This is a genomic window from Burkholderia sp. MSMB2157WGS, from assembly GCF_001532755.1.
Taxonomy (GTDB): domain Bacteria; phylum Pseudomonadota; class Gammaproteobacteria; order Burkholderiales; family Burkholderiaceae; genus Burkholderia.
In genome coordinates this window covers 1,314,126-1,428,017 of sequence record NZ_LPJG01000030.1, presented here as the reverse complement: position 1 = coordinate 1,428,017, position 113,892 = coordinate 1,314,126, and the positions used below count along the sequence as shown (strand labels likewise).

The window sequence follows — 113,892 nt, the reverse complement described above, 5'->3', positions numbered from 1 at the left end:
TACGTGACCGGCCGGCGCTGGGACATCCTCGCGTGGAATGCCGCCGCGGCCGAGGTGCTCGGCTTCGACCGGCTGGCGCAAGCCGATCGCAACATCCTCGTCTACATGTTCGAGACGCCGCACGCGCGTGCGCTGTTCGCAGCGAGCTGGGCCGACGAGGCGCGGCGGATGATCGCGTTGTTTCGCACGAGCCACGATCTCTACGCGAGCGATCCGGCGTTCGTCGCGCTGGTCGCGCGATTGCGCGCCGGCAGCGCCGAGTTCGCGCAATGGTGGGATGCGCACGACGTGCGCAGCGGCGTGTCCGGCGAGAAAGTGCTCGTGCATGCGCAACGCGGCACGCAGCGCTACGAGTACGCGACGTTCCAGGCGAACGACGATCCCGCGCTGAAGCTGGCGATCTATACGCCGGTGAACGGCGATGAACGGACCTGATGCGGTCGTGACCGGCGCCACCGGGCGGCCGCGCAGCGAAGCATCGGCTTCATGCGCGACCGCAGGCGGTCAGGCGTAAGGGTGGGGGAGGCTCACGCCGCACGTCGAGCGGACAGCCGATTCCACAGCATGCCGGAGCGGCTGCCGCTGCGGCAATACGCGAGCACCGGCTTCGGCAGCGTGTCGACCAGTGCGCCGAACGCGTCGACTTCCGCGTCGCCGATGCGGTCGCGCTCGACCGGCAGGTAGCGCGCGTCCATCCCCAGTTCGCGCGCGGCCGCGGCGATCTCGTCGAACGACGGCTGATCCACGCCTTCGCCATCCGGTCGGTTGCAGATCACCGCACGAAAGCCCGCATTGCGGATCGCCTTCAGGTCGGCCGGCGTGATCTGCCGCGACGCGGCGAAGCCGGTCGCCGCGGCCGCCCGGCATTGCTCGATCGCCCGCGCGAAACAGCCGATCGCGAAGTCGACGTCCTGCTCCGTCGTGAAGCGCCCGAAACTGATGCGCACGGTACGCCCGGCCGTTTCCGCATCGAGGCCGATCGCGGTCAGCACGTGGGACGGTGCGCCGCTGGTCGAATTGCATGCGGAGGTGGACGACACGGCGAGCGCTTCGCCGAGCATGAACGGGAAGAAGCCCGGCGCATTGACCGTCAGGCTCAGCGTGTGCGGGATGCGGCGGGCGGCGGCCGCGTTCTGCGTGACGTCGCCGAGCGCGAACAGCGCGTCGGTGAGCCGCGCGCCGAGCGCAGCGATCCGCGCGGCTTCGCCGTCGAGTTTTTCGGCGGCGAGTTCGCATGCGACGCCCATGCCGACGATCTGATGCGTCGCGAGTGTGCCCGAACGCAGCCCGCGCTCGTGGCCGCCGCCGTGAATCTGCGGCGCGATCCGGCTCGCGATCTCGCGGCGGACGAACAGCGCGCCGATGCCCTTGGGGCCGTACACCTTGTGGGCGGACATCGACATCATGTCGATGCCGAGCGCGCGCACGTCGATCGGCGTCTTGCCGAGCGCCTGCGCGGCGTCGACGTGGAGCAGCGCGCCGGCGGCGTGCACGATGCGGGCGATCGCGCCGATGTCGGTCAGCGTGCCGATCTCGTTGTTCACGAGCATCAGCGACACGAGGCCGGTGTCGGGGCCGAGCGCGGCCGCCACCGCGTCGGTGGTGATTTCGCCGTGAGCGTCGGGCGTCAGGAAAGTGACTTGCATGCCGCGCTTCGACAGGTTCGCCATCGTGTCGAGCACGGCCTTGTGCTCGAGGCGGCTCGTGATCAGGTGGCGCTTGCCGGTCGCGTTTTCCGCATAGCCCTTCAGCGCGAGGTTGTTCGATTCGGTGGCGCCCGACGTCCAGACGATCTCGTCGGCGTCCGCGCCGATCAGCGCGGCGACCTGCGCACGGGCGTGCTCGACTTTGTCCTTCGCTTGCCGGCCGGCGGCGTGCGAGCTGGATGCGGGGTTGCCGAAGATGCCGTCGAAGCCGAGGCAGGCCGTCATCGCGTCGATCACGGCAGGGTCGGCGGGGGTCGTGGCTGCGTAGTCGAGGTAGTGCAGCGGGGTGGGGTCGCTCATGTCCGTCTCTTGCTCATTGCGTAGTGACGGAAATGATACGGGGGACAGAAGGGAAAAAGGATCCAAAGTTGGCTGAGGATTCGGCTCGATGGGGAATAACGTTTTATCCATATGCGGAATTGGGAAATTTGTTTCTTTCCGGGCCGGCCGAGTGCGGCGGCGCCGGCATGCAGGCTCGCGCGCATCGAGCCTCTCGCCTTGCATCGATATTTCCCCCCATCCGAATTCCTCACAAGATCCGCCCGAGACGATTTTTTCGGTAAGTGAGCGGTAAGTCGACTGGTCCTACAGTAGCCCCCGTTTCGACCGCCGACTCCAGGAAAACGATTGTGAAAATTGCCGCCTGCCGCGCCCGTCCGTTATGGCTGATTGCCGCTTCATTCGCACTGTCATCCGCTTCCGCATGGGCGGACGACGCCATGAGCCCGCCCGATCCCGATCATTCGGGGCTGACCATCCTCGACCACGCGACGAACGTCACGCATTGGGGATTGGGCGCCGGCGTCGGCGTCGAACCGTCGGTCTACAGGGGCGACGGCACCCGCGTCTTGCCTTTTCCGCTGGTCTACTTCGACAACAAATGGGTGCAGGCCATCGGCACCACGGTCGATCTGAAAATCGGCAGCTGGAGCGGCGTCAATGTCGCGCTGCGTGGCCAGTTCTCGCTGTTCGACGGATACAAGGGCTCGGACGCACCGATCCTGAACGGCATGGACAATCGCAAGGGCGCGTTGTGGTACGGCCCTGCACTGTCATGGAGCATGCGTTTCGGCACGTTGTCGGGCAGTTTCCTGCTCGGCGGAAACAAGGGCGAACGCGCGAAGATCGGTTTCGAAAAGGCGTTCGCGCTCGGCGCGTTCTCGATCGCGCCACATGTCGGCGTGGAATGGTTGAGCGACAAATACGTCGACTACTATTACGGCGTGCGACCATCCGAGGCACGTGCGTGGCGCGCCGCATACAGCGCGGGTTCGGCCGTGAACGTGTCGGCCGGCACCCGTATCGACTACCGGCTGACGAAGCAGCAGACGGTTTTCGTGGACGTGGGTGTGTCGCGTCTCGGCGACGGCATCACCGACAGTCCGCTCGTCGGAAGACGGTTCGTTCCCGAGGCCAGAATCGGCTACATGTATCGGTTCAAGTGAGCGCGAGTATGCCAAGAGTGGCGATTGTCGAGGATCACGAGCGCCTGGCCGGCCTGCTGGCTCAGGCCCTGGCCGCGGCGGGGATCGAATCCGATCGGTTCGGCAATGCTCGGGAAGCCGCTTACGGTATCGACCGGGCCGATTACGCGCTGCTGATCGTCGATCGAGGATTGCCCGACGGAGACGGCCTGGCGTTCTTGCGCACGCTGCGTGCGGCGGGGCGCATGATGCCTTGCCTGATGCTGACGGCGCGCGACGCGTTGCATGACCGCATCGACGGACTCGAAAGCGGCGCCGACGACTATGTGACCAAGCCGTTCGAAATGAGCGAGCTCGTCGCCCGCGTCCGCACGCTGATGCGGCGCCCGGCGCTGCTCACGACGCTCGTCGCGTCGTTCGCGGATGTGACCGTCGACCCCTCGCAGCGCACGATGCGCTGTGGCGACCGGACGACACTGCTGGCGCCGGCCGAACTGCAGGTCATGCTCTGCCTGATGGAAGCCGCGGGCCGGACCGTCCGGCATTCGAACCTCGAGCATGCCGCATGGGGGCTCGCGGAGGCGGTCACGCCGAACGCGCTCGAGGTGACGGTGCACCGCTTGCGCAAGAAACTGACGGTGATCGGCGCAACGATGCGACTCGCCAATATCCGCGGCGCCGGCTTCGCGCTGCGCGACGCGTGACGATGCTTCGCCGCGTTCCGCCGGTTGTCACGTCCTCGTAAGAGAACCGCCATGTTCCGTCATTGGGTTCTACGCCTGTCGACCCGTCTATGGGTGACCAACGTCGTCGCGTTCGCCATCAGCCTGGCGCTGCTGTCTGCACTTTCCATCTATTTTCTGGATCGATATCCCGAGTTCTTGGGACGGCGCCAGCAGATGGAGAGCATCCGTCATATCGTGGCCGGGATGCGTTTCGACGCGGCCGGGCGCCCCGCATCCGTGCGATTGGGCGAGCATCCGGCGGTGATGTTCCGGCTCTTGCCGGCCGACGTGAAGTACCGCGTGCTCGATGCGACGGGGAAGGTGTTGCTGGCGTCGGTGCCTTCGAGCGACGACCGACCCTGGCTGACGGAGGACCTCGCGACGGTGGCAGGCAAGGTACTGCCCGCGACGATCGACAGTAAGGCGTACGTGGTCGCGACTCAACGCGCGTTGAACGGTAGCGTCGTCTATTACGTGCAGGTGGCGCACAGCAGGCAACTCGTCGATGCGCTCGTCAGGACGCGGATCGATCCGATACCGAAGACCATTGCTTATGTGCTGGTCATTGCGACCGTTATTTTCGGACTGACGCTGCCGTTGACGATCGGCCATGTGCTGAAGCCGTTGCGGGAGGTATCGCGTGCCGCGCGGGAAATCGAGCCACGCAACTTGAAGACGCGGCTGTCGTCGGCCGGGATTCCCAGCGAGATCAAGCCGCTGATAGACGCGTTCAACGATGCGCTGACCCGGCTCGAGAACGGCTTCGCGGTTCAGCAGCAATTTCTCGCCGACGCCGCGCACGAGTTGCAGACGCCGCTCACGCTGGTCAGAGGGCAGATCGAGCTGCAGCCCGACATCAGCCAGAAGGCGCTGTTGCTTCGCGAGATCGACTTGATGGCACGGCAGGTCAAGCAACTGCTGCATCTGGCCGAAGTCAGCGAAGCGCGGAACTTCAGCTTCGACGACGTGAACGGCGCCGAGGTCACGCGCGACGTCGTGAGCTTGCTGGCTGGCAAGGCCGATGCGAAGCAGGTGAAGCTGCATATCGAAGCGCGCGACTCCGCGGCGCCTATACGGGCGGATAGCGGGGCGCTTTTCATCCTGCTCAAGAACATCCTCGAGAACGCGATCAACGCTTCGCCGTCGAGCGGTGTCGTCGTGCTGACCGTTCTCGATTCGGCGATTCATATCGAAGATGAAGGGCCGGGTATTCGGCGGGAGCATCTTCCGCTGCTCTTCGATCGATACTGGCGGGCACCGGACTCGCGGTATGACGGTGCCGGCCTCGGGCTGGCAATCTGCAGGGAGATTGCCGACGCCCATCACTGGAATCTCACGGTCGATGTGCTGACGACGGGGACGCGGTTCAGTGTCTGGTTTTAGTTGGCCATGAAGGGATTTCGACCCCTCATGCAAGACACGCGGGTCCGTGGGTTACCTTGGTAACGGGGCGGACGAGTGCGCCTGTCATGCCGACGTGTCGCTTTTCACCGCCCCTTGTCCGGCGTCGATTTTTCGATATAATGAACCCACGTTCGGCATGACGAACGTGAGAATTCAAGCATCCAGAGTCGGGTTTATCCGACGCCAACCTGCCCTCCCGGGCAAGGTGGACGCCCTCGAGGCGATGCGGCCGATTGACGGCAACGAAGCGGGAGCAGCATGGCTGGCACCGGTTCGATCACCATTCATCCGGAGCAACCATGAGCCAAGTTTCCTCCGCTTCCCGCCCGCCAGTCTGTGAAGACTGGTCGCACTTCCTTCCCGGTTTCACGTTGACGCATACGGTTCATCTCGTTTCGAGACGGCTTCCGGGCATCGTTTCGACTGCAGAGGCCGTGCTCGAAGGTGAAACGGCTACGATCGATCGTTGGGCCATCACCCGCTGTGGCGATGTTCTCGAACAAAAGATCGTGCTGGGCGAAATGACGGAAGGGCAAGCGGTGCGGCTGCGTGAGCGGCTTGCCGCGCTGGAGGGGGTGCTCCGGGCGCGGGTGGAGCATCATTTCGTGAGGGCGGGGGCGGTGCGGTAGACGATGTGGGTGGATCGTCGCTGTATTGGCTTGCTGACGGACATTAATTCTGGTCACGGACCGCTCATGGTTCTTGTTACGCCGAACGCACCAACGCGCAATGCGCCGTTTGCCATAGCTCGAGCCGCAATCCGATGCGTGCGGGTTCCGCCACAGGCTGCGCATGTGCGAGCTTGGCCACCGAAATACCCGGCTCGCACGCCGCGACGGCGACATGCCGTCGGTACTTCGGTGCAGACAGTTGATCCACACCAGCCTGTTGGACAACAGTTATAAGCGAAACAGAGGTGGGGTTCCTAAGTGAGCCATCACGTCTTTATGGAGCCCAAAGTCTGCGACGCCACCAGCTTCGGCAGTGGCTCACATTTGCATTGGCACAAGTCGCCTTCCAATGCAACCTGCTTACCCATCATCTTCATCTCACGTGGTGAACCGTCGCTTACGATGATGCCCATCGTGCCGCAGGCTGGACACTGAACAGCTGCGCCCAGATAAGCGAAAGGTTGGCCTTGCAGCGAGGTCCCCGCGATACCGTCGACAACGACACCGTTGCGGTCAGTCTTATCGCCCTGACGAATGAACCGTCTGCTCATACAGGAAGCCTCTTGGACGGCATCGCAGCATTACACGCCCGCTCAACGTCCTCGGGCCATACTGGTTCCCGACAGGTCCGTTGTGCGATGTAGTAGGCAACCGCAAGGATAAATGTCGGTAGCGCAGCAATGGCCGTCACCAAAGACATAACCGGATTTCCCGACCTCAGAAGGCCCGACGCTCCATCAAACTGCAATTTGAGAGAATTTCGGAGCGAGACTTCTGTGGTCAGGAATTCAGCTACCGGAGGTACCGCAGATGGTCCATCTTCCATGAAACGCCGATAGTATTCAAAGTCTTGGTAAAGTTCTTCCATCGCCAGCTGTCCAGCCGGACTGTCCTCGTCAAATGCTAGTTCTACGTATTTTCCGATGGAGAACGTGCCGACAACCAACCCTTTGTCGTCAAGCACGAGGCAACGAACCACACGCGGCGCCGTTCCAGCGAGACCAGCTTTGGGCTTGCGTTCAATGTACAGAAATGCATTATCCCAAGGAACCGACAAGACGCCACCCGGCCCGTTGTGGCGAAAGGCGTATATCGTGCGGTTCAAGCGGTTAAAACGTATCGGCTTGCGAGTGTAATTGAAGCAATCGACGAAAAGCGCTCGCACCGTTACTGCGAGGCCGCCAACGCCAACTAATGTGAAGATGGCCAGAAGCGCGTAAACAACGCCCTCCTGTCCTTTTTCACGGACGGCGATTGGCATGTGTGTTGCTATCCACATAAACATCGCGATCAGGCAGAGGAAGAGGACACCAGCGGTAGAAAACGCCAGTAGTCCCCAGCCCTTTTCACGGTGCAGGCCGTCACATACCTCAAGGTAGGAATCGGTTGCTTTGAAGGCCGTCCCCACGCTCTTTGCACTATCGGTGCATCGTTCGTTGACATGTAGTCGCGCCGATGACTCCGTATCCGTTACCGGTCGATTGAGCTTGTACCGGGAGTGTCCGTCGAAAGCCATACTGAGTCCATTCAAGAAAAAATTGCTGTGAACGCCTTCCGGTCTTCTTCAAGGCGCTCAAATCTTTCGCTAGTCGCCTTGATGCCGAAATAGCATTGCTCTAGCCAATCGTCAACTTCGCGACTTTTGAAATAGTTAATCAAAACACCGATAAGAGCAGCGAGAAGGAGCAATGGCAACGTCAGAACACTTCCCACGAACGCTGCAACGACCAAGGCTCCTCCAATAAGTGCCGACGTAGTGTAGAGCGCAAACATAAGAATATTTCCGTGCTCGAGTTCGTCGTAGGCATGATATGCATCGATAGCCGCCGATACTAACCCGACAATAGCCCCACCGAATCTGCCAACGATGGCTAGGAATCGCCCAACCTTGGCCAAATTCTCGGAGAGTTTGACGCCCGCCTTCTCCATCTGCTCAAGCGCGGATGAACCATATTGTGCGACGCCCGCTACGAGTCCACCGACCGCATTGTCGAACTTGATGCCAGCTTCCGTCTGATTGAACCGATTCGCTTTCTTCAACTCCTCACGAGCGAAACGAAGATTGATGGCACTGAATATCGCTCCGATGCCAGCAAACCCGGGTTCCCCCTTCGTCATAAGCCGGAACTTCGGCATGTAAATCGTCTCGACCACGTCGGGCGTAAGCGTCGCGCCGGCCAACTTCTCGAAGCCGGGTCTGGCCTTGACGTTTGCCAGGGCCGCGGCCTCTGCCGCTGGGCTTTCGACTGGCACGAACTGCTTCGCCTTGATTTCCGGGTCGGCACCTCTGCCTACGGTGGCCTTGTCCTGAAGTTGCTGTTTCAGGTCCTGCACGCTGATTTTCTGGCGACCTGGCATCATTTCCTGCATCTGACGGGCAATGTAATTCACCCACTGGCTTGCCGAGCCGTATACAGCCTTAAACTCGAACAACTGTTTCGTCCGCATGCACAGCGTGACGTACAGAGTCTTCGCTGCCGCAGTTTCCACGCCCGTACTGACCGCTTGAACGACCGGTCCACCGGTCTCGTGCAGCAGTCGCGCCAAGGACTTCGCGACGGCAATCTTAATGCCCTTGTCCTTCGAATCCTCCACCTGCTCTATCTTGCTGTAAGACTCGATGAGCTTCGCCACAAACTCCCTCAGTTCCATGTACGGGTAACTGGATGCCTCCTTGACCTTCTCGGCCAGCACTGGGCTATTTAAGACGAACGCACGCAGCAGCGGGTTGCGGGTATCGGATACGCTCCCTGTCGCCCACTTAACGAGCACGTCAATGGCCTCTTTGCGATCAGCCGAACCTTCGATGCACCGCGTAAATGTGTTGGTATAGTTCAGCCCGCCACGCCAGCTTCCCGGCTCGTAGTCGAACTCGAACACATTGAGGAGCGCGGGACTGGAAAGCCATACCTGATGGTCTTGCGATAGCGGCACAAGTGTGCTCGTCTGCTCCGACTTCATTGCTTTCGCCATCGTTTGCCGAAAGTCGACGATAGCCTGCTGACGATAGTGGGTCGTGTAGGGCTTCCATGCCTCCGGTCCGGCGGTTGCAAGTCCAGCCTCCTTCATCGCCTCGATGCTTTTAAGTTGCTTCTCTAGCGCCTTGCCGCCATCGAATAGAGCTCCGGGGCCCATTCCCTCATAGGTATTGGCTTCCAGCATGTACGCTCCACGTTCGACGTCCTCTTTCGCCGATACCTCGACCGCCTTCTGCAGCGCATCGATTGCGCTGGCTGCCCAGATGCCATGTTCATACGGTGCAAGCGCAGCGCCGAATGCGACACGCTGCTCGAAGTTGAGCTCCTGCGTGATACCGACCGGATCCCACAGCGCGAAGAACAACCCCTTGTTCGGCAGGATAGAGTCCATCGCCTTTTTCAGGGCCGGCTGCTGCCCGGCACGGTCGTGGTACGGAAAGCAACCGGTGACGAGCGCATCGGGACGGCCGCCCTTGTATTCGCTCAGAAGCCCCTCGAGATGGTCCAGGCTATCCGCATGCGGCTGATTCGTGTTGCCGTTATACCAGGCGGTCGCATCGAACTTCTGCATCCGCTTGTCACGACAGCCCATGAAGTTCTTCGCGTAGGTGTCGCGGACTTTCTGTGTCCAAAGCTCATCGCTAAACGCCAGATACACGGTTCCGGCATGTTCGGCGTCTTCAATGGTGATGCATTGGGCTAGTTGCGCATGCCCGGGTTGATGACAGCTGAACGGCTTCTCGAAACTACGGTCGAGCTTGATGCCGACCGGATAGTCGTACAAGTATCCTTCCGCCGTAACGGCATATATCTGCCACCGCTGTGTTTTCGGGTAGAAGATATACACGTAGCCGTAGCGCAGAGTGCGCAGCGTGTACTTTGCCTTCTTGAGCGCAATGCCGACGACGCCGTCGCCAAACTTGCCGCCCATGAGCGACATCGCGCCAGCAGAGCTGTGAGCCTTCGAGTTGGCCACGACCCCGTAGCGGACAGGGAGAATCGGCAACCCCTTCTTCTTGCACATGTTGCATGAATTCGGCGCGCGCGAGCTTGTCTGCATCGCAGACTGCGTGAGTTGGGAAATACTCGCAAAGTTCGTGTCGAGTGCCATTCTGTATCTCTCTCGTGCCGCCACTCGGGCTTATTGATATTGGATGCTCTCGCGCGCAATCGCTTCCCAGTCTGTCGCGCTCCAGTTCGCTACCGCTTCAGCATACGGGCTTTTCCGCGGCGCCTGCAGAACGGCCCGAACACGCGGGTGACGGTCGAAGTAGGGGGAAACGAGTGTGCCGTGAAGTGCAAAAGCAAGCAGGTCACCGCCAGCGAGTCCATGAGCTTCGCCTTTTGCAAGCTGCGCATCGAGCAGTGCCGGCATATCGGGACGCGGCGCTGTACCATTGCGCCGGAGCAGGTCAAGCGCGCGCTGAACCAGCTCGGTGCGCGCGATTCGTGCGTGCTGGTCCGCCGTAACAGCGAAGGCGGCGTCCAGTTCGGCGGCACCGTTGACCACCGTCCAGCCGCTCATGGGGTCGAGGTACGTCCACGATGCAACCGGCCCCAGAAGAGCACCCATCTGCTCAGCCTTCAAGATGCGGCCCAAGTGCGGAAATACGCGCGGGTCGTAGTAGCGGAAGACCGCATCGCCCGAAGTCGGCGCCTGCAGTATCAATCGGTCTGCCAGATGCTGCTGCAGCCGGCCTGTCGCCTTGCCGCATTCGACAATGGCGCAAACGACCGGCGGCAAGCCATTCTCCAGGTCCGATTGGGCGCGTTCTCTCAACGCTGGCAATTGCAACTCGGGATGCTCGGCACAGTACAGCACGGGAGCCACGCCTTCGAGTTCGGGACGGGCCGCGGGAATCAACTCACCGACTTCATAGACCGGAGGCACGCCAGCAGGTAACTCAAGGTGCCCGTTGACGGCTTCAACGATAACGTAGTGAACCATGCCGACCGCCCTACACGAGTGCCGAGCCGGCCTGCGCTGCGGCTGCGAACTGTTGTGCGCACGACTTTGAAGGCGCAAGCTGCGCCGACGCGTTTTCGCCCGCCGGGCCATCGAAGACGAGCGGACTACCCTTGACCTCGACCAGTCCCGGCGCATGGATGAAGATTTTTCCTTCGGCGAGGCGAATCGTTGCGCCGCCGGCGGTGAGGGTGATTTCCTTCTGGGCCGTAACGTTCACCGAATCGGAAGTGGACACGACCTTCACAGTCTTGTCTGCTGTCAGTTCGATGTTGTCCGACTGCGCCTGCACTTCGACCTTGCCTTTGCCGGCAAACAGCTTGATGCCGGCGTTCTGCACGAAGAAGCTCAGTTTCTCACCAATGCTGGCAATCCACGACTTGGCCGCCGAAACGTAGGTACTCTCGCCACTCACTAGATTGACATGCTGGGTGGCTGCTGCATGGAGCGACTTCTGCGTCGACAGGCCCATGTCAGCCGGGCTCGCAAGCAACATGACCGGTTGCGAAAATGCATTGGCGCTTCCGGTGCCGCCGCCCGCTGTCCGGCCGCCCGCCATAGAGCCTTGCGCATCGCTTTGCGTTGCCGCAGCAAAGTCTTTGATGGCGTCCTGTGCGTCGTCCAGCGTCTCGGCCTTACCGTCAGATGCCGCGAGCGAGCGATGCTGAATCACGCCACTCGAATCGATAAGGTGCTGTGTAGCTTCCTTCACATCCAGCGGCTGACTCGACGTGCCGCCGCGAGCATAGGTCGACACGTAGAGCCCGCGGCCGGCCCGCAGTGCGCCCGACGCCTCGGTCTTCAGTTCGAAGCCCGTGCCAAGGTAGTTGCCGCGCGTATTGCCGCTGTGGTCAATGAGATAGCCGATGTGCAGATACGAATTCGCCGTCGAACTGAAAAGCTGCGCCCGGTTCTGCGACGTCGAGTCGTCGAAGACGAGTTGATTGAAGCCCGGACCGCTGTACTCCTGCGACTTGAAACCGGACAGCAGGCCGTTCGAATGCCAATGTGGTGTGTTGACGGAGTGAAAGAGCACTCCGCTGACGACCGGGCGGTCGCAATCCCCATCGAGGTAATTGACGGCCACTTCCTGCCCAATGCGCGGAACAAACACACCGCCGAACCCTTTACCAGCGTGCGGCAGTATCACCCGCATCCAGCACGATGACGTCTCGTTATTGGAGCCCAGACGGTCCCAGTGCATCTGAGCCTTCACCCGGTTGAGCTCGTCCGTGTACACCTCCTCACCAGCAGGCCCCACGATAGTGGCCGTCTGCATATGCATGACCGGCTTTTTGTGCTCGAACGGGCTGCGGAATGGCACCGAACGGCGCTGCACCTCGATTTCGGCCAGCACGAAGCTTTCGTTGCCTAACGGGTCTTTGGTCACGAATGCGGCCTGCCGGTCTTTGTATTCGGCACGCAGACGCGACAGGCGGCGCTGCAGGCTACCCGGAAAGGGGCGGCTGTTGCCCAATGGCAGATTGTTCTGGATAGCCCAACGCACGCCGAGAATTGCGAACTCGCGGTCCTCGGGCTTGTCTGCTTCGTGCTCGGGATGGTCTTCGAGCGCAAACCATCGACCGGCGTCCATGCACGGCACACTGCCCACCCCGAAAAACCGTTTGCTGCGGGACGCCATCTCTTCGAGCCGAATTCGCATAGCGCGCTCACCACGGTCGTAGGACTCGCCGGTAACCGGAAAGCTATAGTGGCCTGCGTATTCGTAGACTTCCAGTTGCTGCGGGATATCGCCCTGGTCGGCGGGCGAGCGGTCCGCCCGCAGCAAAGTGCGCGTTGGACGTTTGTAATCCGCCGTACTGAACGCATATCCAACGCTTTGCGTCGTGCGCTCGGCACTCCATTCGACGAGGGTGCCGGCCTGACCGTCTTGGTCGCCACGGTAGAGCGGTATTCGCTGGGTAGCGAGCGCCTTGCAATTGAAAAGGTCGTCGGTCACGACGACCGTATGCGACTTACCGTCCTCCGCATGCTCGAGATACGTGAACCATCCCTCCGATTCCATCAACCGATGGACGAAGTTGTGGTCGGTTTCGTACTGAGTGCAGTACGAGCGAACCGCGCCTGCGTCTTTCACATCGAGTCGGAAGTGACCGCGTGCCTGCGGATGGCCGTTGAACACCTCGGTCAGAATGTCGGCAGTCGTTCGGTCCTGGAAGATACGCGCGTCCTTGCGGTACTGCAGAAAGCGCATCCACGACGAAAACGAAAGTTGGTAGTAAACCAGTCCCCCATCCGCTCCGAGACGCCGCGTCGCATGGACGTAGCCGTGCCAAGGTAGATACGATTCGTCGGCTTGACGCACCCATAACGTGACAGGTTGTGCCATCAGCTTCTTCAACTGGAGCGCCTGCTCCCGCGAAACGACGTCGACTGTGAGCTCGAAATCCCGGCCCATGCGCGATTCGCCGATAGCGCGCTGCGGTAACAGCGCTTTCGCCCCGAGGGGCGTGTCCAGGATGAGCGTTCGGTTCGTCTGCTCGATACCCGCATCGAGCACCAACGAATTGGACAACCTACCCATTTCGAATATCTCCTCAGCTCACCAAAAATGAAAAACCAATAGAAGTGGTGAGATTCCGGAAGGGATTTTGCCACAGTGACATGCCGGATTTAAAAAAGAATGTCAAGGTAGCCTCTCAATAGGTCGGAAAAATTTGCCGATTTAACATTTCGCAATTTTTTCGTTTGTGTTACGTCGACGTTTCCTGATTTAAAATTAATGTCGTGCAATAAAAGAACAGCCTCTTTCGCCCTGTCGAGAAGAATGAGCTGTCAGAAATGACAGGGCAGTAAATTTCACACTGCATTAAGTCTTTGTGCCTATCGAGGCTTGACCTGAAATACCCATTTGGCGATTTTCTGTCGGGTACTAACTGTCACCAACGTGGATTTTCGGGTGAGTGGGCTTCACTCCACCGTCACCGACTTAGCCAAATTCCTCGGCTTATCGATATCCGTCCCCCGCGCCAGCGCCGCGTGATACGCGAGCAGTTGCATCGGCACCGTATGCAAGATCGGCGACAACGGTCCGTAATACTCGTTGAGTCGAATCACCTCGATCCCTTCGCTCGGCACGATCCCGCAGTCCACATCCGCGAACACGAAAAGCCTGCCATTCCGCGCACTGACTTCATGCATGTTCGACCTGAGCTTCTCGAGCAACATGTCGTTCGGCGCGACCGCGATCACCGGCATTTCGTTGCTGACGAGCGCCAGCGGCCCATGCTTGAGCTCCCCCGCCGGATAAGCCTCCGCATGAATATACGAAATCTCCTTCATCTTCAGCGCCCCTTCGAGCGCGATCGGATAATGCATCCCGCGCCCGAGAAACAGCATGTTGTCGCGTCGCGCGAGCAACTCCGACCACGCCATGATCTGCGGTTCCAGCGCGAGCACCTTCGACATCGCATCGGGCAGATGCCGCAGCGCACGCAGATGCTCCTTTTCTTCGTCGTCGCCCAGCCGCCCGCGCACCTGCGCCAGTGACAGCGTCAGCAGAAACAACGCAACGAGCTGCGTCGTAAACGCCTTCGTCGACGCCACGCCGATCTCGATCCCCGCACGCGTCACGAATTGCAGCGCGCATTCGCGCATCAGCGCACTCGTCGCGACGTTGCAGATCGCGAGCGTGTGCATCATTCCGCTGCGCTTCGCGACATGCACCGCGCCGAGCACGTCAGCGGTTTCACCGCTTTGCGACACCGCAACCACCAACGTGCGCGGATTCGGCACACCGTCGCGATAACGAAACTCGCTTGCGATTTCCACACTCGTCGGCAGCTTCGCGATGCTCTCGATCCAGTACTTCGCGGTCAGCGCCGCGTGATAGCTGCCGCCGCACGCGAGCAGCAGCACCGAATCGACGTCGTTGAACACGCGCCATGCGCCGTCGCCGAACAGCTCGGGCATGATCGACGAAACGTCGAGCAGCGTATCGGCCACGGCCTGCGGCTGCTCGAAGATCTCCTTCTGCATGTAGTAGCGATACGATCCGAGATCGGCCGCGCCGCTATGCGCGGCGACGCGTTGCACCGCGCGCTCGACGCGCTGGCCGGCCGCGTCGACGATCCAGTAGCGATGCAGTTGAACGTCGGCGACGTCGCCGTTTTCCAGGTACGCAATGCGATCGGTGATGCCGGACAGCGCCATCGCATCGGACGCCAGAAAATTCTCGCCTTCGCCGACCCCGACCACGAGCGGCATCCCGTCGCGCGCACCGACGATCCGGTGTGGCTCGTCGCGGCACATCACCGCGATCGCATAGCTGCCGCGCAGTCGCGCGACCGCACGCCGGACCGCGTCGAACAGGTCGCCTTCGTACAGGTGATCGATCAGGTGCGCGATCGCCTCGCTGTCGGTCTGGCTCGCGAACACGTAGCCGTGCGCCTGCAGTTCCGCACGCAACTGATCGCAGTTTTCGATGATCCCGTTGTGCGACAGCGCGATGCGCGCATTGGCGTCGCTTGGCGAGAAGTGCGGATGCGCATTGAGCGTGACGGGCGCGCCATGCGTGGCCCAGCGCGTATGCGCGATGCCCGTGTAACCGGACAGCCCCTGCGTGGCGATCTCGCGCTGCAGGTTCGCGACACGATCGACGCTGCGGGCGCGCGCCAGCGTGCGGTCGCGGTAGACCACGACGCCGCACGAATCATAGCCGCGGTATTCGAGCCGCTTCAGGCCGTCGACCAGGTTCGGCAGGATGTCCCGCTGGGCAACCGCCCCGACAATTCCACACATATCGCGCTCCGTAAATGTCCCGTCTGGATGAGTGAGAGCGATGGTAGAAGCAGTCAAATGGAATTTAATTTCAAAAAATAGAAATTAATGAAATGGATGGTGGATCGTCTATCATGTTGAAATTAAATTTCAATCACTGACCGGAAGGAGTGGCCGATGGCCGGCATCACCCTCGACGATCTCGACCTGCGCATCCTCGCGATCCTGCAGGACGACGCGTCGGTATCGAACCTTCAACTCGCCGAGCGCGCGCTGTCGTCGCCGCCCACCTGCATGCGCCGCGTGCGGCGGCTGACGGAGGCCGGCGTGATCCGTCGGCAGGTCGCGATGCTCGACCCGGTCGCGATCGGCATGGCCGTCACCGCGTTGATCGAGATCAGCCTCGACCGGCAGACGGCCGAGGATTACGACGCGTTCGAAGCGTACGTGTGCGCGGAGCCGGCCGTCACGCAGTGCTATCGCGTGTCGCCGGGGCCCGATTTCGTCGTAATCGCCGATCTGGCCGATGTCGCGGAATACGACGAATTCGCGCGGCGGCTGTTCACCGGCGCGTCGAACGTCCGCAACGTGCGGACGTTTTTCTCGACGCATCGCGCGAAATTCGAAGCGAACGCGCGGGTCGCGCATGCGATGCGCAAGCGCACGTAACGTGAGGTAACCGCGTCGTTCGTCCCGTATCACGCAGTCGGGGCCGCGTTCGCCAGTTGCAGCGGCTTGCCGTATCCGAAGCAATGCGCGGGCTCGGGAAACACGCGCTGCCGCACGTCGTGCGCGTACTGGCGGATCGCGTCGCGCATCAGCGCGTTCGCATCCGCGTAACGCTTCACGAAGCGCGGCGTGTACGCGTCGAATGCGCCGATCATGTCCTCGGTCACGAGTACCTGCCCGTCGCAGGCGGGCGATGCGCCGATGCCGATCGTCGGGATCGTCAGCGTCTCGGTCAGGTGGCGCGCGAGCGCTTCGGCGGTGCCTTCGATGACGACGCCGAATGCGCCGGCACGCTCGGCCGCGCACGCGGCGTCGAACACCTGCGCGGCCGAACGCGGGTCCATGCCTTGCGCGCGGAAGCCGCCCGTCGCGTTGGCCTGCTGCGGCATGAGGCCGACATGCGCCATCACCGGAATGCCGCGATCGGTCAGGAAGCGGATCGTGTCGGTCATCTCGCCGCCGCCTTCGAGCTTCACGGCCTGTGCGCCGGTTTCGGCGAGGAGCCGCGCGGCGGAGCGATAGGCTTGCGCGGGCGATTCCTGGAACGTGGAGAACGGCAGGTCGACGACGACGCACGCCTGCGCCGCGCCGCGCACGACGGCCGCGCCGTGTGCAATCATCATGTCGAGCGTGACGCGCAGCGTATCGGGCATCCCGTACAGCACCATGCCGACGGAGTCGCCGACGATGATCACGTCGGCCACGTCGTCGACGAGTTTCGCCATCGGCGCGGAATACGCGGTCAGCGACACGAGGCTGCCGATGCCTTTGGTCGAACGGATCGCGGTGACGGTCTTGCGAGTGATGCGGGTATGAGCGCTCATGGGCGGAAGCCGTGTGAAAAAGGAGCCGCCACGGTAGCATCGCGCTCGTTCGTGCAATGACCTTCGGAGGACGTCTTATGTTGCTGGCGGGACAACCCGGCGGCCCTTACGCGGTGCCGCCGATGGCGCGCCTGCCGAGGCCGCTGTACGTGCGTGCGTTCGGCATTCCCGGCAACGTGAGCGTCGACGCGCACAGTCATCCGTGGGCGCAACTGATGTATGCGACGAGCGGCGTGCTCGAGGTGACGACACCGTCGAGCCGGCAACTGCTGCCGCCGCACTATGCGATGTGGATTCCGCCACACGTGCCGCACGCGGTGTCGACGCGCGATGGCGTCGCGTTCCACAGCCTGTATCTCGACGAGGCAATCGCGCGCAGCGACGTGAACGACGATTGCACGATCCTGTGCATGACGCCGCTGCTGCGCGAGCTGGTGATCGCGACCGGCGAGTTGCCGGTGAACTACGACGAGGCGGGGCCGGACGGTGCGCTCGTGTGCCTGATCGCGGACCGGATCGCGCGCATGCAGCCGGCGCCGCTCACGGTGCCGCTGCCGCGCGATCCGCGCCTGCTGAAAATCGCGCGCGCGTTGCATGCGGCGCCGGGCGATACGCGCAGTCTCGACGAATGGGGCCATCGGGTCGGCGCGACGCGGCGCACGCTGTCGCGCCTGTTCCGGCAGGACACGGGGCTGTCGTTCACCGAATGGCGGCAGGCCGTGCGGCTGCTCGCGTCGCTGCCGCTGCTCGATGCGGGTGCGCCGATCGGCGCGGTGGCCGCGCAACTGGGTTACGACTCGACGTCGTCCTTCATCGCGCTGTTCCACGCGAAATTCCGCGTGACGCCCGGCGCGTATGCGAAGCGTGAAGCGCGCCGGCCGGTGTCGAGCGCGTGACGCGCACCCTCCATCAGAACGCCAGCGCCTGCTGCACCGGGTGCCGGGCGCCGCGCGAAAACCCCGCGCCTTCGAGCGACAGCAGTGCACGTTTGCGGTCGACGCCGCCCGCATAACCGGTCAGGCTGCCCGACGCGCCGACCACGCGATGGCACGGCACGATGATCGATACCGGATTGCGGCCGACCGCGCCGCCTACCGCGCGCGCACCGCTCATCGGCAGCCCGACGCGCTCGGTGATGTCGCCGTACGACACGAGTTCGCCGAACGGAATCGCCAGCAGTTCCTGCCATACCCGTCGCTGAAACGCAGTGCCGCGCAGGTGGATCGGCACCGAAAACGTGTCGCGTGCACCGGTGAAGTATTCGGCGATTTCTTCGGCGACGCGGCGGGCGACCGGCGAGCGGGCGAGCGCGTCCGCTTCGCGCACGATCGCCAGCGGCGGGAAGTATTTCTGGCCGACGAAGTACAGGCCGGTCAGCACATCGTCCTCGATGCGCACGGCAATGTCGCCCAGCGGGCTCGAAATCAGGTGAGCGGGAGCCATCGCGACATTTCTCCATGAAGGCGCCATGCATGCAATGCGGCATACGCGCGCCACGGCGCCCAGCGGGTCGCCGCGTGCGGCGCGGAGGACGGCCCGCGCGCGGGTTCGGTGCGGGTGGGCAGCCATGCATCGTCGGCGGGAAATGCGTTCGGCCACGCCATCGCGCGCATCGCGACGTACTGCACCGCGCGTTCGTCGAAGCCGGGCAGCGCGCGCAGCGCGGCGAGCGTCGCGTCGAGCGGCGCCATCGGTTCGAGCGCGAGCGTGCCGTCGTCGACGGCACGGGCGAGCGACACGATCGCGCGTGCCGTGTCGCGCTCGATGCCGATCGTCTCAAGGGCCGAAGGCGGCAGCGCGGCCAGCGTCGCGGCGCAGGGCAGCGCGTGCGTGAGGCCCTGCGGCGCGCCGTCGACCGAGTGACCGAAGCGTGCCGCAATTCGTGCGAGCAACGGCGTATCCGCCTGCGCGGCCGCAAGCTGCTCGCCCGCGAGGGCACGGATCGCAATCTCGAGGCCGTCGAACGCACCGGGCACGCGCAGGCCCGGCGAGCCGCTCGCGAGATCGCCGAGATGCGCGTCGATCACGTCGGGGCGGCTGTCCAGATCGAACAGCCGGCGCACGCGTGCGAGCACGGCCGGCACGACCGGCGTCAGCGCGGGCGACACGGTGACGGCCAGCGCGAAGCGCTGCGGCACGTGCGCGACGGACAGCCAGCCGGCCAAGCGGCGGCCGCCGTTCCGGTCCGGCAGCTCGACGATGCGCGCATAACGCTGCGCATCGATCCGCTCGACGCCATCGATCTGCCGCTGCGCGAGAAAACGCATCAGGTCGGCCCATGCGAACGGCGGCCGGTACGGCAGCGGGAAGGTCATGTCGCCGTCGGCCGATGCGCCGGCCCCTTTGCGCAGCCGCAGCGGATTGAGGCCGTAGCGCTGGCGGAACAGGTCGTTGAAGCGCCGAACGCTGCCGAACCCGGCCGTCGACGCGACGACGGCCACCGGCAGCGCGGTATCGGTCAGCAGCCGCTTGGCCATCAGCAGCCGCTGCGTCTGCGCGAACTCGACCGGCGACACGCCGAACTGCGCGCCGAAGATGCGGCGCAGATGGCGTTCGGTCACGCCGACGCGCCGTGCGAGCGCATCGACGGAATGCGCGTTCAGGAATCCGTCGTCGATCAGCGTCGCGGCCGCGTCGGCGAGATTGCCGGACAGGTCGAGCAGCCCGTGGCCGGGCGCGAGCTCGGGGCGGCAGCGCATGCAGGGCCGGAAGCCGGCTTTCTCGGCGGCCGCGGCGGTCGGGTAGTAGCTGCAGTTGCGCGCCTTCGGCGGCTTCACCGGGCAGACGGGGCGGCAGTACACGCCGGTCGTCGCCACGCCGACGAAGAACCAGCCGTCGAAGCGGCGGTTGCGCGAAAGCAGGGCGTCGTAACAGGTGTCGGGATCGAGGCGCATGGGACGACTGTAAACCATCCCCGGCGCCGATTCTGGCTGGAATCGGACATGTGTCTTCCCGGCCGCGCGCCCGCCGCGCCCCAGCGGGAAAATCAGGGGAAAAACGGTTAATGCCAATCTGCGGAACAGTCGTCTCTTTTACCGCGACCAATTTGAGATGACTCATCGAAATCCCCGACTGACACGGCCCCGGTGCACACCCTATCCTCTGAAAAACGTTTTCCAGACGGATCGGCGAAACGTGCCGTGCGCAGCCGCGCGCCGCCGTTCGCCCCGGCGCCGGTCGCCGGTCAACGAACTTCGTGCGGCGCGACGGGCGCGACCGCGCATCGGAGACATTCATGCCCACTGCCGTCGTCGGCGCCGTGCGCGCGGTTGCCAGTCGCTACCGCTGGACCGTCTGTGCGCTGCTGTTTTTCGCGACCGTCATCAACTACATGGATCGGCAGATCCTCGGCCTGCTCGCGCCGATGCTCCAGCACGACATCGGCTGGAGCCAGGTGCAGTACGGCCGCATCGTGATGGCGTTTTCGGCGTTCTATGCGCTGGGCCTGCTCGGCTTCGGGCGCATCGTCGACTGGCTCGGCACGCGGGTGTCGTACGCGGTGGCGATGCTGGTGTGGAGCATCGCCGCGATGCTGCACGCGGCGGTCGGTTCGGTGACGGGGTTCGCGTTCGTGCGCGCGCTGCTCGGCATCGGCGAGGGCGGCAACTTCCCGGCCGCGATCAAGACGACGGCCGAATGGTTTCCGCGCCGCGAGCGCGCGCTCGCCACCGGCATCTTCAACTCGGGCGCGAACATCGGCGCGGTGTTCGCGCCGGCGATCATCCCGGCGATCGCCGTGGCCTACGGCTGGCGCGCGGCGTTCGTGATCATCGGCGCGATCGGCATCGTGTGGCTCGCGGTGTGGCTGGCGATGTATCGCACGGCCGACACGCGCGCACTCGCGGCGGAATACGACGAGCCGCGCGACGAAGCCGAAGCGCTCGACGCGGCGAATGCGAGCGCCGGCGCGCCGCGCTGGGGCGAACTCATCCGCAAGCGCGAGACGTGGGCATTCCTGGTCGGCAAGTTCCTGACCGACCCGGTGTGGTGGTTCTACCTGTTCTGGCTGCCGAAGTGGCTCAACGAGTCGCGCGGGATGGACATGCAGCACATCGGTTTGCCGCTCGTCTGCATCTATGCGCTGACGACGGTCGGCAGCATCGGCGGCGGCTGGCTGTCGTCGATGCTGCTGCGTGCGGGCTGGAGCGTGAACCGTGCGCGCAAGACGGCGATGCTGATCTGCGCCTGCTGCGTGCTGCCGATCGCGTTCGTGTCGCAGGTGCAGAGCCTGTGGATCGCAGTCCTGATCGTCGGCCTCGCCGCCGCCGCGCACCAGGGCTGGTCGGCGAACCTGTTCACGACCGCGTCCGACCTGTTTCCGCGCCGCGCGGTCGCGTCGGTGGTCGGCATCGGCGGGATGGCCGGCTCGATCGGCGGCGTGCTGTTCTCGGAAGTGATCGGCCAGGTGCTGCAACGCACCGGCCACTATTGGGTGCTGTTCGCGATCGGCGCGTCGGCCTACCTGATCGCGCTGGCCGTGATGCACGGGCTCGTGCCGAAGATGAAGCCCGCGAAACTCGACGCGTGAATCGCGTCGTTGCAAACGAACGCGCCTCCCCGGACGGCGCGTTTTTTGCGTTCGGGACGGTGACGCGTCGCGACCGCGTCAGCCGGCCGCGGCCGTCGACGCGCGCATGATCAGCCGCGGCTCGAACGTCGAATAGCTCGCGTCGGTGCGCCCGGCGAGCGCGTCGATCAGCTTCTGCATCGCGAGCTCGCCCATGTTCTCGCTCTGGATGTCGACGGTCGTCAGCGCGGGCGCCGCGTAGGCGCCGTACGGCACGTTGTCGATGCCGGCGACGGACACGTCCTGCGGTAGCCGGAAGCCGAGCGACGCAGCCTCCTTCATGAAGCCGAGCGCGATCAGGTCGTTGTAGCAGATCACGGCCTGCGGGCGCTGCGGCCCGAGCATCACGCGCGAGCACGCGCGCTCGCCGGCCTCGGCGGTCGGCGCATGCGCGTCATGCACGTCGAGCGTGAGCCCGGCTTCGGCGAGGCAGTCGCGCGCGCCCTGAATCCGTTCGTCGTTCACGCGCGCGGTGCCGAAGCCGAGATACGCGATGCGCGTGTGGCCGAGGTTGAGCAGGTGGCGCGCGAGCATGTAGGTCGACAGCCGGTTGTCGATGCCGACGCTCGGAATCGGCAGGCCCGGGCTGCGACGCAGCAGCACGAGCGGCTTGTTGAGGTCGAGCATCCAGCCGGCTTCCTCGTCGGGCATCCGCGTACTGACGATCAGCCCGTCGACGCGCTGCGCGAGCGCCTCGATCAGCGAACGTTCGCGCGCCTGGCTCTCCTCGGTATCGACGAGCAGCAGCGTGTAGTCGTGCTGCAGCGCGACGCGGTTCGCGCCTTTCACCACGTTCGTGAAGTGCGGGTTGCTGATGTCGAGGATCACGAGGCCGATGGTGCGCGTGCGGCCGGTGATCATCGAGCGCGCGAGCGGGTTCGAACGGTAGCCGAGCCGCTCGATGGCGTCCTTCAGCCGTGCCTCGACGGTCGGCGAGAAGCGCTGCGTGCCGTTCACGTACTTCGAGACCGTCGCGACCGACACGCCGGCTTCCGCGGCCACGTCGCGGATCGTCGGGGAAACTTTTTTCATCCGCAGGGTAACGTTTTCGTTCGATAACGCCGGATTGTGGCAGAAAAAGCCGGCGCGCGGCCAGCGGTCGATATCGGGAAAGTGCGGATGGCTGCAAGCAGGTTCGGCCATTGACGTTCGGCGCCGCGTCCGCGTATAGTTGGAAAACGTTTTCCGATTTGGGTAGATTCAAGGAGATTCGATGAACGCCTCATCCACCGCCGCGCGCAAACCGTTCGGCCGCCTGCTGCTGACGGGCGCGGCCGGCAACCTCGGCCGCCAGTTGCGCGGCGCGCTCGCCGACTGGGCCGACGTCGTGCGCGTCAGCGACATCGCGGCGCTGGGCGACGCGGCCGCGCATGAAGAAATCCGCGAGGTCGACCTGGCCGACCGGCCGGCCGTGATGCAGCTCGTCGACGGCGTGGACGCGATCGTTCACCTCGGCGGCATTTCGGTCGATGCGCCGTTCGACGATCTGGTCGGCGCGAACATCACCGGCACGTACAACCTGTACGAAGCCGCGCGCAAGCACGGCGTGAAGCGCGTCGTGTTCGCGAGCTCGAACCATGCGATCGGTTTCCATCCGGTCACCGAAGTGCTCGACGCCGATTCGCCGCTGCGCCCCGACAGCCTGTACGGGGTGACGAAGTGCTTCGGCGAATCGCTGTCGCGCTACTACTTCGACCGCTTCGGGATCGAAACCGTCTGCCTGCGGATCGGCTCGTCGTTCGAGGTGCCGAAGAACCCGCGCATGCTCGTCACGTTTCTCAGCTATCGCGACTTCATCGAGCTCGTGCGCTGCTCGCTGCTGACGAATCGTGTCGGCCACGCGATCGTCTACGGCGCGTCGGACAACCCGGTGAAGTGGTGGGACAACACGAAGGTCGGCTTCCTCGGCTTCCGCCCGCGCGACAGCTCCGAGCAGTTCGCCGGGTTGTTTCCGGTGACGGCGCCGACCGCCGATTACGACGATCCCGCGCAGCGGTTCCAGGGCGGCGGCTTCGTCGTCGGCGAGCCGATGGAGCGGAACGCGTAGGCGGCGCGGCTGGCCGAAGGCGCTTCATTGACGACGGATTGGCGGATGCGGTAAAAGGGGAGCCTTCCGGTGTGACAGGCTCCGCCATGCGGTGCCCGGAACGACGACGCGCACCGGACGGCTGCATGCGCGGCGCGACGCTCGAGGGCACGACGTCGCACCGCGCCGCGATCCGATCGAATAATCACAATATCGAGAGCAATGAAGAAGACCTTATTGGCGTTGAGCCTTGCGCTGGCCGTTGCGCCGGCGTTTGCGGATCTGCGGGACGCATTTGCCGCCTACAAGAAGAACGACTACAAGACTGCCATCCCCGAACTCACGACCGCAGCGAACGCGGGTAACGTCGAAGCGGCTGCGCTGCTCGGTGATTACTACCGCTACCAGGACGCAGAGCAGGCGGTGAAGTGGAGTTTTCTCGCGGCCCAGCACGGCGACGCGAAGATGCAATACGACATGGGCGTGCAGATCGACGATGCCGCGTGGCAGTTGTTCCGGCACGAGGAGAATCCGGCCAAGCGCTATTTCCGCGTGGCGGCGGACTGCTTCCAGATGGCGGCCGATCGCGGCTACGCACCCGCACAGAGCGCGCTCGGCATGATGTACGACATGGGGATGAAGCTGCCCCAAGACCTCGAGAAAGCCGTCGTGCTGTATCGCGCCGCTGCGCGCCAGGGCGATCCGCTGGGGCTCGAAAGCATGGGTACGCTCTACCAGCAAGGGCGCGGCGTGAAGCAGAACCTGTCGACCGCGTACACGTTCTATCTTGCCGCGGTGAAGGCCGGGAAAGGCAGCCGCAAGGTCGAGTTCTCCGAGGCGACTGCACGCGCGCTCGAAGGGGAACTGTCGGCGCGCGATCGCGCGCGGGCTAAGGCGACCATCGATGCGTGGCAGCCGGGGCAGCCGCTCGACGGGATCTGACGCGGCAGCCGCCCGCGCGTCGCGGCCTGCGTGGCGTGCCGATGGTGCGCCACGCAGCGCGGCGTCGAGCGCGTAGGGAACGCCACGCGCATCGAGCCTCAGCGCAGGATGTCGGTCGCCTTGTGCCGTTCGTCGACGCCGTCGATCAGGATCAACGGGCCGCTCGCGTGTCGTGCGCGCAGCGGCTGAATCTGCCGGTACGCGTCCGATTCGTACCATGCGCGCGCCGTGTCGAGATCGGGAAACGCGATCGCGATCAGGTCGCCGCGCCACACGCCTTCGCGCACTTCCGGCCGTGCGCCGTGAATCACGAAATGGCCGTCGTATGGCGCGAGCGTGCCGTCGATCCGTTCGAGGTATTCGACGATGTCGTCGCACATCTCGACGTCGTGCAGGTGGGCGATGGCGTAGGCGGTCATGGCGGGCTCCTTGGCGGGATGCGGTGCGTGAATCGATGGAGCCATGATCGCGGCGCGGGACGCGCGCGTCGATTACCTGCGACGTAAGCAAATCGGTGCAGCCGCGCCGCGCTGCGCCGTGCTTCGGGCCCGCTATTGGCGCGCATCGGCAGCGGCAGTGCCGCCATCAATGCGTGCGGCAAGCCGGATCACTTTCGCGCCGCTCCGCCGAATCGCACCAGTCACGCGGTCGCCACGCTTCGAACGTGACGGGCTTGGCCGCATTGGCGCGCGTAATGCGTACCGGGTCGGCCTTTAGCGCATCGCCGTCCTCGTCATAGTTGAATCGCCAGTTCCGGAACACGTCGCGATGAAACACCCACGTACGGTGTGAGATGTCGTAGCGAAACGTGATGCGGTCGCGCCAATGGTTGTGGCCCGCAAATACCCCCTGTTCGACCGTGAAGGCGCGAGCGCCGACCGTGAGCGCGTTGTCGGCGACGCCATCGAGATACGGGTCGTCCATGCCGCCTTCGTCGGCTTTCATGATCACAGTGTCGTTGCGCGCGGCCAGCCGGTAGCGCCCGTCCTTGCCTTGCAGGAAGATCATCAGCGGACGCAGCGACGCGTTGGCCATCGAGTCGTCGGGTCGGTGCGCGACGACGACGTAGCCGTTGCGCGTGCTATCGGTCAACTGGCCGGATGCGGCGTCCATCGCTTCGTAGCCGGCCGGAAGCTGCGCGACGATCTCGTCCGGCAGATCGGGTTTGTCCGGGCAAGCGAACGACGCAGGCGTGTCGGCGCAAGTCCTGGCGAAGGCGCCGCCGATGCCGAACATCAGCAGCGCGGCGACGAGACATTCTCTGATGCGGGGGGCTGTCATATGAATGGGGGACATGAGATTGCGCTGCGGCAGCCGACGCCTATGCGTCAACCCGTTTCGCCACGGCGCAAATGGATGGATCGACGGACGGCGTAGCGTAATCCCGCAACGCAATCCCTCACGCGCGCTTGCGCGTCGGCCGCACCGCGGGTGCGGACTCCAGTGGCTGGCTGGCCTGCTCGCAGAGCCGGTCGAGCATCCGTTGCGCGGCGCTCGCGCAATCCTCGCCTTCGGGCTTGTTCTCGATTTCGTCGATCAACGTCTCGAGGTGCTGACGGTTCTGCGCGAGCCGCCGTTCGAGCAGCGCGATCTCGTCGACCTTGTGCCGCAGCGCGACCAGCAGTTCGTCGTGCGGCCATGCGCCGAGATCGGGCGGCAGCACCGCGCGGATCTCGTCGAGCGAGAAGCCCGCACACTGCGCGCGGTCGATGATCGCGAGCCGCGTCAACGCTTCCGGCCCGTATTCCCGATAGCCGTTCGCCTGCCGGCGGGCCGGTTCGAGCAGGCCGCTCGCTTCGTAGAAACGGATGCGCGACGCGGCGAGGCCGCTCGCCTTCGCCAGTTCGCCGATTTTCATGTTGGGCTCCAAAAAGGCTTGACCTTAAAGTTGACTTTAAAGTTATCGTGGGCCATCGTCAATCGAGGATTTGCCACCATGAATCTGTTTGCGCCCCTCACACTGCCCAACGGGGCGGTGATTCCGAACCGTCTGGCCAAGGCCGCGATGGAAGAAAACATGGCCGATGCGGACCACGCGCCGTCCGATGCGTTGCTGCGCCTGTACCAGGCGTGGGCCGACGGTCAGGCCGGCCTGATCCTGACCGGCAACGTGATGGTGGACGGCCGCGCGATGACGGGGCCGAACGGCGTCGTGCTCGAAAGCGACGCGCATCTCGACCGTTTCCGCCGCTGGGCGCAGATCGCCCGCTCGGGCGGCGGGCACGTGTGGATGCAGATCAATCACCCCGGGCGCCAGATGCAGGCGGCGCTCGGCCAGACGACGCTCGCGCCGTCGGCCGTGCCGCTCGCGCTCGGCGCGCTGTCGAAGCAGTTTCCGGTGCCGAAGGAAATGACGGCGGCCGATATCGCCGACGTGCAGCAGCGTTTCGTGCGTGCCGCGCGGCTCGCGGAGCAAAGCGGCTTCACCGGCGTGCAGGTGCATGCGGCGCACGGCTATCTGCTGAGCCAGTTCCTGTCGCCGCTGACGAACCGCCGGCAGGATCAATGGGGCGGCAGCATCGAGAATCGCGCACGCCTGCTGCTCGATATCGTGAAGGCGGTGCGCGCGACGGTATCGCCGGCCTTCGCCGTCGCGGTGAAGCTGAATTCGGCCGATTTCCAGCGCGGCGGTTTCAGCGCGGACGACGCGAAGCGCGTGGTCGAATTGCTGAATCCGCTCGGCGTCGATCTCGTCGAACTGTCGGGCGGCAGCTATGAAGTGCCGGCGATGCAGGGCGAGGCGCGCGACGGGCGCACGCTCGCGCGCGAAGCGTATTTCCTCGAATTCGCGCGCGACATCACGGCCGTCGCGCGGATGCCGCTGATGGTCACGGGCGGAATCCGGCGTCGTGCGGTCGCCGAGCAGGTGGTGAACAGCGGCGTGGCGATGGTCGGCATCGCGACCGCGCTGTCGATCGACCCGAACCTGCCGCGCGACTGGCGCGCCGGCAAGGACAGCGCGCCGGTGCTGCAGCCGATCCGCTGGAAGAACAAGGCGCTGGGCGCGCTGGCGAACATGGCCGTCGTCAAGTTCCAGCTCACGCGGCTCAGCGAAGGGCGTCGTACGCACCCGCAGGTGTCGCCGCTGCGCGCGCTGGTGAAGCAGCAACTGGCCGCGCAGTGCCAGACGCGACGCTACCGGAAGTGGATGGCGGGGCCGCGTACTTGATCGATGCGTCCGGGTCGGCCGCCGCGATACCGAAGGCTGACCGACCCGCCGCCGCGTATGCGGCGGCGCGCCGCATCAGAACCGGTAGTTCGCCAGCACCTCGAGCCGCCGGTCGTTGCCGAGCAGATACTGCGTCTCGTTGTAGTACGCGGACTGCACGTAACGACGATTGAACACGTTGTACGCGCGGGCGGCGATCGTCGTGTCCTTGCGCGGCTTCCACGCGAGGCCGAGGTCGACGGTCGTGTACGACGGCATCACGAGCTGGTTCGCGGTATCGGCGAAGCGCTTGCCGACGTACCTGACGCCCGCGATGCCCGTCCAGTCCGGCGCGAAGCGCCAGCTCACCCACAGGTTCGCCAGACGCTGCGGCACCGACACCGGCACGTTGTCCGCGCGCGATACGGTCGCGCCGCCGGACGACTGCTGGAAATCGTCGTATTTCGCGCGCAGGATCGACACGTTCGCATCGACGCGCCAGTCCTTCGCGATCTCCGCACCGACCGTCGCCTCCAGCCCGCGCGACGACTGCTGGCCGACCTGGATCGACTGGTTCGGGTTCGCCGGGTCGGCCGTCAGGAGATTGCTCTTCACGATCCGGTACGCGGCCAGCGTCCATTCCGCCTTGCCGTCGAGGAACGACTGCTTCACGCCGATCTCGATCTGGCGGCCGGTCGCGAGCGTGAAGTTCGCCTTCGACGCATTCAGCGACAGCAGCGAGCTGACCGGATCGGCCGCGACCGAATACTGGCCGTACACGGCGAGACCGGGCCGCACGTCGTACACGGTGCCGACGCGCCAGCCCGTGTTCGCGAACACCTTCGTGAATGCGCCGCCGTTCACGAGATCGTCGCGGTTCACGCTCGCATGGTCGTAGCGCAGCCCGCCGATCACCGACCAGCGCGGCGTGATCGCGAGCCGGTTCTCCGCGAACAGCGCGTACTGGTTCGACTGGCTGCGGTACTTCGGAAACGTGCCGGCCGTATTGATGAAACCGCCCGGATCGAAGTCGAACGGATCGACCGTCGACGTGCCCGAATACGGCGAGTTGTTGTCGTGCTGGAACGTCGTGTGGTTGAACTCGACGCCCGCCGAAAACGTGTTGCGCATGCCGAACGGCGCGCTGTCGACGGTGGCCGTCGTCACGTTGCCGTACTGCGCCTGATCATGAAAGATCTCGGTGTAGCTGCTGCGCCGCACTTGCGCGCTCGACGGCACGTACGTGTAGTACTCCGCATCCTTCCAGTGACGATTGCTCTTCATCCGGTACAGCGTGCTCGTCACGTTCAGGCCGTCGCTCGGCTGCCAGTTCGCCGACACGGTGGCCCAGCTGTCGCGGAACGCGATGTCGGCGTCGCCGACGTTGTAGTTCTTCTCGTCGAGCGCGCGATCGCGCGCGCCGCCGACGAGCGGCGCGCCGAAATACCGCATCGGATGCTGGAAGCCCTGCGCGTACGACGCCGTCACGTACAGGTCGGGCGTCACGTCGTAGCGCAGCGCGCCCGAGACCGACAGGTTGCGCGAGTCGCCGCGATCGACCCAGTTCGACGAGCGGTTGCCGCTGATGTCGAAGCGGTACGACAGCTTGTCGTCGATCGCGCCGCCGCTGCCGAACGCGGCGCGCGCCGTGCCTTCGGTGCCGCCGCCGACCTGCAGCTCGTTGCGGATCGGCGTGCGCGTCGGCTTCTTCGGCACGATGTTGACCACGCCGCCGATCGCGCCTTCGCCGTAGATCACCGAAGCGGGGCCGCGCAGCACGTCGATATGGTCGACCGACCACGTGTCGAACGGGAACGTGACGCCGATCGCGCCGTACGGGCGCACGCCGTCGTAGAGCTGCGTGACCGACGACGCGCCGACGAAGCCGCGCGCGGCGAGCTCCGAATCGCCGTTGCCGGGATGCGGCGACGCGCTGATGCCGGCGGCGCGGCTCACTGCGTCGACGATCGAACTGTCGCCGCGCGTGTCGAGGGTCGCGCGGCCGATCTGCTCGACGCTCGCGGGCGTTTCGAGCGGCGACAGCCCGAGATGGCTGCCGGTGTCGAGCGGTTGCGTCAGTGCGGGCGCCTTCTGCGCGTCGACGCGAATCGGTGCGAGCGTGGCGCCGGCTTCGTCGACGCCGCTTTTCTGTGGGTGTGCGTGCCCGCCCGGCGAGAGCGCCGCGAGAACGGCAGCGGGCAGCATCGATCTGAACTTCATCGTTTCGGTTTCCTTCGAATGGGGGAGGCGCTTGCATCGATCACGCTGCGGCCGGCGCCGCGCGGCCGAACAGCAGCCGGTCGAGCAGCCAGACCGCGACGAGCGTCAACCCCATCAGCGGGAACACGATGCCGAGCAGCACGAGCCCGGCGATCCAGCCGCGCATCGGCGGCGTGCCGCGTTCGCGCGACGGTGCGCCCAGCTTCCCGGCCGGGCGGCGTTTCCACCACATCACGGTGCCCGTGACGGCCATCGCGGCCAGCCCGAGCGACAACACTGCGCAAAGGATCTGGTTCGCGAGCCCGAAATAACGGCCCATGTGCAGCGACGTGCCGTACGACACGGCTTTCGATACCGCGCCGTAGTCGCCGTAGCGGATGTCCTTCAGGACGGCGCCGCTGTACTGGTCGACGTAGATCGTGCGTTCGGCCTTCGGGTCGGCCGGAAAGTACGACGCGGTGAACACGCCATCCGCGCCGGACGGCAACGCGAGCGTGTAGCCGCTCGTCACGCCGAGCCCGGCGACGATCGCGATCGCGCGGGCCAGCGGCAGCGGCGCGGGTGCCGGCGCCGACGGCGAATGCGGCACGGGCACGTTGCCGACCGCCCACGGCGTTTGCGGCAACGGCAGGTCGTCCATCACCATTCCCGGCATCGATTCGCCGGAATCGTGGTGATGGCCGGACGACATGGCCGGCTGCGCAGGCGTGTGCCCGGCCGTCACGGCGGCACCCGGGCGCGTCGAGCGGATCGACCCGCCGCCCCACGCGCCTTCCGGCGCACCGAGGTTCACGGTCGCGGCGAGCGCCTTGAAATTCTTGCCCCACGAGCCCGACCACGGCAGCCCCGTCAGGATGAACGCGACCGTGCCGGCCGCGAGCCAGATGCCGGCCGACGCGTGAATGCTCTTCCACAGCGGCCGGCCGCGCAGCGACAGGTCGGGCCGCAGCGCGCGCCCGACGCGGGCCGTACCGCGCGGCCACCACAGCGCGACGCCGGTGCCGATCATCACGAAGGTCCAGCAGGCGGCGAGCTCCATCAGCAACTCGCCGGTCTTGCCGAGCAGCAGCTTGCGATGCAGCATCCGGTCGATCTGCATGAAGCGGTTCTCGACGCTCAGCGTGCCGAGCACGCTGCCGTCGTACGGGTTCACGTACACGCTCTCGCGGCTGCCGTCGCGCAGCCGGAATACGTACTCGGCGCTGCGGTCCGGCGCGGTGGCGACCTGCACGGACACCGGCGTGGCGCCGGCCGGCATCGCGGTGCGTGCGCGGGCGAGCAGCGTGTCGGCATCGAGCCGCGGCGTCGCGCTCGGTTCGACGACCAGCCGGTGCGGATACAGCAGCGGTTCGATCTGCGGCTGGAAGCAGTAGAGCGTGCCCGTGATCGCGAGGATCACGAGGAACGGCATCACGAACAGGCCGGCGTAGAAATGCCAGCGCCAGAGCGTCCGGTAACCGGCGCTGGCGGAACGGGCGGGCGAGATGGCCCGATCGACGGTGGTCGACATGGTGTGAACTCCTCGGGTGCGTCGAGCGGCGCGACCGGCGCGGGCCGGCTGCGGTCGACGTGCGTCGCACCCGCATGCGTGCATCGCCGCGACAGGCGGCGCGGCACGCTGCGCAAACGGTGCGCAGGGCGGCGTCGCCCGCGCGATGCGGGCATTCGGGTGAACGCGTGAATCAGGTCAGGGCGAAACGAACGGCGTGAACGCGCATGCACGTCGACGTGCGCGCGTCACGGGGCAAAACGTTCAGCAGAACAGAGGAGGAGCGCGGGAGGGCGGGCGATCGTCGCGTATCGATCGCACGAATGGAAGACCGTCGAAGCGAATGAAGAAGCGCCGCGGCGGCGCCGCGGGAAACAGCAGCACCAGCAGCACGAACGACGCGAGCGCGGTGAACAGTGCGGCGCCGAACGCGCACAGGCTGTCGCCGTTGTCGGAGGACGCCGCCTGGTCGGCATGCGCGTCATGCTTCAGTGCATCGGCGAGTGCGCGCGCATCGTTGGCCGGTGTGATCGGCGCGCCCGCATCGAAGCGGGCGGCCAGCGCGGCGCCGGTGACGATCAGCGGGCCGCGGCCCGAACACAGCACTACCGAGCCCGCATCCGGACCGTCCGGATCGAGCATCACGGCGCCCGACATCAGCGCGCGGGACAGCAGCGTCACGAGGAGGAACCCCCACAGCCACCGTCGCGCGACGCCTGGCCGGAGCAGGAAGCGGCGAAGTGCGTTCATGGCGCGCGATTGTACCTCCGTTTACGTGGAGGGGCGCGCGTGTGCGGGGCGGGTTGAGTGGCCGCAACGGCCGTGCGCGACGCGCGGTCCGTTGCGCCGGCTCACACCGGATAGGCGTCGTCGACCTTCAGGTTCGCGAGCCGAAACAGCGTGCGCAGCGTCTGCGGATGAATGTCGCGGTGCGCGGCGAGCGACGTCAGCATGAAGTCGAGCACCTTCGCGTAGCGGAGCAGCACGAGGCAGCGCGCGAGATCGGGCGCGCGGCCGCGCATGTCTTCGGCGAGCGTGACCATTTGCGTCGACAGCGTGCGCGCCATCTCGAGTTCCATCTGCTGTTTTTCGGTCCAGTCGGGCAGCGGCTGTTCGAGCACCTTCGCGAGGAAGAGCTGGAACGACGAGTCGGACGAGTTGGGCTGCGCATCCATGAAGAGCCTCGTTGCGTGTGCGTATCGTACGGGCGTATCCGCGGACGCGCCCGAGGGTGGATTCATGTCCGCGCGGTCCCCGCGCGCGGCTTCTGCCCGAACGGAATGCAGATTCCGTACCAGCGCCGCCGGACGATTGTTGAGCAATGTTGAGCCGCGCTCCGCCGTCGGTCGGCGAGTCCCGCCGGGACTGGATCGCGCAGGCGGTCGAGGAGGGTGTCTACGGGCGCGAGGTGCGCCGCGTCGGGCGCCCGACCCGGCGTGACGACGCGAAATGCTTCACGGATGTAACGTAACGCGGGCCTCGGGCGCGTCGCGCGTTTGCGCCGGCGAACGGCCGGAACGACGCGTGCCGCGTGGTCCGGCCGCGCCCGCCGTGCGTCCGCCGACGGAAAACGGCTGCGCGGAACGTGCGCTGTCGCATCGCGCGGACCGGCGGCGAGCACGCCGGTTGTTTCAAAACAGAGACGGTCCGGCGGCGGCCGATCGGTTGCGTGGTCATCCAACTGGCCCAGCGATCGGCCGCACAATTGTCCATGGGCAGACGGCGCGGGTTTGCCAACAATCTCCGAATCGTCCCCGCGAGATACGACATGAGCGCCCATACCTTCTTCTCGGCCAACCTGCTGCTTGCCTACACGGCCTATTTCATCGGCACGGCCAGCCCCGGGCCGAGCAATCTCGCGATCATGTCGGTCGCCGCGACCCAGGGCCGCAAGGCGGCGCTCGCGTTCGCGCTTGGCGTGATTTCGGGGTCGATGTTCTGGGCGACGATCGCGGCGCTCGGCATATCGGCCGCGCTGCTCGCGTGGTCGAAGCTGCTGGTCGCGATCAAGGTCTTCGGCGGGCTGTACCTGCTGTGGCTCGCGTTCAAGTCGGCGCGCACGGCGCTGTCGGGGCCGCCGGCGGCATCGGCGAGCGAGGCCCGCGAGCAGCGGCTGTCGCGCTTCTACGTGCGCGGCGCGATGCTGCACCTGACCAATCCGAAGGCGATTCTCGTGTGGGTGTCGATCGTCGCGCTGTCGTCGAACGGCGCGGGCGGCGCGCACGGCGCCGTCGTCCCGGGCTGCCTCGCGATCGGCTGCATGGTGTTCGGCGGCTATGCGCTGGTGTTCTCGATGGACGGTGCGCGGCGGCTGTACGTGCGCGGCCGTCGCGCGATGGAAGCGTGCCTGGCCGTGGTGTTCGGCGTCGCGGGCATTCGGCTGCTGGCGACGAACGTCTAGCAGCGCGACGCATGCCGGAAGCGCCCCGCCGCAGCGGCGTGCGACGGGGGCCCAGGCATCGACCGGGACGGCTTCAGAAAATGAAGCCGGTATTGATGAACTTCGAGTAGTGATCCGACACGATCGAGTCGAGCAGTTGCTTGCTGCCGTCGGTCTGCTTCGCCGCGACCATCGAGCGGATCGAGAACGCGCGCAGCGCATCGCTCACCGACAGCGTGCCTTCGGCCGAATCCTTGCGTCCCGCGAACGGGAACACGTCGGGCCCGCGCTGGCACTGGCAATTGATGTTCACTCGGCACACCTGGTTCACGAGCGGATCGACGAGCGCGCCGATCTGCGCCGGATCGGAACCGAAGATGCTGACCTGCTGGCCGTGATCCGACGTCGTCACGTAGTCGAGCGCGGTTTCCACGTCGTCGAACGGTGCGACCGGAATGATCGGCCCGAATTGCTCCTCGCGGTACAGCTTCATCCCTTCGGACACCGGATACACGACGGCCGGATAGAACAGCGTCTTGCTGAATTCCCCGCCCGAACGATTGACGACCTGCGCGCCCTTCGCCTTCGCGTCGTCGATCGCGTCGGTCATGTACGCGGTGCGATGCATGCCGGGCAGCGGCGTGATGCTGACGCCTTTTTCCCACGGCATGCCGATCTTCAGCTGTTCGAGCGCGGCGGTGAAGCGCTTCAGGAATTCGTCGACGATCGAGCGATGCACGAGCAGCATCTTCAGCGCGGTACAGCGCTGGCCGTTGAACGACAGCGCGCCGAGCAGGCACTCCTTCACGGTGAGGTCGAGATCGGCGTCGGGCAGCACGATCGCCGCATTCTTCGCGTCGAGGCCGAGGATCGCGCGCAGCCGGTGCGACTTCGGGTGCTGCTTCTTCAGGTGATCGGCCACCTTGCTCGACCCGATCAGCGCGAGCACGTTGATCTTGCCCGACGCGAGCATGTGCGGCACGACCACCGCGCCCGGCGCGTAGATCGTGTTGATCACGCCCTTCGGGAACGCGTCGCGGAACGCCTCGAGCAGCGGCTCGAACAGCAGCGTGCCGTACTGCGGCGGCTTGAACACCACGGTGTTGCCCATCAGCAGCGCCGGAATCAGCGTCGCGAACGTCTCGTTCAACGGATAGTTGTACGGGCCCATGCACAGCACGACGCCCAGCGGCGTGCGGCGGATCTGGCCGATCGTGCCTTCCGCGATCACGAAGCGCGAGTTCGCGTTGTCGAGCTCCTTCAGCGCATCGATCGTCTGCGTCATGTAGGTGACGGTGCGGTCGAATTCCTTCTGCGAATCGGCGAGGCTCTTGCCGATCTCCCACATGATCAGGTTCACGACCAGCTCGCGCTGCGCAACCATCCGCTTGATGAAGTCCTGCATGCATGCAATGCGCTGCTCGACCTTCATCGTCGGCCACTCGCCGCGGCCCGCGTCGTACGCGCGCACCGCGGCATCGAGCGCCGCGTCGCTTTCCGTCTCGCCCATCACCGGATAGCTGCCGATTTCCATCTGCTCGACGCTGCCGTCCGCCTGGCGCACGCACACCGGGGACAGCACGGTCTTGGTTGCGCCGTCCCACGGCCGCAGTTCGCCGTCGACGAGCGACACGCGCTGGTGAATCGGCGAAGCCAGCCGGAATTCGGCGGGGATGTCCTGTAAGGCGGGAAACAGGTGCTGCAGGGAGGCGGAATCGGGCATGACGGTCTCGTTTGACGGGGTGTCCGGGAAGGACGGGCGATGCGAATCCTGAACTGAACGGTCCTCGATCCTGAATCGGCATCATGACGCGCCCGCGACGGCACGTCACGCGCGAATAGCGTCGATTCAGCGAATGGAACCAGTTCCATTTAAAAGGAACGCCGCAACGAATGCAACATGGGGGCAAGCGCGCCACAATGACCGTAAGCATTCGGAAAGAATGTGTCCAAATCCCCGGTATAACGGCCGCGGTGCAAGCGCAAACGTTTTACTTGGGCCGAATTGAGCGGATAATGGCGCAGCGCGGCGAGGAAAAAAATGCAGTGAGCCTGAGAGCAGACGTAGTGAAGAACGGACGAAGATCCGCTGCGCTGCCGATACGAGGTCGGCTGCCCGGAGCGCCGGGTCGGGGTTGCCCGGTCCGGCGCGCACCGGACCGTTGCATCCACCCCGTCTGCTTGACCCGATCCTTCGTGATCCTCTCCAGTTTCTCCGTCGTCGTATCCCGACTCCCGCCTGTTATCGATCGTTGCCGCATGAGGCGGCCGATTCTAATCTTTCGTTTGCATTACGAATCAAGCCACTCGATGACCCAAAACAGAAAGGTATTCGTCAGAAATGCAGAGCGCCATGCGCGCTTGCGTTGCGGACAGGCGACACGGTGAAAATTAACTAAAAACACGAATCATTCTCGTTTATTATTTCGCCGCATTACGAGCCGTGACGGGATGTCACGGCTTTTTTCGTGCCGGCGGCGCCGGCCGGCAGCGATCCGCGCCGGCCGTTCGCCACCCGGCCTGCGCGACGGGGCGATCCTCCACGCGCATCGTCGTTTTCGCGAAAAGGGCTTGGCCGCTTCGCCGCGCGATGTGCGCGCGGGCCGGCGCGTTCTCGTTCGCCGTTTTCTTCACCACCTTCTACGTTCACGAACGTTCACGATGAAACTCAACACGAGCGCGTGCCATGCGCTTCTGATCGTCACGTCGCTGGCCGGCGCCCGCACTTCGTTTGCGCAGGCGGCCGACACCGCGGCGACCCTGCCCGCGATTTCCGTCAACGCGGCCGCCGAGCATGCGTCGTACGACGGCGGCCATTCGCGCGCGGCGACCAAGACCGACATGTCGCTGATGGACGTGCCGCAGACGGTGAACGTCGTGCCGCACGCGGTGATCGAGGATCAGAACGCGACGTCGCTGCAGGACGCACTGCGCAACGTGCCGGGCGTCGGCTTCTCGGTCGGCGACGGCCAGCGCGACCAGATCACGATCCGCGGCTTCAACAGCATCACGGACCAGTACGTCGACGGCATTCGCGACGATGCGCTGTACTACCGCGACCTGTCGAACGTCGAGCGTGTCGAGGTGCTGAAGGGGCCGGCGGCCGTGCTGTACGGGCGCGGCTCGGCGGGCGGCATCGTGAACCGCGTGCTGAAGCGGCCGCAGGCGACGCCGGTGAACGACGTGGGCGTGACGCTCGGCACGCGCGGCGAGCGGCGCGGCGAATTCGACCTCGGCTGGAACCCGAACGACGCGGCGCGCTTCCGCGTGACCGGCGCGGCCGAGAATTCGAACAGCTTCCGCGACCAGTTCCAGCTCAACCGGCAGGCGATCGCGCCGTCCGCGCAGTTCAAGCTCGACCGCGACACGGTGCTGAACGTCGAATTCGACTACCTGCACGACCGCCGCACGTCCGATCAGGGCCTGCCCGCGTATCGCGGCCGGCCGGTCGACGTGCCGATCAACACGTACTACGGGTCGGCCGACGGGGGGAACAGTTCTTACAACGACGTCTCCGCGAAGAGCGCGACGGTGTCGCTCGATCACCGCTTCGACGATTCGCTGTCGTTCCACGGCGCGATCCGCGCGTACGACTTCTCGCTCGAGCGGAAGAACTACGTGACGTACGAGCCGATCAAGACGGCCGCGCACCCGGTCGTCACGCTCGACCAGTCGACGCGCCAGCGCACCGATCACGGCATCGACGGGCTGTTCGAGCTCACGCAGAAGACGTCGCTGTTCGGCATGCGTCACGAGCTGCTGTACGGGCTCGAGCTGTCGCAGCAGCAGAAGTTCGACACGATCTACGGCGTGACGAAGGTCGCGACCTACGATCTCTTCGATCCGCAGCCGGTCGTGCTGCCCGGCGTGCCGACCGGCGTGCGCGCGAAGACGAACGCGTCGACCGTCGTCGGGCTCGCGGGCGTCTACGCGCAGGATCTGATCTCGCTGACCGAACACTGGAAGGTGCTCGCGGGCCTGCGCTTCGACTACCTGAACCAGACCCGCCACGACTACACGTCGTCGAACGTCAATCTCGAGCGCACCGATCATGCGTGGAGCCCGCGCGTCGGCCTGATCTACGAACCGCTCGACTGGCTCACGCTGTACGGATCGTTCAGCCAGTCGTTCTCGCCGCTGGCCGACACGCTGATCAGCTCCGGCGCGTTCTCGAACGGCGCCGCGCTCGCGCCGCAGAAGACCACCGCGTATGAGGTCGGCTCGCGCTTCGACCTCGGCGGCAAGGCCACGGCCAGCGTCGCGCTGTTCGACATGCGCCAGACCAACCAGCAGATCGGCGACCCGGCGAATCCCGGCTATGCGCTGCCGATCGGCACGCAGCACGTGCGCGGGATGGAACTCGGCTTCACCGGCGAGATCGCGCCGAAGTGGTCGGTGTATGCGGGTTACGCGTACCTGAACGGCACGGTGGACGGATCCGCGCAGTCGACGGCGGCCGGCCTCGCAGTGTCGAGCAACACGCCGGGGCTGATGCCGCGGCACAGCGCGAGCCTGTGGCTCAAGCGCGAGCTGCCGTACGGCTTCTATGCGGCGGCCGGCATGCAGTTCCAGTCGGCGCGCTACACGTCGGCGAGCGATCTCGTCACGCTGCCGTCGTTCACGGTGTTCAACCTGGGCGCCGGCTATCGGAGCAAGAAGGTCGACGTGACGCTTACGCTCGACAACCTGTTCAATCGCCGCTACTTCATCGCCGCGCACGGCAACGCGGACCTGTACAACATGCCGGGCGATCCGCGCACGCTGACCGCCACGGTGAAGTGGCACATGTAACGCACGCGGTGCGCGACAATGCGGGTCTTCGTCACGACGACCCGCACCCGACTGCCCATGATCCGCCCCGTGCTCGATGTGTCCAGCATGACCGGCCGCGCCCGCGCGCTGCTTTTATCGTTGCTGGCGTGCGGCCCGCTCGCGGCCGGTGCGCAGACGATCCCCGCGGATGCCGAGCCGGGTTGCCGGGCGGCGCATCTCGACCGGACGATCACGCTGTCGGGGCAATACGCGCTCGATTACGGCGACGAATCGCTCGGGTCGGACGTATGGTTCGAAGAGGACGACGCGTCTGAGCGGCGCTTGCCCGATCGCTCGCAACGCGCGGGCGTGATCGTTTTCACGAATCAACACGAGGCGAGACGCGGGCTGCGGCTGCCTGCCGCGCAACCGCGCGGCGTGTGCCGGTTCGACGGGCGCGCGACGCTCGTGATCCGCGATCTGGAGACGGCGTGCCCGGGGCTGGAAACGCCCGATCGTGCGCGGCTGGTGAAGGTCGTGGCGGCCGACGCGCCGGCGCGGCATGCTTGCGGCGCCATCGCGCGATGACGCCGGCGCGACGGCGCCGTTACTCGACGTCCTCGTCCTCTTCGTCATCGGCGGCGGGTGCGTCGCGCTCGGGCGCCGCATACGCGCTCGCCTGTTCGAGCAGCCAGCTGCGGAACGATTCCAGCGGCTTGCTGTGGCTGAACTCGGTCGGATACACGAGGTAGTACGCCGAATCGCCGACGGTTGCCGCATCGCACGGCACGACGAGGCCGAGCTGCTGCAACTGTTCCTCGACGAAGAACTTCGGCACGAGCGCGACGCCGAGCCCGGCCGCGGCCGCGCTGATCAGCATCGTATGCAGTTCGTAGCGCACGCCCTGCATCGTGCGGATGTCCTCGACGCCGTGCGTCTCGAACCACTGCGCCCATGCGCCGGGGCGCGTCGTCGAGTGCAGCAGCGGATACGCGAGCAGATCCTCGACGCGCTCGACCGGCCCGTCCAGCAGCGCCGGCGAGCAGATCGGCACGACTTCCTCGCCGAACAGGTAGTCGGACGACGTGCCGGGCCAGGTCGGCTTGCCGTAGTGGATCGCGGCTTCGAAGTGCGTGTCCTCGAACGAGAACAGGTCGGTGCGGCTGCCCATGTTCACGCGCACGTCGGGCGTGCGGTCGTAGAAGCTCTTGATGCGCGGGATCAGCCAGTGCGACGCGAAGGTCGGCAGCACCGCGAGCTCGAGGTAACCGCCGCCGCTGCCGTGCGCGATGATCGACAGCGTGTCGCGGTCGAGCGTTTCCAGCGCGCGCCGTACTTGCGTGCCGTACAGCTTGCCGGCCCGCGTCAGCACGACGCGCTGCTTCACGCGCGCGAACAGCCGCACACCGAGGCTCGCCTCCAGCGTCGCGATCTGCCGCGACACCGCGCTTTCGGTCAGGAACAGTTCCTTGGCCGCGTGCGTGAAGCTCTCGTGGCGAGCGGCGGCTTCGAAAGCCACGAGCGCGCCCATGTTGGGGATCTTGAATTTGCGCATGATGTCTGGGTCTGTCTGGATAGGGAGCACGCACCCGAAATTAAAAAATCATTCCACGGGAATGCCCGACATCTCCCGTAGGGCGGCGTCGCTCGTCGCTTGTCTGGCGCGACCAAACGGCGTTCCTCGCTCCTTGCCCTGCGCCCTAAGGACGCCCCTTGGGATGAGCGATGTCGGGCACGCGCACGTGTGTTCCCTCTCCAAACGGACCCTGAATTCCTCTGATAAAAAGGGCCGCCGCACGAGGGCGAAAGGCAGGCGAAGAACGGCTGATCATTCCAAAAACTCATCACGTATCAATTTAATCTCGCTTTACGCCCCGCTGCAACCCTTTGAATAATGCTTCCCGTGCAAGGCCAGGCGCCCGCAGGGCGGCCGGCCGACGAATGGCCGGCACGTTTGCCGGCGGGTCCCCCGAGACGAGAATCCTGATGCGCAATCCGAATATCGACAGCTTGCTGACGAAGCTGCTGGGACAGGCGAAGACCGACGCCCTGTTCTCGACCCTGAACATGCCGGCCATCCTCGAAGAATGGGAAGACGGCGTCGTGACGCGCGCGGAAATCGCGCAGGCGATGAACATGGCGCTGTTCGAAGGGCTGCTCGAGCGTTCGGCGAACGGCCGCGCGTACACGGCCGACACGATCGAGCGCGGCGGTTCGGTCTATTTCGACCACGGCGCGCTGCGCACGGTGCGCTGGCCGCACACGGGCGCGCTGCCGCCGGGCGAGGCCGCGTTCACGCGCATCCTGCGTCCGCTCGGCTTCCGCCTGAACGGCCGTTACCCGCTCGACAAGCTCGGCATGACTGGCCGGGCGTACGCGCATGAGGACGCGCCGGACGAAATCGCGCAGTTCTTCGTCAGCGAGCTGCATCCGGAGCGCTTCTCGAAGGAATTCCAGCAGGCCGTGACGAATGTCGTCAGCTCGTCGCGCGACCCGTTGTCGCCGGCGGCCGTCGCGCTGCTGTGGGAAGTCGAGCGCGAAGGCTGGCTGTCGCTGGACGACGCGCACGCGTTGCTGCCGGAAATCGTCGGCGCGTTCGCGCGCCAGCACGACCTGCCGAACGAGCTCGACTATGAAACGCTGCTGATGGAATCGGCGGAAATGGCGTGGATCGCGACCGAAGGCAACGCGTTCAACCACGCGACCGACCGCGTCGCCGACGTGTTCAAGCTGGCCGACGACGAGAAGGCGAAGGGTCGGCCGATGAAGCCGGAAGTCGAACGCTCGCGCTCGGGCCGCGTGTTCCAGACCGCCTATCGCGCGGATACCGTCGAACGCGAGTTCCGCACCCGCGACGGCGGCACGGTGAAACGCAACGTGCCGGGTTCGTTCTACGAGTTCATCACGCGCAAGCGCACGTTCGACCAGACGGCGCGCCGCTGGGTGACCGACCTGCGCTTCGACGCGGGCAACGCACAGGGCATCTTCAAGATGACGGCGAACGCGGCGAAGTAAGCGCGACGCGTCGCGCGCCGCATGCAAAAGCAGACGGGCCGGCGGCTGGTTTCAGCCGTCGGCCCGTTTTTCGTTCGTCGACGGGGCGTCGCGTGCGTCAGAAGAGGTGCGTGACCAGATAAAACAGCACCAGCAGCCCGATCGGCACGCCGAGCAGCCATGCGATCAGATATTTGCCCATGTCGTTGTCCTCCTCGTGGCCGCGACGCGGCGTGCGTCGCGGCGGGGTGAGACGACTGGCGCGTTACAGCTCGCGGTCGAATTCCTTCAACTGCTTCTCGGCTTCGTCGCGGGCAATGCCGTAACGCTCCTGGATCTTGCCGGCCAGATAATCGCGATTGCCTTCCGCGACCGCGAGATCGTCGTCGGTCAGCTTGCCCCACTTGGCCTTCAGCTTGCCCGTGAGCTGCTTCCACTGGCCCTTGATCTTGTCTTCGTTCATGGTGTGCTCCTTTCGTAAGGGGAGAAAAGTGCGGCACGCGGCCGCGTGATAGTTCAGGCCTTCGCCTTCAGGCCCGATGCGTCGACGTGCTTCACGCCCTTGATGGCGCGCGTCACGGCGACGGCCTTCTTCACGGCGACCTTCGTCGGCAACACGCCCGTGAGCGTGACGACGCCGTCCACCGTCTTCACGCTGATGTCGGTGCTCTTCACGCCATCGGTGGTCGCGAGTTCACTCTTCACCTTGGTCGTGATCCATGTGTCGGTCACCGGCTGGCTCGATTCGGTCGCCATGCCGCTGTCGGTCGACGAGGCCTGGGCGTGCGCGTTCGTGAGCGGGGCAGCGGAAAGCAGGAACGCCGCGCTGACGGCGAGCAGTGTCGAAAGGTGCGAGGTCTTGTTCATTGATGTTCTCCTTCGATTGGCGAGTGAAGCAACGGGTGAGCACGGATCGTTCCCGCGCGTTGCCGGGCCTCAGCGGGCGATCGGCGTGTCGTAGCCGGGCTCGCGCGGCGGCATGTCGGGCCGCGGCACGTCGGGCGGCAGCGGTACCGGCGGGTCGGTGCCGGGCGCCGGTTCGGGCGGATTGTCCGGGGGCGGTTCGGGCCGCGTCGGATCGGGTGTCTGATGCAGTTTCATCCAGATGTCCTCCTCTGCGGTATGAAAGGGCAGCGCATGGAGCGCCGATGCAGTACCAGCGTACCGGCGCGAACGCGAGCGGACATCGCGCAAATTCACCTGATCGGCTAGTGCGTTTGCACCGGGGACGGAACGCAGCGGTGGAGCACGCGCGTGCACCATGTCCCGCGCAACGCCGCCGGACGGGTGCGCGGGCCGCGCCGCGACGTTCGGCGGGGCACCGCACGATCGCGAGCGGCGTGCGAATGTACTATTCGAGATAGTGCATCCGCGCCTGTCGGGCCGTTGCGCGGCAGGCGATCATCGCCGCACGCGCCGGCCGGGGCGTGCCACCGCAACGGGCGCTCGGCCGACGCCCGTATCGACGACAGGGACAACGATTCGATGAACGAACAAGTAGACGAACAGGCGCTCAAGTCGCATACCGACCGGCGTCAACTGCACCAGATCATCGCCGGGCTCACCGAGGGCGTGATCCTGATCGAGCCCGACCAGCGGATCGTCTGGGCGAACGAGGCCGCGCTCGCGATGCACGGTGTGACCGAGCTGAAGGCGCTCGGCGCGGACGTCACCGAATACCGCGAGCGATTCCGGCTGCGCTACCGGAACAACCATCCGGTGCGCGACGGCCACTATCCGATGGATCGCGTGATCGCCGGCGAGGAGTTCAGCGACGTGACGGTCGAGGTCGAATCGGCGGCCGACGAGTCGGTGAGCTGGGTTCACCGCATCCGCAGCCTGGTGCTGACGAACGCGGCCGGCGCACCCGATTGCCTCGCGCTCGTGCTGCACGACGCGACCGAATGGGCGAGCGCCGAGGAGCGCTTCGAGCGCACCTTCAACGCGAATCCGGCGCCGGCCGTGATCTGCCGGCTCGACGACTTGCGCTACGTGAAGGTCAACCAGGGCTTTCTCGACATGACGGGGTACGCGCGCGACGACGTGCTCGGCCGTTCGGTGTACGAGATCGACGTGCTCGAACAGGCCGAGCGGCGCGAGCTCGCGATCGAGCGGCTCGGCGAAGGCGCGACGATCCCGCAGATGGAAGCCGTGCTGAAGCTTGCCGACGGCAACACCAAGGCGGTGGTCGTCGCCGGGCAGCCGATCGACATGAACGGCGAGGCGTGCATGCTGTTCACGTTCATGGATCTCGAGCCGCGCAAGCAGGCCGAGCGCGCGCTGATGCAAAGCGAGGAGCGCTTCGCGACGGCATTCCGGATGGCGCCGGTCGCGACCGCGATCGTCACGGCCGACCGTTTCGAGCTGCTCGACGTGAACGACGCGTTTGCCGCGCTGACGGGCCACGCGCAAGGCGACCTGCTCGGCAAGTCCGCCGACGAGATCGGGCTGTGGGCCGAGCGCGGCGTGTGGTCGCGCGTCGAAGGTCGGCTCGCGCGCGACGGCAACGTGCGCAACGCCGACGTGCAGATCCGCACGCGCGACGGCGACGTGCGCGATTGCGTCGTGTCGGCGGACCCCGTCGCGATCCACGGGCGCGACTGCCTGCTCGTCGCGCTGCTCGACATCAGCGACCGCAAGCGGACCGAGATGGAGCTCGTCTATGCGATCGAGACCGCGATGCAGGATGCGTCGTGGTTCAGCCGCACGCTGATCGAGAAGCTCGCGAACGTGCGGCGCGCGAATGCGCCGGATGCGGGCGCGCAGCTGTCCGACCTGACCGCGCGCGAGCGCGACGTGTTCGACCTGCTGTGCCACGGCCTGGCCGACAAGGAGATCGCCGGCCGCCTCGGGCTTGCGCCGAACACCGTGCGCAATCACGTCGCGACGATCTACGCGAAGCTCGACGTGCATAGCCGCGGCGAGGCGATCGTCTGGGCGCGCGAGCGCGGGATCGTCGGCGCGGCTGAGGCGAACGGCGCGCGCGGCGACAAGGGCGGTGCGAAGGGCAAGGACTGACCGCGGCGGTACGAATGCACCAGGCGCACTGGTGCATCCGCATCTGCCGCCCGCGGCGCCGGCTTGCGATCCTGTCCACTCGGCGGCGCCGCGCAGGGGCGCGGCATCGCCGGCTTTCCTCAACCATCGCAGGAGACGACCATGGACAGGAATCGCATCGAGGGCAAGCTCAAACAGGTCAAGGGTTCGGTCAAGGAAGCACTCGGCAAGGTGACGGGCGACCGCGAGACCGAAGCGGAAGGCGTGGCCGAACAGCAGGCCGGCAAGCTTCAGGAAAAGGCCGGCGAGGCCGCCGACGCGGCGCGCAGCCACAAGGGCACCGACCGGCACTGATCGATGACGCGGCGCCTTGCCAGCGTCGCGAAGGCCGGCCGGGCCCGCGTCGCAACGATGATGCGTTGCCTGCATGACCATGGCCGACCTTGATCCAGCGGCGCGGCCGCCCTTCGCCATGGAAGGCTTCCCTGCACGGTCCACCGACGCGCGGGCCGTGGATCGGCCGCGACTACGGAACTTGATGACAAATCCTCACAACATAGTTCCGATATTTCGTTTGCTGCACGGGTATTGGCTACCCACAATCCCTTCACCTCTTACGCGATGAAAGGCTCTTCGGAGACGGAGCCGCGGTAATCGTCCGCCCGGATTGGCGCGTGGCACGCGCCCTGGCACGCAAACGCATCACCGGCGCGCAGGAGGTTGCCGGCGCGCGACCCTCGCGCGTTGCATCCCGACCCCCAGAAGAAGGACTGCCATGACGTTCCGCATTCGTTCGCTTTCCGGCGTTGCGCTGACCGCCGCGCTTCTCGCGTTCCAGACGGGCGCGGCCCAGGCGCAGGAGACGATCGTCAAGGTCGGCGTGGCCGGCCCGCTCACGGGCGGCGGCGCCGCATACGGCAAGGACATCGAGAACGGCGTGCGCATGGCGGTCGACGAAGCGAATGCCGCGCACACGACCGTCGGCGGCAAGCCGGTGAAATTCGTCATCGCGTCGCAGGACGACCAGAGCGATCCGCGCACCGGCGTGCAGGCCGCGCAGCAGCTCGCCGACGCGCAGGTGGCCGTCGTGATCGGCCACTTCAATTCGGGCACGACGCTGCCCGCGTCGAAGATCTACGCGAAGGCCGGCATTCCGATGATCACGCCGTCGGCGACCAATCCCGACATCACGCGCGCCGGGCTCGATACCGTGTACCGCGTGATCGCGACCGACACGCAGAACGCCGGCAACGCCGGTGCGTATGCGGCGAGCGTGACGAAGGCGAAGCGCATCGCGATCATCGACGATCGCACCGCGTTCGGCCAGGGCGAAGCCGACGAGTTCGAGAAGGCCGTGAAGGCGAACGGCGGCACGATCGTCGCGCGCGAATTCACGAACGACAAGGCCGTCGACTTCAGCGCGCAGCTCACGAAGATCAAGAGCACGAATGCCGACCTCGTGTTCTTCGGCGGCCTCGACGCGCAGGCCGCGATGCTCGTGAAGCGCATGCGCCAGCTCGGCATTCGCGCGCAGTTCCTCGCGGGCGGCGGCGTGATGAACGCGAACTTCATCCGGCTGGCCGGTAACGCGGCCGAAGGCGCGGCGGTGTGGGAGTACGGGCAGCCGCTGTCGCGTCTCGCGAAGGGCAAGCTGTTCGAAACGAAATTCAAGCAGAAGTACGGCGTCGACATGCTCGCGTATGCGCCGTTCGCGTACGACGCGACGTGGATCGCGATCAACGCGATGCAGAAGGCGAACTCGACGAAGCCGGCCGATTTCAACGGTGCGCTGAAGGGCACGCGCTATGACGGCATCACAGGCACGATCGCATTCACGAACACGGGCGACCTGAAGAGCCCGAGCTCGACGCTGTATGAAGTGAAGAACGCCGCGTGGCAGCCCGTCACGACGAAATCGGCGGACTGAACGCAACACGGGCGAGCGGGCTTTCGCGGCGATGCCGGACGTGCTGAAATAGCCGGAGCGATCGTCGACGAAGCCTGCCCGCGCGACGCCGCGCGAGGCGCGGCACGAACCAGCCACGGGCGCGGCCGGCCGGCGGAGGCCGGCGCCAAGCCCGTCATCAGCGTGAGCGGCCCCAAGCCTTTTACGTGCAACCGGAGTCAGTCGTGAGTTCTCAAGTCGTCATCGTCGGCGGTGGTGTGATCGGCAGCTCGATCGCGTATTTCCTGCGCGCCACCGATCCCACGGTCGCCGTGACCGTCATCGAACGCGATCCCACCTATGCGAGATCGTCGTCGGCGCTGTCGGCCGCGTCGATTCGCCAGCAGTTCTCCACGCCGCTGTCGATCGAGATGTCGCTGTTCGGCATCGACTTCCTGCGCACGATCGGCGAACGGCTCGAAGTGGACGGCAACCGGCCGTCGATCGATCTGCACGAAGGCGGTTACCTGTTCCTCGCGACGCCGGCCGGCGACGCGACGCTGCGCGAGAACCATGCGCTGCAGACGCGCCTCGGCGCCGATATCCGGCTGATGGACGGCGCCGCGCTGCGCGCGAAGTTTCCGTGGCTCAACGTCGACGATCTCGTGTCGGGCGCGTACGGCGTGAGCGGCGAAGGCTGGTTCGACGGCTACGGGCTCGTGCAGGCGCTGCGCAAGAAGGCGCAGGCGCTCGGCGCGCGCTACGTGGCCGCCGACGTGAAGGACGTCGTGCGCGACGGCCGCAGGATCGCGCATGTCGTGACGGGCGACGGCGAGCGCTACGCATGCGACACGCTGGTCAACGCGGCCGGCGCGTGGACGCGCGCGCTGTCGTCGATGATGGGCATCGACATTCCCGTGTATGCGCGGCGGCGCAGCATCTTCAACGTATCGTCGCCGGCGAAGCTCGCCGATTGCCCGCTGCTGATCGACCCGACCGGCGTGTATTTCCGGCCGGAAGGGCGGACGTATATCTGCGGCACGTCGCCGAGCCCGGATCGCGACCCGGACGACCTGCCGCTCGACGAAGTCGATCACGCGCTGTTCGACGACGTGATCTGGCCGACGCTCGCGCACCGCGTGCCGGAATTCGAGGCGCTGCGCGTCGAGAATTGCTGGTCCGGTTACTACGAGTACAACGTGTTCGATCACAACGCGATCATCGGCTACCACCCCGAACTCGACAACGTCGTGTTCGCGAACGGCTACAGCGGCCACGGGCTGCAGCAAGGGCCGGCGACCGGGCGTGGCGTCAGCGAACTCATTCTGGGCGGGCGTTACGACACGCTCGACCTGTCGTCGCTCGGCTGGGCGCGCGTGCTCGAAAACCGGCCGATCGTCGAAAAGAACGTCGTGTAGCGCGGCGTGACCGCCCGGTATGGGGTGGGCGGGATTCTCCTTGTGTCTCAAACCCGTTGGCCCGACTCCGTCGGGCCTTTTTTCATGGTCGGCGCGCCGCGCCGTGCTCGATGTCGCCGATGCCGGGATGTGGCAACATCGCGGAGGTTTCGACACACGATCTTTACTCGAGCAACGGGGGCCGGGATGAGCGACATCGCCATCGATATACCGTGGCCGGTCATGATGCTGATTCTGGGTGTCAGCTATTGGCCATTGTGGCTGCTTGTCGGAGCAGGCTTGATGTATTTCGGTGTAACGCGTCTGCGCGGGGGCGGGCGTGTTGCCTGTACGGTCGTTGCGGTCTTGTTCATTCTTTATACCGGCCTGGGCTTGTACGTGATGCTTGCCAGGTCACGATAGCGATGCGGTCGGCCGGAAGCGGCGTGACGTCGATTCATGGATGTCGCGACACGTCATGCGCCGCGCTGGACGCGAGGAAGCGATCGATCTGCGCGGAACGACACGGGCCCGGCTTCGCCGGGCCTTTTCCATTCCGCTCGCTACCGAACGCCATAAATCGCGTCCCGCAGATCGAGCGTGTACTGCCCGTTCATGCCTTCGTAAAGGGTGTTCGACAGCGACACGACGGTGAGCCCGCGTGCGCGGTCGACGAACCACGAGTGGCCGTAGACGCCGCCCCAGCGCCAGGTGCCGACGGATTCCGGCGACGCGGCCGCCTGCGGGTCGTGCAGCACCGAGAAGCCGATTCCGAAGCCCGCGCCCGGCAGGTCCGGCAATTCGAAATCGCCGGTTTGCACGCGGCCCATCTCGTCGACGAGCTCGGCGGGCAGGATCGCGCCGCCGCCCGCACGCAGCGTGTCCAGCACCGTCAGCACGTCGCCGGCGGTGCCGACCATCCCGGCGCCGCCCGATGGGAACGCGTGTGCATTCAGCGCGCGCGACGGCGAGTACGTGACGCCGACGAGCCCTTCGACGATGGGCACCGTCTCGTTCTCGGCGAGCCGGTGCGGCTGCGGCGTGTCGTTGACGTACGGCGTGGCGAGCCGCGCGGGATCGCGTGCGACGAAGGCCGTGTCGCGTGCGCCGAGCGGGCGCAGCACGAGCGCATCGACCGCGTCGGCGAGCGGCACGCCGCAGACGGCCTCGATCAGCGCACCGACGACGTCGATCGACAGCGAATAGTTCCAGCGGGTGCCGGGTGCGAACAGCAGCGGCACGCTGGCGATCCGGCGCAGGTTTTCGGCGAGCGTGATCGATGCGCCATCGAGCCCGTCGGAGACGCCGGCGCGCGCGTAGGGGCCGTTTGCGTCGGTTTCGTTGAAGCGATAGTCGAGACCGGCGGTATGCACGAGCAACTGGCGCACGGTGATCGTCGGCACGCGGCCGTCGGGGAGTGCCGGACGGAACGCGGGCAGCCAGCGCGTGACGTCCTCGTCGAGCGACAGCTTGCGTTGCGCGACGAGCGCCATCGCGGCCGCCGAGACGATCGGCTTCGTCACCGACGCGAGCCGGAACAGCGTGTCCTCGCGCATCGGCGTACGCGATTCGCGGTCCGCGAACCCGGCCGCGCGGCGATAGACGAGTTCGCCGTCGCGGGCGACGAGGACGACCGCGCCGACGAGGCGCTGCGTGTCGAGCTGGCGGGACAGGACCGCGTCGACGCGCTCGGCGAGCGCGGGATCGGTTGACGACTGCAGTGACGATGCGGGAGAGGAGGTCATCGAAATTTCCGTCGTGAAGGGACCGTTCGACATGTTATGGGATGCCTGGCGCACGCGTCGTTAACCCGTACGCGGAGCGGGGCGATGTGGGCGGCGCGGGCTCGCGACGACGAACACCGGGCCCGGCAGCCGACAAAATATGCGCCAATCGGCCGGCGGCGTTCGTTAGAATCAGTTTTCGTCGAGGCAATGACGCATTTGCATTGGTGCAGAGCAGTATCGAATCGAAGACGCGGCTTGTCCCGATTCCATCGTTCATCTTTCACCGGAGGCGAGCATGCCAGGTTTACTTCCCGATGTTGACCGCGAGGGGCTCCTCGAATATTCGGTGGTGTACACCGATCGCTCGGTCAATCATATGTCGCAGCGCTTCCAGGGCGTCATGCGCGACATCTCCGCCACGCTGAAAAAAGTCTACAACGCGAAGTCGGTCGCGATCGTCCCGGGCAGCGGCACGTTCGGCATGGAAGCCGTGGCGCGACAGTTCGCGACGAACAAGAAGTGCCTCGTCATCCGCAACGGCTGGTTCAGCTTCCGCTGGTCGCAGATTTTCGACATGGGCAGCATCCCGTCCGAAACGACGGTGCTGAAGGCGCGTCCGGTCGAAGCCGGCAGGCAGGCCGCCTATGCGCCGGCGCCGATCGACGAAGTGGTCGCCGCGATCAAGGAAAACAAACCCGATCTCGTGTTCGCGCCGCACGTCGAAACCGCGTCCGGCATGATGCTGCCCGATGCGTACCTGCGCGCGGTGGCCGATGCCGTGCATGCGGTCGGCGGCATGTTCGTGCTGGATTGCATCGCGTCGGGCACCGTGTGGGTCGACATGCAGGCGAGCGGCGTCGACATCCTGATCAGCGCGCCGCAAAAGGGCTGGAGCGCATCGCCGTGTTGCGCGATGGTCATGTTGAGCCCGCTCGCGCGCGAGCGCATCGATGCGACGACCAGCACCAGCTTCGCGTGCGATCTGCGCAAGTGGCTGCAGATCATGGAAGCGTACGAGGGCGGCGGGTTCGCGTATCACGCGACGATGCCCACGGACAGCCTCACGACGCTGCGCGACGTGATGAAGGAAACCGATGCGTACGGTTTCGACAAGGTGAAGGCGGAACAGCTCGAGCTCGGCGAGCGCATTCGTGCGCTGCTGACGGAGAAGGGGTTCAGGAGCGTGGCCGCGGCAGGATTCGAGGCGCCGGGCGTCGTGGTGAGCTACACGGACGATGACGGTATTCGCACCGGAAAGAAATTCGCCGATGTCGGTTTGCAGATCGCGGCGGGCGTGCCGTTGCAATGCGACGAGCCGGAGGACTTCAAGACGTTCCGGCTCGGGTTGTTCGGTCTCGACAAGCTGCACGATGTCGATGGCGCGGTGAAGCGGTTTGCCGATGCGTTGAACCGGATTCTTTGACGCGATCGTGCGGAGCGGGTTGCACCGGTGGCCGCCGCGCGTTCGTCGAGCGGCGGCTTCCGGATCGTTGAAAACCCGACCATTCAGGAGCGTGACATGACCGAAGGCGCGCTGACGTTTGCCAGTCAAGCCGAATGGGAAAGCTGGCTGGAAAAAAACGGCGGCGCGTCGACCGGCGCATGGCTGCGGCTCGCGAAAAAAGGCGCGGGGCAGCGAACCGTCACCTACGAAGAGGCGGTGGAAAGCGCCCTCTGCCACGGCTGGATCGATGGCCAAAAGAAGGCCGAGAGCGAGCAATACTGGTTGCAGCGTTTCACCCCGCGCTCGGCGAAAAGCATCTGGTCCAAGCTCAACAAGGGCAAGGCCGAAAAGCTGATCGCCGCAGGAAGAATGCGGCCGGCCGGCATGGACGAAATCGAAAAGGCGAGGAAGGACGGCCGCTGGGAGGCGGCCTATACGTCGGCCAGCAACTCGACCGTGCCGGACGACTTGCAGGCGGCTTTGGACGCCAATCCGAAAGCCGGGAAGTTTTTTTCGACGCTGAACAGCCGTAATCGCTATGCGATCCTGTTTCGGATACAGAACGCGAAGAAGCCGGAAACACGGGCGCGAAAGATCGCGGAATTCATCGACATGCTCGAGCGGGGCGAGACTTTGCATCCGTAGGGCTGTGGCGCCGGCGGCATACCAGATGAAGCGTGACGGGCCGAGAACAGTCGGAGGCGGACAGCTACCGCCACTTGACGGCGGTGGCGTTCAATTATTCGGCATGCCGAGGTCGGTTGCGTCGCGTACGGATTCGACTATGCGACATGGGCTTCGCGGACGGGATCGATTTAGTCGGCGTGACATTAAAAATTCGTTTTTGTGATTTTATGGGTAATTATATTTATAAAATTAAAACAATGAATATCTAGTCGCGTCGATAATTTACACCCTCCTGACGAAATTGACAGTTGCATTTCATTTAAATGTTAATTTAAATTGACTTGCAGTGAAATCGGTCATTTCGATTAATGAAATAATCAGGAGGGGATGTGATTCATCGAATGCTTTTTGCCGGTGCGATTGTGCTTGCGACGGCGATGCCGGCTCATGCGGAAAGTGCGACGGATGTTTCTCCCATTTGCACGACAGTCCGGACCGAACCGACCAGGGACTCGCTATTGAGTCGAAGCAGTTATTGCCAGAAAACGGTCCCGCTCGAATATGTCGCGAAGGACAATCAAAACAATGAAATCGGGCGAGTGGCTATCGAGGCCTATGCGTATTCCGACAATCCGTCGAATCAGCTTGCGTGGCCATTGAAGTTCCGATTTCGCACCCGCGTCATTTCCGGCAATCCGGGCGGCCTGATGATCAAGCCCGTCGTCGAATGCGGATCGGATTGCACGGTTGCGCCCAATGCCGGCGTGCCGCTTGCCCTCGGCGGATTGTCCAACGAGATATCGGTGATGGTTACGCCGAACATGGGAGCCAATAACCCGCTCAGGTTCAGTCCGACCCTCGAGTATCGGGTCGCGAAGTCGGGGGACTCGTTCGAGAACGGAGCAAGCGTGAGTCCGTACGCGGGTGTGGGTTATATTCCCGACATTCGATGCGACGTCGCGCTCGTCAAGAGCAACTCGCAAGGATGTGTCTACGCGGACGCACCGGCGGTTCTCCGTGCCATCGTCGCCACGAATCCCGACGTCGATGAATCGGCGATCCATATTCGCGAAGCGCAAGCGGCCGGGCGGCCCGGCAAGTTCGTGCTGAAGGGAGACGGCACGATTTTTCCCGATACTTGGGAGTCCCGGCCGCTGACACGCACGCGCGACGCAACGCTTCGGCGCGACAATCGGGATGCATCCAAGAAGCAATGCGTTGCGAAATACGGCTCGGTTAACGGTCAGTGCACGTTCACCGGCGATCCGGACGAAACGCCGACCGATTGCGATTGCGACGAGTATCCTTTTGCGTCGACCGAGCAGGGTGCATCGAGTGACCCGGAAGTATCGGTCAAGCGTATCGATGCCAGCGATAATCGACGCGCGGGCGCTTTTCTCGGCAATTTCTATTTGAACCAGCGCGTGCTCGACCAAGAGAATTTCTACGTCGACGTCGGATCTCAGCAGCCTGCCGCAAAACGTTGAGCCGCTGGGGAAAAGGAAAACCGTACCGTTGCCGCGGTTCGCGGGTGACCCCAAACCGCGGCATGAAAACATTCACCACATGAGCGATCACGAGAATTTCCCTTTCTGGCTCAACCAGCCCTATGAACGCTGTCGACGCGTCGTGCCGGGCGCGATGCAATCCGAGACGGTGGCGGTGGAGGATGCGCTGACGCGCGTGACGGCGGCCGACGTTTTCGCGCTGGAGAATGTCCCGCCCGTTCCGCTCGCTGCGATCGAAGGCTATGCATTGCGCGCATCCGATACCGTACACGCGACGCATAGTGCGCCCGCCGAACTCGATTTCGAGTTCAGCCGACGCGCACTGGCTTCGCCAGCGGGCAGTCCGGCGGCTCGCGCAATCGGCGCGCGGTGTGCGGTCGATGTTCCTCCGTATTTCGCACTGCCGGAAAACGCCGACACCGTCGTCCCGAAAGGCAACGTTGAAATTACGCATCGCGGCGCCCGGTCTTTCCTGCTGTTGCACGCGCCGCTATCCGCCGGGCAACACGTCATCGCTCCCGGCAGCGAATATCGACAAGGCAGTCTGCTCCTGCCCAAGGGCAGCCGGATAACGGCCGAACGGCGGATCGCGCTGATAGCGGCAGGCGTTCGCGATATCGAGGTTACCAAACGGCCGCGCATCGGCGTGGTGATCGTCGGATATGAACAGCGCGCGCCCGGAATTGCTCGCGAACGCTGGCAGCGGCCCGACACGAGCGGACCGTATATCCGTGCGGTACTGCAGCGCTGGGGATACGAAGTCCACTCGGTCGAATACATCGAGCCTCCGGACATGGCGCTGTCGCCGCTCGAGGTGCAACAGAACGAGTACGCATTCAGGAAGAAGCTCGCCGAGCTCGCGCAACGTTATGACCTGATCGTCGGAGCCGGATTGCCTGCCAAGCCGCCCTTCCGGGATGTCGGACTGAATGCGCAACCGGTGTATTCGCGCGACGACGCGACCGTCGAGATCCAGCAAACACCGGCGGATCGTTTCAACTTCGGACGCAGCGACGATCGCTCGCTGCCGAAGAAAACCACGCTCACGTTCACGCGGCCGGACGGTACGCAGAGCGGGATGACGGTCATGATCAGCTACGATCAGGCCACGCTGATCAACCTGCCGGGCCACACGAATGCGGTCGCTATGCTGATGCACGCGATCATGCCGCGCGTGCTCGATTTGCTCGAGCACGCCGCAACACCGGGGCCCCATTGGGAAGCCGGCATCATTGACCACAGCGTCGAGCGCGATGCTCGACTGAACGCGATGCGATGGGGCAATCTGCACCGCGGCGTCGATGGTAACCCGGTCGTTCGCCTGCTGCCGGCCGAAGATGACGGGTCGATCGGTGGTGTCGTCCATGCCGATGTGCTCGTCGCGATCCCCGCGGCGGACTATCCGATGGCGGCAGGTTCGTCCGTGCTGTTCCTGCGTCTCGATCGCGGCCTTGCCAGCGAGCCGCCGCGCCATGTCACGGCGACATCCGCCGAGGGAGCCGAACAAGCGTTGCCGGCGGTCGACACCCGCGTGGCCGCCCACGCGATCGACGACGCACGCACTATCGACCTTCGCGAAACATGGCAGCGGATCGACGCAGCATTCGCCGCCGATGAGTCACGCTTGCCGGGCGGGCTCAACGGACCGGCGTCCGAGGATGACATCGATGCCTTGCAGGTCGCGCTGGGTACGACGCTGCCCGACGTTCTCGTCGACAGTCTGCGCATTCACAATGGCCAAGCAGCATTGGGCGATGCGTTTTCCGGAAGCGATGCGCTGCTGAGCGTGCACGAGATCCTCGCGCAATGGCGCATCTGGAAAGGTCTCGTGGACGGCGGCGATTTTGACGGCATGACATCGGAGCCGGATCCCGGCATCGCCGACGACTGGTACAACCTGAAGTGGATTCCGTTCACCCATGACGGCAGCGGCAATCATTTGTGTGTCGACCTCGATCCCGCTGAAGGCGGCGTCACCGGTCAAGTGATTCGGGTCTGGCATGATGATGCGCGGCGCGAGCGTATCGCGGGGAGTTTTCCGGAGTGGCTTGCCGGCACCGCGTCGGCGCGACAGTCAAGCTGAGTACTCATGGAGCGTGCAGTCGTGCCGCCTCGTCGATAACCGACGCGTGGCGCGAAGCGGCGCGATGGCGGCCCAGACTCAACGGGGAAACGAACGATGGTGTCGAAAAGCGTCCGCAAGGCGACGGTCGACGATGTTCCGGTGCTGACACGGATCCGGAACGATGCACATGCCAAGAAGGTCGCGCACCGCGACTACGTATGGGGCAAGGAGGGCGACGGATTCTCCGAAGGATGGGTACGAAACCACGTCGCCGAGAAAGCCGTATACGTCGTCGAACAGGATGGCGCGCTGGTCGGAACGTTCTCGCTCGACTTCGACGATGACAGGCACTGGGGGCCCCAAGCGCCGATTGCAGGCTACGTGCACGGCCTCTGTGTGCGGCAGGGTTTCAACGGCCTCGGGCTCGGCAGCTTCATGCTCGACTGGTGCGCTCGTGAGGTGAGCCGCTTGAACCGGCGTTTGCTTCGACTCGACTGCAGCGCTGAAAACATCACGCTCTGCGCTTACTACGAGTCGCTGGGCTTTGTCCGCGTCGGATTGAAAGCGGACGGTATTGTCTGGTCTCTTTACGAAAAACCTGTCAGTTCGGGCCGCCGGTGATCGCGGCGGTCCTGCAGCGAACATCGGCGACGGAATCCACGTCAGGCGGGGGCGCACGATCGAACACCACGCGTTCGTCTGAAGCCGCGCCCCCGTTACCCTGCTACGCCGGCAAAAGGCCCGCTTTACGATAACTGTCGATCAGCGCGTCATAGAGCGAGAGATCGGCGCGGCTCCGCGCGATGAGCTGGGCGCCGGCGATGGCGGCGAAGATCGCCCGTGCCCGCTGTTTGCGCTCCCGGGCACCGACCACTGTCGCCGAGGACAGAACCTTGCCGCGCTACCGCGTCACGACGCAAGCTCAGGGGCATGTATCGGTCACTCCGCATTCGTCACGGAATGCTCGACTTGCAATTGTGGAATAGTGTTTGATGTCCAAGGCGATCGGATGCGAACGGATTGCATGATCGCGACGGCGGATCGACCCCGGCACGAAAGCCCGACCTGATACAGGAAGCGACAGTATGAAAATGGATGCGTTTGCCTTTGGCACGACCGACTGGGCCGAAATCGAACGAACGGAACATCGAGGAGAAACCGGAGTCGCTTATTGGCGCACGCGGTTCTTTGGTGAAGAGCCGAATCGGATCCGTGTGCGGATGGTGGAATACACGCCCGGCTATCGCGCCGATCACTGGTGCCAGAAAGGGCATGTTCTGTTCTGTATGGAAGGCGAACTGGAAACGACGCTCGAGGACGGGCGGAAGTTCGTTTTGACGGCGGGCATGAGCTACCAGGTTGGCGACAACGCGGAGCCACATCGGTCCTACACCCGGACGGGGGCGAAACTTTTCATTGTCGACTGATCCGGGTGTCGGAGTGATTTTGTCAGTCCGCTTTCGGATGCCCCGAACGTCTCAAACGGGTCGTTTGAACTGGCAACGGACCACCACCGCATGCAACACCGTTGCGGTCATCGCGACATCGCATCAGCATGCTGACTGATCCATCCATCGGGGAGAACTCATGTTTGACCACGTCAAATTCGGCGTCAGCGACTACGCCGCCAGCAAGGCGTTTTTCCTCAAGGCGCTCGAACCGCTGGGTGCCGAAATCGTCGGGGAACGCGAGCCGTCGGGCGGGATCGAGATCGGTCTACCGAGCAAGTCTTCGCTCTGTTTGTTCCCGACCGACGAGAAACCGGCGCATCTCCACATCGCGTTCGTGGCCGACACGCGGCAGCAAGTCGATGCGTTTCATCGCGCGGCGCTGGAGGCCGGCGGGAAAGACAATGGCGCGCCCGGGCTGCGGCCGCATTATCACGCGAACTACTACGCGGCGTTCGTCATCGGGCCGGATGGACACAATATCGAGGCGGTGTGTCATCGGGCCGAGGCGTGATGCGCGGGATCGGTAAAACGCTCGCGGCGATCGCAAGCATTGCACTCGTCGGCATCGCCTGCGTTCAGGCAGCGCCCCGCGAAACTGCATTCCCGCGCTTCACGCAGACGGAAGGCAAGCTCGACGGCGACGGGCTTCCGCTCTCCGGCGTGAGGCTCTGCTTGCTGCCCGACCGTGCGCCGTGCTTCGAGATGCCGCCGGCGCCGCTTCCCCATTCTTCGAAGGCGCTGTACCAGTTCGGCCTGAATCCACGGTCCGAGCGGTTGCCGATTGCGTCCGGCGGCTCGTGGGTGTTCTTCTCCGGAATGTTCTCGGGTGGCGGCAGCGGGATGCTGGAGCGCGTGGCGGTGCTGCGAGTCGACGCGAACGGCAAGATCGAGAACCTGATGCCGAGGGTCACGCAGACGGAAATGGCCGATCGCGCGATGTGGAGCTTGCCGGAGGTGTCGCCGTATCCGTTGTTTGTTCGCGCGGACGCCGAGTGGCAAGAGGGCGAAGTGCATTTCGACAAGCACTTCTTCGAAGTCGACGTGTGGGTGTTCGACCCTGCCGCCAATCAATACGCGAAGCGCTTTTCTTACCGCACGAGCAAACGCTACGACAGAGGCGAGGGTTCGGACCGCGTGCTGGCCGCCGAGCGCGCGGAAATCCTGCGTCGCCTTTCAGCGGGCAAGTAACGCGGTTATCGCTGCGCGTCCCCGTACGTCTCCTTGCATACCGCACGCAGCGCATCGACGAGCAGATCGCGCGCGGGCGACTGCGAATCGGCGGAGCGCGTGAACAGCGCGATGGGCGGCAGCGTCCATACCAGCGAATACGGCACGATCGCCACGCCGGCGATCCGCACGAGTTCTTCCGCGATATCGGCCGGCACGATCGACACGGCCTCGTCGCTCGACGCGATCATTTCGCCGATCAGCTTCGACGAGTAGCTTTCGACGATCGGCACGGGCGGCGCGATGCCGGCCGACAGGAACAGGTCGGTCACCTGTTCGCGCATCGGCGTATGCGGCGCGCCGAGAATCCAGTCGAGCGCGTGCAGCTTGTGCCAGTCCAGCGGCGTGCGGGCGAGCTTCGCCGCCAGCCGCCGGCTCGCGATCATGCGCGGCTGCTGCTGATACAGCACTTCGAACGAAACCTGCCCGAGATCGATCGCCGACGACGCACGCCCGATCACGATGTCGACACTGTGATCCCGAAGTTGCAGCAGCAACTGATCGCTGGTGCCTTCGTGAATCGTGACGGTCAGGCGTCGCTCCATGCGCGCTTGCAGCCGCTTCAGCGCGGCCGACAGCATCTGGCCGGAGATGAACGGAATCACGCCGATGTGCAGATGGGCCGCATGCCCGGCGGCGACGGCCTCCATCTCGCGGGCGAGGTGGTCGAGATCCTTGATCATCGCCTTTGCCCGTTCGAGCACGACCGCGCCGAGCGCGGTGGGCCGCATGCCGCGCGACGAGCGCTCGAACAGCGGCGTGCCGAACATGCTCTCCAGCTCGGACAGCGCGTTCGTCACGGCCGGCTGGCTGCTCGCCATGTGCTCGGCGACGCGCGTCAGCGATCCGTGCTGCTGGATCTGCAACAACAGCACCAGATGCCGAATCTTCAGACGAGCACCGAGCCGCCTGACCACGTCGTTCGCGTCAAAATTCATTGACTAGTCATGCATTCATCAGAAAAAAGTGATGGACCGATATTAAAACAGAATCATCACGTTATGGCTGATCCCTAGAATCACCTTCATGGATCGCGCCGGGACTGGCCTGGCGCCCACGCCGGGACCCCAACATGAAACAGACAGAGACACAGCAGCAGGCCGCGTTCGACTATCACGAGTTTCCGACCCCCGGGAAAATCTCGGTCGTGGCGAGCAAGCCGCTGGTGACCCAGCGCGATCTGGCGCTGGCCTATACGCCCGGCGTGGCGAGCGTGTGCGAGTCGATCGCCGCCGATCCGCTGCAGGCGCACCGCTTCACGAGCCGCGGCAACCTCGTCGGCGTGATCACGAACGGCACCGCCGTGCTCGGTCTCGGCAACATCGGCCCGCTCGCGTCGAAGCCGGTGATGGAGGGCAAGGCCGTCCTGTTCAAGAAGTTCGCCGGGATCGACGTGTTCGACATCGAGATCAACGAGACCGATCCGGACAAGCTGGTCGACATCATTGCCGGCCTCGAGCCCACGTTCGGCGGCATCAACCTCGAGGACATCAAGGCGCCGGAATGCTTCACCGTCGAGCAGAAGCTGCGCGAACGCATGAAGATTCCGGTCTTCCACGACGATCAGCACGGCACGGCCATTACCGTTTCCGCCGCGTTCATCAACGGGCTGAAGGTCGTCGGGAAGTCGATCGAGGACGTGAAGGTCGTGACGTCGGGCGCCGGCGCGGCCGCGCTCGCGTGCCTGGACCTGCTGGTCGACCTCGGGCTGCCCGTGGAAAACGTCTGGGTGACCGACATCGAAGGCGTCGTCTATCGCGGCCGTACCACGCTGATGGACCCGGCCAAGTCGCGCTTCGCGCAGGAAACCGATGCGCGCAAGCTCGCCGAAGTGATCGGCGGCGCGGATGTGTTCCTGGGGCTGTCGGTAGGCGGCATTCTCACGGCGGAGATGCTGAAGCAAATGGCGGCGCGCCCGCTGATTCTCGCGCTGGCCAACCCGACGCCGGAAATCTTCCCGGAACTCGCGCACGAGACGCGCGACGACGTCGTCATCGCGACGGGCCGCTCGGACTACCCGAACCAGGTCAACAACGTCCTGTGCTTCCCGTACATTTTCCGTGGCGCGCTGGACGTGGGTGCGACGACGATCACGCGCGAGATGGAGATCGCCGCGGTGCACGCGATCGCGGGGCTGGCCGAGGAAGAGCAGAACGAAGTCGTCGCGGCGGCCTACGGTGCATACGACGTGTCGTTCGGCCCGCAATACCTGATTCCGAAGCCGTTCGACCCGCGCCTGATCGTGCGGATCGCGCCGGCCGTGGCGAAGGCGGCGATGGAAGGCGGCGTGGCGACGCGTCCGCTCGCGAATCTCGATGCGTACGTCGAGCAGTTGCAGCAATTCGTCTATCACTCGGGCGCGTTCATGAAGCCGCTGTTCGCGACCGCGCGTCAGCTCGTGCGCGACGGCGGCAAGGCGCGGATCGTGTTCACCGAAGGCGAAGACGAGCGCGTGCTGCGTGCGGTGCAGGTCATCGTCGACGAGAAGCTGGCTCGGCCGATTCTGGTCGGGCGTCCGGAGGTGCTGCTCGCGCGCATCGAGCGGTTCGGCCTGCGCTTGCGGCTCGGTCAGGACGTCGAAGTAACCAATCCGGAATACGACGAGCGCTTCCCGCAGTACTGGACGAAGTATTGGGAACTGCGGTGCCGCGACGGTATTTCGAAGGAAATGGCGCGCGTGGAGATGCGCCGCCGCCTGACGCTGATCGGCGCGATGATGGTGCAGCTCGGCGACGCGGACGGGATGATCTGCGGGACGGTGGGCGAGTATCACAATCACCTGCGGTTCGTGGACGAAGTGATCGGCAAGAAGCCCGGCGCGTCGACGTACGCGGCGATGAACATCCTGTTGCTCGATCAGCGGACGGTCGCGCTGGTGGATACGCACGTGAACGACAACCCCGATGCGGAGCAGATCGCGGAATTCACGATCGCGGCGGCGCGGCAGATGGAATGGCTGAATTTGACGCCGAAGGTGGCGCTGCTGTCGCGGTCGAATTTCGGGTCGGGGAGTGCGGCTTCCGGCGCGAAGATGCGCCGGGCGCTGGAGATCGTTCGCGAACGGGCGCCGGATATCGAGGCGGATGGCGAGATGCATGGCGACTGTGCGCTCGATGAAGGGCTGCGGGCGAAGCTGCTGCCGATGTCGCCGTTGAAGGGGGCGGCGAATTTGCTGGTCTGTCCGAACGTGGATGCCGGCAACATCGCGTACAACCTGCTCAAGACGGAAGCGGGGAGCAATGTGGCGGTGGGGCCGTTCTTGCTCGGCGTCAATGCGCCGGTGAACATTCTTACGTCGAGCGCAACCGTGCGGCGGATCGTGAATATGGCCGCTTTGACCGTGATCGAGGCCAATCGGGGTGTGACGGGCTGATTGAGCGGCGCTTGTGGGGCGGCTACGGCCGCCCCTTGTCTGTCAGCTTCGGTAATGATCGGCTTTCGCGGGATCATGACCGACGATACCGATTGCCGGCGCTTCAATTACAACGCCAAGCTGAATGGCGGTATCAAACAAGTCGACGGCACGACCTACATCGTGAACATCTGCGGAAGCGGTGGCCGCGGCGATGGCCTTTTCTCGGATCAAAATGAGCAAGTCAAAATCGTCGTAGCCGATGCTCACGGATCGACGTTGGCCACCAGGTTGTCATTCGTTTTCTGGGGCGGCCGACCGGGCTACGAGCCGATCGAGATCCGTGATGGCAAGTTGATCTACCTCGACGCGTCGGATCGATATGACGGCATGCGATCGATCTCGATGCCTCCCACCACGCTCGATCGCGTTGCGGCGAGAATTCCGATTTGGCTTCGCTGAGCACGTTTCCGTTTCCGGGGCGGTCATCGCGTTGAGGCGGGGCGGACCACATCCTGGCTTCACGTGGCCGTTGCCCTCGCGTCGCAACTCACACCCATAGGCATTTTCAACCACGATCACGGCCGCAATGACCGTGAGGCCGCGCCACGTCCGGCGAAACGGCTTGCATGAAAAAGCGGGAGAACATCGCCGACACGTGTTGCTAAAATAATGCACGACGTATACAGTTGCCCGTAGTGCATCAGGAGGTTTCCTGTATAGCCGATCGACAGCCATGACAGGCCGACGCCAAGCGGGACCTTCGATGTTCAACACCCAACATTGGAGCGACGTCGATGCATCACTCGCTATCGCCCTTGCTCAGCGCGATGTATGACCTTGGCTTCGCGTTGTTCCATGTGACCTTCTGGCGCTGGTTCAACTGGCCAAGATCTCTCGAGAAAAGCGGGAGACTCAATCGGGGCATCACCCAGACCCTCAACGTGATGTTGAGTTACGTGTTCATTGTCTATGCGGTGTCGCTCTTCCTGGCCGAAACGCGAACCCGAGGCCCGCTTGCGCTGGCGGGAACCGGATTCTGGTTGCTGAGGGCGATTGCGCAACCGGTGCTGTTTGCCGGAACGCGCTTGAGTTGGGTTTTCGTGGCCGTGTTCGTTCTTGGCGCGGGCCTGCATGCGGTCACATACGTTGATTCCGCAAAAGTGGGCGTCGAGGCATCGTCATGCGCTCAACCGCTTTCGTGAAAGCGGCGTCGGCGTGCTTCCGATTGCCGGATTTTCACGGTTCTAGAGAAGTTTCCCGAAACGAAACGCTGTCCAACATCACCACGAATGCCGACCAGCTCTTTCAACACGCCCATGAAATCGTCAGTCATTGCGCGCTCTGTTTCGTGTCTTCGAGCGACGCCGCCGGTCAGATCAACGCCAGGGTCGTCGAGATCCTGGAAATCGGAAGCGACCTCACGATTCGTTTCATGACCGACTCGAGAACGCGCAAGGCGCTGGAGATCAGCCGGGGAAGTGCGATCAGTCTGTCTTTCCTCAGCATGGCCGACCGCGGATACGTGACGCTTGGAACCGTTCCGACGGTTTCCGCCGACACCGAGTTGAAACGACGCATCTGGAAAGAGTCGCTGCTGACGTGGTTTCCCGACGGGCCGGACGATCCATACGTGATCGCCGTCACCTGCACGCCGGTCTGGGTCGAGATGTGGTCGCGCATGCGGGGGATTGCGCCCGATCCGCTGGGCCTCAATTCGGTCCGGCTGTTCCGGAAGGACGGCAACTGGCGCGTGAATCATACGTTTCCGGGCGCTCGCGAATCGTTGCGTGAGGGATCGTATGACGCGCAATGACGAGCGGCCCGCGGTCGTCATCGGCGCCGGCCTCGCCGGCCTGGCTGCTGCGCTGATGCTGGCGCGCACTGACAGGCGCGTCGTCATCGTGGAGGCATCGGACGAAGCAGGCGGCTGCTGTTCGACCACGACGGCTGACGGCTTCACGCTCAACAACGGCGCGATCTATGTCGCGGTGCCGTCGCTGATTCGCGCATCTTTCCGGCGTCTCGGCCTCGACTTCGATCGCGAGGTGCCGATGGTGGTCATCGAGCGCCCGCACGTCACGCATCTGGACAATGGAACGGCCGTTCATCTGTCCAGTGCCGGCACGTCGTATGTGGAAGGCGATCGCGCGGATTCGAGGACACGGCAACTGCGCGACGGCCTCGGCAGGCTCCGGCAGCAATGGGGGCCCGCCTACCGCACGCTGGTCGATGAAGTGTTGCCGTACGAGCCATCGCTGCTGCGGACGTTGGGCAAGCTATGGCGTTACCTGCCCCGCATGAGCGGGCATGCCGGCCGTCTGATCGAAGCGCACTTTGCCGATGCAGACCTGCAGTCGGCGGTTGCGTCGACCCTGCTCTACACCGGGCAAGGCCCCGACCGCCTTCCGGCGACGCAGATCATCGGCCTCATTGCCATGCTGGAGGAGGGATTCCATCTGCCGCGTGCAGGGATGGGCGCGATCAGTTCGGCGATGACGCGCGAGTTGTCCAGGCGCTCGGTGCCGATCCGGTTCGGCGCCCATGTACGCGAAATCGTCGTGGAGAACGGGGCGGTCCGCGGCATCGTGCTGGCTGACGGCGAGCGCATTTCAACCGATTGCGTCGTGGCGACCTGTTCGGGGTTCGAAGTGGTTCGGCACTTGTTGCCCAGCCGCGCGGTGCCACGGCGGCTCGCGCACAGGGCGCGCACGGCGCCGCTGTCGCATCGGGCGATTTCGATTCAGGTCGGTTGCTCGGGCGCCATGCCGCCACGCGCGTTCATGACCAATCATGTGCCCTCGATGCGGCAGCAGGCGGCGCTGCACGTATCGACCCCAGGCGTACCGCGTTGGCTCGCCTATACCTGTCCGTCGCTGGTGTTGCCGGAGCTTGCGCCGAACGGCAAGGCGGTGCTGGAACTGTATGCGCCGGCGACGAGTATCCGCTCCGTATCGGAATGGACGCGCGCGATGACACAGGCTGCGGTCGACGGCTATCTCACCGCGATACAGGCGCATTTGCCCGGCCTGTGCGTCGAAACCGTCCGCGTGGCGGATCCGCGGGATTTCGCGAGCGAACGGCATGTGTACGAAGGCGCGCTGTACGGCGTTGCCCCGGGTACGGCGCCCGACAAATTCTTTCCGCATCGGGCAGGGCTGCGCGGCCTCTATCTCGGAGGACAAACGACGTTCCCGGGGTATGGCGTACCCACGGCCATGTTCTCCGGAATCCAGGCGGCGGAAGCCGCGATGCAGGACGGGCGCGGGAATGCGTGATCGGCGCGTCGCGTGACCGTCGGCAATGCCCGCCGCCGGATCGAGCGCCCGCCGTTCCCCCATTTGATGACCAAACCGCAAGACCTAGTGCATAGATATCGTTTGCCGAGCCCTTAATGACTATCGACAATCGTGGCTCGAATTCACCGCCGCGGCGCCGGAAGCGCCTTGGCGGCCGGCACGCGACGGCTATCCCGGCCGGCCGTGCCCACCCGCTCACGACGACATGTACGCGTTCACGCCCTCATTCCAAAACCCTGCCGGCTCGCCGATCCGCGAGTTGTTCAAGTACCTGTCCGAACCGGGCATGATTTCCTTCGCGGGCGGTTATCCGGCCAGCGACCTGTTCGACGTCGACGGCCTGAATGCGGCCGCCGAACGCGCATACGCGCAGCCCGTTCGCTGCCTGCAATACGGCCCGACCGACGGCCTCGCCGAACTGAAGCAGCAACTGATCGCGCTGATGGCGCGGCGCGGCGTCGCCTGCACGCCGGCCGAGCTGCTCGTCACGACCGGGTCGCAGCAAGGGCTCGACCTGCTGCTGCGCGTGATGGTGTCGCCCGGCGACGTCGTGCTGACCGAACAGCCGGCCTACCCGGCCACGCTGCAGGCGATGCGCTTGCAACAGGCGCGCATCGTGACGATCCCGGTCGACGGCGAAGGGCTCGATGTCGATCGTCTCGGCGAACGACTCGCGTCCGGCGCGATCGCGCAGCCGAAGCTGCTCTACACGGTCCCGACCTTCGCGAACCCGACGGGTGCGACGCTCACGCGCGAACGCCGGCTGAAGCTGCTGCGTCTCGCGGTGCAATACCGTTTCCTGATCGTCGAGGACGATCCGTACGGCGACCTGCGTTTCGCGGGCGAAGCCGTGCCGTCGATGCTCGCGCTGGCCGGCGAAGTGGACGGCGCGCGCGACTGGATCGTGCATTTCGCGAGCCTGTCGAAGATCGTCGCGCCGGGGCTGCGCGTGGGCTGGACGATCGCGCCGGCCGAAATCGCGCGGCGCTGCGTGATCGCGAAGCAGACGGTCGATCTGTGCAGCGCGCCGTGGACGCAGGCCACCGCCGCCGAATACCTGGCCGACGGCGCGCTCGAACGCCATCTGCCGCGCATCGCGGCCGCGTACCGGCGCAAATGCGACGCGATGTGCGACGCGCTGCGCGACGGTTTCGGCGATGCAATCGCATTCCATCGTCCCGAAGGCGGGATGTTCGTGTGGGCGCGGATCGGCGCGGTGCCGTCGGACGTGCTGCTGCAGCAGGCGATCGCCAACAGGATCGTGTTCGTGCCCGGCAACGCGTTCTTCGCGGACAACGTCGACGCAGCGTCGCTGCGCCTGTCGTTCGCCGCGCCGGACGTCGATGCGATCAGGGAAGGCGTCGCGCGCCTCGTGCGCGCGTATGGTGCGGCGTTGGCCGCGTGAGGAGACATCGACATGACGATCACCGTCAACGAAACGACATCGACGGGCGCGGCACCGGTCGCCGACGACGAGCGGCCGGCCACGCATCGCTCGACGCAGATCGGCGCGGGGCCGCAATATGTGGCCGACGTGCTCGGCCGCTTCGGCGCGGAGCCGGCGACCGATGCCGGCGATGCGGCGCCGGTCGTGCTCGGCTACAACTGAGCGGCGCACGCGCGGCGGCGCATCGCATGGGAGCGGTCGCCGACACGAACGGTTAAGCTTGCGCGATCGACACACCGACGATCGCCGCTGCCTCATGTCCGACTCGACTTCCGAATCGCTCGCGCAAACCTATGACCGGCTGTGGTCCTGCCTCGAATCCGGCGTGCGCGTGTCGCGCTCGCCGTTCACGATGTTGCAGGCGGCGACGCTCGGCCTCGATGGCGCGCCGAAGGTCCGGACGATCGTATTGCGTCAGGTGAATCGCACCGAGCGCGTGCTGTCGTTTCATACCGATGCGCGTTCGGCGAAGGTGGCGGAGGTGCGTCGCGATCCGCGTATCTCGATCGTCGCCGGCGATCTCGATGCGCTCGTGCAGATTCGCGCGGAAGGCGTTGTGTCGATCTGCGACGACGAAGCGCAACGGCGTGCGATCTGGCGAGCGAGCCGGCCGCATACGTTGCTGCTGTATCGCGCGCCGTTGCCGCCCGGTACGCCGATCGCGTCGCCCGAAGTCGCGCATGTCGACGGCGCCGCACCCACCGGCGACGGCTACGAAAACTTCTGCCCGATCCACATGACGGTCACGCGCATCGACTGGCTCGAACTCGCGCGCGCCGGCCATCGTCGAGCGGTATTCGATCTGAACGAAAGCGGCTACGAGGCCCGCTGGATCGCGCCCTGACGCGAACCCGGCGCGCTCGCGCCGTTCAAGGCCGCCCGTCCGACGCGGCCCGGATCATCCATTCGCGCATCACCGCGATCGCGTCGTCGTCGCGGCGTTCGGCCGGATACACGAGATAGAACCCCATCGACAGCGGAAACGCGAAGTCGAACGGCTTGCACAGCCGTCCGGCGGCGATGTCGCGCTCGACGAGCGGCTTGGTCGCGAGCGCGATGCCCTGGCCGGCGACGGCCGCATCGATCGCGAGCGACGTCTGGTTGAAGCGCAGCCCCTTGTGCGGATCGACGTCGACCGGTTCGGGCATCGCCGCGAGGAACGCGGGCCACAGATCGTGCGCGTCGTGCAGCAGCACCTGGCCGGCGAGCGCACGCGGCGAAGCCGGCGCGGTCAGCACGGACGGGCTGCATACCGCATACACGTCGAGCGGAAACAGCGCATGAGCGGCGAGATGCTTGCCGAACGGCGGCTTGCCATAGCGGATCGCGAGATCGACGCCGTCGTGGCGAAACGTCGCGATCTGCGGGTCGGCGATCACGCGCACGTCGTAGTCGGGGTGCGCGTCGGTGAACTGCGCGAGCCGTGGGATCAGCCACTTCGACGCGAACGACGGTGTCGTGCTGATCGTCAGCGCGGCGCGCCGTTTCACGAGCTTGTCGGTCGCGTCGGCGATCGCGTGCAGCGCGCGCTGCACGTCGGAGAAATACGCGGCGCCGTCGTGCGTGAGCGCGAGGCCGCGCGGCAGGCGCTCGAACAGCTTCAGGCCGAGCACGTCCTCGAGATGACGCACCTGCTGTGCGACGGCGCCCTGCGTGACGCCGATCTCGTCGGCGGCGGCGCGAAAATTGAGGTGCCGCGCGGACACTTCGAACGCACGAAGCGCATTCAGCGGCGGCAGGCGGGAAGGGCGTGGCGGCATCGTCAGGCTGTAGAAAAACTATCGGCTGGCGGCAGAAATACTGGTTCGACAGTCGGAAGCGATGCGCCTACATTACCACCATGGCGCGCCGAATGGCGGCTGCGCGACGGCGGAACGAGAGCAAGGAGCGGATCGTGACTGTAGAAAAAGTGGCGTTGATCACGGCGGCGGGCAAGGGCATGGGCGCGGCGATCGCGCGGGAACTGGCGGCGACCGGCTATCGTGTCGCGCTGATGTCGCCGTCGGGCAGCGCGGTGGCGCTCGGCGAGGAACTGGGCGGCTTCGGCATCGAGGGCTCGGTGACGGAAGAAGCCGATATCGATCGGCTCGTGCAGGAAGCGGTCGCGCGCTACGGCCGCATCGACGCGGTCGTGAACAACACCGGCCATCCGCCGAAGGGCGAACTGCTGGCGATCACCGACGACGACTGGCACGCGGGGCTCGACCTGATCCTGCTGAACGTGGTGCGCGTGATGCGCCGCGTGACGCCGATCTTCCAGAAGCAGGGCGGCGGCGCGGTGGTCAACATCTCGAGCTTCGCGGCGGATGCGCCCGAGCAGCCGATGCCGGTGTCGTCGGCGTTGCGCGCGGCGCTGAGCGCATGGACGCGCCTGTACGCGGAACGCTATGCGGCCGAGAACATCCGGATGAACGCGGTGCTGCCGGGCTTCATCGACAGCTGGCCGGAAACGCCGGAGATCGTCGCGCGCATTCCGGCCGGCCGCTTCGGCAAGACCGGCGAGATCGCGAAGACGGTCGCGTTCCTGCTGTCGGACGGCGCGGGCTACATCACCGGGCAGAACATTCGCGTCGACGGCGCGATCGTCAAGGCGCTCTGAGCGGCACACGGGCGCGCGGGCCGCGAAAGCGGGTTCGCCCGCCGTGCAGCAGCAGCTACAAACGCGTACAAATCAGACAAATCCGCGATACATCGGACCTTTCAAATGGGCGACGCCGCGTGGCCAGGGCGCGCCGGATTGAAAGCCAAGGCGCGATCCCGCGCGCGGCATGTTCACTTTCCACTTCACGAAAGGAGATGCCGAACGATGTCTTCCACACCGTTTTCCCCGATGCGTCGCCACCTGCTGGCCACTTCCGTGGCCGCCGGGGTCTCGGCGATGCTGCCCACCGCGCTGCATGCCGCGACCGGCGCGAGCGGCATACGCCCGTTCACCGCGCACATTCCCGACGAAGCCGTGGCCGACCTGCGCCGTCGGATCGCCGCGACGCGCTGGCCGGGCCGTGAGACCGTCGCCGACGAATCGCAGGGCGTGCGGCTCGCGCGCATGCAGGCGCTGCTGCGCTACTGGGGCACCGACTACGACTGGCGCAAGGGCGAGGCGCGCCTGAACGGTTTCCCGATGTTCATCACGGAAATCGACGGGCTCGACATTCATTTCATTCACGTGCGGTCGCGGCACGAGAGCGCGATGCCGATGATCATGACGCACGGCTGGCCCGGTTCGATCTTCGAGCTGCTGAAGGCGATCGGCCCGCTGACCGACCCGACCGCGCACGGCGCGAGCGCGGACGACGCATTCCACGTCGTCGTGCCGTCGCTGCCGGGTTTCGGTTTTTCGGGCCGGCCGACGAAGACCGGCTGGGGTTCCGACCACATCGCGCGTGCGTGGGGCGAGCTGATGGCGCGGCTCGGCTATACGCGCTTCGTGTCGCAGGGCGGCGACTGCGGCTCGGTGATCTCGCATCGAATGGCGATGCAGCGCGTGCAGGGCTTGGCCGGGATTCACGTCAACATGCCGGCGACGGTGCCGCCGGACATCGCGACGCTGCTCGCGACCGATGCGCCCGCGCCGGCTTCGCTGTCGCCGAAGGAGAGGGCCGCATACGAGAAGCTGGCGACGTTCTATCGCGACAACTGCGGCTACTCGGCGATGATGGTCACGCGGCCTCAGACGGTCGGCTATGCGCTTGCGGATTCGCCGTCCGGGCAGGCTGCGTGGATGGTCGACAAGATCTCGCAGTGGACGTACAGCGGCGGCGTGCCCGAACGCTCGATTCCGCGCGACGAGATTCTCGACGACATTTCGCTGTACTGGCTGACGAACACCGCGACGTCGGCCGCGCAGATCTACTGGGAGGATCACTCGAACAACTTCAACGCGGTGGACATCTCGTTGCCGGCGGCGATCACGGTGTTTCCGGGCGAGATCTACCAGGCGCCGCGCAGCTGGGCCGAGCGCAGTTATCACAACCTGATCTACTTCAACGAAGTCGACAAGGGCGGCCACTTCGCGGCATGGGAGGAGCCGGAGTTGTTCGCGCGTGAAGTGCGTGCCGGGTTCCGGCCGTTGCGGCGCGCGTAAGCGGAAGGCACATGACGAACACGGGCTGGCCTGTTGCGCGGCCCGTGTTCGTTTCTACGCAACTCCCTGCAATGCCTGCGCGTGGTTTTTTGAATCGCCGTGTGTCGGGTCCACACACGGATACGTTGGGATACAAAGCCTCCGGATGGTTCGGATATAAAACCGGTGAAGCGATTCACACGGCGGCGCGGTGCCATGCGCCGCCGCTGCGAACGGCGACACCCGATTGCCCGCACGTGCCGCGGGCCCTTTCCTTAGCGATCGACACTGGAGAACGAGTCATGCCTGATACCGTGAACACCCGCCGCCGCCTGATCCTGGGCTCGACGCTGGCGAGCCTGAGCCTGGCCGACCTCGGCTTTAGCGCGCTGGCGCGAGCGCAGTCGGCGCCCGATTCGCCCGCGGCAAAGCGCCCGGCCGGCGTCGCGTCGCTGGGCACGATCCACCAGATCGATGCGGGCGTGCTGAATGTCGGGTATGCGGATCTCGGCCCGAAGGACGGCCCCGTCGTGTTCCTGCTGCATGGCTGGCCGTACGACATCTACAGCTACGCGGAAGTCGCGCCGCTGCTCGTCGCGGCCGGCTATCGCGTGATCGTGCCGTATCTGCGCGGCTACGGCTCGACGACGTTCCGCTCGGCCGACACGGTGCGCAACGGCCAGCAGGCCGTGACGGCCGTCGACATCGTCGCGCTGATGGATGCGCTGAAGATCGACCGCGCGGTGTTCGGCGGCTACGACTGGGGCGCGCGCACGGCCGACATCATCGCGGCGCTGTGGCCGCAGCGCGTGAAGGCGCTGGTATCGGTGAGCGGCTACCTGATCGGCAGCCAGGCGGCGAACGCCAAGCCGCTGCCGCCGCAGGCCGAATTCCAGTGGTGGTATCAGTTCTACTTCACGACCGAGCGCGGCGAACTCGGCTACGCGCAGAATCGCGATGCATTCAACAAGCTGATCTGGCAGCTCGCGTCGCCGAAGTGGCAGTTCTCCGACGAGACTTATGCGCGCTCGGCCGCATCGTTCCGGAATCCCGATCACGTGGCCGTGGTGATCCACAACTATCGCTGGCGGCTCGGCCTTGCCAAGGGCGAAGCACGATACGACGACATCGAGCATCGTCTCGCGGCCGGGCCCGCGATCAGCGTGCCGACGATCACGATGGAAGGCGATGCGAACGGTGCGCCGCATCCGGAGCCGGCCGCGTACGCGAAGAAGTTCACTGGCAAGTACCAGCACCGGACCATTGCCGGCGGCATCGGCCACAACCTGCCGCAGGAGGCGCCGCAGGCGTTCGCCGACGCGATCCTGCAAGTGGAGCATCTGTGATGCGGGCCGGCGTGGAGGTGTGGCGGCGCGGCGCGCGTCGCGCGCTCGTCGCGGGCTCGCTGCTGGCCGGCGCGTGGTCGGCGAGCGGCCCGGCCGCATTCGCGGAACAGCCGAAGCCGGCCGCGGCCGCGTCGCCGATCTACGGCGTGACGATTCCGCCCGGCTACCGGAAATGGGAGATGGTCGCGCCGGCCGAAGAGGCCGCACCGCTCGACGAATTGCGCGTGGTGCTCGGCAACCCGGTCGCGATCCGCGCACTCGAACAGGCGACGCTGCCGTTCCCGGACGGCACGATCCTCGTGAAGCTTGCGTACAAGCGCAAGCAGTCCGACGAGTTCGCGCCCGCGACGGTGCCCGGCCAGGCGACGACCGTGCAGGTGATGGCGAAGGACTCGCGCCGCTACGCCGCGACGGGCGGCTGGGGGTTCGGGCGCTTCATCAACGGTGTGCCGGCCGACATCGGCCAGCATCAGACGTGCTTTGCGTGCCATCAGGCGCGGGTGAAGAATCACGATTACGTGTTCACGCGGCTCGCGCCGTGACGTGATACGGCGGTGCGAAGGTGACGGAAAGGCGTGCCCTGCGAGGCACGCCTTTTTTCGTGGTGCGCGGGAGCGGTGGAGCGCATCGGCAAGCGGGTTTGTATCGCACTGTATCTGCGGCCTTCTTTGAAAAACTGGCATGCAGAAAGCCCTGTTCCGGAAACATGCCGGATACGTGCGCGGGTTCTACTGTCGACATGCAGCAAACGTTCGGTGCCAGACGTTCGCGCCGGACACCAAGTGATCGACACCCCAACTTCCTTCAAGGAGAAATCTCATGAAAGCCGCTCGAATCCTCGCCGTTGCCGTCCTCGCCGTCGCACCCGCGCTGTCGTTCGCCGATACCGGCCACGGCCTCACGCGTGCCGAAGTGCGCGCGGACCTCATCCGTCTCGAGAAGGCCGGCTACAACCCGGCCGGCAGCGAAGCGCATTACCCGGACGATATCGCCGCCGCACAGAACGCCGTCGCGGCTGCCGAGCAAGTCGCACGGTCGGACCAGAACGGCCCGTCGAAGTCGCAAGGCGACAACGTGGCCGACGCGTCGACGCCGGCCGGCCATCGCGACGCAGCGCAGTCGCGTACCGCACGCAACGCCGCCGACGACCTGTACGCGCATTCGTGATGCCGCGCCGCGCCGGCGACATGCAGGCGCGGCCGCTCACGCAGTACTTCACTTCAACGATACGACAAGGAAAGGAGCATGACGATGGCCGGTTTGATGAAACGCGTTCTGGTATCCGCTGCGATGATCGGCGGACTGTTCGGTGCGGTCGCGGCGCAGGCCGCGCCGAAGGAAGACCTGAAGGGCACCAACGTCGTGCTCGTGCACGGCGCGTTCGCCGACGGGTCGAGCTGGAACCGCGTGATTCCGCTGCTCGAGGCGCGCGGGCTGCACGTGGTGTCGGTGCAGAATCCGCTGAGCTCGCTCGCCGACGATGCGGCCGCGGCGAAGCGCACGATCGACGAACAGAAGGGGCCGGTCGTGCTGGTCGGCCATTCGTGGGCCGGCGTCGTGATCAGCGACGCGGGCAACGACGACAAGGTGAAGTCGCTCGTGTACGTCGCGGCGTTCGCGCCCGACAACGGCCAGTCGATTGCGGACGTCACGCAGGGCCTGCCGGCGCCGTCATGGGCCGGCGAGTTGCGCAAGGACGCAGGCGGCTTCGCACGGCTGTCGGACAAGGCGATCGCGCAGGATTTCGCGCCGGATCTGCCGCCCGCGCAGCAGCGCATCGTTGCGGCGACCCAGGGGCCGTGGTATAGCGGGTGCATCTCCGAGAAGGTCGCGCAGGCCGCATGGCATGCGAAGCCGTCGACGTTCGTCGTCGCGACGCAGGACCGGATGATCGACCCGACGCTGCAGGAAGCGATGGCGAAGCGGATCGGCGCGACGGTCGCGCGCGTGAACGCCAGCCACGTCGCGATGCTGAGCCAGCCGAAGGCCGTGGCCGACGCGATCATCGCCGCCGCCGAGCGCGCGAAGCAGGCTACGCAGTGAGCGAATGCGGCGCCGCGCTTTCGTGAGGAGGCGCGGTGCGAGAGTGATGGCGATGTCTTTCCACCCAGGAGAAGTCATGACGCAACTCTGGCAACTGTCGGCAACCGAACTCGCGAAACGCGTGCGTCAGCGCGACGTATCCGCGCGTGAAGTGGCGGACGCCGTGCTCGATCGTCTCGATGCCGTGAATCCGGCGATCAACGCGGTCGTCGAACACCGTCCCGACGACGTGCGGCGGCAGGCCGACGAAGTCGATCGCGCAATCGCGCGCGGCGACGATCCGGGGCCGCTCGCGGGCGTACCCGTCACCGTGAAGATCAACGTCGATCAGGCCGGCTTTGCGACGACCAACGGCACGCGCCTGCAGGAAAACCTGATCGCGCCCGCCGACAGCCCGGTGGTCGCCAACATTCGGCGGGCCGGCGGGGTGCTGCTCGGCCGCACCAATTCGCCGACGTTCGCATTGCGCTGGTTCACGTCGAATCTCGTGCATGGCCGCACGCGCAACCCGCGCAATCCGTTGCTGACGCCGGGCGGATCGAGCGGCGGCGCGGCGGCGGCCGTGGCCGCCGGGATCGGCCCGCTCGCGGTCGGCACCGACATCGGCGGCTCGGTGCGCTACCCGGCCTATGCGTGCGGCGTCCACGGAATCCGGCCGTCGCTCGGCCGCGTGCCCGCGTTCAATGCGTCGTCGCCGGAACGCGCGATCGGCGCGCAACTGATGTCGACGGCCGGGCCGATCGCGCGCACGATCGACGATCTCTCGCTCGCGCTGCGTGCTTTCTCCGCGCCGGACCCGCGCGATCCGTGGCACGCCGCGGTGCCGTTCGACGGGCGCGTAGTGCCGAAGCGCGCGGCGCTGTGCGTGCGTCCGCGCGGGCTGGAGGTCGTGCCCGAAGTCGAGGCTGCGTTGCGCGATGCTGCGCGCCGGCTCGTCGATGCGGGCTGGACCGTCGACGAGATCGACGATACGCCGCCGATGCGCGAGGCTGCGTTGTTGCAGGAACAGCTGTGGCTCGGCGACGGGTTCGGCGCGCTGGCGAACGCGGTCGAGCAGGACGGCGATCCGGGCGCGGCCGCGGTGATCGCCGCCGTGCGCGGCAAGGTGCGCGATCTGGCGGCCGACGTGATCAGCCGCGCGCTGGTCCGGCGCACGACGCTGACGCGGCAGTGGCGGCTGTTTCTCGACGAATATGCGGTATTGCTGCTGCCTGTTTCGTCGGAACTGCCGTTCCCCGACGATCTCGACCGGCAAGGGCCGGACGGCTTCGACCGCGTGTGGGAAGCGCAGCTCACGTTGCGCGCGCTGCCTGCGATGGGGCTGCCGGGGCTGGCTGTCACGACGTCGCTCGCGAACGGCATGCCGGTGGGCGTGCAGGTGGTGGCCGCGCATCATCGCGAGGATCTGTGTCTGCTCGCGGGGCGCGATATCGAGGCGCGCGGGGTGCCGGTTACGGTGGTCGATCCGGTGGTCTGAGATACCCCTGCGGCAGGCACGTGGCAATGCATCCACGAATGCCGGCCGCATGGGCGAAACGTACTAACGACGCTTACTTTAGACGGATCGGTCGGATGTCGTCTCTCTTGAGCACTACGCAGTTTCTTCCTGCATCGAGGGCTCGTTGTTTCGCTTGCTCAAGTTGCGTCAGGTCGCTGGTCCCCTTTGCCTCAGTGGCGTCTGTAACGCCTGGCTTGAATTCGTTGGCGCACAGCAGGCGAATGTCGCCGAATGCGTAACGAACATAGGCTCGCACAAGCGGAATCTCGGACTTCGTGACTCGGATGCCGGCGCGCTCCAGGCTTGGCCGTGCATCGAGCTTGAGCAGCTCGAAATCTTGTGCAGCCACACTAAAGACCCCGGTCTTTTCCAACGCCCGGGTTCCGATTCCGGTGGAGAACGATGTGAACGACCACGTAATCAACGCATAGAACACGAAGCCAATTCCGATAGCTGCGTACTTTATGGTTGTGGTCGCAGGCTTGCTGCGCGCGGCCATGCTGATCGCCATCAGCCCTGGCAGAAAGCCCGCAAGTGATAGGGGCAAAAGCACCGCCAGCGCTGAGTATGCCTTGTCGTCGGTACTCATGTCGCCAGCGAACGATTCGATGGTCAGAAAGCCGCTGCTGCTCGAAATTGCGGCGACGGTGACGAGCGTCGATAGCACAATCGCCTTGCCAACCATTTCCCAGTTCCCAAACTTCTTCGACGTGCCGTCGATTCGCCAGCCGATCAGAACGAATGCGACGCCCGACAGGAATGTTGCAAACAGTAGCAGAGGGACTGACAGGTGCTTGATAACGATCGACCCGATGAATACCTCGACCATCCACAGTATTACCGTCGCCAGAATGACGAATGCAGTGCTTTTAGACAGCACGTGCAAATCCTTTTCTAGAGAGAGTAGAAACAAAAGGAAGATCGATGGAACGCACAGCACTAGCAGCAGTGCCGACACGACCAGGAGCGTTCCGATCAGCAACGCGAGGAGGCCAGATGTAGACGAGATCGAATCGAGAAATAGTGCATGCCAGCCGATTCTATCGAGATAGACCCAAAGCGAGAGTCCTGGAACGATCAGTAGCAGAATCGACGACTTCGCTATGAGTTCGGTTACGTCTTTGCCGAAGTCGAGAAACGTCTGCAAGCGGGTGAGGAAAATATTCCACGGAATGGTGGACGATGGAGCGGTCATGTTGGCCCTATGTTGTTGTGTAGGAGCGTGAATTGTAGAGTTTCGCGCCGCATTTAAGTGTTGGCCGCTTATGTTCGCGTCGCCGGTGACCGAAAGAATCCACTGGTACGCGTCGAGGGTTCCGTAGGATACGGCGGGACCGACTTGGCGCTTCTCATCTCTGCGCTACGACTTTCCTGATTGTCCCCTGTTGCCATTGCATTCCCCACAGCGCTGATTAGGAAATGAATTTTTATTGGTTCTGCTTCCCCGACCGCACTCGCATAGTGGTGCTGACGGCTATAGACAGCACGCAAGCTGCAACAGCCGCATTCCCGGTGTTTTGTTCATACGAATTTGCGAGAACAAGGAAGTGTCATGACGGTTGAACTGCAAGAACGAACCGCTGCGCAGCAGGCGCTCGAAGACGCGCGCGCGGCAGCCGTGGCGGCCGGCACGCCCTACGCGGGCGGCGTCGCGCCGGAAGTCGCGTGGGCGCTGTTCTCGGCGGGCGACGCATTGCTGGTGGACGTGCGCACGGCCGAGGAGCGGAAATTCGTCGGCCACGTGCCGGAGTCGCTGCACGTGCCGTGGGCGACCGGCACGAGCCTGACGCGCAACCCGCGCTTCGTGCGCGAACTGGAAGCGAAGACCGGCAAGGACGCGGTCGTGCTGTTGTTGTGCCGCAGCGGCAACCGTTCGGCGCAGGCGGCCGAGGCCGCAACGAAGGGCGGGTTCACGCAGGTTTTCAATGTGCTCGAAGGCTTCGAGGGCGATCTCGACGAACGGCAGCATCGCGGCGGCCGCAACGGCTGGCGCTTTCGCGGCCTGCCGTGGGCGCAGGATTGATTCACGGCCGTGACGGGGAGAAAGCAGGATGGCCGCATTCGACATCGACGACATCGTTCAATCGCTGCAGACGGTGCGCCGCGCATGGCGCGAAAAGCAGCGGCGCTCGCTCGAACCGGGCGGGCGCGATTTGCCGGCGCGAGAAGCGCTCGCGCAGATCGTCGGCGCGCTGAAGGGCGTGCTGTTTCCGATGCGGCTCGGGCCGCCCGATCTGCGGCAGGAGAGCGAGAACTTCCACGTGGCCCATGCGCTCGATTCGGCGCTGAATGCGCTGCTCGCGCAGGTGACGCTCGAATTGCGCTACGCCGCGCGTCAGCGCAATGCCGACGGGCCACCGCCCGATCGCATCGATGAAGTCGCGTCGACGGCCGTGCAGGCGTTCGCCGCGCGCTTGCCGGAGATTCGCCGGCTGCTCGACAGCGACGTGCTGGCGGCCTTCCACGGTGATCCGGCGGCCGGCAGCGTCGACGAGGTGCTGCTGTGCTATCCGGGCATCCTCGCGATGATCCACCACCGGCTCGCGCACGAACTGTACGGGCTCGGCCTGCCGCTGCTCGCGCGGATCATCGCCGAGCAGGCGCATGCGGAGACGGGCATCGACATTCATCCGGGCGCGCGCATCGGCGCGGGCTTCTTCATCGACCACGGCACGGGCGTCGTGATCGGCGAGACGGCGATCATCGGCGAGCGCGTGCGTGTGTACCAGGCCGTCACGCTCGGCGCGAAGCGCTTCCCGCGCGATGCGGCCGGCCATCTGGAGAAAGGGCTCGCGCGCCATCCGATCGTCGAGGACGACGTCGTGATCTATGCGGGCGCAACGATCCTCGGCCGCGTGACGATCGGGCGGGGCGCGGTGATCGGCGGCAACGTGTGGCTCACGCAAGACGTGCCGGCCGGCGCAAACATCACGCAGGCCGTGCTGCGCAGCGAAGCGAATACCGCGCCGCGCACGGCGGCGCGCGTCGCCTGGGAGGCGCGATGAGCGACCTCATCCATCACTTCGGCGCCAACGTGCGCAAGCTGCGCGAAGCGCGCACGTGGTCGCAGGAGCAACTGGCCGAGCATGCGGGGCTGAACCGCTCGTACGTCGGCGAGATCGAGCGCGGCGAGGCGATCGCGTCGATCGTCACGGCCGACAAGATCGCCCGCGCGTTCGACGTGTCGATCTCGACGCTGCTGCCGGCCGCATACGTCACCTGAGGTTGCCCCGCATCGTTTCCCCCTTCGGTTGCACGACCTGACGGCTATAGCATGTTGAGCCGGCAGGGGCGGGTTTCCGATAATCACCGAGCGTCATAAGCAATCCTGTTTTTCATCTTAAGAACCCGGAGCCACACATGTCGACCGTTGCAAGCGGCACGGCCGCGCTGAGCGATCACGCCGCCCGCCAACTAGCGAACGCTACCAAGACCGTCCCTCAGCTTTCCACGATCACGCCGCGCTGGCTGACCCATCTGCTGCAATGGGTGCCGGTCGAGGCCGGCATCTATCGCCTGAACCAGGTGAAGAATCCGGAAGCCGTGCGCGCCGCGTGCACGCAGCTCGAGGACGAAAGCGTGTTGCCGCAGACCTTCGTGCCGTACGAGGAACAGCCGCGCGAATACTTCCTGAACGCGGTGAGCACGGTGCTCGACGTGCATACGCGGATTTCCGATCTTTACAGTAGTCCTCACGACCAGATCAAGGAGCAGCTGCGCCTGACGATCGAGACGATCAAGGAGCTGCAGGAAAGCCAACTGATCAACAATCCCGACTACGGGCTGCTCGCGAACGTGACCGACGAACAGCGGATCTTCCCGCTGACGGGCGCGCCGACGCCGGACGATCTCGACGAGCTGCTGACGAAGGTGTGGAAGGAGCCGGCCTTCTTCCTCACGCACCCGCTCGCGATCGCCGCGTTCGGCCGCGAATGCACGCGGCGCGGCGTGCCGCCGCCGACGGTCAGCCTGTTCGGCTCGCAGTTCCTCACGTGGCGCGGTATTCCGCTGATTCCGTCGGACAAGGTGCCGGTCGCGGACGGCAAGACCAAGATCCTGCTGCTACGCGTCGGCGACAAGCGCCAGGGCGTCGTCGGCCTGTATCAGCCGGGCGTCGCGGGCGAGCAGGGGCCGGGGCTGTCGGTGCGCTTCATGGGGATCAACAATCAGGCGATCGCGTCGTACCTGATCTCGCTGTATTGCTCGCTCGCGGTCCATTCGCCGGATGCGCTGGCTGTTCTCGATGACGTCGAAATCGCCAAGTACCATGACTATCCCGACACCTACCGTTAATCCCGGCCTGGCCGGCGGGGACGCGCACGGGTTGCCGCATGCGTCGCTGCCGGCCGGGCTGCCCGACCCGGCGACGCTCGCGCGGCTCGCGTCCGAGTTCTTCGCGACGCCGCCCGGGCAGGCCACCGCGCCCGGGCTGTCGGCGGGCAGCGGCGCGGTCGGCGGCGTACCGTCGGCATTGCCGGCGGCGGCGCCGATCCTCGCGTCCGTCAGCAACCCGGTGCCGGGCGGTTCGCCGCTCGCAGGCCCGGGCGGGGCGGGCACCGGTGTGCCGGGGCTCGCGCTGCCGCAGGGCAAGGCGCCCGGCACGAATCTCGCGCCATCTGCGCCGACGCACGTGTTGTCGCTCGGCAACCGCGCACCGGCGCTCGTGCCGCATGCGGCCGCGCAGAACGGGTTGCCCGACAACGTCGTGTCGATCGCGCCCGCGCTCGAACCGCGGGTCGGCGGGGCGGCGCTCGGCGTACCGCAAGTGAGCGCCGCCGCACCGGAAGGCGCGGCGAAGGCGTCGCCGTACTACTTCACCGACGGTTCGCTGCAGGGCTGGCAGGCGACGCCGCAGGACATCGTCGTGCCGTCGAACGGGCTCGCGTCGCCGGAAGCATTCGGGTTGCCGGGCGACGACGCGCTGCGCGCGCTGCTCGCCGTGCAGCGCGACGTGCCGGTGTCGCATGCGTCGGGCACCGACGTGCCGCGCTACTTCATCGACGATGCGCAGGCGGCCGCGCCGCAAGGTCAGTTGCATCGCGGTGCCCATCCGCCGTTCGACGTGAACGCGATCCGCCGCGATTTCCCGATCCTGCAGGAGCGCGTGAACGGCAAGCAACTCGTCTGGTTCGACAACGCTGCGACGACGCACAAGCCGCAGGCCGTGATCGACCGCCTCGCGTACTTCTATGCACACGAGAACTCGAACATTCATCGCGCGGCGCATGCACTGGCCGGCCGCGCGACGGATGCGTACGAGCATGCACGCGAAACGGTGCAGCGCTTCATCGGCGCATCGTCGCCCGACGAGATCGTGTTCGTGCGGGGAACGACCGAGGCGATCAATCTGATCGCGAAGACGTGGGGCGTGCAGAACGTCGGCGAAGGCGACGAGATCGTCGTGTCGCATCTCGAGCATCACGCGAACATCGTGCCGTGGCAGCAGCTTGCCGCGCAGAAGGGCGCGACGCTGCGCGTGATTCCGGTCGACGATTCGGGGCAGGTATTGCTCGACGAATATCGGAAGCTGCTCAACGATCGCACGAAGATCGTGTCCGTCACGCAGGTGTCGAACGCGCTCGGCACGGTCGTGCCGGTGAAGGAGATCGTCGAGCTCGCGCATCGCGCCGGTGCGAAGGCGCTGGTCGACGGCGCGCAGTCGATCTCGCACATGCGTGTGGACGTGCAGGCGCTCGATGCGGATTTCTTCGTGTTCTCCGGGCACAAGATCTACGGGCCGACCGGGATCGGCGTCGTGTACGGCAAACGCGCGATCCTCGACGACATGCCGCCCTGGCAGGGTGGCGGCAACATGATCGCGGACGTGACGTTCGAGCGCACGGTGTTCCAGCCGCCGCCGAACCGCTTCGAAGCCGGCACCGGCAACATCGCGGATGCGGTGGGGCTCGGCGCGGCGCTCGACTACGTGAGCCGCGTCGGCATCGAGAACATCGCGCGCTACGAGCACGATTTGCTTGCGTACGCAACGAGCGTGCTGGCGCCGGTGCCGGGCGTGCGGCTCGTCGGCACCGCGCGCGACAAGGCGAGCGTGCTGTCGTTCGTGCTGAAGGGCTACGAAACCGAGGAAGTCGGGCAGGCGCTGAACGACGAGGGAATCGCCGTGCGCTCGGGGCATCATTGCGCGCAACCGATTCTGCGGCGCTTCGGGCTCGAGGCCACGGTACGGCCGTCGCTCGCGTTCTACAACACGTGCGATGAAGTCGATGCGCTGGTGAGCGTCGTCAGGAGACTGGCGGCGCGACGCTGACGTTGGTGTCGATGTCGATGTTGACCCGCTTGCGGCGGCCTTCGCGGGCCGCCGCAAGCGTTTTCATGCCAACCGGTCGGAAACGTGGCGACGGATTTAGGACGGCATCGCCTGCGTGACGGTGCCCGTGCGTTGCGCGATGAGGCCGTGGCGGCGTGCACGACGCGGAACGATTGCGTGGCGGGCGCGGTCGGAATGCTTCGGATAACGATAGGTTGGATGCCGGTGCGCCCGAGCAGCGCGACCTCCTGCGCGAAGGCGCGGCGCGCACGGGCGTCGCTTGCGGCACATCCGTCGACGGTGGCGACGGTCTGCCCGTGCAGCACCTGCATGAAAGGCAGCGAGCCGGTCGGGCCGGCCACGCGTCAGCGAACAACGCGCAACGACCTCTGTCGCCACGCGTCGCAGGATCCAGCCAGGACGCGCACGCCGGCGAACCGGCGCGCACGCTGCCGCGTCGTCAGAAATCGAATCCCGGCCCGCCCGCGCCCGGGCCACCCGGTGCGGCAGCCGGCGCCGCATCCTTCGGCGCTTCGAACACGGTCGCATCGGTCGTCAGCAGCAGTCCGGCCACCGACGCCGCGTTCTGCAGCGCGGTGCGCGTGACCTTGGTCGGATCGAGCACGCCCGATTCGACGAGGTCGCCGTACTCGCCCGTCTGCGCGTTGTACCCGAAGTTGCCCGTGCCTTCGGCGACCTTCGCGACGACGACGCTCGCTTCCTCGCCCGCATTCGCGACGATCTGGCGCAGCGGTTCTTCCAGCGCGCGCAGCACGATCTTGATGCCCGCGTCCTGATCGGCATTCGCGCCCTTCAGCTCGCGGATCGCCTGCCGCACGCGGATCAGTGCGACGCCGCCGCCCGGCACGATGCCTTCTTCCACGGCCGCGCGCGTCGCGTGCAGCGCGTCGTCGACGCGATCCTTCTTCTCCTTCACCTCGACTTCGGTCGCGCCGCCGACCTTGATCACCGCCACGCCGCCCGCGAGCTTCGCGACGCGTTCCTGCAGCTTCTCGCGGTCGTAGTCGGACGTCGCCTCGTCGATCTGCACGCGGATCTGCTTCACGCGCGCTTCGATGTTCTTCGCATCGCCCGCGCCGTCGATCACGGTGGTGTTTTCCTTGCCGACCTCGATGCGCTTCGCCTGGCCCAGGTCGGCGAGCGTGGCCTTCTCGAGCGTCAGGCCGGTCTCCTCGGCGATCACCTGGCCGCCGGTGAGAATTGCGATGTCCTCCAGCAGCGCCTTGCGGCGATCGCCGAAGCCCGGCGCCTTGACCGCGACTGTCTTCAGGATGCCGCGGATGTTGTTCACGACGAGCGTCGCGAGCGCTTCGCCTTCGACGTCTTCCGCGATGATCAGCAGCGGTCGGCCCGACTTGGCGACCTGCTCGAGCACCGGCAGCAGGTCGCGGATGTTCGAGATCTTCTTGTCGTGCAGGAGGATGTACGGGTTTTCGATCTCGGCGATCTGCTTGTCCGGATTGTTGATGAAATACGGCGACAGGTAACCGCGGTCGAATTGCAGCCCCTCGACGACGTCGAGCTCGTCGGCGAGCGACTTGCCGTCCTCGACGGTGATCACGCCTTCCTTGCCGACGCGGTCGATCGCTTCGGCAATGCGCTGGCCGATCGACTCCTCGCCGTTCGCGGAAATCGTCGCCACCTGCGCGATTTCCTTGCTGGTGGTGGTCGGCTTGCTGATCTTCTTCAATTCGTCGACGGCCGATGCGACGGCCTTGTCGATGCCGCGCTTCAGGTCGAGCGGATTGAGCCCGGCCGCGACGTATTTCTGGCCTTCGCGGACGATCGCCTGCGCGAGCACGGTGGCCGTCGTCGTGCCGTCGCCGGCCGCGTCGCTGGTGCGCGACGCGACTTCCTTCACGAGCTGCGCGCCGATGTTCTGCAGCTTGTCCGCGAGTTCGATTTCCTTCGCGACCGACACGCCGTCCTTCGTGACGACGGGCGCGCCGAAGCTGCGTTCGAGCACGACGTTGCGGCCTTTCGGCCCGAGCGTGACCTTCACCGCGTTCGCGAGAATGTTGACGCCTTCGGTCAGCTTCGCACGTGCGACGTCGCTGAAAATGATTTCCTTCGCTGCCATGATTGTGCTCCGTTATTGATTGACGACCGCGACGATGTCTTCCTCGCGCAGCACGAGAAACTCGTTGCCGTCCACCTTGACGGCTTGCCCCGCGTACTTGCCGAACAGCACGCGCTCGCCGACCTGCAGGTCGGGCACGATGCGCTGGCCGTCCGCGTCCTTGCGGCCGGGGCCGACGGCGATCACTTCGCCCTGGTCGGGCTTTTCGGCCGCGCTGTCGGGAATCACGATGCCCGATGCGGTGGTGGTTTCCTGATCGAGTCGCTTCACGATCACGCGATCGTGCAAGGGGCGTAGGCTCATCTTTTTCGTCCTGTGCTGTTCTGTCGAAATGGGCTGGCACTCTTTAACAGAGAGTGCTGACGAGTATAGAAATGCGCGCCGGCGCGATCCAATAACGGATTCGGAAAAGCATTTGCGCGAATGCGCTTTGGGAACGGGTCCGGCTCTGCGGCATGGAGACCGTCGCCGGACACAACGCGCGACGCCGGCGCGTCAGATCAGCAGCGACACCGTCTTGAACAGCACGAGATCGTCCTTGCGCGCGGAGCGCGCGTGCCGCCGGACGACCTGCAGCAGGCAGTCGATGAAGCAGCGCGCGGCCTCGCTCAGCGTGCTGCTGCGGCGCGTGACGATGCCGAGCTCGCGCGGCTCGAAGGTCTCCTTCAGCGACAGCGCGCGCATCCGCTCGCCGAACGGCGGCACGGCGGCGAGAATCGTCGGGCACCACGTGCACATGTCGGCTTGCTCGAGCATCGTCTGCAGCATCGCCACCGATTGCGCGCGCACGATGCGCCGCTCGTCGATCTGCGCGCCGTGGCGCGTGAACAGGTAGTCGACGAGCGCCGCCTGGCCGTCCGCCGCGAAATTCAGCACCCAATCGTTGTCGAGCAGGTCGTGGATCGATCGCGCGCGTTCGCGCGGGTGGCCGGCGCGCACCATCACCGAGGTCTCGTAACGCAGCATCGGCTCGAACGCGAATTCCTGCGCGCTGCCCGGCTGCACGTGCCCGAGCGCGAAATCCATGGTGCCGTCGCGCAACAGCGGCTGCGCGACGGCGATCAACGCTTCGTAGAGTTCGAGACGCACGTCGGGCATCCGTTCTCGAAAACGCAGCACCGTTTCCGCGAGGAACGTCATGGTGAGCCATGGCGTGACGCCGACGCTCAGCCGCCCCTCGACGCGCCCGCGCAGCCGTTCGAGATCGCTCTGCGCGTGCTCCAGTTGTTTCAGCACGAGCTTCGCATGGGTGAGCAAGGTTTTCCCGTATTCGGTAAAGCCGATGCCCTCCGGCGCGCGCACGAGCAGCGGCAGGCGCTCGCTTGCCTCCAGCTCGCGCAACGCGCGCGTGACGGCCGCCTGCGACAGCCCGAGCATGCGCGCCGCGCCCCGGATGCTGCCGGCCTCCGCGCTCGCGACGAGCGCCTGCAACTGATGCAGCTTCATGGTGCGATACCCGACAACGAAAGGTTGTCATCATAACGAAACCGCAGCTGTTCGCCCGGATTTTCGCTGCATACGATCCCGTCACGATCCGCCCTCCGGCGGTCGACAACCGGAACGTAGCGAAGGAGTATCGGGGTTGGGCCAAACACGAATTTTTCCCGAAATGGCAGCGATCGAAGCCGAGATGATCGCGCTGCGCCGCCGGCTGCATGCGCATCCCGAGCTCGGCTTCGAGGAGCGCGCGACCGGCGATCTCGTCGCCGAGCGCCTGACAACATGGGGTTATCGGGTGGAGCGCGGCCTCGGCGGCACCGGCGTGGTCGGCACGCTGGCGCGCGGCGCCGGGAAGCGGCTCGGGTTGCGCGCGGACATGGACGCGTTGCCGATCCGCGAGACGACCGGGCTGCCGCATGCGAGCCGGCACGACGGCGTGATGCACGCGTGCGGCCACGACGGCCATACGGCGATGCTGCTCGCCGCCGCGTGCTGCATCGCGGCGCGCGCGCGTTTCACGGGCACGCTGAACCTGATCTTCCAGCCGGCGGAGGAAGGGCTCGGCGGCGCGAAACGCATGCTCGACGACGGGCTGTTCACGCGGTTCCCGTGCGACGCGGTGTTCGCGATGCACAACGTGCCAGGGTTGCCGGCCGGCGTGCTCGGCTTCTGCGACGGCCCGGCGATGGCGTCGGCCGACGAGGTGCGCGTGCGCGTGATGGGCCGGGGCGGGCACGGCGCCGCGCCGCACACGACGGTCGATCCGGTGGTGGTCTGCGCATCGATCGTGATGGCGCTGCAGACGATCGTGTCGCGCAACGTGAATCCGCAGGAGCTGGCGATCGTCACGGCGGGCGCGATCCATGCGGGCGCCGCGTCGAACGTGATTCCGCCGCACGCGGAGCTCGAACTGAGCGTGCGCGCGCTGTCGCCGGACGTGCGCGCGCTGCTCGAGCGGCGCATCCGCGAGATCGTGCACGGGCAGGCCGCGAGTTATGGCGCGACGGCCGAGATCGACTACCGGCACACCTATCCGGTGCTCGTCAATCACGCGGCGGAAACGGCATTCGCTCGCGACGTCGCGCGCGAATGGGGCGGCGACGGCGCGCTGATTCCGCAGTTGCGGCCGATCGCGGCGAGCGAGGACTTCGCGTTCATGCTGAACGCGTGCCCGGGCAGCTACCTGTCGATCGGCAACGGCGACGGCAACGGCGATGGCGCGACCGGATGCGGGCTGCACCACCCCGGCTACGACTTCAACGATGCATGTCTCGCGACGGGCGCGAGCTATTGGGTCGCGCTGGCGGAGCGATATCTCGCGTGACGCGGCGCATGCGGCGTACGCGGCGAGCCGGTGCCCGATGCGCCGGACGAATTCGATTCACGATCTACACAAGGAGACGGCAATGAAGCAGTGGATGGCGGCGCTCTCGATGGCGCTGGCGGCAGGGGCCGCACATGCGGGCGACTGGGCGGGCAAGGAGATCCGGCTCGCGGTCGATCCGACCTACCCGCCGCTCGAGTACAAGCTGCCGGACGGCACGCTGACCGGGTTCGGGATCGACATCACGAATGCGCTGTGCGCGGAACTGAAGGCGCGCTGCGTATGGGTCGAGTCGAGTTTCGACGGGATGATCCCCGGGCTGCTCGCGCGCAAGTTCGACGTGATCGCGTCGTCGATGACGATCACGCCGAAGCGGATGCAGCAGATCGCGTTCACGAACCGGATCTCGAACGCGCCTGCGCGGCTGATCGCGCGCAAGGGCTCGCCGCTGCTGCCGACGGCCGAATCGCTGAAGGGCAAGCGGATCGGTGTCGAGCAGGGCTCCGCGCAGGCCGACTATGCGATCGCGAACTGGCAGCGGGCCGGCGTGCAGATCGTGTCCTACCCGAACCAGGACCAGGTCTACGCGGATCTCGTGACGGGGCGGCTCGACGCGGCGTTCCAGGCGTCGATCGCGGCCAGCGACGGATTCCTGAAGAAGCCGCAGGGCAAGGACTTTGCATTCGCCGGTGAAGCGATCGACGACACGAAGTACTTCGGGCAGGGCGATGGGCTCGGTCTGCGCAAGCAGGACACCGACTTGCGCGACGCGTTCAATCGCGCGCTCGCGACGATTCTCGCGAACGGCACGTATCGGCGGATCAACCGGAAGTATTTCGATTTCGACATCTACGGCGCGAAGTGAGCCGCGTGGCGTGCCGTCGGCGCGCCGCACGTGAGGAGACGGCGCGCGATCGACCGCGCGCCGGATGCGGGGAATGACCGCCTGCACGGCCTGCGAATCGCGCGGGCATTCACGTGCAGGCCCACAAAAACGGATAAGGACAACGAATGAACTGGAGAATTTTTTTCGTCGCGATTCCGGTGCTGTGCGCAGCGCCTGCATTCGCGCAGGGCAGCTTCACGCTCTACGGTCTGGTCGACGCGGGTATCGACTATACGAACGACGTCGGCGGCCACGGTGCGTGGCAGATGGCGAGCGGCTTCGCGCAGGGCAGCCGCTGGGGGCTGAAGGGCGCCGAGGATCTCGGCGGCGGCTACAGCGCGCTGTTCCAGATCGAGAGCGGCTTCAACGTGAACGCCGGCACGCTCGCGCAGGGCGGGCGCATGTTCGGGCGGCAGGCTTACGTCGGGCTCGGCAGCACGCGCTACGGCACGCTGACGCTCGGCCGGCAATACGATTCGGTGGTCGACTATCTCGCGCCGACGACCGCGAACGGGAGCTGGGGCGTCTATCCGTTCTCGCATCCGCTCGACAACGACAACACGGGCAACACGTTCCGCGTCGACAACACGGTCAAGTACGCGAGCCCGGATTTCTCGGGCTTCTCGTTCGGCGGCACCTACAGCTTCAGCAACGACACGGGCTTCGCGAACAACCGGGCGTGGAGCGTCGGCGCGCAGTACGAGCACGGCGGGCTGCTGGTCGGCGCGGCGTTCCTGAACGCGAACGACCCCGGCGCGACGTCCGGCGGCGCGGTCGCGGGTGCGGGTTCGGTCGGCGCCGATGCGAACTTCGCGTCGGCGCGGCTGCGAATCTTCGGGGCGGGGATCAACTACACGGCCGGGCTCGCGACGGTCGGCTTCGCGTACACGAACAGCAACGTCACGCGTCCGACCGCGAACGTCGGCTACCTGTTCGGCGACGAGACGATCGCGCCCGTGACGGGGCCGCTCGCCGGCGGCACGGTGACGGCGATCAAGTATCAGAACTTCGAGCTGAACGGCAAATATCAGTTCACGCCGGCGTGCTTCGTCGGCGCGCAGTACGTGTACACGACGGTGCGCTACGACGCGACGACGGGCAGCGCGAAGCCGAAGATCCATTCGATCGGGCTGATGGCCGACTACAACCTGTCGAAGCGGACGGACGTGTACCTGATGGGCGCGTATCAGCGGGTTGCGGGCGACGCGACGGGTTCGTCGCTCGATCGGGCGCTCATCCCCGGCGCGCCGGACCTGTCGTCGACGTCGAAGCAACTGATGGTGCATGCGGGGATTCGTCACCGGTTCTGACGGCGTGCGGTCAAGCGGCGGCGACGGACGGCGGACGACTCGTCTCCCGTCACCGCCGACGTGCGTGCGCGATTGCGCATCGCGCCGCTTTCCCCCGTCACGCCGCGACGCGAATCACGACCTTGCCGAAATGCTGGCCCGACTGCAGGTACGCATAAGCTTCCGGCGCTTCGTCGAAGCCGAACACGCGATCGACGACGGGCCGGATCCGCTTCGCGTCGACGAGACGAACGACGTCGTCGAGCATCGCGCGGCTGCCGACCATGATCCCGTGAAGCCGCCGGATGCCGCCGATCAGCGACAGCAGTCCGAGTTCGGGGCCGCCGAAGCTGCTGAGGCCGCCGATCACCGACACGATGCCGCCCAGCTTCGTCGCGGCGACCGAGCGCGGCAGCGTGTCGCGTCCGCCGACCTCGACGACGAGATCCGCACCCGCGCCGTCGGTGAGCCGCAGCACTTCATGCTGCCATTCGGGCGTCGCGCGATAGTTGATCGTTGCATCCGCACCGAGTGCACGCGCGCGTTCGAGCTTCGCGTCGCTCGACGACGTGACGATCGTCCGCAGCCCCGCCGCATGCGCGAGCTGCAGCGCGACGATCGATACGCCGCCGGTGCCGAGCAGCACGACGGTCGAGCCGGGGCCTGCGCCGCCGTCGGCGAACAGCGCATTCCATGCGGTCACGCCCGCGCACGACAGCGTCGCCGCCTCGTCGTAGTCGAGATGCGCGGGAATCGCGACCAGCGCGGTTTCGTCGGACACGAAGTGTTCGGCCAGCACGCCGTCGAATTGCGCGCCGGGCGAGCCGGAGACTTTCGCCGGCGTGGGCGGCCCGTCGATCCAGCGCGGGAAATACGTGTTGATCACGCGATCGCCGGGCTTGAAGCGCGTGACGTCGCGGCCGGTTTCGACGACTTCGCCCGCGCCGTCGGCCACGGGAATCAGCGGCGCGTCGCCGATGCCGAGATAATCGCCGCGCGCGAACATCAGGTCGCGATAGTTCAGCCCGGCCGAGTGGATCTTCACGACGACGTCGGTCGGCCCGACCGGCGGGCGGGCCGCGTCGATGCGCCGGAGTCCGGCGACGCCGTCGCCCGGTTTCAGTTGCCATGCATGCATGTTCGACTCCTGGTTCGAGGGGGACGGGACTATCATAGTGTTGCGTATGGGGACGCATTGGCGAGAGTTTGGCCACGTACTGTTTCCATGAGGGACACAAACCTGCGAACGAACCGGAGCGGAATCACATGGACGAGCGGCTGAGAGGCGTCGCGGAATTCGTCGAGGTCGTGGAGTCGGGCAGCTTCGCGGCGGCGGCGCTGCGCGTCGGCGTCACGCGTTCGGCGGTCGCGAAGGTCGTCGCGCGGCTCGAGCACCGTCTCGGCGTGCGGCTGCTGCAGCGCACGACCCGCCAGCTCAACCTGACCGAGGAAGGGAGCGTCTATTACGAGCAATGCCGACGGTTGCTGGCCGAACTCGGCGAAACGGAGGCCGCGCTCGACGCGGGCCGGCGCGAGCCGTCCGGACGGCTGCGCATCAGCGTGCCCGTGCTGTTCGGGCGCCAATGCGTGGCCCCGGTCATGCGGCGTCTCGTCGAGCGTCATCCGCGGCTCGAAATCGACGTGTCGTTCAGCGACCGCGTGGCCGACCTGATCGACGACGGTTTCGACATCGCGGTGCGCATCGGCGAGCTGGCCGATACGAGTGCGCTCGTCGGCCGGCGGCTGGGCGTGCAGCGCATGGGCATCTGCGCATCGCCCGCGTATCTCGACCGGCATGGCCGGCCGTCGGGGCTCGACGATCTCGTGTCGCACGTCGGCATCGCGTACTCGCGCGGCGGGCAGCCGGTGCCGTGGCGGATCATCGGCGCGGACGGCCAGGTGCACGACCACCGCGCGGCCGGGCGCCTGCGGTTCGACGACCTGCAGGCGATCGCCGAGGCCGCCGCCGCCGGCGCGGGCCTCGCATGGCTGCCGTGCTGGCTGATGGCGCCGTACCTGCGCGACGGCCGGCTCGCGCTGGTGATGGACAGCAACAGCGTGTCGGGCGCGGAGGTGTTCGCGGTGCGGCCGAAGTCGCGGCACGTGCCGTCGAAGGTGCGCGTCGTCGTCGACGCGCTGGTCGACGAGATCCCGCGGCTGCTGGCGTCGGATGACGCAGACGGACAGGGAGAGCCGCATCGCCGCGAGCGCGAGCCGCGCCCGTCGCGCATGGTCGGTTGACGCGGCACATGGCGCGTCAACGTACCTGAGCCGGACGCTCGGCAAGTTCGGCCCTCGCCGTCGCGCTCATCGCCTCGCAGCGGCCGATTCCCGTCGGGGTGCTCGCGCCGCTGCTCGTCGCGCTCGCATTGCCGGCAGGCGGCGTGCTCGCATCGCGGATCGCGTCGCGACGTGCGCGGCCGATGGCGACGAGGCGGGCCACGCGAGCGAAGCGAATGACGGCGACCGTACGCGTTTTTCTCTCCTGACGCACAATCGTGCGCAACGTGCATGCGACGCACGGCAGCGTACGCATCGCGCCGTCTTCGATTCTTTCGTACGAGGCACGAATCATGTCATCTCGCACCTATCTCGTCACCGGCGCGTCGCGCGGCATCGGCTTCGCGGTCAGCACGATGCTCGCACGGCGCGGCCATCGCGTCATCGGCGTCGCGCGGCACGCGCAGGGCATCGATTTCCCCGGGGAACTGCATGCATGCGATCTCGCCGATATCGAGCAGACGGCCGCGACGCTCGCGCGTATCGGTGCGTCGGCCGATATCGACGGTATCGTGAACAACGCAGGCATCGCGTTGCCGCAGCCGCTCGGGCAGATCGACTTCGGCTCGCTGCAGGCCGTGTTCGATCTGAACGTGCGGGCCGCGATCCAGGTCACGCAGCATTTCGCCGACGCGATGAAGGCGCGCGGCCATGGGCGCATCGTCAACATCTGCAGCCGCGCGATCTTCGGCAGTCTCGATCGCACCGCATATTCGGCCGCGAAAAGCGCGCTCGTCGGCTGCACGCGCACGTGGGCGCTCGAGCTCGCCGAACACGGCGTGACCGTCAACGCGGTGGCGCCCGGCCCGATCGAGACCGAACTGTTCCGCCAGACGCGGCCGGTCGGCAGCGAAGCCGAGCGCAAGGTGCTCGCGACGATTCCGGCGCGCCGGCTCGGCACGGCCGACGACGTCGCGGCCGCGATCGCGTTTTTCCTGTCGGACGAAGCCGGTTTCGTCACGGGGCAGGTGCTGGCCGTGGACGGCGGCGGCAGCCTCGGCGGGCGCAGCTGACGCACGGCGGCGCGGTGCGTGGCGGACGGCGCGCATCGCATATTCCCGCATCCCGTTAGCATGTGACGAATCCGACTTTGGGCGCCGCGTGCGCGACGCTAAGATCGCCGATCCCGTAGATCGAGCGTTCCGCAACAATGAAAAAGTCCGCGTCGCCGTTGCATGCTTTTCGTTTCCGTGTCGTCTGCGCCGCGATTGCCGGCGCGGTGTCGCTCGCATCGTGCGGCGGCGTCGACGGCGATCCGCCGCCGCAGGCCAGCACGACGCCGTCGGCCAAGCGCCCGAACATCCTGTACATCATGGCCGACGATCTCGGCTATTCCGACATCCATGCGTTCGGCGGCGAAATCGACACGCCGAACCTCGACGCGCTCGTCGCGTCCGGTCGCATCCTGTCGAACCACCACACGGGTACCGTCTGCGCGATCACGCGCGCGATGCTGGTGTCCGGCACCGATCACCATCTCGTCGGCGAAGGCACGATGGGCGTGCCGACCGACGAACGGCGCGGGCTGCCCGGCTACGAGGGCTATCTGAACGACCGCGCGCTGTCGTTCGCGCAACTGCTGAAGGACGCCGGCTATCACACGTATATCGCGGGCAAGTGGCACATCGGCTCGGGGATCGTCGGGAGTACGACGGGTAGCGGGCAGACACCCGACCAGTGGGGTTTCGAGCGCAGCTACGTGCTGCTCGGCGGCGCGGCGACGAACCACTTCGCGCACGAACCGGCCGGCTCGTCGAACTACGCGGAAGACGGCCGCTACGTGCAGCCCGGCCAGCCCGGGCAGCCGGGCGGCGCGGGCGGCAACCCGGCCGTGTTCTATTCGACCGATTTCTATACGCAGAAACTGATCTCGTACATCGATGCGAACAAGCAGGACGGCAAGCCGTTCTTCGCTTACGCGGCCTACACGTCGCCGCACTGGCCGCTGCAGGTGCCCGATCCGTGGCTGCACAAGTACGCGGGCGTGTACGACGCCGGCTACGATGCGATCCGCAACGCGCGGATTGCCCGACAGAAAGCGCTCGGCCTGATTCCCGCCGATTTCAAACCGTTCGACGGGCTGCCGGAGACGACGGCCGCATCGCCCGCGACCGCGAACGACGGCAAGGCCGGCGCGAAGTACGTCAGCGCCGTGCATTCGGCCGCGGACGGCTACGTCGACTACGGCCCTGGCAAGGTCGACAAGCTGTGGTCGAGCCTGTCGCCGGCCGAGCGCCGGGCGCAGGCGCGCTACATGGAAATCTACGCGGGGATGGTCGAGAACCTCGACTACAACATCGGGCTCCTGATTCAGCATCTGAAGGACATCGGCGAATACGACAACACGTTCGTCATGTTCCAGTCGGACAACGGCGCGGAAGGCTGGCCGATCGATTCCGGCGCCGACCCGACCGCGACCGATACCGCGAACGCGCAGGAGCCGATCTATTCGGCGCTCGGCACCGACAACGGCAAGCAGAATGCGCAGCGCCTGCAGTACGGGCTGCGCTGGGCCGAAGTGAGCGCGGCGCCGTTCCGGCTCACGAAGGGCTATTCGGGCGAAGGCGGCGTATCGACGCCGACGATCGTGCACCTGCCCGGCCAGTCGCAGCCGTTGCCGACGCTGCGCGCGTTCACGCACGTGACCGACAACACGGCGACGTTCCTCGCGGTCGCGGGCGTCACGCCGCCGTCGCAGCCGGCGCCGCCGCTCGTCAACACGCTGACGGGCGTCGACCAGAACAAGGGCAAGGTCGTTTACAACAACCGCTACGTGTATCCGGTCACGGGCCAGTCGCTGCTGCCGGTGCTCACGGGCTCGGCGACGGGCGAAGTGCACACGACGCCGTTCGGCGACGAAGCGTATGGCCGCGCGTACCTGCGCAGCGCCGACGGCCGCTGGAAGGCGCTGTGGACCGAGCCGCCGCTCGGGCCGCTCGACGGTCACTGGCAGCTGTACGACCTCGCGTCGGATCGCGGCGAGACGACCGACGTATCCGCGCAGAACCCGTCGGTGATCGGCGCGCTCGTCGACCAGTGGAAGGCCTACATGAGCAACGTCGGCGGCGTCGAGCCGCTGCGGCCGCGCGGCTACTACTGAGCGCGGGGGCGACACGATGCGGTTCCGCTTTTGGACGATCGGCGCGACGCTGGCCGCCACGCTGTTCGCCGCCGCGTTCGCGGCAGGCTATGCGAACCCGGCGGCGTCGGCCGGCGGCGCATTCGACGACCTGAATCGCGGCCGCGCGCTCGCGCCGCTCGGTTCGGAGCGCGAGTGCGAACGCTATTCGGGCTTGCCGTCGAAGTGGCGCGACGATCCGAAGGCCGGCATGGTGCACCTGCGCGGCGGCGCGTTCGTGTTCGGCAGCACGCGCGGCTATGCGGACGAGCGTCCGGTCGGCGACGGCCGCACGCGCGTCGGCGGTTTCTGGATCGACCAGACCGACGTGACGATCGCGCAGTTCGCGGCATTCGTGCAGGCGACCGGATACGTGACCGAGGCCGAGCAGCAGGGCGGCGCGGCGGTGTTCCATGTGCCGACGCGCGACGAGATGAACGCGCGCGATCTCGCGTGGTGGTCATGGGTGAAGGGCGCGTCGTGGCGGCATCCGCGCGGGCCCGGCAGCGACGTGGACGGGCTCGGCAACCTGCCGGTGACGCTCGTCACGCAGCGCGATGCGCTCGCGTATGCGCACTGGCTCGGCCGCGACTTGCCGACCGAAGCCGAATGGGAATACGCGGGCAAGGCCGGCCGCGACGACGCATCGCTCGATGCGGCGCCGCGCGACGCGCAGGGCAAGCCGACCGCGAACTACTGGCAGGGTGCGTTTCCGGTGCTCGATTCGGCGGAGGACGGCCACGCGGGGTTGGCCCCCGTCGGCTGCTATGCGGCGAACGGTTTTCGTCTTTACGACATGATCGGCAACGCATGGGAATGGACGAAGGATGCGTACACGGGCCCGCATCAATCCCACACGAACGGCGACACGGCGGCCGTCGCCCCGCCGACGCGCCGGCACGATACGCCGATGGTCATCAAGGGCGGCTCGTTCCTGTGCTCGCGCGATTACTGCGTGCGCTATCGCGCATCGTCGCGCGAACGGCAGGAAGCCGATCTCGGCGCGTCGCATATCGGCTTTCGCACGATCCTGAGGGACGCGTCATGACGGCGGGCATCGGGCGTTTCGTTTCCGCATGGATGTTGATCGCGTGCGCGGCGATGCAGCAGGGCGCGGCGCTGGCTGCCGAAGCCGTGTGGCCGGCCGTGCGCGTCGGCGTGACGCGCGGCGTGCATGCGCAGATTCTCGACGAAGTGAAGCGGGTGGCCGCCGCGCGGGGGCTGCGCGTCGACGTCGTCGAATTCGACGATGCATCGCGCATCGATACGGCGCTGGCCGACGGGCGAATCGACGCAGCCAGCTTCGAGGATGCGCAACAGCTTGGCGAGACCCGCGCACGCAAGCGTATCGCGCTGACCGAAGTCGCGCCGACCGTCACGTTGCCGATGGCGTTCTATTCCCGCAAGCTGACGAGCCTGAACGCACTGCAACCCGGCGCGACGGTCGCGCTTCCAGCCGATCCGCGCGGGATGGCGCGCGCGCTCGTGCTGCTGCAGAACGACACGCTGGTGACGCTGCGCGAGAAGGCCGGCCTGCATGCGACGCTGCGCGACGTGACGAGCAACCGGCTCGGGCTCAAATTCGTCGCGCTGCGCCGCGACCGGCTTTACGCGGCGCTCGACACGGCCGCGTTCGTCGCGATCGACAGCGACGACGCGGCCCGCGCCGGGCTGCAGCCCGCGCGCGACAGCATCAGCCTCGAGGACGCCCGCTCGCCGTATGCGAACGTGCTCACGGTGCGCGACGCCGATCGCGCGAAGCCGTGGGTCGCGCAGCTCGTCGCCGCGTACCACTCGGACGACGTCGCGCACTTCATCCTCACGCGCTACCAGGATTCGGTGCGGCGGCCGTGGTAGCCGGTTACCTGCTCGCGTGCAACGCGTGCGGACGCTGCTGCAACAGCGCGCCGACGCTGTCGTTGCGCGAACTGTTCCGGCATCGGCACCGCTTCGTCGGCGCCTTGACGATCCGCCGCGTGCCGAAGCGGCGGATCGGCGAGCGCTGGCAAGCGGGCGGCCGCGAGCATGCGCTGGATGCGGACGACGTCGCGGCGGCCGATGCGCTGGCGGACCGGCTGTTCCATCGCGGCCGCGTGCAGGGCGAATGGCTCGCGCTGACGCTGCAAGGCTACGACTATCCGTCGCTGGGCCGTTGCGCGGCGCTGGCCGACGACGGCCGCTGCGGCGTGCACGCGAACAAGCCGTCGATCTGCCGCGCGGTGCCGCTCGATCCGATGCTGCCCGACCGGTTGCAGGCCCGCGTGCTCGCGGCGCGACGCGCCGAAGCGGCGTGGCTGGGCGCGAACTGCATCGTCGACGCCGCGAGCCTGCGGTCTGCCGACGAATCGCCGTTGCCGATTCCGCTGGTGACGGCCGGGCAGGTCGCGGATCGTGCGATGCTCGACGCGCATCGCGATGCGCTCGTGTTCGAGCGCGCGGTGTGGCGCGACGCCGTGTTCGCGTCGCTGGCCGACGGCGGACCGGGCGTGAGCGATGCGCTGTCGCGGCTGGCGCCCGGCGGCTACCTGACCGTGTCGATCGTGCCGGCCCTGCTGGCCGTCGCTCCGGTATCCGCGCATTGCCGCGCGCTGTGCATCGACTTCATCGATGCCCAACTGACCTTGATCGGCGCGAACATCGAAGCGGCGCTCGCGCGCCGACAGGCGGCTGACCGGCCCGCGACGCAAGAATTGCGCGGCTTCGCGCAGGCGCTGGAACGGGCGCGACGGGCGCTCGCGGCGACGCCGGCATCCGCCGCCGCCGCGCGCGACGATGCGCCACGCATCGAAGCGTGGCTCGACGATCGCGTCGACGCCGCTGCGCTCGCCACCTGACGATCGCGGCACGCCGCGCGTGCCTTACACTTGGCGCTCTTTCAATCGTTAAAGAGCGAGCGGGCATGTACGCGTCGACTTTCATTTTTCGCGCCGGGCAGTACGACGACGAATTCCACCGGCTCGACCGGCAGATCGCCGACATGGCGCGCGCGACGCCCGGCTATCTCGGCGAGGAAACGTGGGAGAACGCGCAAGCCGGCTTGATCCAGAACGTCTATTACTGGGAATCCGAGGCGGCGCTGCGGCAGTTGATGCAGCATCCCGCGCATCTCGAGGCCAAGGCGAAGCAGGCGCGCTGGCTGGACGGGTATCGTGTCGTGATTTCGCAGGTGCTTCGCGAGTATGGCGACGGCAAGCTGACGCCGCCGCATGCGGGGCCATCCGCGTAAGGGTTGCCGGTCAGGCGGACGCCCTGGCTTTTCCCGGCGCGCCCGTCGCGCGCTCCCAGATCGGGAAGGTCGCGTTCTGGATCGACGTCTGCGCGTCGATGACCTTGCGGTGGTCGATGCCGGGCAGGTCGAGCAGCCGGTCGACGGCCGCCTTCGCGCCCTCGGCATCCTGCGGAAAGCCGCACGCGAACTGCTTGTTCGTATCGAACAGGATCCACCAGACGTCCGACACGAACGGCCCATGATCGCTGGTTTCGATCAGGATCGCACCGAGGTCGGACAGCGCGATGCCGCGCGTCGTCCCGGTCTGGTCGGTCGACGCGATGCGCGTCTCGGTTGCGGTCACGGTCCAGCCGCTTTGCCGGGTGTGCGGTTGGGGCGACGCCGGCGCGGCCTTCGCTCCGGCCGGGCTGCCGGCGGCAGCGTTTGCCCCTGCGCCTGAGCCTGCGTCTGTGGCGGTCGGCACGCCGCCACCCGCGGCACCGGCCGCAACACTCGGCGCACCGCCATCCTGCCGCGCGCGTCCGTCGATCCACGGCAACGCGGCGGCGCCCGCCATCGCCGCAATCCATAAGTAGTACCCGGCCCCGAACGCGCGGATCGTTTCGTAGTTCGCGTCGGTCGGGATCGTATGCCATCCGGCCGCAAAGACCACGACCACGGCCAGCAGCGCCGACACGGTACGGCTCGGCCTGAGCAGCGCGACGACGAGCAGCGGGTTGCCGAGCCATGCGAATTGCAGGTCGAGGATCGCGAGCCCGCCGAGCGCGAGCACCGTATAGCCGTGCCACCAGCTCACCGCGCCGGCCGCATTCGGCGGTTCGGCCGCGACGGGTAGCAGCAGCGACGCGACATACAGCGCGACGATCACGACGCGCGCGAGGTTCAGGCGGGGCGAAGCGGCGCGAATCTGCATGTTGCCTTCCTGTCGTGCACGATCATGCGAGGCGACGAATGCCGGACGGCCCGGCCTTCGTTCACGATGCGCGGCGCCGACGTGGCGGCGCGCCGAACGCGATTGTGGGCGATTCGCGCGGCGATGTCGAACGCGCGTCGTCCATCGCTGCACGGTCAAAGCGCTTCGACCAGCAACCGCGTGCTTTTCTCGCAATACTCGTGACACGCCGCGCGCGCGGCGATCGACGCACCGTGCACGAACCGCGGCGCGTCCGCCCGCCGCGACATCGACACGACGATCGACGGCGGCGACGGCTGCAGCGGCAGCTCGACGACTTCGCCGCTCGCGATCAGCGCATCGACGAACAGCACCGGGATCGCGGCGACGCCGAAGCCGTCGCGCACCAGTTGCACGATCACCGAGATCGACGGCGAGCCGGTGATGCGCGTCTCCGACAGCGGTACGCCGTGCGCATGCGCGAGCGTGCGGACGATGTCTTCCAGCGCGCGATGGGGCGCGGTGCCGCGCCCGTAGGTGAGGATCGGCTGGCGCAGCACCTGCCGCGCGAGGCCCGTGCGCAGGTTCGGCAGCAGCCCCGCGCGCGCGATCCAGCGCACCGGGTAGTTCGCGAGCGCGTCGCACACGACCGACGCCTCGTCGCTGCCTTCCACGCGGATGATCAGGTCGAGCTCGCCGGCCATCAGCCGGCGTTGCAGCACGACGCTGACGTCGACGGTCAGATCGATCTCGAGCTGCGGATAGTCGGCCGCGAGCCGCCGCATGTAGTGCGGCAGCCAGCTGTGCACGACCGTCTCGATCACGCCGAGCCGCAGCTTGCCGCGCAGCGCGCGCTCGCCGGACGCGGCGGCCTGCAGTTCCTGCGTCGCCTCCACCACGGCTTTCGCATAGCCGAGCAGGTATTCGCCGTTCGGCGTGAGCCGGAACGCACGGCTGTCGCGATCGACGAGTACCGTGTGCAGTTCGTCCTCGAGCGCTTTCAGGCGCTGCGAGATCGCGGCCGGCGTCGCATGCAGCGCGGCCGCGGTCGTGCGGAAGTTGCGCAGCTTCGCGAGCGTGACGAAGGTTTCGAGAAAACGCGTGTTCATGGCGGTCGGGCGAGCAGTGGATGCGCAGCTTGCCGGCGACGAAAAATGAACGGGACCGGGGAAAACCCGCGGATCCGTTAAGAAATTCTATACAACGGACGCAAAAAAACTCGTTGGCGACAAATTTTTTTCTTTTCTATTCTTCGCCGTATCCGATGACACGCCACCGTCATCGCCACGTCATCCCGATTCCGCGACCGACCATCATGACGCCTTCCGAATTCCGCCAGTCCGTGCGCCGCGGCGCGTTCCGCGGCCCGACCGCCGGCCATTGCGGCCCGTTCGCCCAGGCGAACCTGGCGATCCTGCCCGATGCGTACGCGCACGATTTCCTGCGCTTCTGCCAGGCCAACCCGAAGGCCTGCCCGCTGCTGGGCGTCGGCGAACCGGGCGCGTTCCGGATCGACGCGCTCGGCGAGGATCTCGACATCCGCACCGACGTGCCGAGCTACAACGTCTACCGCGACGGCCGCCTGACCGAGCAGGTCGAATCGCTGGAAGCGCTGTGGCGCGACGATTTCGTCGTATTTGCGATCGGCTGCTCGTTTTCGTTCGAGGACATGCTCGCCCGCGAAGGGATCGGGCTGCGCCACGTCGAGGAAGGGCGCAACGTGCCGATGTACCGCACGTCGATCGCGAACCGCCGCGCGGGGATCTTCGGCGGCCAGCTGGTCGTGTCGATGCGGCCGCTGCGCGGCGCCGACGCGATCCGCGCGGTGCAGGTCACGAGCCGGTTCCCGGGCGTGCATGGCGCGCCGATCCATATCGGCCATCCGCGGGAACTGGGCATCGAGGATTTGAACGCGCCCGAATTCGGCGACGCGGTGACGATTCGCGACGGCGAACTGCCGGTGTTCTGGGCGTGCGGCGTGACGCCGCAAACCGCGCTGATGGACGCGAAGCTGCCGATCGCGATCGCGCATACGCCCGGCCACATGCTGATGACCGACATCACGAACGCGTCGCTGGCCGTGTTCTGACCGACCGCACACCCGTTACACCACGTACCCGCGACACACCACACGCCATTCGACGGCGCATCACGACAGGAGCACCACCATGGAAAGCAAGACCCTCGCGGCGCCCGCCGCCGAGCCCGCGAGCCGCGAGCGCAGCGGCCTGTTCTCGTGGTACGCGGATGCGCAACCGCGCGAACGCCGCGCGTTCTGGAGCTGCAAGGTCGGCTACATGCTCGACGGAATGGACACGCAGATGCTGTCGTTCGTGATCCCGACGCTCGTCGCGACCTGGGGCATCTCGCTCGCCGACGCGGGCTTCATCGGCACGATCACGCTGCTCGCGTCGGCGCTCGGCGGCTGGATCGCCGGTATCCTGTCCGACCGGATCGGCCGCGTACGCACGCTGCAACTCACGGTGCTGTGGTTCGCGGTGTTCACCGCGCTGTGCGGGCTCGCGCAGAACTACCCGCAACTGGTCGCGGCGCGCGCGCTGATGGGCTTCGGCTTCGGCGGCGAATGGACGGCCGGCGCGGTGCTGATCGGCGAGGTGATTCGCGCGCGCGACCGCGGCAGGGCGGTCGGCCTCGTGCAGTCGGGCTGGGCGATCGGCTGGGGGCTGTGCGCGCTGCTGTATGCGCTGCTGTTCTCGGTGCTGCCGGCCGAGCAGGCGTGGCGCGCGCTGTTCCTCGTCGGGCTCGCGCCCGCGCTGCTGGTCGTCGCGATCCGCCGTTACGTGAAGGAGCCGGACGTCTACGAGAAGGAGAAGGCCGCGCAGGCGAAAGTGGCCGACGCGCCGCGCCTCACCGAGATCTTCGCGCCGAAGCTGATCACGACGACGCTGCGCGCGGCGCTCCTGACGACCGGCGCGCAGGGCGGTTACTACGCGATCACGACGTGGCTGCCGACCTTCCTGAAGACCGAGCGGCACCTCACGGTGATGGGCACCGGCGGCTATCTCGCGATGATCATCCTCGGCTCGTGGGTCGGCTACCTGACGAGCGCGTACCTGACCGACCGCCTCGGCCGCAAGCCGAACTTCATCCTGTTCGCGGTCGGCTCGATGGCGATCGCGTTCTCGTACACGTCGCTGAACCAGACCAATGCATCGATGCTGTGGCTCGGCTTCCCGCTCGGCTTCTTCGCGTCGGGCATTTTCTCGGGGATGGGCGCGTTCCTCACCGAGCTGTTCCCGACCCGCGTACGCGGGTCCGGCCAGGGCTTCTGCTACAACGTGGGCCGTGCGATCGGCGCACTGTTCCCGTTCCTGATCGGCGCGCTGTCGAAGCAATACGGGCTCGGCACGAGCATCGGCATCTTCGCGGTCGCCGCGTACGGCGTGGTGATCGTCGCCGCGCTGACGCTGCCCGAGACCCGCGGCCGCGAACTCGACGCCGCGTAAGCGGCAGCGGCCTGCGCCGCGCTTTCTCCCTTTTCCCCTTTTTACCGGTACCGCCACGCGGCGCGACGCGCGCCGTGCGGCGGCGCTCGTCCCTCGATTCAACGACGCATCGACCCGACATCATGACCGACCGACACCTTTCCCCCGTTTCCTCCGACGCCGCGCGCTGGCAATTCTGGATCGACCGCGGCGGCACGTTCACCGACATCGTCGCGCGGCGGCCCGACGGCACGCTCGTCACGCACAAGCTGCTGTCGGAGAACCCCGAGCAGTACCGCGACGCGGCCGTGGCCGGCATCCGCCACCTGCTCGGCCTCGCGGCCGGCGAGCCGATCACGCCCGAGCGGGTCGACATGGTGAAGATGGGCACGACGGTCGCGACCAACGCGCTGCTCGAACGCAAGGGCGAACGCACCGCGCTCGCGACGACGCGCGGCTTTCGCGACGTGCTGCGCATCGCGTACCAGAACCGGCCGCGCCTGTTCGATCTCGACATCGTGCTGCCCGACGCGCTGTACGAGACGGTCGTCGAGATCGACGAGCGCGTCGGCGCGCATGGCGACGTGGTCGTGCCGCTCGATGTTCAGGGTGCCGAAGCGTCGTTGCGCCGCGTGTTCGACGGCGGCGTGCGCGCCCTCGCGATCGTGCTGATCCACGGCTACCGCTACACCGCGCACGAACGGATGCTGGCCGAACTCGCCCGCCGCATCGGCTTCACGCAGGTATCGGTGTCGCACGAGGTGTCGCCGCTGATGAAGATGGTGTCGCGCGGCGACACGACCGTGGTCGACGCGTATCTGTCGCCGATCCTGCGCCGCTACGTCGAACAGGTCGCGCACGAGATGCCGGGCGTGAACCTGCAGTTCATGCAGAGCAGCGGCGGGCTGACGCGCGCCGATGCGTTCCAGGGCAAGGACGCGATCCTGTCCGGCCCGGCCGGCGGCATCGTCGGGATGGTCCGCGCGGCGCGCGCGGCCGGCTTCGAGCGCGTGATCGGCTTCGACATGGGCGGCACGTCGACCGACGTGTCGCACTACAACGGCGAATTCGAGCGCGTGTTCGAGACGCAGGTGGCCGGCGTGCGGATGCGCGCACCGATGATGAGCATCCATACGGTCGCCGCGGGCGGCGGCTCGGTGCTCGGCTTCGACGGCGCGCGGCTGCGCGTGGGGCCCGAATCGGCCGGCGCGAATCCGGGGCCGGCCGCGTACCGGCGCGGCGGCCCGCTGACGGTGACCGACTGCAACGTGATGCTCGGCAAGATCCAGCCCGACCATTTCCCGCGGGTGTTCGGCCCGCATGCGGACCAGCCGCTCGACCGCAACGGCGTGGTCGCGAAGTTCGCGGCGCTCGCCGACGAGATTCATGCGGCGATCGGGCGGCGCGAGACGCCCGAGGCGCTCGCCGAAGGTTTCCTGGAGATCGCGATCGGCAGCATGGCGAACGCGATCAAGAAGATTTCCGTGCAGCGCGGCCACGACGTGTCGCGCTACGTGCTGACGACGTTCGGCGGCGCGGGCGGCCAGCACGCGTGCGGCGTGGCCGACGCGCTCGGGATGACGCAGGTGTTCGCGCATCCGCTCGCGGGCGTGCTGTCCGCGTACGGGATGGGGCTGGCCGACCAGACCGCGATGCGCGAGCGCGCGGTCGAGGCCGTGCTGACCGACGCGTCGCTGCCGGCGCTGAACGCGGCGCTCGACCGGCTGGCCGACGAGGCCATCGGCGCGCTGCTCGAACAGGGCGTGCCGCCGGAGCGGATCGCGACCGAGCGGCGCGTGCACCTGCGCTACCAGGGCACCGATTCGGCGCTCGACGTACCGGCCGGCAGCGTCGCTGCGATGCAGCAGGCGTTCGAGGCCGCGTACCGGCAGCGCTACGCGTTCCTGATGCCGGGCACGCCGCTCGTCGCCGAGCTCGCGTCGGTCGAGGCGATCGGCCGCTCGGACGCGCCGGTCGACCTCGCGCCGCTCGCGCCGCGCGAGGCTGGCGCGGCGCCTCGAGCGCACGCGGCCGTGCGCTTTTATTCCGGCGGCCAGTGGCACGACGCGGCGCTGTATGTGCGCGACACGCTGCGCGCCGGCGATGCGATCGACGGCCCGGCGATCGTCGCGGAGCAGAACGGCACGACCGTCGTCGAGCCCGGCTGGCGCGCCGCGATGACCGTGCAGGGCAACCTCGTGCTGACGCGCACGACGCCGCTGCCGACGCGCCGCTCGCTCGGCACCGACGCCGATCCGGTGCGGCTCGAGATCTTCAACAACCTGTTCATGTCGATCGCCGAGCAGATGGGGCTGCGGCTGCAGAACACCGCGTACTCGGTCAACATCAAGGAGCGGCTCGACTTCTCGTGCGCGATCTTCGACGGCGACGGCAACCTGATCGCGAACGCGCCGCACATGCCCGTGCACCTCGGCTCGATGGGCGAAAGCATCCGCACGGTGATCGAGCGCAACCGCGGCCGCATGCGCGACGGCGACGTGTTCATGCTGAACGACCCGTACCACGGCGGCACGCACCTGCCGGACGTGACGGTCATCACGCCGGTGTTCGCGGACGGCTCCGACGCGCCGCTGTTCTACGTCGGCTCGCGCGGCCACCACGCGGACATCGGCGGCACGACGCCGGGCTCGATGCCGCCCGACTCGACGCACATCGACGAAGAGGGCGTGCTGATCGACAACTGGCAGCTCGTGTCGGCCGGCGTGCTGCGCGACGCCGAGACGCGCGCGCTGCTGGCGTCGGGCCGCTACCCGGCGCGCAACGTCGAGCAGAACATGGCCGACCTGCGGGCACAGGTCGCCGCGAACCAGAAGGGCGTCGACGAATTGCGCCGGATGGTCGCGCAGTTCGGCCGCGACGTCGTGCTCGCGTTCATGGGGCACGTGCAGGACAACGCGGAAGAAGCGGTGCGGCGCGTGATCGGCGCGCTGCAGGACGGCGCATACCGCTACCCGCTCGACAACGGCGCGGAGATTCGCGTCGCGATTCGCGTCGACCGCGCGGCGCGGTGCGCGGAGATCGACTTCACCGGCACGTCCGCGCAGCTCGACAACAACTTCAACGCGCCGAAGGCCGTCTGCATGGCGGCGGTGCTGTACGTGTTCCGCACGCTGGTCGGCGACGACATCCCGCTGAACGCCGGCTGCCTGAAGCCGCTGACCGTGATCGTGCCGGCCCGCTCGATGCTGAACCCCGAATACCCGGCGGCCGTCGTGTCGGGCAACGTCGAGACGTCGTCGGCGATCACCAACGCGTTGTACGGCGCGCTCGGCTGCGTCGCGTCGAGCCAGGGAACGATGAATAACTTCACATTCGGCAACGATCGGTACCAGTACTACGAGACGATCGCGGGCGGCAGCGGCGCGGGCGACGGCTTCGCGGGCGTCGCCGCGGTGCAGACGCACATGACGAACTCGCGGCTCACCGATCCGGAGGTGCTCGAATGGCGCTATCCGGTGCGGCTCGATTCGCACCGGATCCGCGCCGGCTCGGGCGGCGCCGGGCGCTGGCGCGGCGGCGACGGCGCGGTGCGGCGGATCCGCTTCCTCGAGCCGATGACCGCGTCGATCCTGTCGAACAACCGGATCCACGCGCCGTTCGGCGCGGCGGGCGGCGAAGCCGGCGCGCTCGGCCGCAACACGATCGAGCGGGCGGACGGCACGGTCGAGGCGCTCGACCATATCGGCCGCGCGCAGATGGCGCCGGGCGACGTGTTCGTCGTCGAAACGCCGGGCGGCGGCGGCTACGGCGCGCCGGACTGAGCGACGCACCCGGCGCGGGCACCCCCGCGCCGGGTGCGCGGGCGGGTGAAGCCTATTGCAAAGGACTGTGGAATAAAGCGGCGCATTCACGCGCGAGCGGAATCAAAAAATGGCGGAAACGCGGATCGCGACATGCGATTCGACCCCTGCCGCCACGGTCTCGCCAAAGATCTGGCCCCGTCACCACGGATCGGCCTCAAACGCCCGTCCGGCGCGGGTTCCGGCCCGGCAACCCGCTCTCGATGCGCGGCGCGTCGTCTGCCCGTTCTCGAGTGGCCGATCATGAAAAATCCGGCTTGCCAATCGAGTGCCGGTTCCTTGACACTTTTCTCTAAATGTGAGTGCCAATCTTCATCGTCATTTGATAAGATGGCTCTCATCATTCGTAAGGCAGAACCTGCGCGCATCACGCGCGAACGCCGGCCGCATCAGCTGCAAACAAGTACGGGACGAGGCCCGCTGTCACGGCGATCACGGCTGCCTTGCCGGGCACGCGCACTGCGCGGCCCGGGAAGGCGGTCGGCCCACTCGCCTCCGTCTACACTGTGCGTTTTTTTTTGGATCGGGGCGTGTCCATGGATGACGAAAACGATAGCGCGGTGCTCGAGGCGCATGTCGGTACGCGCAGCCCCTGCTGGCGTCTCGGCAGCGACAGCAACGCGCTCGAACTGGCCGCGGTCCGCGGCCTGACCAACGTCGCGATCCCGCTGACGACCGAACAGGCCGCGCGCATCCGCGCGCTGACCGGCGTCACGTCGCACCTGGTGCTGGACATCGTGCTGTTCGGCAACCCGGTCAGCCTCCATCTCGTCGGCAGGAAGGTCAATACGGTCGACTGGGCCGGCACGGCGTCCGCCTATTCCGATACCGAGTCCGTCGCCAGCGACCTGTCGCACGGGCTCGCGTTCGCCGAGCAGGTCGTGTCCGAAGTGAATTCGCTCGTCGTGATCCTCGACCGCAATGGGATGGTGCAGCGCTTCAACCGCCTGTGCGAGGAAGTGACGGGCAAGCGCGAGGTCGACGTGATCGGCCGCAGCGCGTTCGAGCTGTTCATGAGCCCCGAGCAGGGCGCGCAGTCGCGCAGCAACATCACGGGCTTCTTCGCGAGCAACCAGTCGTTCGCGGTCGAGCGCTACATCAACACGGTCAACGGGCCGCGCCTGTTCCAGTTCCGCAACAAGTTCGTGCAGAGCGGCAGCGGCGTCGACGAACAGTTCCTGATCTGCTCGGGCATCGACATCACCGAGGAGCGCAACGCACAGCAGCGGCTCTCCGAGCTCGCGAACACCGACGTGCTCACCGGGCTGCCGAACCGCCATGCGATCAGCGAGCGCATCCGGACGGCGATCGCCGAGGAGAGCGAGCTGACGCGCGGGCAGGTCGGCATCCTGTTTCTCGATCTCGACAACTTCAAGCGCGTCAACGATCACTACGGGCACATCACCGGCGACCGCCTGTTGCAGGACGTGTCGGCGATCATCAGCGGCTGCCTGCCGTCCGGCGCGACGCTCGCGCGGCTCGGCGGCGACGAATTCCTCGTGCTGTTCGAACACGGCACGCGCCCGCTGCTCGAAGCGACCGCGCAGATCATTCTCGAGCGGCTGCGCACGCCGATCCATCTCGGGCTGATGGAGGTCTACACGAGCTGCTCGATCGGCATCGCGATGTATCCGCAGCACGGCGATTCGCTCGAGACGCTGATCCGCAGCGCCGACACCGCGATGTACGTCGCGAAGGAAGCGGGCAAGCATACGTATCGCGTGTTCTCGCTGGAGATGAACCAGAAGGTCGCGAAGTACATGTGGCTCGACACGAACCTGCGCAAGGCGCTCGAGGAAGAGCAGTTCGTGCTCCACTACCAGCCGGTCGTCGATATCGCGACGGGCGACGTGCATGGCGTCGAGGCGCTGATCCGCTGGCAGTCGCCCGATCGCGGGCTCGTCGCGCCGGTCGAGTTCATCCGTTTCGCGGAAGAGTCGGGGCTGATCGCGCCGCTCGGGCGCTGGGTGATGCGCACCGCGGCCGCGCAGGCCGCCGCATGGAAGGCGAAGGGGCTCGGTGTCCGGATCGCGGTGAACGTGTCCGCGCGGCAGTTGCAGGACATGAACATCGTCCACCAGTTCGCGTCGATTCTCGACGCCGCGGGGCTGAAGCCGGGCCTGCTCGACATCGAGCTGACCGAAAGCTGCTTCATCGAGGACGAGGAGGCGGCCATCGGGCTGATGCGGCAGTTCCGCCAGCTGGGCGCGGAGATCCATCTCGACGATTTCGGCACCGGCTATTCGTCGCTGTCGCAGTTGTCGCGCCTGCCGCTCGACGTGATCAAGCTCGACCGTACCTTCATCTCGGCCATCGACCGCAATCCGCGCTCGCAGGCGCTGGTGCGCTCGGTCGTGTCGCTCGCGAAGGCGCTGAATTTCGCGGTGGTCGCCGAAGGCGTCGAAACCCATGCGGAAGCCGAATTCCTCAAGCAGCTCGACGTCGATCACGCGCAGGGCTACTACTACGCGCGGCCGATGCCGGCGCAGGCGTTCGAAGCGTGGCTCGCGGAGACGAGAAAGCTCAGGCTGATCGCCTGAGCGTCGTTCCGGAAACGGGCGCCGCCGGCCGCCGGCGGCGCCCTTCTCATTACACCGTGCGCAGTTTCGACACGCGCCGGTTCTGCAGCATCACCAGGCGTTCCATGTACGCGAGGTCCTTCGGCTCGATCGTGAACGCCGCATGCACCCACGCTTCCGTGATGTCCATCAGCTCCGAGCGCGACAACTGGAACACGCGTTCGCGGGCGCGCAGCATCGCACGGATGCCGTTCAGCTTGGGCTTCGTCACGTCGATGAAGGTGCGCGTCGCGAGGTACGCGTCACCGGCGTCGAACGTCTCGTCGATCAGGCCGCGATCTTCGTACCACTCGGCCGCGTGCGCTTCGCCGGTCGCGATCAACGATTCCGCGAGGCCGCGGTCCGCCTTGCGCGCGACCAGCGAATAGCCGCCCATGCCCGGGAACAGGTTGAACGCGATCTCCGGGAATCCGAGTTTCACGCCCTTCTGCGCGAGCACGTAGTGATGCGCGAGCGCGGCCTCGAAGCCGCCGCCGAGCGCGCTGCCCTCGACCATCGCGATCGAGATCGCACCGGTGCCGAAGCCCGTGTAGATCTCGTACACGCCGTCGATGCACGAGCGCGCGTAGGCCATCAGCTGGTCGCGCCGGCCGCTGCGGATCGCGTCGACGAAGAAGCTCAGGTCGCCGCCGACGTTGAACAGCTCGGGGACGAGCGAGCCCGTCACCCAGAAGTCGAACTTGAGGCCCGAGTCGCGGGCGACGCGCGCGAGATGGATGATGTCGGTGACGAGTTGTTGGTTGAAGCACGGCCGCGGCTCCGATCGCAGCATCATCCACATGACGTTACGGCCTTCTTCGTAGAAGGCGGACAGTTGCGAGAGTTCACCGGCTTCGTAAAACGGGCGGCATGCCGGATGGGATTGGAGTTGCATGGTATGTCCTCGTGAGATGTGGTTTTAAAGACCGCCGCGCCAGGCGCGAGGCATCGCCATTGTTGCGCGCGCACAAATGTCGAATTGCGGGGAAAAACGCACGACCGGGACGCCGATGCGGATCGCGTTCGGGCGGGGCGGGGATGACGGACGGGGTGACGTCGATCGGAGCGCTGTGGCGGCTGTGCCGGACGGGGTGGCGTCGATCGGAGCGCTACGGCGGGCGCCGGCCTTGCGCGCCGCGGCTTGACGCTCGCCGGTACGTCACCCACACTGGGCCGCACGACGGCGCCGCGGCGGGTACGCGGGTGGCTTGTCATCCGCGCGTCATGCGGTACGACTTTCGCCCGCGCGCGCGACGCCGGCACCCGGCAACGAACGCGCGGAGAGCTTCGACGTGGTGCGTTTTCCTTCCCGATGGTCCGGCTGCCTGTTCGCATGCGCGGTGGCGCTCGGCGCGGGTACGGCCGCGGCCGACACGCGCGGCACCGGCGATTCGCACGACGCGGGCGATACGGCGCCCGTCACGCTCGTCAGCGACGTCCACGAATTCGTGATCCAGCACGACGGTTCGCTCGACGAGCACGACGATTCGACGCTGCGCGCGAACGACGCGAACGGCATCGACGCGGTCGCGCAGCGCTACGTCTGGTTCGACAAGAATCTCGAGAAGGTCGAGCTGCTCGCGGCCGAGACGATCGACCGCGACGGCGTCGCGCATCCGGTCGGCGCGGACGGCATCCGCGACGTGCAGGAGCCGCGCTCGGCCGGCGCGCCGACGTTCCAGGACGGGCTGCTGCGCACCGTCGTGTTCCCCGGCGTCGAAGCCGGGTCGAGCACGCGCGTCGCGTTCCGCAAGACCCGCACGAAGCCGGTCAATCGCGGCTACTTCGGCTACTACGTCGAGCCGTCGCGCGAGCCGGTCGACCGCCAGCGGCTGATCTTCGACGTGCCGGCCGACATGCCGCTGTATGCGGATGCGCGCGGCTACGTCGCGCTGCCGCCGGTCACGGCGAACGGCCGCACGCGTTACGAATTCGACTACCGGCACGGCACGTACGATCGCATCGAGCGCGGCGCGGTCGGTTACCCGACCTACGGCGACCGGCTGGTCGTGTCGACGCTGCCCGACTACGCGGCGTTCGCCGCGCGCTACCGCGACGCAGCGGTCGACCCGAGCGCGAACGATCCGGCCGTCGTGCAACTGGCGCGCGCGCTCACGGCGGATGTCGCCGATCCGCGCGACAAGGCGCGCCTGCTGTACGACTGGGTGCAGGCGAACGTGCGCTACGTCGGGTTGTTTCTCGGCGAAACGGCCGCCGCGCCGCATCGCGTGACCGACATCCTGCGCAACCGCTACGGCGACTGCAAGGATCATGTCGCGCTGTTCGGCGCGTTGCTGGCGGCGGTCGGCATTCGCAGCGAACCGGTGTTGATCAATCTCGGCGCCGTGTACACGCTGCCGTCGGTGCCCGGCTACGGCGGCGGCGCGATCAATCATGCGATCACGTGGCTGCCCGATCTCGGGCGCTACGCGGATACTACGACGGCCGGCATCGCGTTCGGCTACCTGCCGCCGATCGTGATGGATCGCCCCGCGCTGCTGGTCGATACGGGCGTGCTGTCGCGCACGCCGGCCACGCAGCCGCGCGCCCGCACCGCGCGCATCGCGATCGATGCCGCGCCGCCCGGCGCCGCGCGTTTTCAGGCGTATGTCGAGGACGACGGCTGGACGGCCGAACTCGAACGCAACCTGTTTCGCCGCGCGTCGCGCGACCGCATCGCGCAACTCGCGAACGAGCGCCTGGCGCAAAGCGGCCTGCGCGGCCGCGTGCAACTGTCGACCGGCGACCGGCGCGCGACCGACGGGCCGTTCGACGTGACCGTGACCGGCACGCTCGATCATTTCGTATGGCCGGACGGTACGACCGCGTTGCCCGCGCTGTCGAGCCTGACGGGCGGCATCGCGACGCAGGTCGAGACCTGGCTGGCCGAGCCCGTGCGCACGCAGCCGTGGGGCTGCCTCGGCGGCACGTTCGACGAGACCGGCCAGATCGCGTTGCCGGCGGGCGTCGCCGTGACCGACCTGCCGGCCGATGCGGCCGTGCACGACCGTTTCGTCGACTTCACGTCGCATTACGTGTTCGATGCGGCCGCGCGGGTCGTGCAGGTCACGCGGCGGATGAAGGCGGATTTCGGCCGTCAGGTGTGCACGCCGGACGAGTTTGCCGCGCTGCGCGCGTCGCTCGAGCGCATCGAGCGCGACACGCAGGCGCAGATCGTCGTGCGGGCGACGCGCCGTTGAGCGGCGCGGGCACGGCGTTCGCTCCGAACGGGCGAACGACGCAATCGTCGACGTGCAGGAGGGACATCATGACGGAGCGGGACCGCGAGATCGCCGAGCTCGCGAAGGAATTGCTGGGGCGGATCGTGCAGGGTACGGTCGCGGCCGGCGCGGCAGTCGATGCGCAGCAGTGTGCGGCGCTCGCCGTGCAGTGCGCGACGGCGCTGATCGACCGGCTCGACACGCTGAAGTGACGGCCGGCGGGCCGCGGCCCACGCCGGCGCCGCGCGTCGGGCGTTACGCTTCGGCGTGCACGTCGCCGCTCGCGCGCACGGCGCCCGGCGACTTGCCGACCACGCGCTTGAACGCACGGCTGAACGCGGCGAGCGAACCGTAGCCGAGTCGGTACGCGACGGCTTCGATCGCCTCGCGGTCGCGCGCGATCCACTGCGCGGCGAGCCGCATCCGCAGCTCGGTCAGGTAACGCACGGGCGTCATCCCGGTGGCCGCGAGGAAGCGCTCGGCGAACACCGAGCGCGACACGCCCGCTTCGGTCGCGAGTTCCGCGACGCTCCAGTTGCGGCCCGGGTCGCGATGCAGCGCGACGATCGCGCGGCCGAGCTTCGGCTCGCGCAGCGCCTGCACCCAGCCCGTCGCGTCGCCGCATCCACACTCGACCCAGCCGCGCACGATGAACGCCGCGACCACGTCCGCGAGCCGCGCGAGGATGCCCGCGAAGCCCGCGCGCGCAGTGCACGCTTCGCGCTCCATCGCATCGAGCATCGGGCGGATCTCCGGGTAGCGCGCGAGCAGCGTGCCCACGTGCATGAACTTCGGCATCGTGCCGACGAGCGGCTGCATGCCGCCGAGGTCGAGCTCCATGCACGCGCTGAAGATCAGCGCGTCGCCGGCGCCGGGCTCCGTCGTCGCGCAGGTCGCGGGCGAGACGCCGGCCGACGCCACCGACGCGACCGTATCGCAGATCTTCGCGATCTCGAAGCCGTTGATCTCGCGGCCCGGCACATCCGGGTCGGACACCAGCGCGTGCATGCCGCCGTGCGGCAACAGGATCGCGTCGCCGGCCTCGAGCCGCATCGTGTCGCCCGACGCGTCGCGCAGCAGTACGGGCCCGCGCACGACGAAATGGAACTGCGCGCGGCCCGGCGCATGCCCGAAGTTCAGCCCGAACGGCCGCGCGACCTGGATGCGGCGGTACTGGACGCCGCTCAGGCGCATCCCCAGCAGCAGCTCGCTGACGAGGTCGTGCACGTCTGGAATCGGGGGCAGAAGGGGCTCGGACATATCGAGATACGGACGTTCGATCAACAAGAACGGATTGTATGTCATAGACCGTCCTGCTGCCGATCCTTACGATACGCCCTCGTCAGTACTTTCCCTAACCGACACGGAACCCCGCATGAATCCCGGAATTTCCTCGGCCGCCTCGACGGCGGCCCCCCGCGAACCGGCCTGGCGCGCGGTATTCGCGATGGCGCTCGGCGTGTTCGGGCTCGTCACGGCCGAATTCCTGCCGGCGAGCCTGCTGACGCCGATGGCCGAGAGCCTCGGCGTGACCGAAGGCGTGGCCGGACAGGCCGTCACGGCCACTGCCACGGTCGCGCTCGTCACGAGCCTGCTGATCTCGGCGCTCACGCGCACGATCGACCGGCGCCGCGTGCTGCTCGTGTTCTCGGTGCTGCTCGTCGTATCGAACCTCGCCGTGGCGTTCGCGCCGAACCTCGCGATGCTGCTGTTCGGCCGCGTCGTGCTCGGCGTCGCGCTCGGCGGTTTCTGGACGATGGCGACGGCCACCGCGATGCGGCTCGTGCCGACGGCGATGGTGCCGCGCGCGCTGTCGATCATCTTCAGCGGCGTGGCGGTCGCGACCATCGCGTCGGCGCCGATGGGCAGCTACTTCGGTCACCTGATCGGCTGGCGCAACGTGTTCCTGATCGCGGCCGTGCTGGGCGGCATCGCGTTCGTGTCGCAGATGATCACGCTGCCGTCGATGCCGCCGAGCGGCACCACGCGGCTGCGCACGCTGATCGACGTGCTGCGCCGGCCGACCGTCGGCCTCGGGATGTTCGCGACGATCCTCGTGTTCACCGGGCACTTCGCGTTCTTCACGTACCTGCGGCCGTTCCTCGAACAGGTGGCGGGCGTCGGCGTGAACGGGCTGTCGGCGATCCTGCTCGGCTACGGCATCGCGAACTTCGTCGGCACGTCGCTCGCGGGCCGCGTGCTCGAACACCGGCTGCGGCCGATGCTGATCGGCATGCCCGCGCTGATGGTCGTGCTCGGCGTCGCGCTCGTCGTGCTCGGCCGAGCGCCGATGATCGACGCGGTGCTCGTCGCGTTGTGGGGGATGGCGTTCGGCGGCGTGCCGGTCGCGTGGTCGACGTGGGTCACGCGCACCGTCCCCGACGAGGCCGAGAGCGCGGGCGGGCTGATCGTCGCGGCGGTCCAGCTCGCGATCGCGACGGGCGCGGCCGCCGGCGGCGTCGTGTTCGACGCGAACGGCGCGGCGGGCGTGTTCGTCGGCGCGGCCATCGTGCTGGCGGTGGCGGTCGCGACGATCGTGACCGGCGTGCCGAAGCGGGTTGGCGTGGCCGCGTCCTGACCGGCCGGCGATCCGGCGGCCGGCGATCCGGCGGCCCGGCGGCCCGGCGGCCCGCGTTGCACGGGGTGCCGGGCGATCGTCCGCGCGTCAGGCGGCGTCGACGCCCGCGATGCGGTCGAGTTCCGCGAGCGCGTCTGCCGGCAGATCGACGTCGGCTGCCGCGAGATTCTCGTGCAGATGCGCGACCGACGACGTGCCGGGAATCAGCAGGACATTCGGCGCGCGGCGCAGCAGCCACGCAAGGGCGACCTGCATCGGCGTCGCGCCGGTACGGGCGGCGACGCCGGACAGCGTCGACGACTGCAGCGGCGAGAAGCCGCCGAGCGGAAAGTACGGCACGTAGGCGATGCCGTCGCGGGCAAGCGCGTCGATCAGCGCAT

The 113,892-nt window shown here is 66.4% G+C and carries 101 protein-coding genes, 1 pseudogene and 1 riboswitch (2 of these 103 running past the window's edge); of the genes and pseudogenes, 65 read left to right on the top strand and 37 right to left on the bottom strand.

Features of this window, described 5'->3' with window-relative positions:
* On the top strand, positions 1 to 435 hold the 3' portion of the coding sequence (locus WT53_RS24855) for a helix-turn-helix transcriptional regulator (RefSeq protein ID WP_034205570.1). Its footprint begins 357 nt before the window's first position; 435 of the gene's 792 nt are visible here — the last part of the coding sequence; the start codon falls outside the window, past its left edge; the stop codon is at positions 433 to 435.
* 92 nt (positions 436 to 527) lie between these two features.
* Here the strand turns inward: WT53_RS24855 and WT53_RS24850 are convergent, their stop codons facing one another.
* Complete coding sequence (locus WT53_RS24850; RefSeq protein ID WP_034205569.1) at positions 528 to 2,006, bottom strand: aminotransferase class V-fold PLP-dependent enzyme; 1,479 nt, start codon at positions 2,004 to 2,006, stop codon at positions 528 to 530.
* Positions 2,007 to 2,335: 329 nt separating this feature from the next.
* On the opposite strand from WT53_RS24850, the gene WT53_RS24845 reads away from it, so the two are divergent.
* The 4 genes from WT53_RS24845 to WT53_RS33655 all read left to right on the top strand — a co-directional run bounded on the left by WT53_RS24845 (position 2,336) and on the right by WT53_RS33655 (position 5,888).
* Positions 2,336 to 3,151: a MipA/OmpV family protein gene (locus tag WT53_RS24845; RefSeq protein ID WP_060261947.1), complete on the top strand. Its 816-nt coding sequence runs from the start codon at positions 2,336 to 2,338 to the stop codon at positions 3,149 to 3,151.
* An 8-nt stretch (positions 3,152 to 3,159) separates the two neighbouring features.
* A complete protein-coding gene (locus WT53_RS24840) occupies positions 3,160 to 3,834 on the top strand; it encodes a response regulator transcription factor (protein ID WP_060261943.1) in 675 nt (224 codons plus the stop codon).
* Between the two features lie 51 nt (positions 3,835 to 3,885).
* Positions 3,886 to 5,238, top strand: a complete 1,353-nt coding sequence (locus tag WT53_RS24835) for an ATP-binding protein (protein WP_034205566.1) — start codon at positions 3,886 to 3,888, stop codon at positions 5,236 to 5,238.
* A 173-nt stretch (positions 5,239 to 5,411) separates the two neighbouring features.
* Positions 5,412 to 5,516, top strand: a riboswitch (SAM-I-IV-variant riboswitch).
* A gap of 42 nt (positions 5,517 to 5,558) precedes the next feature.
* Positions 5,559 to 5,888, top strand: a complete 330-nt coding sequence (locus WT53_RS33655) for a hypothetical protein (protein WP_155294392.1) — start codon at positions 5,559 to 5,561, stop codon at positions 5,886 to 5,888.
* A 308-nt stretch (positions 5,889 to 6,196) separates the two neighbouring features.
* Here WT53_RS33655 and WT53_RS32940 read toward each other — a convergent pair whose 3' ends face one another.
* The 6 genes from WT53_RS32940 to glmS form a co-directional block, all read right to left on the bottom strand.
* Positions 6,197 to 6,481: a PAAR domain-containing protein gene (locus tag WT53_RS32940; RefSeq protein ID WP_080747682.1), complete on the bottom strand. Its 285-nt coding sequence runs from the start codon at positions 6,479 to 6,481 to the stop codon at positions 6,197 to 6,199.
* Entirely contained in the window at positions 6,478 to 7,446 is a 969-nt protein-coding gene (locus tag WT53_RS32935; RefSeq protein WP_080747681.1) for a DUF6708 domain-containing protein, read from the bottom strand. The genes WT53_RS32940 and WT53_RS32935 overlap by 4 nt, the downstream gene beginning before the upstream one ends.
* Before the next feature lie 11 nt (positions 7,447 to 7,457).
* The gene (locus tag WT53_RS24825) at positions 7,458 to 10,019 is read right to left on the bottom strand and encodes a T6SS effector BTH_I2691 family protein (RefSeq protein ID WP_060261936.1); all 2,562 of its coding nucleotides are present in this window, start codon (positions 10,017 to 10,019) and stop codon (positions 7,458 to 7,460) included.
* A gap of 30 nt (positions 10,020 to 10,049) precedes the next feature.
* Positions 10,050 to 10,856 carry a DUF4123 domain-containing protein gene (locus WT53_RS32930; protein WP_082727522.1) on the bottom strand — a complete coding sequence of 269 codons (807 nt, stop codon included), beginning with the start codon at positions 10,854 to 10,856 and terminating at the stop codon, positions 10,050 to 10,052.
* Between the two features lie 10 nt (positions 10,857 to 10,866).
* Positions 10,867 to 13,419, bottom strand: coding sequence for a type VI secretion system Vgr family protein (locus WT53_RS24815; protein WP_034205563.1), 2,553 nt, complete (start codon positions 13,417 to 13,419; stop codon positions 10,867 to 10,869).
* A gap of 386 nt (positions 13,420 to 13,805) precedes the next feature.
* Positions 13,806 to 15,635 (bottom strand): glutamine--fructose-6-phosphate transaminase (isomerizing), encoded by a 1,830-nt coding sequence (gene glmS, locus WT53_RS24810; protein WP_034205562.1) that lies wholly within the window; start codon positions 15,633 to 15,635, stop codon positions 13,806 to 13,808.
* A 156-nt stretch (positions 15,636 to 15,791) separates the two neighbouring features.
* Here glmS and WT53_RS24805 point away from each other — a divergent pair, with 156 nt between their 5' ends.
* Entirely contained in the window at positions 15,792 to 16,283 is a 492-nt protein-coding gene (locus WT53_RS24805) for an Lrp/AsnC family transcriptional regulator (RefSeq protein WP_034205561.1), read from the top strand.
* Between the two features lie 29 nt (positions 16,284 to 16,312).
* On the opposite strand, the gene panB is transcribed toward WT53_RS24805, so the two are convergent.
* Positions 16,313 to 17,167 (bottom strand): 3-methyl-2-oxobutanoate hydroxymethyltransferase, encoded by an 855-nt coding sequence (gene panB / locus WT53_RS24800; protein ID WP_034205560.1) that lies wholly within the window; start codon positions 17,165 to 17,167, stop codon positions 16,313 to 16,315.
* Between the two features lie 77 nt (positions 17,168 to 17,244).
* On the opposite strand from panB, the gene WT53_RS24795 reads away from it, so the two are divergent.
* Entirely contained in the window at positions 17,245 to 18,063 is an 819-nt protein-coding gene (locus tag WT53_RS24795) for a helix-turn-helix domain-containing protein (protein WP_034205559.1), read from the top strand.
* A gap of 13 nt (positions 18,064 to 18,076) precedes the next feature.
* On the opposite strand, the gene WT53_RS24790 is transcribed toward WT53_RS24795, so the two are convergent.
* Positions 18,077 to 18,610: a methylated-DNA--[protein]-cysteine S-methyltransferase gene (locus WT53_RS24790; protein WP_034205558.1), complete on the bottom strand. Its 534-nt coding sequence runs from the start codon at positions 18,608 to 18,610 to the stop codon at positions 18,077 to 18,079.
* On the bottom strand, positions 18,592 to 20,079 hold the full coding sequence (locus WT53_RS24785) for a DNA-3-methyladenine glycosylase 2 family protein (protein ID WP_034205557.1): 1,488 nt from the start codon (positions 20,077 to 20,079) through the stop codon (positions 18,592 to 18,594). The genes WT53_RS24790 and WT53_RS24785 overlap by 19 nt, the downstream gene beginning before the upstream one ends.
* A gap of 323 nt (positions 20,080 to 20,402) precedes the next feature.
* Between WT53_RS24785 and WT53_RS24780 the strand changes: the two genes are divergently transcribed.
* Entirely contained in the window at positions 20,403 to 21,695 is a 1,293-nt protein-coding gene (locus tag WT53_RS24780; RefSeq protein ID WP_034206257.1) for an MFS transporter, read from the top strand.
* Positions 21,696 to 21,773: 78 nt separating this feature from the next.
* Here WT53_RS24780 and WT53_RS24775 read toward each other — a convergent pair whose 3' ends face one another.
* A complete protein-coding gene (locus WT53_RS24775; protein WP_034205556.1) occupies positions 21,774 to 22,877 on the bottom strand; it encodes a LacI family DNA-binding transcriptional regulator in 1,104 nt (367 codons plus the stop codon).
* A 70-nt stretch (positions 22,878 to 22,947) separates the two neighbouring features.
* On the opposite strand from WT53_RS24775, the gene WT53_RS24770 reads away from it, so the two are divergent.
* Positions 22,948 to 23,781: an NAD(P)-dependent oxidoreductase gene (locus tag WT53_RS24770; protein ID WP_034205555.1), complete on the top strand. Its 834-nt coding sequence runs from the start codon at positions 22,948 to 22,950 to the stop codon at positions 23,779 to 23,781.
* Between the two features lie 201 nt (positions 23,782 to 23,982).
* Positions 23,983 to 24,702: a tetratricopeptide repeat protein gene (locus WT53_RS24765; protein WP_080747680.1), complete on the top strand. Its 720-nt coding sequence runs from the start codon at positions 23,983 to 23,985 to the stop codon at positions 24,700 to 24,702.
* 98 nt (positions 24,703 to 24,800) lie between these two features.
* Here WT53_RS24765 and WT53_RS24760 read toward each other — a convergent pair whose 3' ends face one another.
* From WT53_RS24760 to WT53_RS24750, 3 genes are all read right to left on the bottom strand, one after another.
* On the bottom strand, positions 24,801 to 25,121 hold the full coding sequence (locus WT53_RS24760) for a DUF1330 domain-containing protein (RefSeq protein WP_034205553.1): 321 nt from the start codon (positions 25,119 to 25,121) through the stop codon (positions 24,801 to 24,803).
* A gap of 166 nt (positions 25,122 to 25,287) precedes the next feature.
* Positions 25,288 to 25,998: a hypothetical protein gene (locus WT53_RS24755; protein ID WP_230624830.1), complete on the bottom strand. Its 711-nt coding sequence runs from the start codon at positions 25,996 to 25,998 to the stop codon at positions 25,288 to 25,290.
* Between the two features lie 103 nt (positions 25,999 to 26,101).
* The gene (locus WT53_RS24750) at positions 26,102 to 26,560 is read right to left on the bottom strand and encodes a MerR family transcriptional regulator (protein ID WP_034205551.1); all 459 of its coding nucleotides are present in this window, start codon (positions 26,558 to 26,560) and stop codon (positions 26,102 to 26,104) included.
* A gap of 78 nt (positions 26,561 to 26,638) precedes the next feature.
* Here WT53_RS24750 and WT53_RS24745 point away from each other — a divergent pair, with 78 nt between their 5' ends.
* A complete protein-coding gene (locus WT53_RS24745) occupies positions 26,639 to 27,871 on the top strand; it encodes an NADH:flavin oxidoreductase/NADH oxidase family protein (protein WP_034205550.1) in 1,233 nt (410 codons plus the stop codon).
* 75 nt (positions 27,872 to 27,946) lie between these two features.
* Here the strand turns inward: WT53_RS24745 and WT53_RS24740 are convergent, their stop codons facing one another.
* The 4 genes from WT53_RS24740 to WT53_RS24725 all read right to left on the bottom strand — a co-directional run bounded on the left by WT53_RS24740 (position 27,947) and on the right by WT53_RS24725 (position 32,734).
* The gene (locus WT53_RS24740; RefSeq protein ID WP_034205549.1) at positions 27,947 to 30,070 is read right to left on the bottom strand and encodes a TonB-dependent siderophore receptor; all 2,124 of its coding nucleotides are present in this window, start codon (positions 30,068 to 30,070) and stop codon (positions 27,947 to 27,949) included.
* 40 nt (positions 30,071 to 30,110) lie between these two features.
* Positions 30,111 to 31,580 (bottom strand): PepSY domain-containing protein, encoded by a 1,470-nt coding sequence (locus tag WT53_RS24735; RefSeq protein ID WP_034205548.1) that lies wholly within the window; start codon positions 31,578 to 31,580, stop codon positions 30,111 to 30,113.
* 243 nt (positions 31,581 to 31,823) lie between these two features.
* Positions 31,824 to 32,309, bottom strand: a complete 486-nt coding sequence (locus WT53_RS24730; protein WP_034205547.1) for a hypothetical protein — start codon at positions 32,307 to 32,309, stop codon at positions 31,824 to 31,826.
* Positions 32,310 to 32,410: 101 nt separating this feature from the next.
* Positions 32,411 to 32,734 carry a hypothetical protein gene (locus tag WT53_RS24725; RefSeq protein WP_034205546.1) on the bottom strand — a complete coding sequence of 108 codons (324 nt, stop codon included), beginning with the start codon at positions 32,732 to 32,734 and terminating at the stop codon, positions 32,411 to 32,413.
* A gap of 593 nt (positions 32,735 to 33,327) precedes the next feature.
* On the opposite strand from WT53_RS24725, the gene WT53_RS24720 reads away from it, so the two are divergent.
* Positions 33,328 to 33,960 (top strand): LysE family translocator, encoded by a 633-nt coding sequence (locus tag WT53_RS24720; protein WP_034205545.1) that lies wholly within the window; start codon positions 33,328 to 33,330, stop codon positions 33,958 to 33,960.
* A gap of 73 nt (positions 33,961 to 34,033) precedes the next feature.
* On the opposite strand, the gene WT53_RS24715 is transcribed toward WT53_RS24720, so the two are convergent.
* Positions 34,034 to 35,662 carry an NADP-dependent glyceraldehyde-3-phosphate dehydrogenase gene (locus WT53_RS24715; protein ID WP_034205544.1) on the bottom strand — a complete coding sequence of 543 codons (1,629 nt, stop codon included), beginning with the start codon at positions 35,660 to 35,662 and terminating at the stop codon, positions 34,034 to 34,036.
* Positions 35,663 to 36,600: 938 nt separating this feature from the next.
* Between WT53_RS24715 and WT53_RS24705 the strand changes: the two genes are divergently transcribed.
* Together WT53_RS24705 and WT53_RS24700 are read left to right on the top strand one after the other, a co-directional pair.
* Positions 36,601 to 38,730 (top strand): TonB-dependent siderophore receptor, encoded by a 2,130-nt coding sequence (locus WT53_RS24705; protein WP_034205542.1) that lies wholly within the window; start codon positions 36,601 to 36,603, stop codon positions 38,728 to 38,730.
* A 57-nt stretch (positions 38,731 to 38,787) separates the two neighbouring features.
* Entirely contained in the window at positions 38,788 to 39,279 is a 492-nt protein-coding gene (locus WT53_RS24700; RefSeq protein ID WP_230624828.1) for a hypothetical protein, read from the top strand.
* A gap of 19 nt (positions 39,280 to 39,298) precedes the next feature.
* Here WT53_RS24700 and WT53_RS24695 read toward each other — a convergent pair whose 3' ends face one another.
* Entirely contained in the window at positions 39,299 to 40,246 is a 948-nt protein-coding gene (locus WT53_RS24695) for a LysR family transcriptional regulator (protein ID WP_034205541.1), read from the bottom strand.
* 431 nt (positions 40,247 to 40,677) lie between these two features.
* Between WT53_RS24695 and WT53_RS24690 the strand changes: the two genes are divergently transcribed.
* The gene (locus WT53_RS24690) at positions 40,678 to 41,706 is read left to right on the top strand and encodes a DUF1338 domain-containing protein (protein WP_034205540.1); all 1,029 of its coding nucleotides are present in this window, start codon (positions 40,678 to 40,680) and stop codon (positions 41,704 to 41,706) included.
* A 244-nt stretch (positions 41,707 to 41,950) separates the two neighbouring features.
* Here the strand turns inward: WT53_RS24690 and WT53_RS24685 are convergent, their stop codons facing one another.
* From WT53_RS24685 to WT53_RS33925, 3 genes are all read right to left on the bottom strand, one after another.
* Positions 41,951 to 42,148 (bottom strand): CsbD family protein, encoded by a 198-nt coding sequence (locus WT53_RS24685; protein WP_034205539.1) that lies wholly within the window; start codon positions 42,146 to 42,148, stop codon positions 41,951 to 41,953.
* 53 nt (positions 42,149 to 42,201) lie between these two features.
* The gene (locus tag WT53_RS24680; protein WP_034205538.1) at positions 42,202 to 42,552 is read right to left on the bottom strand and encodes a BON domain-containing protein; all 351 of its coding nucleotides are present in this window, start codon (positions 42,550 to 42,552) and stop codon (positions 42,202 to 42,204) included.
* Positions 42,553 to 42,621: 69 nt separating this feature from the next.
* On the bottom strand, positions 42,622 to 42,786 hold the full coding sequence (locus tag WT53_RS33925) for a hypothetical protein (protein ID WP_179949047.1): 165 nt from the start codon (positions 42,784 to 42,786) through the stop codon (positions 42,622 to 42,624).
* A gap of 384 nt (positions 42,787 to 43,170) precedes the next feature.
* Between WT53_RS33925 and WT53_RS24675 the strand changes: the two genes are divergently transcribed.
* From WT53_RS24675 to WT53_RS24655, 5 genes are all read left to right on the top strand, one after another.
* Entirely contained in the window at positions 43,171 to 44,703 is a 1,533-nt protein-coding gene (locus WT53_RS24675; RefSeq protein WP_034205537.1) for a helix-turn-helix transcriptional regulator, read from the top strand.
* Between the two features lie 141 nt (positions 44,704 to 44,844).
* Entirely contained in the window at positions 44,845 to 45,036 is a 192-nt protein-coding gene (locus WT53_RS24670; protein ID WP_034205536.1) for a CsbD family protein, read from the top strand.
* Positions 45,037 to 45,457: 421 nt separating this feature from the next.
* Positions 45,458 to 46,609 (top strand): branched-chain amino acid ABC transporter substrate-binding protein, encoded by a 1,152-nt coding sequence (locus WT53_RS24665; RefSeq protein ID WP_034205535.1) that lies wholly within the window; start codon positions 45,458 to 45,460, stop codon positions 46,607 to 46,609.
* Positions 46,610 to 46,812: 203 nt separating this feature from the next.
* Positions 46,813 to 47,985, top strand: coding sequence for an FAD-binding oxidoreductase (locus WT53_RS24660; protein ID WP_034205534.1), 1,173 nt, complete (start codon positions 46,813 to 46,815; stop codon positions 47,983 to 47,985).
* A 186-nt stretch (positions 47,986 to 48,171) separates the two neighbouring features.
* Positions 48,172 to 48,387, top strand: a complete 216-nt coding sequence (locus WT53_RS24655; protein ID WP_034205533.1) for a hypothetical protein — start codon at positions 48,172 to 48,174, stop codon at positions 48,385 to 48,387.
* 140 nt (positions 48,388 to 48,527) lie between these two features.
* On the opposite strand, the gene WT53_RS24650 is transcribed toward WT53_RS24655, so the two are convergent.
* A complete protein-coding gene (locus tag WT53_RS24650) occupies positions 48,528 to 49,709 on the bottom strand; it encodes a serine hydrolase (RefSeq protein ID WP_034206255.1) in 1,182 nt (393 codons plus the stop codon).
* Positions 49,710 to 49,986: 277 nt separating this feature from the next.
* On the opposite strand from WT53_RS24650, the gene WT53_RS24645 reads away from it, so the two are divergent.
* From WT53_RS24645 to WT53_RS24625, 5 genes are all read left to right on the top strand, one after another.
* Positions 49,987 to 51,114, top strand: coding sequence for an aminotransferase class V-fold PLP-dependent enzyme (locus WT53_RS24645; protein WP_034205532.1), 1,128 nt, complete (start codon positions 49,987 to 49,989; stop codon positions 51,112 to 51,114).
* Positions 51,115 to 51,210: 96 nt separating this feature from the next.
* The gene (locus WT53_RS24640; RefSeq protein ID WP_034205531.1) at positions 51,211 to 51,780 is read left to right on the top strand and encodes a YdeI family protein; all 570 of its coding nucleotides are present in this window, start codon (positions 51,211 to 51,213) and stop codon (positions 51,778 to 51,780) included.
* 371 nt (positions 51,781 to 52,151) lie between these two features.
* Positions 52,152 to 53,249 carry a NucA/NucB deoxyribonuclease domain-containing protein gene (locus WT53_RS24635; protein ID WP_257127865.1) on the top strand — a complete coding sequence of 366 codons (1,098 nt, stop codon included), beginning with the start codon at positions 52,152 to 52,154 and terminating at the stop codon, positions 53,247 to 53,249.
* 79 nt (positions 53,250 to 53,328) lie between these two features.
* Entirely contained in the window at positions 53,329 to 55,353 is a 2,025-nt protein-coding gene (locus WT53_RS24630; protein WP_034205529.1) for an SMI1/KNR4 family protein, read from the top strand.
* A gap of 96 nt (positions 55,354 to 55,449) precedes the next feature.
* Entirely contained in the window at positions 55,450 to 55,956 is a 507-nt protein-coding gene (locus tag WT53_RS24625; protein WP_034205528.1) for a GNAT family N-acetyltransferase, read from the top strand.
* 103 nt (positions 55,957 to 56,059) lie between these two features.
* Here the strand turns inward: WT53_RS24625 and WT53_RS34240 are convergent.
* Positions 56,060 to 56,230 (bottom strand): annotated as a pseudogene (locus WT53_RS34240) (TetR/AcrR family transcriptional regulator); the annotation flags it as partial.
* Between the two features lie 190 nt (positions 56,231 to 56,420).
* On the opposite strand from WT53_RS34240, the gene WT53_RS24620 reads away from it, so the two are divergent.
* The 3 genes from WT53_RS24620 to WT53_RS24610 all read left to right on the top strand — a co-directional run bounded on the left by WT53_RS24620 (position 56,421) and on the right by WT53_RS24610 (position 57,974).
* Positions 56,421 to 56,762, top strand: a complete 342-nt coding sequence (locus WT53_RS24620) for a DHCW motif cupin fold protein (RefSeq protein WP_034205527.1) — start codon at positions 56,421 to 56,423, stop codon at positions 56,760 to 56,762.
* A gap of 160 nt (positions 56,763 to 56,922) precedes the next feature.
* The gene (locus tag WT53_RS24615; protein WP_034205526.1) at positions 56,923 to 57,297 is read left to right on the top strand and encodes a VOC family protein; all 375 of its coding nucleotides are present in this window, start codon (positions 56,923 to 56,925) and stop codon (positions 57,295 to 57,297) included.
* Positions 57,276 to 57,974, top strand: a complete 699-nt coding sequence (locus tag WT53_RS24610) for a hypothetical protein (RefSeq protein WP_230624824.1) — start codon at positions 57,276 to 57,278, stop codon at positions 57,972 to 57,974. The genes WT53_RS24615 and WT53_RS24610 overlap by 22 nt, the downstream gene beginning before the upstream one ends.
* A 5-nt stretch (positions 57,975 to 57,979) precedes the next feature.
* On the opposite strand, the gene WT53_RS24605 is transcribed toward WT53_RS24610, so the two are convergent.
* Positions 57,980 to 58,951: a LysR substrate-binding domain-containing protein gene (locus WT53_RS24605; protein WP_034205524.1), complete on the bottom strand. Its 972-nt coding sequence runs from the start codon at positions 58,949 to 58,951 to the stop codon at positions 57,980 to 57,982.
* A 134-nt stretch (positions 58,952 to 59,085) separates the two neighbouring features.
* On the opposite strand from WT53_RS24605, the gene WT53_RS24600 reads away from it, so the two are divergent.
* The 8 genes from WT53_RS24600 to WT53_RS24565 all read left to right on the top strand — a co-directional run bounded on the left by WT53_RS24600 (position 59,086) and on the right by WT53_RS24565 (position 66,955).
* On the top strand, positions 59,086 to 61,386 hold the full coding sequence (locus WT53_RS24600) for an NADP-dependent malic enzyme (RefSeq protein ID WP_034205523.1): 2,301 nt from the start codon (positions 59,086 to 59,088) through the stop codon (positions 61,384 to 61,386).
* Positions 61,387 to 61,461: 75 nt separating this feature from the next.
* A complete protein-coding gene (locus WT53_RS24595; protein ID WP_230624822.1) occupies positions 61,462 to 61,827 on the top strand; it encodes a hypothetical protein in 366 nt (121 codons plus the stop codon).
* A gap of 335 nt (positions 61,828 to 62,162) precedes the next feature.
* Positions 62,163 to 62,570, top strand: coding sequence for a hypothetical protein (locus WT53_RS24590; RefSeq protein WP_034205522.1), 408 nt, complete (start codon positions 62,163 to 62,165; stop codon positions 62,568 to 62,570).
* A complete protein-coding gene (locus tag WT53_RS24585) occupies positions 62,549 to 63,181 on the top strand; it encodes a pyridoxamine 5'-phosphate oxidase family protein (RefSeq protein ID WP_080747679.1) in 633 nt (210 codons plus the stop codon). The genes WT53_RS24590 and WT53_RS24585 overlap by 22 nt, the downstream gene beginning before the upstream one ends.
* Positions 63,168 to 64,643: an NAD(P)/FAD-dependent oxidoreductase gene (locus WT53_RS24580; RefSeq protein WP_034205520.1), complete on the top strand. Its 1,476-nt coding sequence runs from the start codon at positions 63,168 to 63,170 to the stop codon at positions 64,641 to 64,643. The genes WT53_RS24585 and WT53_RS24580 overlap by 14 nt, the downstream gene beginning before the upstream one ends.
* Before the next feature lie 226 nt (positions 64,644 to 64,869).
* Entirely contained in the window at positions 64,870 to 66,069 is a 1,200-nt protein-coding gene (locus WT53_RS24575; protein WP_060261927.1) for a PLP-dependent aminotransferase family protein, read from the top strand.
* Between the two features lie 12 nt (positions 66,070 to 66,081).
* Positions 66,082 to 66,273: a hypothetical protein gene (locus tag WT53_RS24570; RefSeq protein WP_034205518.1), complete on the top strand. Its 192-nt coding sequence runs from the start codon at positions 66,082 to 66,084 to the stop codon at positions 66,271 to 66,273.
* 94 nt (positions 66,274 to 66,367) lie between these two features.
* Positions 66,368 to 66,955 (top strand): pyridoxamine 5'-phosphate oxidase family protein, encoded by a 588-nt coding sequence (locus WT53_RS24565; protein WP_034206253.1) that lies wholly within the window; start codon positions 66,368 to 66,370, stop codon positions 66,953 to 66,955.
* Positions 66,956 to 66,980: 25 nt separating this feature from the next.
* On the opposite strand, the gene gcvA is transcribed toward WT53_RS24565, so the two are convergent.
* The gene (gene gcvA / locus WT53_RS24560; protein ID WP_034205517.1) at positions 66,981 to 67,871 is read right to left on the bottom strand and encodes a transcriptional regulator GcvA; all 891 of its coding nucleotides are present in this window, start codon (positions 67,869 to 67,871) and stop codon (positions 66,981 to 66,983) included.
* A gap of 134 nt (positions 67,872 to 68,005) precedes the next feature.
* On the opposite strand from gcvA, the gene WT53_RS24555 reads away from it, so the two are divergent.
* The 7 genes from WT53_RS24555 (at position 68,006) to WT53_RS24525 (ending at position 75,040) form a co-directional block, all read left to right on the top strand.
* Positions 68,006 to 68,710, top strand: a complete 705-nt coding sequence (locus WT53_RS24555) for an SDR family oxidoreductase (protein WP_034206252.1) — start codon at positions 68,006 to 68,008, stop codon at positions 68,708 to 68,710.
* A 207-nt stretch (positions 68,711 to 68,917) separates the two neighbouring features.
* Positions 68,918 to 70,195 carry an epoxide hydrolase family protein gene (locus WT53_RS24550; protein ID WP_034205516.1) on the top strand — a complete coding sequence of 426 codons (1,278 nt, stop codon included), beginning with the start codon at positions 68,918 to 68,920 and terminating at the stop codon, positions 70,193 to 70,195.
* 281 nt (positions 70,196 to 70,476) lie between these two features.
* The gene (locus WT53_RS24545) at positions 70,477 to 71,520 is read left to right on the top strand and encodes an alpha/beta fold hydrolase (RefSeq protein ID WP_034205515.1); all 1,044 of its coding nucleotides are present in this window, start codon (positions 70,477 to 70,479) and stop codon (positions 71,518 to 71,520) included.
* Complete coding sequence (locus tag WT53_RS24540) at positions 71,520 to 72,062, top strand: cytochrome P460 family protein (protein ID WP_034205514.1); 543 nt, start codon at positions 71,520 to 71,522, stop codon at positions 72,060 to 72,062. Before WT53_RS24545 ends, WT53_RS24540 begins: the two co-directional genes overlap by 1 nt.
* Before the next feature lie 277 nt (positions 72,063 to 72,339).
* Positions 72,340 to 72,687, top strand: coding sequence for a DUF4148 domain-containing protein (locus WT53_RS24535; protein WP_034205513.1), 348 nt, complete (start codon positions 72,340 to 72,342; stop codon positions 72,685 to 72,687).
* Between the two features lie 84 nt (positions 72,688 to 72,771).
* Positions 72,772 to 73,563 (top strand): alpha/beta fold hydrolase, encoded by a 792-nt coding sequence (locus WT53_RS24530; protein ID WP_034206251.1) that lies wholly within the window; start codon positions 72,772 to 72,774, stop codon positions 73,561 to 73,563.
* Between the two features lie 76 nt (positions 73,564 to 73,639).
* Positions 73,640 to 75,040, top strand: coding sequence for an amidase family protein (locus WT53_RS24525; protein WP_034205512.1), 1,401 nt, complete (start codon positions 73,640 to 73,642; stop codon positions 75,038 to 75,040).
* 73 nt (positions 75,041 to 75,113) lie between these two features.
* Here WT53_RS24525 and WT53_RS24520 read toward each other — a convergent pair whose 3' ends face one another.
* On the bottom strand, positions 75,114 to 76,256 hold the full coding sequence (locus tag WT53_RS24520) for a hypothetical protein (protein ID WP_034205511.1): 1,143 nt from the start codon (positions 76,254 to 76,256) through the stop codon (positions 75,114 to 75,116).
* A gap of 357 nt (positions 76,257 to 76,613) precedes the next feature.
* Here WT53_RS24520 and WT53_RS24515 point away from each other — a divergent pair, with 357 nt between their 5' ends.
* From WT53_RS24515 to WT53_RS24495, 5 genes are all read left to right on the top strand, one after another.
* Positions 76,614 to 77,084: a rhodanese-like domain-containing protein gene (locus WT53_RS24515; RefSeq protein ID WP_034205510.1), complete on the top strand. Its 471-nt coding sequence runs from the start codon at positions 76,614 to 76,616 to the stop codon at positions 77,082 to 77,084.
* Between the two features lie 28 nt (positions 77,085 to 77,112).
* The gene (gene epsC / locus WT53_RS24510) at positions 77,113 to 78,066 is read left to right on the top strand and encodes a serine O-acetyltransferase EpsC (protein ID WP_034205509.1); all 954 of its coding nucleotides are present in this window, start codon (positions 77,113 to 77,115) and stop codon (positions 78,064 to 78,066) included.
* A complete protein-coding gene (locus WT53_RS24505) occupies positions 78,063 to 78,284 on the top strand; it encodes a helix-turn-helix domain-containing protein (RefSeq protein ID WP_034205508.1) in 222 nt (73 codons plus the stop codon). Before epsC ends, WT53_RS24505 begins: the two co-directional genes overlap by 4 nt.
* A 137-nt stretch (positions 78,285 to 78,421) precedes the next feature.
* Positions 78,422 to 79,354 (top strand): family 2A encapsulin nanocompartment shell protein, encoded by a 933-nt coding sequence (locus tag WT53_RS24500; RefSeq protein ID WP_034205507.1) that lies wholly within the window; start codon positions 78,422 to 78,424, stop codon positions 79,352 to 79,354.
* Positions 79,329 to 81,329, top strand: coding sequence for a family 2A encapsulin nanocompartment cargo protein cysteine desulfurase (locus tag WT53_RS24495; RefSeq protein WP_034205506.1), 2,001 nt, complete (start codon positions 79,329 to 79,331; stop codon positions 81,327 to 81,329). Before WT53_RS24500 ends, WT53_RS24495 begins: the two co-directional genes overlap by 26 nt.
* A gap of 460 nt (positions 81,330 to 81,789) precedes the next feature.
* On the opposite strand, the gene groL is transcribed toward WT53_RS24495, so the two are convergent.
* The 3 genes from groL to WT53_RS24480 form a co-directional block, all read right to left on the bottom strand.
* Entirely contained in the window at positions 81,790 to 83,430 is a 1,641-nt protein-coding gene (groL, locus tag WT53_RS24490; RefSeq protein WP_034205505.1) for a chaperonin GroEL, read from the bottom strand.
* A gap of 12 nt (positions 83,431 to 83,442) precedes the next feature.
* Complete coding sequence (locus tag WT53_RS24485; RefSeq protein WP_011356207.1) at positions 83,443 to 83,733, bottom strand: co-chaperone GroES; 291 nt, start codon at positions 83,731 to 83,733, stop codon at positions 83,443 to 83,445.
* 192 nt (positions 83,734 to 83,925) lie between these two features.
* Entirely contained in the window at positions 83,926 to 84,876 is a 951-nt protein-coding gene (locus WT53_RS24480; protein WP_034205504.1) for a LysR substrate-binding domain-containing protein, read from the bottom strand.
* Positions 84,877 to 85,039: 163 nt separating this feature from the next.
* Between WT53_RS24480 and WT53_RS24475 the strand changes: the two genes are divergently transcribed.
* From WT53_RS24475 to WT53_RS24465, 3 genes are all read left to right on the top strand, one after another.
* On the top strand, positions 85,040 to 86,194 hold the full coding sequence (locus tag WT53_RS24475) for an amidohydrolase (RefSeq protein WP_034205503.1): 1,155 nt from the start codon (positions 85,040 to 85,042) through the stop codon (positions 86,192 to 86,194).
* A gap of 82 nt (positions 86,195 to 86,276) precedes the next feature.
* Positions 86,277 to 87,059, top strand: a complete 783-nt coding sequence (locus WT53_RS24470; protein WP_034205502.1) for an ABC transporter substrate-binding protein — start codon at positions 86,277 to 86,279, stop codon at positions 87,057 to 87,059.
* Positions 87,060 to 87,205: 146 nt separating this feature from the next.
* On the top strand, positions 87,206 to 88,390 hold the full coding sequence (locus WT53_RS24465; RefSeq protein WP_034205501.1) for a porin: 1,185 nt from the start codon (positions 87,206 to 87,208) through the stop codon (positions 88,388 to 88,390).
* A 97-nt stretch (positions 88,391 to 88,487) separates the two neighbouring features.
* Here WT53_RS24465 and WT53_RS24460 read toward each other — a convergent pair whose 3' ends face one another.
* The gene (locus WT53_RS24460; RefSeq protein ID WP_034205500.1) at positions 88,488 to 89,507 is read right to left on the bottom strand and encodes an NAD(P)-dependent alcohol dehydrogenase; all 1,020 of its coding nucleotides are present in this window, start codon (positions 89,505 to 89,507) and stop codon (positions 88,488 to 88,490) included.
* 128 nt (positions 89,508 to 89,635) lie between these two features.
* Here WT53_RS24460 and WT53_RS24455 point away from each other — a divergent pair, with 128 nt between their 5' ends.
* From WT53_RS24455 to WT53_RS24420, 7 genes are all read left to right on the top strand, one after another.
* Positions 89,636 to 90,610, top strand: a complete 975-nt coding sequence (locus WT53_RS24455; RefSeq protein WP_052100143.1) for a LysR substrate-binding domain-containing protein — start codon at positions 89,636 to 89,638, stop codon at positions 90,608 to 90,610.
* A 332-nt stretch (positions 90,611 to 90,942) separates the two neighbouring features.
* A complete protein-coding gene (locus tag WT53_RS24445) occupies positions 90,943 to 91,662 on the top strand; it encodes an SDR family oxidoreductase (protein WP_034205498.1) in 720 nt (239 codons plus the stop codon).
* Positions 91,663 to 91,799: 137 nt separating this feature from the next.
* On the top strand, positions 91,800 to 93,749 hold the full coding sequence (locus WT53_RS24440; RefSeq protein WP_034205497.1) for an arylsulfatase: 1,950 nt from the start codon (positions 91,800 to 91,802) through the stop codon (positions 93,747 to 93,749).
* A gap of 16 nt (positions 93,750 to 93,765) precedes the next feature.
* The gene (locus WT53_RS24435) at positions 93,766 to 94,815 is read left to right on the top strand and encodes a formylglycine-generating enzyme family protein (protein ID WP_034205496.1); all 1,050 of its coding nucleotides are present in this window, start codon (positions 93,766 to 93,768) and stop codon (positions 94,813 to 94,815) included.
* Positions 94,812 to 95,624 (top strand): MetQ/NlpA family lipoprotein, encoded by an 813-nt coding sequence (locus tag WT53_RS24430; RefSeq protein WP_034205495.1) that lies wholly within the window; start codon positions 94,812 to 94,814, stop codon positions 95,622 to 95,624. The genes WT53_RS24435 and WT53_RS24430 overlap by 4 nt, the downstream gene beginning before the upstream one ends.
* Entirely contained in the window at positions 95,618 to 96,601 is a 984-nt protein-coding gene (locus tag WT53_RS24425; RefSeq protein ID WP_034205494.1) for a YkgJ family cysteine cluster protein, read from the top strand. The genes WT53_RS24430 and WT53_RS24425 overlap by 7 nt, the downstream gene beginning before the upstream one ends.
* Positions 96,602 to 96,666: 65 nt before the next feature.
* On the top strand, positions 96,667 to 96,993 hold the full coding sequence (locus WT53_RS24420) for an antibiotic biosynthesis monooxygenase (RefSeq protein ID WP_034205493.1): 327 nt from the start codon (positions 96,667 to 96,669) through the stop codon (positions 96,991 to 96,993).
* Between the two features lie 10 nt (positions 96,994 to 97,003).
* Here WT53_RS24420 and WT53_RS24415 read toward each other — a convergent pair whose 3' ends face one another.
* Positions 97,004 to 97,909: a hypothetical protein gene (locus tag WT53_RS24415; protein WP_034205492.1), complete on the bottom strand. Its 906-nt coding sequence runs from the start codon at positions 97,907 to 97,909 to the stop codon at positions 97,004 to 97,006.
* Positions 97,910 to 98,064: 155 nt separating this feature from the next.
* Positions 98,065 to 98,997, bottom strand: coding sequence for a LysR family transcriptional regulator (locus tag WT53_RS24410; protein ID WP_034205491.1), 933 nt, complete (start codon positions 98,995 to 98,997; stop codon positions 98,065 to 98,067).
* Positions 98,998 to 99,203: 206 nt separating this feature from the next.
* Here WT53_RS24410 and WT53_RS24405 point away from each other — a divergent pair, with 206 nt between their 5' ends.
* The 4 genes from WT53_RS24405 to pdeR all read left to right on the top strand — a co-directional run bounded on the left by WT53_RS24405 (position 99,204) and on the right by pdeR (position 107,695).
* Positions 99,204 to 99,977 (top strand): putative hydro-lyase, encoded by a 774-nt coding sequence (locus WT53_RS24405; RefSeq protein WP_034205490.1) that lies wholly within the window; start codon positions 99,204 to 99,206, stop codon positions 99,975 to 99,977.
* 79 nt (positions 99,978 to 100,056) lie between these two features.
* On the top strand, positions 100,057 to 101,355 hold the full coding sequence (locus WT53_RS24400) for an MFS transporter (protein ID WP_060261922.1): 1,299 nt from the start codon (positions 100,057 to 100,059) through the stop codon (positions 101,353 to 101,355).
* 122 nt (positions 101,356 to 101,477) lie between these two features.
* Positions 101,478 to 105,116: a hydantoinase B/oxoprolinase family protein gene (locus WT53_RS24395; RefSeq protein ID WP_060261918.1), complete on the top strand. Its 3,639-nt coding sequence runs from the start codon at positions 101,478 to 101,480 to the stop codon at positions 105,114 to 105,116.
* Between the two features lie 575 nt (positions 105,117 to 105,691).
* Positions 105,692 to 107,695 (top strand): cyclic di-GMP phosphodiesterase, encoded by a 2,004-nt coding sequence (pdeR, locus tag WT53_RS24390; protein WP_034205487.1) that lies wholly within the window; start codon positions 105,692 to 105,694, stop codon positions 107,693 to 107,695.
* Positions 107,696 to 107,744: 49 nt separating this feature from the next.
* Here pdeR and WT53_RS24385 read toward each other — a convergent pair whose 3' ends face one another.
* The gene (locus WT53_RS24385; protein ID WP_034205486.1) at positions 107,745 to 108,608 is read right to left on the bottom strand and encodes a crotonase/enoyl-CoA hydratase family protein; all 864 of its coding nucleotides are present in this window, start codon (positions 108,606 to 108,608) and stop codon (positions 107,745 to 107,747) included.
* 397 nt (positions 108,609 to 109,005) lie between these two features.
* Here WT53_RS24385 and WT53_RS24380 point away from each other — a divergent pair, with 397 nt between their 5' ends.
* The gene (locus WT53_RS24380; protein WP_060261915.1) at positions 109,006 to 110,913 is read left to right on the top strand and encodes a DUF3857 and transglutaminase domain-containing protein; all 1,908 of its coding nucleotides are present in this window, start codon (positions 109,006 to 109,008) and stop codon (positions 110,911 to 110,913) included.
* A 68-nt stretch (positions 110,914 to 110,981) separates the two neighbouring features.
* Positions 110,982 to 111,146, top strand: a complete 165-nt coding sequence (locus tag WT53_RS33920) for a hypothetical protein (RefSeq protein WP_179949046.1) — start codon at positions 110,982 to 110,984, stop codon at positions 111,144 to 111,146.
* Positions 111,147 to 111,189: 43 nt separating this feature from the next.
* Here WT53_RS33920 and WT53_RS24375 read toward each other — a convergent pair whose 3' ends face one another.
* The gene (locus WT53_RS24375) at positions 111,190 to 112,239 is read right to left on the bottom strand and encodes an AraC family transcriptional regulator (RefSeq protein ID WP_060261912.1); all 1,050 of its coding nucleotides are present in this window, start codon (positions 112,237 to 112,239) and stop codon (positions 111,190 to 111,192) included.
* 70 nt (positions 112,240 to 112,309) lie between these two features.
* Between WT53_RS24375 and WT53_RS24370 the strand changes: the two genes are divergently transcribed.
* On the top strand, positions 112,310 to 113,512 hold the full coding sequence (locus WT53_RS24370) for an MFS transporter (protein WP_060261909.1): 1,203 nt from the start codon (positions 112,310 to 112,312) through the stop codon (positions 113,510 to 113,512).
* Between the two features lie 87 nt (positions 113,513 to 113,599).
* Here the strand turns inward: WT53_RS24370 and WT53_RS24365 are convergent, their stop codons facing one another.
* Positions 113,600 to 113,892: the 3' end of an aldo/keto reductase family oxidoreductase gene (locus tag WT53_RS24365; protein WP_060261906.1), read on the bottom strand. Its footprint extends 586 nt past the window's final position; the window shows 293 of its 879 coding nt (coding positions 587-879); its start codon lies beyond the right edge, outside the window — the gene reads right to left on this strand; the stop codon is at positions 113,600 to 113,602.

Coding starts and splice junctions, on each gene's coding strand:
- panB (WP_034205560.1), bottom strand. CDS start 17,167: ATGAGCGCTCATACCCGCATCACTCGCAAGACCGTCACCGCGATCCGT.
- WT53_RS24565 (WP_034206253.1), top strand. CDS start 66,368: ATGTCCGACTCGACTTCCGAATCGCTCGCGCAAACCTATGACCGGCTG.
- WT53_RS24495 (WP_034205506.1), top strand. CDS start 79,329: ATGACTATCCCGACACCTACCGTTAATCCCGGCCTGGCCGGCGGGGAC.
- WT53_RS24655 (WP_034205533.1), top strand. CDS start 48,172: ATGAGCGACATCGCCATCGATATACCGTGGCCGGTCATGATGCTGATT.
- WT53_RS24760 (WP_034205553.1), bottom strand. CDS start 25,121: ATGACCGCCTACGCCATCGCCCACCTGCACGACGTCGAGATGTGCGAC.
- WT53_RS24720 (WP_034205545.1), top strand. CDS start 33,328: ATGAGCGCCCATACCTTCTTCTCGGCCAACCTGCTGCTTGCCTACACG.
- WT53_RS24740 (WP_034205549.1), bottom strand. CDS start 30,070: ATGAAGTTCAGATCGATGCTGCCCGCTGCCGTTCTCGCGGCGCTCTCG.
- WT53_RS24540 (WP_034205514.1), top strand. CDS start 71,520: ATGCGGGCCGGCGTGGAGGTGTGGCGGCGCGGCGCGCGTCGCGCGCTC.
- WT53_RS24505 (WP_034205508.1), top strand. CDS start 78,063: ATGAGCGACCTCATCCATCACTTCGGCGCCAACGTGCGCAAGCTGCGC.
- WT53_RS24670 (WP_034205536.1), top strand. CDS start 44,845: ATGGACAGGAATCGCATCGAGGGCAAGCTCAAACAGGTCAAGGGTTCG.
- WT53_RS24785 (WP_034205557.1), bottom strand. CDS start 20,079: ATGGTTTACAGTCGTCCCATGCGCCTCGATCCCGACACCTGTTACGAC.
- WT53_RS24790 (WP_034205558.1), bottom strand. CDS start 18,610: ATGGCTCCCGCTCACCTGATTTCGAGCCCGCTGGGCGACATTGCCGTG.
- WT53_RS33925 (WP_179949047.1), bottom strand. CDS start 42,786: ATGAAACTGCATCAGACACCCGATCCGACGCGGCCCGAACCGCCCCCG.
- WT53_RS24485 (WP_011356207.1), bottom strand. CDS start 83,733: ATGAGCCTACGCCCCTTGCACGATCGCGTGATCGTGAAGCGACTCGAT.
- WT53_RS24630 (WP_034205529.1), top strand. CDS start 53,329: ATGAGCGATCACGAGAATTTCCCTTTCTGGCTCAACCAGCCCTATGAA.
- WT53_RS24465 (WP_034205501.1), top strand. CDS start 87,206: ATGAACTGGAGAATTTTTTTCGTCGCGATTCCGGTGCTGTGCGCAGCG.
- WT53_RS24475 (WP_034205503.1), top strand. CDS start 85,040: ATGGCAGCGATCGAAGCCGAGATGATCGCGCTGCGCCGCCGGCTGCAT.
- WT53_RS24685 (WP_034205539.1), bottom strand. CDS start 42,148: ATGAACGAAGACAAGATCAAGGGCCAGTGGAAGCAGCTCACGGGCAAG.
- WT53_RS32940 (WP_080747682.1), bottom strand. CDS start 6,481: ATGAGCAGACGGTTCATTCGTCAGGGCGATAAGACTGACCGCAACGGT.
- WT53_RS24750 (WP_034205551.1), bottom strand. CDS start 26,560: ATGAAAATCGGCGAACTGGCGAAGGCGAGCGGCCTCGCCGCGTCGCGC.
- WT53_RS24545 (WP_034205515.1), top strand. CDS start 70,477: ATGCCTGATACCGTGAACACCCGCCGCCGCCTGATCCTGGGCTCGACG.
- WT53_RS24805 (WP_034205561.1), top strand. CDS start 15,792: ATGGCCGGCATCACCCTCGACGATCTCGACCTGCGCATCCTCGCGATC.
- WT53_RS24590 (WP_034205522.1), top strand. CDS start 62,163: ATGCATCACTCGCTATCGCCCTTGCTCAGCGCGATGTATGACCTTGGC.
- WT53_RS24375 (WP_060261912.1), bottom strand. CDS start 112,239: ATGACATACAATCCGTTCTTGTTGATCGAACGTCCGTATCTCGATATG.
- WT53_RS24440 (WP_034205497.1), top strand. CDS start 91,800: ATGAAAAAGTCCGCGTCGCCGTTGCATGCTTTTCGTTTCCGTGTCGTC.
- WT53_RS24645 (WP_034205532.1), top strand. CDS start 49,987: ATGCCAGGTTTACTTCCCGATGTTGACCGCGAGGGGCTCCTCGAATAT.
- WT53_RS24515 (WP_034205510.1), top strand. CDS start 76,614: ATGACGGTTGAACTGCAAGAACGAACCGCTGCGCAGCAGGCGCTCGAA.
- WT53_RS24795 (WP_034205559.1), top strand. CDS start 17,245: ATGTTGCTGGCGGGACAACCCGGCGGCCCTTACGCGGTGCCGCCGATG.
- WT53_RS24780 (WP_034206257.1), top strand. CDS start 20,403: ATGCCCACTGCCGTCGTCGGCGCCGTGCGCGCGGTTGCCAGTCGCTAC.
- WT53_RS24550 (WP_034205516.1), top strand. CDS start 68,918: ATGTCTTCCACACCGTTTTCCCCGATGCGTCGCCACCTGCTGGCCACT.
- WT53_RS24500 (WP_034205507.1), top strand. CDS start 78,422: ATGTCGACCGTTGCAAGCGGCACGGCCGCGCTGAGCGATCACGCCGCC.
- WT53_RS24570 (WP_034205518.1), top strand. CDS start 66,082: ATGACGATCACCGTCAACGAAACGACATCGACGGGCGCGGCACCGGTC.
- WT53_RS24690 (WP_034205540.1), top strand. CDS start 40,678: ATGCGCAATCCGAATATCGACAGCTTGCTGACGAAGCTGCTGGGACAG.
- WT53_RS24730 (WP_034205547.1), bottom strand. CDS start 32,309: ATGAACGCACTTCGCCGCTTCCTGCTCCGGCCAGGCGTCGCGCGACGG.
- WT53_RS24400 (WP_060261922.1), top strand. CDS start 100,057: ATGGAAAGCAAGACCCTCGCGGCGCCCGCCGCCGAGCCCGCGAGCCGC.
- WT53_RS24745 (WP_034205550.1), top strand. CDS start 26,639: ATGAATCTGTTTGCGCCCCTCACACTGCCCAACGGGGCGGTGATTCCG.
- WT53_RS24850 (WP_034205569.1), bottom strand. CDS start 2,006: ATGAGCGACCCCACCCCGCTGCACTACCTCGACTACGCAGCCACGACC.
- WT53_RS24370 (WP_060261909.1), top strand. CDS start 112,310: ATGAATCCCGGAATTTCCTCGGCCGCCTCGACGGCGGCCCCCCGCGAA.
- WT53_RS32930 (WP_082727522.1), bottom strand. CDS start 10,856: ATGGTTCACTACGTTATCGTTGAAGCCGTCAACGGGCACCTTGAGTTA.
- WT53_RS24775 (WP_034205556.1), bottom strand. CDS start 22,877: ATGGCCGAACCTGCTTGCAGCCATCCGCACTTTCCCGATATCGACCGC.
- WT53_RS24815 (WP_034205563.1), bottom strand. CDS start 13,419: ATGGGTAGGTTGTCCAATTCGTTGGTGCTCGATGCGGGTATCGAGCAG.
- WT53_RS24585 (WP_080747679.1), top strand. CDS start 62,549: ATGCGCTCAACCGCTTTCGTGAAAGCGGCGTCGGCGTGCTTCCGATTG.
- WT53_RS24705 (WP_034205542.1), top strand. CDS start 36,601: ATGAAACTCAACACGAGCGCGTGCCATGCGCTTCTGATCGTCACGTCG.
- WT53_RS24620 (WP_034205527.1), top strand. CDS start 56,421: ATGAAAATGGATGCGTTTGCCTTTGGCACGACCGACTGGGCCGAAATC.
- WT53_RS24835 (WP_034205566.1), top strand. CDS start 3,886: ATGTTCCGTCATTGGGTTCTACGCCTGTCGACCCGTCTATGGGTGACC.
- WT53_RS24480 (WP_034205504.1), bottom strand. CDS start 84,876: ATGAAGCTGCATCAGTTGCAGGCGCTCGTCGCGAGCGCGGAGGCCGGC.
- WT53_RS24535 (WP_034205513.1), top strand. CDS start 72,340: ATGAAAGCCGCTCGAATCCTCGCCGTTGCCGTCCTCGCCGTCGCACCC.
- WT53_RS24530 (WP_034206251.1), top strand. CDS start 72,772: ATGGCCGGTTTGATGAAACGCGTTCTGGTATCCGCTGCGATGATCGGC.
- WT53_RS32935 (WP_080747681.1), bottom strand. CDS start 7,446: ATGGCTTTCGACGGACACTCCCGGTACAAGCTCAATCGACCGGTAACG.
- WT53_RS24825 (WP_060261936.1), bottom strand. CDS start 10,019: ATGGCACTCGACACGAACTTTGCGAGTATTTCCCAACTCACGCAGTCT.
- WT53_RS24755 (WP_230624830.1), bottom strand. CDS start 25,998: ATGTCCCCCATTCATATGACAGCCCCCCGCATCAGAGAATGTCTCGTC.
- WT53_RS24650 (WP_034206255.1), bottom strand. CDS start 49,709: ATGACCTCCTCTCCCGCATCGTCACTGCAGTCGTCAACCGATCCCGCG.
- WT53_RS24605 (WP_034205524.1), bottom strand. CDS start 58,951: ATGAATTTTGACGCGAACGACGTGGTCAGGCGGCTCGGTGCTCGTCTG.
- WT53_RS24405 (WP_034205490.1), top strand. CDS start 99,204: ATGACGCCTTCCGAATTCCGCCAGTCCGTGCGCCGCGGCGCGTTCCGC.
- WT53_RS24520 (WP_034205511.1), bottom strand. CDS start 76,256: ATGACCGCTCCATCGTCCACCATTCCGTGGAATATTTTCCTCACCCGC.
- WT53_RS24385 (WP_034205486.1), bottom strand. CDS start 108,608: ATGCAACTCCAATCCCATCCGGCATGCCGCCCGTTTTACGAAGCCGGT.
- WT53_RS24665 (WP_034205535.1), top strand. CDS start 45,458: ATGACGTTCCGCATTCGTTCGCTTTCCGGCGTTGCGCTGACCGCCGCG.
- WT53_RS24395 (WP_060261918.1), top strand. CDS start 101,478: ATGACCGACCGACACCTTTCCCCCGTTTCCTCCGACGCCGCGCGCTGG.
- WT53_RS24840 (WP_060261943.1), top strand. CDS start 3,160: ATGCCAAGAGTGGCGATTGTCGAGGATCACGAGCGCCTGGCCGGCCTG.
- WT53_RS24575 (WP_060261927.1), top strand. CDS start 64,870: ATGTACGCGTTCACGCCCTCATTCCAAAACCCTGCCGGCTCGCCGATC.
- WT53_RS24435 (WP_034205496.1), top strand. CDS start 93,766: ATGCGGTTCCGCTTTTGGACGATCGGCGCGACGCTGGCCGCCACGCTG.
- WT53_RS24675 (WP_034205537.1), top strand. CDS start 43,171: ATGAACGAACAAGTAGACGAACAGGCGCTCAAGTCGCATACCGACCGG.
- WT53_RS24735 (WP_034205548.1), bottom strand. CDS start 31,580: ATGTCGACCACCGTCGATCGGGCCATCTCGCCCGCCCGTTCCGCCAGC.
- WT53_RS24640 (WP_034205531.1), top strand. CDS start 51,211: ATGACCGAAGGCGCGCTGACGTTTGCCAGTCAAGCCGAATGGGAAAGC.
- WT53_RS24525 (WP_034205512.1), top strand. CDS start 73,640: ATGACGCAACTCTGGCAACTGTCGGCAACCGAACTCGCGAAACGCGTG.
- groL (WP_034205505.1), bottom strand. CDS start 83,430: ATGGCAGCGAAGGAAATCATTTTCAGCGACGTCGCACGTGCGAAGCTG.
- glmS (WP_034205562.1), bottom strand. CDS start 15,635: ATGTGTGGAATTGTCGGGGCGGTTGCCCAGCGGGACATCCTGCCGAAC.
- WT53_RS24420 (WP_034205493.1), top strand. CDS start 96,667: ATGTACGCGTCGACTTTCATTTTTCGCGCCGGGCAGTACGACGACGAA.
- WT53_RS24770 (WP_034205555.1), top strand. CDS start 22,948: ATGAACGCCTCATCCACCGCCGCGCGCAAACCGTTCGGCCGCCTGCTG.
- WT53_RS24725 (WP_034205546.1), bottom strand. CDS start 32,734: ATGGATGCGCAGCCCAACTCGTCCGACTCGTCGTTCCAGCTCTTCCTC.
- WT53_RS24470 (WP_034205502.1), top strand. CDS start 86,277: ATGAAGCAGTGGATGGCGGCGCTCTCGATGGCGCTGGCGGCAGGGGCC.
- WT53_RS24455 (WP_052100143.1), top strand. CDS start 89,636: ATGGACGAGCGGCTGAGAGGCGTCGCGGAATTCGTCGAGGTCGTGGAG.
- WT53_RS33655 (WP_155294392.1), top strand. CDS start 5,559: ATGAGCCAAGTTTCCTCCGCTTCCCGCCCGCCAGTCTGTGAAGACTGG.
- WT53_RS24600 (WP_034205523.1), top strand. CDS start 59,086: ATGAAACAGACAGAGACACAGCAGCAGGCCGCGTTCGACTATCACGAG.
- WT53_RS24445 (WP_034205498.1), top strand. CDS start 90,943: ATGTCATCTCGCACCTATCTCGTCACCGGCGCGTCGCGCGGCATCGGC.
- WT53_RS24680 (WP_034205538.1), bottom strand. CDS start 42,552: ATGAACAAGACCTCGCACCTTTCGACACTGCTCGCCGTCAGCGCGGCG.
- WT53_RS24715 (WP_034205544.1), bottom strand. CDS start 35,662: ATGCCCGATTCCGCCTCCCTGCAGCACCTGTTTCCCGCCTTACAGGAC.
- WT53_RS24430 (WP_034205495.1), top strand. CDS start 94,812: ATGACGGCGGGCATCGGGCGTTTCGTTTCCGCATGGATGTTGATCGCG.
- WT53_RS24410 (WP_034205491.1), bottom strand. CDS start 98,997: ATGAACACGCGTTTTCTCGAAACCTTCGTCACGCTCGCGAAGCTGCGC.
- WT53_RS24415 (WP_034205492.1), bottom strand. CDS start 97,909: ATGCAGATTCGCGCCGCTTCGCCCCGCCTGAACCTCGCGCGCGTCGTG.
- epsC (WP_034205509.1), top strand. CDS start 77,113: ATGGCCGCATTCGACATCGACGACATCGTTCAATCGCTGCAGACGGTG.
- WT53_RS24695 (WP_034205541.1), bottom strand. CDS start 40,246: ATGCGCAAATTCAAGATCCCCAACATGGGCGCGCTCGTGGCTTTCGAA.
- WT53_RS24580 (WP_034205520.1), top strand. CDS start 63,168: ATGACGCGCAATGACGAGCGGCCCGCGGTCGTCATCGGCGCCGGCCTC.
- WT53_RS24615 (WP_034205526.1), top strand. CDS start 56,923: ATGTTTGACCACGTCAAATTCGGCGTCAGCGACTACGCCGCCAGCAAG.
- pdeR (WP_034205487.1), top strand. CDS start 105,692: ATGGATGACGAAAACGATAGCGCGGTGCTCGAGGCGCATGTCGGTACG.
- gcvA (WP_034205517.1), bottom strand. CDS start 67,871: ATGCCGCCACGCCCTTCCCGCCTGCCGCCGCTGAATGCGCTTCGTGCG.
- WT53_RS24595 (WP_230624822.1), top strand. CDS start 61,462: ATGACCGACGATACCGATTGCCGGCGCTTCAATTACAACGCCAAGCTG.
- WT53_RS33920 (WP_179949046.1), top strand. CDS start 110,982: ATGACGGAGCGGGACCGCGAGATCGCCGAGCTCGCGAAGGAATTGCTG.
- WT53_RS24700 (WP_230624828.1), top strand. CDS start 38,788: ATGATCCGCCCCGTGCTCGATGTGTCCAGCATGACCGGCCGCGCCCGC.
- WT53_RS24765 (WP_080747680.1), top strand. CDS start 23,983: ATGAAGAAGACCTTATTGGCGTTGAGCCTTGCGCTGGCCGTTGCGCCG.
- WT53_RS24625 (WP_034205528.1), top strand. CDS start 55,450: ATGGTGTCGAAAAGCGTCCGCAAGGCGACGGTCGACGATGTTCCGGTG.
- WT53_RS24460 (WP_034205500.1), bottom strand. CDS start 89,507: ATGCATGCATGGCAACTGAAACCGGGCGACGGCGTCGCCGGACTCCGG.